The following is a 115,343-nucleotide window of genomic DNA, read 5'->3' as shown; positions in this document are numbered from 1 at the left end:
AGCTTCATAAAACGAAAACACAGAACTTCCCCCTGATGACCAAGGAGTCCTAACTGCTCTAGTTGTGCCAATATCATCTTTGTAATAAAAAAATCTGCATTTTCCCAAGCAATATAACTAGTATTCTGTCGTCCTCCTCTAGCAAGATAATCAGGCTTTCTAGCTGGTAAGTTAGGCTTTATTTCTAATTGCTTTGAACAACTGAAAAAGAAAAAAAGAAATAAAATAAAAAAAGATGTAAATTTAAATTTTCTCATCATTATAAAACTTTAGATAAAGTAGATGGTTAATTATGCTAATATAACGATACATATTATTCTGTCACAAAACAACAACTATTTTATTTAAATAAAATATAAAAAATCTATTTTACACTAATTAATAGCATTGTTTTTAATACCAAATACCATATTTATTAACTTTTATTAGTTATATATCAAACAAAACCTCTCCCATTCCATCCTTCTCATACGAAGCGATCGGATGATATTTTTCTTCAAAGTCTTTTTCTTTTGGATTCAGTTCTTTAGGTACCATACTACCTGCTTTGAAGAAATAGACTTTCGTAGTTCCGTATTTGGTATGCGGCATAAAATCGCCGTATTTTTTCATTTCTCCCCATAACGTATCTTCCACCGTTACGGCATAGATGCGGGTAATAGGTCCGGTATTGTTTTCATTTCGATACAGGGCTACTTCCTGAAAATTACCTTTTAAATCCTGAATACCGGGTTGAGAAGTGGCATTATAAACCATGTAGGCCATCAGTAAGAAGATAGCTCCTATGAATAGATATTTAATTTTCATTTTATTCGTTTTCGGTGGTCAGTTTTCCGTTAAGAATAGAGATCCTACGCATGCAGTAAGAGACGCGATGAATCGACGTCTCTACTTTTTTCTAACAACGAACAACCATCAACTAAGCTAAGCTTTCGGTTCTACCATCACTACTTCCTCCTTTTCTACAATGACCTGACCTTCCTGTAAATCGCGGGTTTTGCGGACGAATTTTTTCGGGGTAACAATAACTGGACACAAACTGTCATTGCGACGTTTGGAATAATAAGCCGCTAGCTGAGCCGCTCGTTCAATGACTGGATTTGGGAATCGTTTACCGGCCTGATGGCGAATAATAACGTGCGAACCCGTGACATCGCGGGCGTGCAGCCAGAGGTCTTCTTTACGGGTATATCGCTGCGTGAGCAGGTCATTGTTTTTGGCATTCTTTCCCACAAAAATTTCGAAACCCTGATACTCGTAGCGTTTGAACAAGGTAGCCGCCGAAACATCGGGCTTCTCCATCTTGTCCAGCCCACTGGTTTTTAGGTATTTTCGCAGCTCCTTTAACGTTTCCAGCGACTCTACTTTTTCGATTTGGGCATCGTATTCAGCCATTTCGCCTTCCCGAACTTCCAATGCTTCCATCAGATGTTCTATCTCAATTTTCTCGTTTTTAGCCTTTCGGTAATACGACTCGGCATTTTTCTGAGGCGTCAAATCGGGCTTTAAACGAATCGTGACGGGCTGATCGCGGTAGAAATCATGTAACTCAATACTTTCGGATCGTTCGGGAATCTGGTGCAGATTTGCCATCAGAATATGTCCGATTTCCTCGTGCTTGATGGCTTTTTCCATCTCGTCGAGTTTCTCATAGACCGAATCAATGTACAACTGGGTTTTCTGCTTACGTTTTTGCAGTAATCGAACAATCTGTCCCTTCTCCCGGTCAAAAACATTGATTCTCGAATAAGCATAATAGAAGCCATTGGCTGCCTCAATCGGATCGGTAAAGGTCTTTTCAGCCTCGTCGGGAATGAGCGTCAACACGGGCTGGTATTCCACCGTCTTGATGTAATACTGCGGATTTTCCAGGTAGGCCCTTACCTGCTCTACCAAGGCCCATTTTTCGTCAATGGGTAACGAACGGTACTGATGCCGATCCAGCCAGGACATTACATCTTTACCAAACGTTGGGAATAACTTCCGCCAGTCGCCATTAGCCCGATCAAAGGCTTCCCGACTCTGGTCTAAAGGTCGGTCCAGCGTCTGGATATTCAGGTTTTCGTCGGAAACGAGTTTATTATGAAAGAGATCAACGACCTGCGTACCCTGAATTAATACCAGGTTGGAACGGTTGCCAAAGAGCTTAAAAACCAAATGGTAATCATCTGCAAATTCAATTGAAAAGGCCCGTTCGTTGAGAAACTGACGAACGCCAAGCACTTGCTTATCCAGTAATTCCGAGAAAAGATCAACCGTATTTCGGCCTGCTCTTCTGAAATCATCGGGGAAGCTTAGAGCTACGAAATCAGGTCGAATGGTAGCTCGGATGTAAAAATCACGCTTTTTTCGCCACTGCTTTTCCTCAGGACAAAACCCGATGACTAGCTCGTCTTTTTCCTGCGAAAAACACTCCGCCAAAACCAGGCCTTTCAACTGATTTTCCAGTTCGCTGGACAGTTGGCGAAGGAAGTAATAATTGCTTTGCATGATACAAAAGTACAAACGGCTCGTCCGTATACCGGAAAGGTTTTGGAAAGCTTTGCCAAATGTCTTTTTTTGTAGGTATGCTACACGTCAAAAATTACCGAAAAGCGTATCACGGTCGCATCATTCTGGAAGTTCCCGAACTGCAACTTCAACCCGGCATTCACTGGATTCGGGGTGTGAACGGAGCCGGGAAGAGTACTTTTTTTCGGTCGGTAGCAGGCATGTTGCCTTTCGAGGGTGAAATCTGGCTAAATGATACCTGGGAAGTAAAGCGTGATCCCGTTGCGTTTCGATTACGGGTGAATTACGCCGAAGCCGAGCCGCTCTACCCGGAATATTTATCTGCTTTTGATCTGATTTCTTTTGTCGCCAAAGCCAAGAAAGCTCCGGCAGGACAAGTGGACGCGTTAGTAGAAACGCTGGAAATAGCTTCGTTCTGGAAACAGCCCGTTGGGACTTATTCTTCGGGAATGCTCAAAAAAACGTCTTTAATTTTGGGTTTTCTGGGCAATCCAACGCTCATTATGCTTGACGAACCTCTCATTACGATTGATGATCGGGCGGTGGCCAATGTATGTCAGCTCATTGACCAATATCACCAGAATGGGGTTCAGTTTCTACTTTCCTCCCATCAGGATTTCAGGTTAACCGACCTAAAAATGGACTCTTCTTACATCATCCGTAACCAAACGCTGGAGGAAATTCACCTCAGCTAAAGCCTCGCCTATTCCTTGAAAACGGTCCTCTATCGAACGCTGGTAACGGAGTTTTACCGTCAAAATACGGGTTTCTTTCTGGTTATTGTAATGCTAGGCTTCGGCATTATTCGCTCGGATGATCACGTCGCGGTGTTTCAGTATGCCATGACTTCGCCTTCTATTTTACTTTATTACTTTGCCGTTTGGACGCTATATGCCGTTAAAATAATTGGGTTTGTCCGGCAACAGTTTCGTCATCCAGCCTATCGATTTCTGCATTATTTTCGATTAATTTCCACCCCTCAGCGGGTGATTAGCTGGTTAACCATTACCATCAGCTTATTACTACCCATTCTGGCGTATGCTTTCTGGATGAGTTTGTATGCCATTCAAAATCAGCAGTGGATGGCTATTATCACCCTTATTCTCTTTTTTGCTGCCATCAGCCTACTTGCGTTACTAATCTTCGAACGAACTCTTCGGCAAAGTGATACGGAAGCAAAGGTTCGAACTTTTGCCCAGAACTGGCCGCTGCCCTATCCGCTGTTTTTCATTCAGTTTTTATTACGGAAACATGCTATCTTGGTACTGGTCACTAAATTCTTCTCGGGGGCCCTGCTCCTAGGCGTCTGCCTGCTTTACCCTACGGATGATTACGATGAACGGTTACTGGCCATTGGCTTACTACTGGGCAGCCTGATTCACCTCGGACTCACCACCGAACATTATACGTTCGAGCACGAGTATTTGCTCTTCGTCCGAAATTTACCTTTATCCTTTGGGAAGCGTTTTACGGCTCATGCCCTGCAAATGCTGTTGATTTTCATCCCGGAAATCATACTCCTGTTTCGCTACTTACCCGACACGGTCTCTTTTCTTTTTGTGGGGAAAGCCTTCGTGTTTATCAGTGGTATTCAAATAGCGGCTTTGCATCGGGTGTATCAGCATGACAAAAGTCTGGAAAAACTAAGTGCATATGGTTTGTGGGGCTTTATCGTCGGTTTACTGCTTATTATGTTTCATGTAGATCTAACCATTTTAGGTGGCTTCCTCTGGGGCTATGCGGCGTGGATTAATGCGTATAAGTATTATCAATCGGAATTTCAGTTTGATTAGATGTTGAGAAGTGAGCTTATTCTATTTTTCGGATTTGCAATTCAGAACAGCTGCTAGCCGCATTTCTGTAGAGACAGTTAGTGTTACTTTAGGGATTATAAATCCGAAAGAGCGTAGTCTAATGGTAGAAACGCGACTTTATCACGTCTGGTTTTCCCTGCCGTGGCTGGTGTCTCACCAGTCATTTGTACGCAAACCGTGTTTGGTGAGACACCAAACATGGCGTAGGAAGGAATACAGAGGTGACCCAAAACCGCCTCTTACCCAGACGCGATGAAGTCGCGTCTCTACCTGAAATGATCCACCGTGGTTGGTGTCCTCACCAACCTCTATGCTTTTAGTAAGGGCTGGTGAAGACACCAGTCAGGGTGGCAGAAATGTCCAGACTGGTTACCCCGGATTATCATCCGGGGCTATTCATATTACCCCCCCCCGGGGTTATGGTTCCCTTTTCAAACCTCTTCCCTACCTTTATGGGTTTTCTCTTTTCAAACTGAAAACTGAAAACTGAAAACTGAAAACTGAAAACTGAAAACTGAAAACTGAAAACTGAAAACTGAAAACTGAAAACTGAAAACCCTCCCAATGAAACACCTTTTCTTTCTTCTCATGATCAGTTCTTCCATTCTTCAGGCCCAAACCCGCTTTCGCGAGGATACTGGACTCCCCATTGGAATTTTAAAAACGGGTGCAACCAATGCCATTACGGATGTCGCCGGGTTAAAAGTTGGACACGTCACCTTAAGCCAGGGGACGGATGTTCGTACGGGAGTGACGGCCATTGTTCCGACGGAAGGTAACCTGTTTCAACAGAAAATTCCGGCGGCTGTTTTTGTGGCCAATGGTTTCGGAAAAATGGCGGGGATCAGTCAGGTAAATGAGTTAGGAAATCTGGAAACACCCGTCGTATTAACGAATACACTTTCCGTCGCAGCAGGCATGCAGGGGATTATCAATTACACGTTAGCCCAACCGGGTAATGAGAAAGTTCGCTCGGTTAATGCCGTGGTAGGCGAAACCAATGATAGCTACCTCAATGATATTACGGGCTTTCACGTTAAACCCGAACACGTGCTGGAAGCCATTCAAAAGGCAAAAACGGGGTCAGTTGCTCAAGGAAACGTAGGAGCCGGCACGGGTACCATCTGTTTTGGATGGAAAGGGGGTATCGGTACGAGCTCCCGCGTGATTCCTAAAAAATCGGGTGGTTATACCGTAGGTGTGCTGGTGCAAACCAATTTTGGCGGTGTGCTGGAAATCAAAGGCAAACCCATTGGAAAAGCTTTAGGTAAATACTTTCTGAGCGATCAGCTAAACGACCCCGCCGATGGTTCCTGCATGATTATTGTAGCCACGGATGCTCCCCTTACCCATCGAAATCTGGAGCGACTAGCTAAACGGGCCTGGTCGGCGTTGGCAAAAGTAGGCGGTATTGCGAGTAATGGTTCAGGAGAATACGTGCTGGCTTTTTCTACGAATGAAAAGGTTCGTATTCCACACGAAACCAAAGGAATTACCCAAACCCTCGAAGAAGTAAATAATGACTCTATGTCGGCTCTTTTTTTAGCTTCGATTGAAGCAACGGAAGAAGCCATTCTAAACTCGCTCTGGGCAGCCCGAACGACCCAAGGGAAGAATGGGACCATTGAAGAGTTACCTAGGGAGAAGGTAAAGACTTTACTGAAATAAAGTAACCACTGCTAGCTTTTCGCTGGCAGCCTGAGTTATTCAAGCTGCCAGCAGAAAAGCCAGCAACGATTATAACTTATTCAAAAAGTTACTCTTAATCGTATCCACCACTTCGCTGACATCGCCGCGAAGCGTATCTTTCATCATGTACATCCCGAAGCCCCAGGCTTGTTCGAAGGTAACTTTAGGCGGCATGGAAAGCTCCGTTGGATTCACTACGACGTCCAGTAATACCGGACCAGAATGCCGGAACGTTTCCTCAATCGCTTCGGGTAAATCATCTGGACTTTCGACGCGAATGCCCCGAATGCCCATCGCTTCAGCCATACGAGCGAAATTGGGATTTTTCATATCCGTCCCGAAGGGTGGCAATCCGGCTACTTTCATTTCCATAGCTACAAACCCCAGGGAGTAGTTATTAAAAATTACCAGCTTAACGGGAAGGTTGTATTGAAAGATCGTCAGCAAATCGCCCATTAACATCGCAAAACCACCATCACCAGAAAGAGAAATTACCTGCCGATTCGGGAAGGCCAGTTGTGCCCCAATCGCCTGTGGCATCGCACTAGCCATAGAGCCGTGCGTAAACGAACCTAATAATCGACGCTGGGCCGTCATTTTCAGGTAACGGGCCGCCCAGACGGTGGGTGTTCCCACATCAGCCGTGAAAATAGCGTCCTTACTTGCCTTCTCGCTGAGAGCTGCCATCAGGTATTCCGGGTGAATTACTCCGTCGTTTTCGGTTCCCCGGGCGTGCGAATCAAATTCTTCCCGGTTCTTTTTATAATCTTCTAAAGCCCGATCCAGGTGTTTACGATTCGTTTTCTCGATCAATAAAGGTAATAAAGCCTGAATGGTCGGAGCGACACTTCCAACTACTCCCAAGGTAAGGTTGGAGCGACGCCCCAAATGCTCAGGACGCGTATCAACCTGAATCAGTTTGGCCTTATCCGGGTACCAGTCTTTGTAAGGGAAGTCCGTACCCAGCATGAGTAATACTTCGCCATTAGCCACGGCTCTTGCTCCAGAACGGAACCCAATCAAACCCGTTAAACCGACTTCGTAAGGATTATCATATTCCAGGTATTCCTTCCCTCGCAACGCATAGACTAAGGGAGCTTTTATCTGCTCACATAACTGCAACACCTCGGCATGAGCACCCGCACAGCCGCTTCCCCCCAAAATAGTAACAGTTTCAGCCTCGTTGATAAGCTGAGCCATTTGCTGTAACTCCTGATCCGAAGGCCGGATGAGGGGCTGGGGAAGAAAGATCTGATGTTCAAGATGGGATTCTTCTACTTTCTCCGAGGATACATCCCCGGAAAGGGTAATAACAGCTACTCCCTGTTTACCAATGGCATTTTGCATGGCAATCTGCAAAACACGGGGCATTTGCTTGGCTGAAAAGATAGTTTCACAGTAATGACTGCACTGCTGAAAAAGATACTCAGGCTTCGTTTCCTGAAAATAACCCGTTCCAATTTCCATACTTGGAATTTGGGCCGCAATGGCTAGCACCGGAGCCATGCTTCGGTGGCAGTCGTATAAACCATTGATAAGGTGAAGATTACCGGGGCCACAACTTCCGGCACAAACCGCCAACTGACCCGTGGCCTGAGCTTCGGCTCCGGCAGCGAATGCAGCCGCTTCTTCGTGCCGGTAATGAATCCATTCAATTTTCCCCGAACGACGGATTTCATCTACTAATCCATTGAGAGAATCTCCCACGATTCCGTGAATGCGTTTAACTCCGGCATTCACCAGCATTTCGACCATCACAGCCGCTATAGACTTTGCCATATTTCATGATAGGTTTTGCACAAAACTTCAAAGTCACAAAAGCCTTGCCAGCTAAGCTACCTAGCCGGGTTTTAATCAAATTATAATCCGTTGTTTCGTCTTTCGTATAAAATAAGAAAAGAGGTCCCTCCTTACGGAAAGACCTCTTTTCTTATCACCCTATTCCTAATTAAAATGAATAATTAAGCGTCAGCATGAATCGCCGACCATTGCCACGGGTGTAGTTTTCATTACTTCCAAAGAACTGAGCGATATAGGTATAGTAGCTCTTGTTAAGTAGGTTTTCAATCCCCAGGCTCAGTCGCACGGGCTCACTCACTTTATATCCTACATTTAAATTCCAGAGGTTATACGATCGTACCCGTCCTTCGTAAATGGCATAGGTACCGTTGGTCCGGGGCGTAAACCGATCTCTGTCTCCTAATCGCCACCAGTTCAAATCAATACTTACATTTTTAATACCGGAATAGCGGGCATACAGAGTGGTTTTATCGGGAGAAATTCGGCTGGCATTTAAATAGGTATCATAGCGTCCATCCGAATTTTTATCCACTTTTCCTTCCGTAATAGCATAGTTCCCGCCCACGGAAAATGCTCGAACCGGAGTCCAGTCAAGCTGAACTTCATACCCCCAGACGCGTTCAGGAGCACGCTCAGTTGTATACACTCCTTCCCCGAGGTCAACAAAATTAGCTCCCAGTTTAGACGTACTGATGTAACCCGCCGCCGACAGGGAAAGTGTTCCGACTTGGCTACTGAATCCAACTTCATAATTATTCACAATAATGGGCTGGGTTTGTAGCTTCTCGATGGTATTTTCCTGAGCCGACCGTAGAATCCGTCCCAGATCGTAAATGGAAAAAGCCTGCGAATAACTCACGAAAGGATTAAACCATTTGTTTTGCGAATACCGTAATCCGGCGTTGAATACCAGGGCCTCATAGCAAGATTACCGCCTTTTACAAAAATACTTCCCTGCCCATTAGGACCCGTTGCCAGGGTATTGTAATCGGCTATTTTAATGTTGATGTTTTCTGCCCGAACCCCTGCTTTCAGCGTCAGCCCTTCCACCAAAAGAGCACTTAGCTGAGCGTAGGGGGCCAGGTTTCGCATGTTAATGTTAGGAACCCAGGTACGCCCGTCCACCAGAGACTGAGAAGTCTGGTCATTGAGTAAATCAAAACCATACGTAAGGTCACCACGAATACGACTGGCAAGGACGAAGGGACTATTCAGGTTGATCCGAAGACCTTTCTTAACGGAGGGAATCTGAGACTGGCCAGAACCGTAGAACGAAGCCGAATTTGAGTAAATCGTCAGGAAATCCTGGTAATATAAACTGGCATTGATATTAGTACCCCCAATGATGTTTCGTCCGATGTATTGAAGATTTGCATTATGGTTATGCCGGGTTCCTTCGTCCACTCCCACGCGTTTGCCAATGACCCCAATGGCAGGACTTACCCCATACTTACCGGCCTTGAGAACGTAATTGGAATGTTGATTGGAACCGTAAAAATTATACATTCCTTCAATCCGGTGCTTGCTGGAAATATCGTAACCTATTTTAACAAAGGCATTATAGATTCGTGTCTCGCCCAGGCCATATTCAGGGGAGATCACTTGTCCCTGTGCATCCCGAAAGACACCCGTCTTTTCGTGCATGCCACTAACGACATAATCCACCTTTCCATTACGACCAAAAAATTGTTGTGAAAAACGGTAACCGAACGTACTGTCCCCTCGTGTATTACCCGTCATGGCCAGTTGCGTATTACCCCCCGAGTGATTGCCCGGACGAACTTTCTTGGTGATGTAGTTAATCAGTCCCCCGTCGGCCCCGTTTCCGTAGATAGAGGTTGCTCCTTTGATTACCTCAATGCGTTCGATAACCGAAGGGTCAATGCTGCGGATGTCACGGCCACCCGCCCGCAGTGGAGTTGACTGCGGGATTCCATCAATGAGTACCAGCACGTTACGTCCTCGCAAAGTTTGTCCGCTATTACCCGTCTGGTTAGTAGAAGGAGCGAGACCGGGCACGGTGTTCGATAGAATATTAGCTACGTTGGGGCTAATTCCTGCTTGGGTTTCCAGCTCTTTTCCGGTAATAACGCTAACCGAAGAAGGGGTTTCTGCCAGCGTTTCTACCCGCCGACCCGCCGATACGATTACTTCTGAGAGCTGCTTGTCAATTTCCGTAGTTTGCAGGGTAACTTCATTTTTTTCGCCTGCCACCAGTACAATGGACTGACGTATGGTTTCGTAACCTACGCCACTAGCAATGATTGTATACGAACCCGCAGGGGCTTTCAGGGAAAATTTCCCGGATTCATCCGCCGTAGCAATCATTCGAATGCGGCCTTCCTGCTCCAGAGAAATGTTGATGAAGGCAGCCAGTCCTTTTGCTGTTTTAACCGTGCCCTGTAAAGTAGCTCGATCGGATTGAGCCCAAGCGGTGGTAAAGAAGAAGAAGGATAAAAGTAAGAGATAGGGAAGTTTTGAAATGGGGTACATAACTAAGGAGTTCATTTTACGGCCCCAAATCTATTTGTATTTAGACTTATTTCAAATAATAATCTTTGATGGAGTTTCTAATTCTTAAAAAATGGTTTTCTTCCATGTCTGAAAGAATAGGGTTATTAGGTATGGGGAGGGCTTTCTTGCCAGCCTTCATCTGTCAGAGCTATACTCCCTTTTCTAATACCTTATCAGCCAAAAGGGAAGCCCCATTACTCCCATAAAGATGTTTGCTTAATGGCCCCTTCCAGTCTCAGTAACCGATTTTTACGGTCCAATCCGCCCGCAAAACCCACTAACTTACCTGAAGACCCGACCACCCGGTGGCAGGGAGCAATGATGGAAATGGGATTACGGTTCGCAGCTCCACCTACTGCCCGTACCGACTGCGGGTTGTTTAACTGCTGGGCAATCTCTCCGTATGTACGCGTTACTCCGTAAGGAATAGTCAGTAAAGCCTGCCAGACCTGTTTTTGAAAATCCGTTCCGATAAAATCGAGCGTTAACTCGAAACGCTTCCGTTTCCCGGTAAAATATTCATTCAACTGACGTTCCGTTTCCAGTAAAACTGGATGTTGCTCATCCCGAGTCCCTAACTCCACGGCAATTCGGTCAGGATTATCATTTTCCCACAGGATCGCCGCTAGCCCTTTTTCCGTAGCAATCAGGGTTAAAGCTCCTACGGGTGAGGTTATTACTTTATGATGATTGAGCATGGCTGCTATGCATTTGAGGAACGGTAGCCGGCTAGCTGGTCCAGTATATACGCTTTTACCCCCTCGTAATCTGAAGCTTCGAACCATTGAAAATCGCCCTGATGGCGAAACCAGGTTAGTTGCCGTTTGGCGTAGCGGCGACTATTCTGCTGAATTTTTTCGACCATTTTGCCAGAATCGTACGTGCCATCGAAGTATTCAAAAACTTCCTGGTAACCTACGGTTTTCAGAGCATAATGCTCCCGATAATCTGTTACTGATTTTACTTCATTGATTAACCCAGCCTCCATCATCAGGTTGACCCGTCGGTTAATCCGGTCATATAATACTTCCCGGTCGCGGGTCAGGCAGATTTTTATTACCTCAAAAGGTCGTTTCGCTTTTTGCCCCGTTCGGAAGCTCGAATAAGGCTTACCTGTACTCAGGCACACTTCCAATGCCCGCACAATCCGCTGGGTGTTATTGCGATCTACGTATTCAAAATAAGCTGGATCGAGCCGACGTAATTCTTCCACCAGCGGCGTAATTCCTTGCTCTGCAAATCGTTGCATCAATTCCTCACGAACGCTCAAATCTACCTCGGGCATTTCGTCCAGTCCATCGGTAATGGTTTTCAGAAATAAGCCGGAACCACCCGTCAGAATAACGACGTCTTTTCTTGAGAAAATAGCCTCGAGCGTTTGCAGGCATTCCCGTTCAAAATCGCCAACACTGAAGTAATCCTGTATGGAATGTGAATCAATGAAATGATGCCGGATTCCCTGCATTTCTTCCGCCGTGGGCTTAGCCGTTCCGATGCTTAATTCTTTGTAAAACTGCCGCGAATCCGCCGACACAATTTCGGTATTTAACTCCTGAGCCAGCTTTACACAAAGCTCCGTTTTACCCACTGCCGTAGGCCCGGCAATCACGATTACTACTTTCATTGATCAATCTTCCTTACTTTTTTACCTGGTGTTTCCAACGCCATAAGGCCCGACTAGCCGTGGAGCGATACGGTCGCCAGGACTCAGCAATTTCAATCATTCGTTTGCGAAGATTCCGATCTTTCTCCAAACCATACGCCAGCATCATGGCCTGCTGAACGCCCAGATCATCAACGGGAAAAACATCGGGGCGTTGCAGGGTAAAGATTAGAATCATCTCCACCGTCCAGCGACCTACACCTTTAATCTGACTTAGGTAATCGACGATGGCGTCATCATCCATCTCGTCCCAGTTTTTTGTTTCCAGATTTTCAGCTAACCAGAACTCGGCGACGTTTTGCATGTATTGAGCTTTACCCCGGGATAACCCCACGTCCCGTAATTCTTCAGTTTCCAAAGCCAGTAACTGCCTGGGATGTGGATATTCTCCGGGAAATAATTTAAGAAAACGATTAAAAATCACGACGGCTACCTGCGTGGAAAGCTGCTGAGAAACAATCGAGTTCAACAGGTCGTAATATACATCTCCCGAACTTTGCGGTTCGGATAAAGAAACGGAGGCGATAATGTTAGCCATTTTCGCTTCACTATGGGCCAGATGGATTAGTGCCTCCCGCATCGGTTTAGTTTTCAGTTTTGCGATTCCGCTGCCAGCCTTTCGTTGGCAGCAACCACTTTCTTATCTCCCTACCTATTACTCCCCCGGGTTAATACCCGGGGCTATTCATATTCAACCCCGCTGGGGTTACGAGCTCTACATTAAAAGCTCTTTTAGATTTACAATTCCGCTGCCAGCGTGGCCCGGCCAGCCTTTTCACTGGCAGCAAGCACTCTCTCCTCTTCCTACCTATGCTGCCAGGGTCCCCGGGTTGACACCCGGGGCTATTCGGATTGAACCCCGCTGGGGTTATAAGCTCTGCATCAAAAGCTCTTTTGATGTGTCATTACACACCGCTAAACTAGTGATCACCCGTTCACCACCTTATTTTTCCCCAGTATAGTTTCCAGCAATAAACCCATGGCTACTACAGCCACGCAGCCGATTACATTGAGCCAGAGGAAAGCCGTTAAGTTTAATAACCAGCAAACCACTACCCCGATCTCTGCCATAACTGCCGCCCAGAAAGTTGCTTTGGCTCCAATCTGTTTAAAATAAAAAGCAACCACAAAAACCCCTAAAACGGTTCCGTAAAATAAGGAACCCAAAATGTTAACGGCCTCTAGTAAACTTCCTACCCGACTGGCGTACATGGCTACTGCAATGCTTAATACTCCCCACACAGCCGTACTAATTTTAGAGACCTTTACATAATGAGATTCCGAAGCCTGCGTTACCCACATGCGTCGGTAGATGTCCACTACAAAACTGGAAGTCAGCGAGTTAATCGCCGAGGCGATGGAGCCCATGGAAGCAATAAAGATGATAGCGATCAATAAACCGACTACCCCCTTAGGTAAGTATTTTACGACAAAAGTCAGGAAGATGTAATTGGTGTCGTTGGCGTCGCCACCCTTTTCTCGGACGAGTTTCTGCGTTTTCTCGCGTAGTTCGGTGCTTTGCTTGGTTAAGTTCAGTACCTGCTTTTGAAGCAGATTTACCTGAGCTGCATCCTTTTTCTCAAGAGCTTGTTGTAACTGCGTGACGGCCTGTTTTTTCTCCGTAAAAATCTGCGTATTTTTTTTCTGCAAAACCTGATAATCAACCGTATTTTCGATCTTACTCAATGCCGTTTCATTAAATACCAAAGGAGCTTGATGAAACTGGTAGAAGACAAAAACGAGTGCTCCGACCAACAAGATCAAAAACTGCATGGGAATCTTGATAATCCCATTCATTAATAAACCTAACCGACTTTGGCTAATGGTTTCGCCCCCCAGATAACGTCCCACCTGCGACTGATCCGTACCGAAATAACTTAATTGCAGGAAAAAACCACCGATTACACCCGACCAGACATTGTAGCGATCATTCAGGTCAAATTCCCAGTTGATGGTCTGGAGTTTATTCATCTTTCCGGCCACTTCCAGCGTATCCACAAAACCCATATTTTCGGGTAGTAACCGTACGACCAGACAGCCCGCCAGAAACATGCCGCCCAATACGATGAACATCTGCTGCACGTGCGTATAACTCACCGCCTGACTTCCACCTACTACGGTGTAAATCAATAAAATACCGCCCATCGCTATATTCGTCCAGACGATATCCCAACCGAAAATGGTCGAAAGAATAATACTGGGAGCATAGATACTGATGCCCGTTGAAAGCCAGCGTGGCACCAAAAAGAGAATTGCCGTTAGGGTTCGGGTACGAAGGTCAAAACGGGTTTCCAGGTATTCGTAAGCCGTATAGACATTGAGGCGGTGAAAGATGGGAATGAAGGTAATAGAAATGACCACCATCGCCAATGGCAACCCAAAGTAAAACTGCACAAACCGCATCCCGTCGGTATAGGCCTGCCCCGGTCCCGAAAGAAAGGTAACCGCGGAGGCCTGCGTAGCCATAACGCTCAGGCACACCTGCCACCAGGGTAACGTATGACCACCCGTCAGGTAGGATTCGAGGTTCTGTTCCCGCCGACTGCGATAAATTCCGTAACCCACAATAAAGGTTAACGTAACGGCCAGAACGATCCAGTCGAGTAAAGACATTCCAGAGTATTTAAATTTTAGGGTTAAAAAGTGTGGACGAAAGAATAGTCGGTACTTACGAAAAGGCTTCCGTAAACCACCAGAACAGCATAATCATCAAAATTAGATTGGCAATCACCAACCCATACAACTGTCGCCAGGAGCGGACAAAGGGGGGTAAGCCTTCCTTTTCTTCTTCCATTATTGTTTCGCTATGCAATCTTCTACGCAAACTGCCCATTTTCGATCAGTTGAGCAAGTAATAGTTCATTTCTCCATCGAAAAACGTCTAAACCTATTCAATCGTGACAGGGATATCCCTATTCTGTGCATTTTTTGCAAAGACCTAGAGGCTTTTTAAGATGATGTTTTGAGTAAAACAGGGAGCCATAAGTATGTTTTTCCTTCATTCAAGACCCGTTCTACGCCGTGGTTGGTGTCTCACCAAACACTATTTGCGTATAAATGGCTGGTGAGACACTAGCCATGGCGGGAGGACTAATTACAAAAGCCGCCTTTTACCCAGACGCTATAAAGTCGCATCTCTACCCCAAAAACGTTTTTATCCTATTTTGGATTTGGATTGCAAATCAGGCGTGACCGAAACCTACTATTTAGGTTTTCCCACCTTGTTCGATAATACCCTGGAAGATGAAGAACGTTAGTCTGCATTTGTAACGCTTAGCGTCGCGGACGAATAGTGAGGGACTTCAGACCTATCATCCAGAACAAAGAAGCTTATATGCCTTTCTAGCTAACCTTCAATCATGCAATGGTTACTCTAATCCTCAGCTCAGGCTCTTCCCCTTAATTTATAAAATTATTTATTAATAACCAAATAAGCAATATTACTTAAAAATGTCATAACATTATAGCGATTCACGAATACCCAAATTTTAAACATTATGAACCTTTTATTTTTACGTTTATGGATGCTGTGTTTATGCATTCTTCCTGGTGCATTATTTGCTCAACAAATTCGCGGCAGAGTACTGGATTCTAAAGGAAATGCCATTGTTGGAGCAACTGTTCAGATTAATTCAACCAACAACGGAGCGAATGCGTCGGGTACTGGAGAGTATCTGTTGAAAGTACAGCCCGGTTCTTATCAGATAACTGCTCGGGCCGTAGGTTATGAGAGTCTGGTTAAAACCGCCGAGGTGAAGGGAAATCAAACGCTTGAGCTGGATTTTGTCCTCAACGAATCTTCCGTTAGCCTGAATGATATTGTAGTGCTGGGTTCCCGCTCTTCGCAGGCCCGTACCAGCACCGATACACCCGTTCCGGTGGACGTCATTGGAGCCAAGGAAATGAAGCTGGTGGCTCAGACCGATCTTACGCAGATCATGAACTACGTAGCTCCGTCGTTTAGCTCCAACCGTCAGACCGTTTCGGATGGTACCGATCACATTGATCCCGCTTCGCTACGGGGTCTTGGGCCAGATCAGGTATTAGTACTCGTGAATGGAAAACGTCGCCACACCACTGCTCTGGTCAATATCAATGGAACCTTTGGTCGTGGAACTGTAGGAACGGATTTAAATGCCATTCCAGTATCGGCCATTGAGCGAATTGAAGTATTACGCGATGGAGCTGCAGCCCAATACGGTTCTGACGCCATTGCCGGCGTTATTAACCTGGTTTTGAAAAAAGAAACGCCCTGGAATGCCAATCTCATGTACGGTCAAAGTCTGACGAATACCTTAGGCAAGAGTTATTCAGACGGAAAAACGGTACAGTTCGATCTTTCGAAAGGCTTTAATCTGAATAACAAAGGCTTCGTAAACATCGCCGCTCAGTATCAGGATCGGGGAGCTACCAATCGCGGTGGACTCGATACCCGACCCTTATTATACTCTTCGGTATGGCCTTCTTCGGCGACTACGGTAGAAGCTCGTCAAACTCTGAAAGCAGCCGACGATGCCAAGGCTCAGGCCGCCGGACTGGATCGCAATAACATGCGGGTGGGTAATGCTGCCGTGAAAAATTTTGGCGTAATGGCTAATGCTGAGTATAAACTCGGAACTAACGTTACGCTTTACGGTCAGGCGGGTTACACTAATAAAGAAGGAAATGCCGCTGGTTTTTATCGCCTGCCTTCTCAATCTACTCAAATTGACCTGTCAATTTATCCGAACGGTTTCCTGCCGCAGATTAATACTTCTGTACATGACCTCTCAGGCGGACTTGGCCTGAAAGGAATGTTGGGAAAATGGAACTGGGATTTAAGTAATACCTACGGAGAAAACAGCATCAAATTTAATATCTCCAATACGCTGAATGCTTCGCTTCCAGTCGGCACCAGCCCTACTGAGTTTTACGCGGGTAAACTGAAATATGGCCAGAATGTAGTGAACCTGGACGTTAGCAGACGGCATGAATTCTCAGGGGTATTTTCAGCTCTGAACACGGCTTTTGGCACGGAGTTCCGCACCAGCCGGTATGAAATTGGAGCAGGTGAAGAAAAATCCTGGTCCTTTGGTATTCCTTCCGAGAATATTCCTGGCCGAATGATTGGCTCCTCTTCTACCGCCGCGGGTGCTCAGGTATTTCCCGGTTATAAACCCGCTAATGCCCTGGTAAAAACCCGAACTAACGTTGGTATTTACGCTGATTTTGAGGGCGAGTTCAAAGAGCGTTTATTACTGGGAGCGGCCTTACGTTATGAAAACTACTCGGACTTTGGTAGCAACCTTTCTTACAAAGCCACGGGTCGTCTGAATCTGTTCCAGGGGCTGGCTTTACGGGGGGCCGTATCCACGGGGTTCCGGGCTCCTTCGTTGCACCAGATTTATTTTAATAACGAATCCACCCAGTTTGTAAACAGCGTAGCCCGGCAGGTATTGACAGTCAATAACGAAAGTCCCGTGGTAAGTCAGTTTGGCGTAGGTAGACTCAAACCTGAAATCTCCCAAAACTACAGCCTGGGTTTAACGGGTAAATTTGGTAGCTTCAGCATGACCATTGATGCCTACCAGATTAACATCAAAGACCGGATCGTTTTCTCCAGCCAGTTTGCCCGTGAGTCGGGTACTACTGGAACGGTTAATACGATTCTGAATACGGTTGACCCGAATCAAACCATCAACTCTGTTCAGTTTTTCACGAATGCCATTGATACCCGCACGAAGGGTCTGGACATTGTGCTGAGTGATCGTATCAAAGTCGGTGCGAATACATTGAACCTAACTGTTTCAGGAAACTTCAACGAAACCAAAGTAACCCGCATTCAGGGTTCTTCGGTGATTGAAGCCGATCCTTCTCTGAAAACCCGTTTATTCAGCCGCGAAGAGCAGTCCCGCTTTGAGTCTTCGGTACCCAAAAGCAAGATCAATCTGAGTGCTAACTATCAGGTAAAAGCCTGGAATTTCTTTTTGCGGACGGTACGCTTCGGTGAGGTAACGTATCGAAGTGCTACCATTCCTGGTACGACTGTAGCAGGCGTTCCCTACCCCGCTGACAATGACCAGACTTTCTCGCCCAAATGGGTAACGGATGTAACGGCCAGTTATGCTTTCAACAAGCACGTAACCCTGACATTGGGAGCAAACAATCTGTTCGATGTGTATCCCGATAAGGCGTACATCAATGCTCGTAACAACCAGTTCAATTACGCCACAGACGCAACTCAAAGTTATACGACGGCACTGGATAATACCTCTAACGGTCGATTCCTCTACAGCCGGGCCGTGTCGCAGTTTGGTTTCAATGGCCGCTTTGTCTTTGCTAAAGTGGGGGTAACGTTCTAAGAACCGTCCCTTAGTAATCTATTCCGTCAGATAACGCCAGCTTAATTAAACAAAAACCGGAGCGTAAGTGTAAAACTTATGCTCCGGTTTTTATTTAATTCCTGCTCTGGGAATACTAAATATCCAGCGGTAATGATATGGTGGGTGGCGTTTTGGTATCCCCGGCAACCCCTCTCAGGATAATGGTATAAAAACGTCCGGCATAAGGTTGAATCCGATCTGCGGAGGCCGATGTTAAGGTAACTGAGCCATTTTTAGCCGTAATGGTCTGAGCTGCCGAATTGAACGCGACGGGATCAATGGCAATGAAGTTAGTAATGCTTTTATAGGCAGATACCGTGGTAATCACCTTGCCATTGATTGCCACTTCATAGCCCCCAGCAGGACTGTTCACTACCAAATTAGCAACTCGCACGTATGCTTTTCCAGCATCAGCCACGGTTCGGTTATCTTCCACACTAATTACTTCGTAGGCCGAGGCATTTCCAGCGGCAAAGACGGAGTAATACTTCCCATCTTCCAGCGTTAGGTTAGCTCCCCATAAAGCCGCTTCCTCAGCCGTTGTCATTTTCGCCGCATTGATTTTCAACGTGGCCGTTCCAGGTTCTACCGCTGCATAATTCCGAACCGGAAACGCAGAAAAATAGGTAACCGCCGCAGGTAGCGGATCGGGCGTGGTGGGCACGGTGTTTACTCCTGAAAAAGCCTTGTTATTAAGGTACAGAGCCAGTCCAGGAGCATCGGGGGCGGCGTGATAAAACCTCAGCCGGGCTCCGGTAGCGGGCTTTAGGCTTGCCAGAGGATCGCTTTCGTTACCACAGGCCACGACGGCAGCAGCCAGTAGTACAGTGATGAATGATTTGACTATTGATTTCATTGAATAGCTGTTCAGATGCCTGCCCAGGATTTTATGAAGAAAACCCTGAGCATTCGGCATGGTTAAGGATTAACAAACCAGGTTTCGTACGTATGGTAGTCCAGGTTATTCCCGCCGTATTTGTCCAGGGAAGCTCGGTTCCATACATATTCGGAGTTATACCGGGGACGAACCCGATAGGCCAGTTTTCCATTGTTGTCGGGGAACAGACGCTCAGGTGCAGGAGGGGTAAATCCGGGATATACCTCTGAACTGTACTTGTACCGACGCATATCAACCCAGGTTTCGATTACCCCGTGTCCGTATAAAGCCAGGTATTTCTGCATCATGATGTCACTTAACTTCAAACTCGCCGCCGCTTTCGGCACGGCATTGCTGGCCAGATAGGTCTCCCGGTTGGCAGCCGTTACGCCCGCAAAATCCATGGCTGCCGCTACTCCTTTTTTATAGGCATCATAGGCAACCGACTTGTCTCCTTTCTTAAAGGCAGCCTCTGCTTTCATGAACTGCACTTCACTGTAAGTCATCAAAGGGAACCCGGCCAGATCCGTGAAAATATACTTGCCGGGGGTACTGCTGGTAACCTGATTAGACACCACTCCCCATAAAGTCGGAATGCGGGCCTCATTGCCATTGATATTATTAGGATCGCCATAAGTTACCGTCACCCCCCGGTATTTTCCATCGGGCGAAGGAGAAGCCAGAATGTTTAGGCGAGGATCAGCCGCTCCAAGTAAGCTACCATCCAGCATTTTAATCAACCAGTCGGTCTGGCGGTAACTACCGAAGTTACTCCGGGTAGGCCCCATAAAACTCAGCGTTGCCGTATTACCCGCCGCATAAGGAACAACGAAGTTATCAGCATTGGAGGCCAGCGATTTATCACAGTACTCAATGACCTTATCGGCATTAAAGGTGCTCTTATTACTTTGGTGGAGCATGTTACGGGCCAGAACAGCATAGGTAAATTTAACCCACTTGCTTTTGTCACCCTTATAGGCCTGATCGGCTCCGTTCCGATTTAATACGGCAGCTCCCTGCACACCATCCGTGCGATTGAACGTCTCCAGAGCTTCGTTAGCCAGCTTGGCTACGTATTCGTAGACTTCCGGCTGCGTGTCGTAATCAAAGACGTAACGATTAGGTTCGAAAGCCTGCTTCAGAACGATTTCTCCGTGATAGTCCGTTGTGGTTTGCCAGCTCCAGGCAAACAGAGCTTTCGCCGCTCCCACAAATTCCCATTGCTGATTGGCCGTCGCCTGATTAATCAGTAAGTTGACGTTAGGACCCAGGTTCCAATAATTTACCCGCCAGATTAACCCAGCGTTGTCGGAACCCGCCTGGTAACCGTGACGATCCCAGGTATCGTTGGCCGCAGCATCGCCCCAGCTTTGAATGTATTTTCCGATGAACCGGCAATCGAACTGTTCCCCCAGCACCGTTTGCTGAATCATAGGAGGCAGCAGGGCACTGGGATCCGCTACCTGAGGGTTAGCGGGATCGACGTTAATGTCAAGGTATTTATTACAGTTGCTTAAGCCCATGCTTAAAGCAAGCAGTACGAGTGTTGATTTCAGTTTTCGCATAACGTAATAATGCTTGTCAGGTTTCGAAACTAGAAGCCCAGTGAAACGCCAAAGGATAATCCACGGGGCATGGAGATGGTACCGAAGTCAAAACCGCCGGCTCCTACCCCACCCGAAGCAGCCGAAGCTCCGTTCACATTAGGATCGGCTCCGGTATAGTTGGTCAGCAGAAACAGGTCCGTTCCGTTCACAAAGACACTGGCCGAACGAACCAGTTTGCTGCGAGTCAGCCACCCGGAAGGCACCTGATAACGAAGCGTGACATCTCTTAACCGAACCCAGTTAATATCTTTCTCCACAAATTCTGACTCAGGAATGGAAGAGAAGTAATCGGCAGAACGTGCTACCGGGTTGATCTGAATCGTATTTACCGTTGGGTTCTCCGAATCTTCCTTTCCATCACGCAGTACGCCTTTAAACACCACTGGATTTTCGCGATTCAGCGTTTTCAGGCTCAAACCATTTCTCCACAAGTACATTTCGGTACCGTTAAATACGTCTCCACCTTTCCGAATGTCCAATAAGAAAGAAAGCGTCAGGTTTTTGTACGTAAATGAGTTCAGGAAACCCAGCGTAAAGTCAGGGTTCCGATCCCCAATGGGCAGGAAGTTGGCATTCGTCAGCGGTAATCCAGTGGCTGGGTTAATCAGGACTTCCCCCTTGTTATTACGCTGATAGGAATACCCACCAATAGCCGTTGCTGAGCCCATACCCCGTTGGTAATAGTTCCAGTTTAAGCCCCGATACGCCGCCACTGATGAAGGAAAGAACGTCTCCAGATTATTGACAAATGCACTGGCCCGGGCATTTCCATAAGGCCAGGCGTCGGAGTTATAATACTCCGGTACATCGGCAGGCAGACTGGATACACTTGTATTGAGTCTGGTAAAGTTTAACGTCACGTTCCAACGGAAATCCTGGTTCTTGATGGGTGTTCCATTGAGCTGTATTTCTACCCCACGGTTTTTGAAGGTACCGCCATTAATCAATCCGAAAATAAACCCAGTCCCGTAACTCAGTCGTTGGTGAACAATCTGCTGGGAAAGTGTTTTTTCGTAATAAGCTACGTCAATTCCCAACCGATCATTAAAGAACTTCAGTTCTGTACCCAACTCGAAGCTTTTTCCTCTTTCTGCTTTCAGGTTAGGGTTACCGCCGTAAAAGTCATAGCCGAAACCTCCACCATTGGTGGTTTGAAGCACGAGTTTAGGTAATACGTAATACGGCGGTGGGGGTTACCCGTTTGCCCGTAGGCTAACCGCACTTTACCCGCATTAAGAATACCCGTGTTCCCCTTCAAACCCGGCATATCTGTGAATACGTAGGACAAGCTAGCCGAGGGATAAAAGAAGCTGCGATTCGAAACAGGTAACGTAGAAGCCCAGTCATTCCGGCCCGTCAGCGTCAGGTATAACCACTCGTCATAATTCATGGTTAAGCTGGCAAAGGCACTTACCGTCCGCTGTTGTAATCGCCGGAATTTGTTACGCTGCGTCGTTGGGTCCGTGTTGTTGACAGAATTAAATTCTGGAAGGTATAACTTCTGTCCATACGTCACACTCGTGCTGTAATCCCGGTCATCAATGGCCGTTCCCAGAATCAGGTTGGTACCCAGTCGACCTACTTTCTTTTGAATCGTCGCCAGAAAGTTTCCGTTTAACAGTCGGCTGGTTTCTACCAGATCTTCGATGGAACCCTGCGAAGCATATCCCCCCGGCGTACCCGCTCCATTACCTGACTGCCAGGATTCGGGATGCAGGAAAAGGTTACTACGAGTGGTATAAATATCGCCCCCTACACGGCCCGTAAGCGATAACCAATCCGTAGCCTTATAATCCGCTTGCAGGTTAATCCGACTCTGATTCGTTAAATCCTGAAAGTTATTCTTGTTAACTGTGAAGTAAGGATTGTCCGCTTCGCCCAGGTTAATCGCTCCCAGAATGGTCCGGCGAGAACCGTCGGAATTCAGATACACGCTGGCATCGTCATTCGTCGGCCAAGTGAGCAATCCAATCACGAAACCACTGTTGTTGCGTAAAGCTTTTTTCGTGTTAACATTAATGTAGGTAAACGACGGCTGTATGCTCAGTTTGGGCGTTAACTGAATGCGGGAAGCCAGCTTGATGTTGAAGTTTTTCATCCCCGTGTTAGGAACTACTCCATCACTACCAATGAATTGACTCGACAGGTTATAAGTAGCCGTCTCCGAACCACCCGAGATGGAAACATTATGCGTTTGGGTCAGCCCCGTCTGGAAGAAATTACGGGCGTTGTCAAAAAACGTAGTTCCCTCAGCATACTTAGGTCCAAAGTAGGATACGGCGTTAGGATCAGAAAAGCCCTGCGTTCCGCGACCATATACTTTCTGCACCTCGGGAAAGCGATTCACATTCAGAAAGCGGAAATTATTGCTATAGCTTACCTGTCCACGGCCTTTCACCCCTCTCTTAGTCGTAATCACGATGGCTCCCGCCGCCGCATCGATACCGTACAGAGCCGCCGCCTCGGGACCTTTGAGTACCGTAATCGACTCAATATCATTAAAGTTAATATTAGCCGCCTTGTTCATGTAATCCACATCACGGTTCGCCCGGTCTGAATACAGCACCCCTCCTGACGTAGTCCGGTTGTCAATGGGTAGACCATCGACCACGAATAAGGGCTGGTTGTTGCCGCCAATCGAAGTAGCCCCGCGAAGCTGAATACTCGTGGAAGAACCCGGCATTCCCGAAGTAGTCGTCACATTCAAACCCGCCACCCGGCCCTGCAAAGAAACCAGGTAGTTGTCCCGTTGGGCATTTACGAGTTCGGTTCCTTTAATTTCCCCGATGGAATAACCCAGAGCCCGCTTTTCCTGCTTAATCCCCAAAGCCGTCACCACGACCTCGTTCAATTGGGCATCCGTACTGGTCATGATTACGTCCAGCGTGGTCTGATTGGAAAGCGTGATTTCCTGCGTTTTCATACCTACCATCGTGAAAACGAGCGTTTGGCCCTGGCTTGCCGTGATGCGATACACCCCATCGGCATTTCCCGAAACGCCTTTGGTGGTGCCTTTCACCTGCACAGAAACGCCGGGCAAAGGCGAACCTGATTCATCACTTACTCTTCCACTTACGGTGCGATCCTGAGCCCAGGCCATTGGGCCTGCCCCCAGAACGCTCACCAGCAAGAGTAACCGAAAAGTCTGTAGAAGTGTGTGTAGCATAAAGAAGCTGTTGATTGAGATAATAAAGGGAGACAAGAAGTGCGTTTTTATGCACGAAAATAAATCAAACTTAATAAAAACATATAAAACTGCATTTTACTGCAAAAAAGAAAATAATCGACCCATATGGATCATTCGACCATACATAATTAGCTAAATATCAAATAAACAGCAATAATGTTTATAAATATATTTATTGCACTTCACTTTATTTAGTGTTATATTTAATAGGAGTTACTCTCTATTTTTTAGTTTTTACGACAAATAACCGCACAAAACAGCATTAGCACGTTTTCAATCAATAGCACCATGTCCTCTATTACTAATGCTATGCTGAAAGCAGAAAGACATTCGTTTATTCTGCACCAGCTTAATATTTATAACCGGATTTTATCTTCTGATTTAAGTCAGAAGCTCAACGTATCGGAAGACACCATCCGCCGGGATTTGAACGAACTCGCCGACAGTGGGCAGCTTATTAAAGTTCACGGGGGAGCTCTCTCCCGCTCGTACGGACACATCGCCACCCGAAGCGAGGTATATGCCACCAATCAGAAAGACATTATTGCTCAGAAAACCCTAAGCCTGATCCGGGAAGGTATGTTTCTGCTGCTGGGAGGAGGTACTACCGTGCGGTCTCTGGTTCGGATGATTCCGTCGCATCTACGCCTGACGATTTTTACCATCAGCCCCGTGATAGCTCTGGAATTGATTGAAAACCCTAACCTTGAGGTATACCTGCTGGGGGGACGAGTGACCGCCGAGAATCAGATTTGCTCGGGCGGGGAAGTCATTCACCGCCTGAGTGAAATTCGGGTAGATTTATTGATTCTGGGGACTACTGGCATTGATGCCGTTCAGGGCCTCACGGAAAGTGACATGGAAGTAGTGCAGGTGAAAAAAGCCATGATGAAATCGGCAGATCAGGTTGCTATTCTTACCATTTCTGAAAAACTGGGAACCTCTCACCGGATGAAGCTCTGTGATCTTGGTTCCATCCAGACGCTCATTACCGAACTTGAGCCTCAGGACGCCTCACTACAGATGTACGCAAAAGCGGGCCTGACCTTACTTTAAGGGAGGACTTGCGTTTAGTTCTTTACGCTACCAGCTAATTCTCTAATTTTGCGGTTATGGTAAAAATTGCTCCGATCACCGAAAGTCTGCCTGCTTTTCTGGCCGCTCATTCTTTTTCTCAGATAGCCGTTGTAGTAGATGAACACACAAAGGCTCATTGTTATCCGCTGATTCAGTCGCTGCTTCCGGCTCATACACTCATCGAGATTACATCCGGTGAGAGCGAGAAAACGCTTGACTCGGCCAGTCTGATCTGGGAAAAATTAACCGAAGCTGCTTTTGATCGTCATGGGTTGGTCATTAATCTGGGCGGTGGGGTAATCGGTGATATGGGTGGTTTTTGTGCCGCAACTTACAAACGTGGGCTTTATTTCATTCAAATTCCTACTACGCTTCTTTCGCAGGTGGATGCCAGCGTAGGCGGCAAACTTGGTATTGATTTTCACGGCCTAAAGAATCACATCGGCGTTTTCCGGGTACCCGACGCCGTTTTAATCGACGCGGTTTTTCTGAAAACCCTGCCCTGGCGTGAGCTTCGCTCAGGTTACGCCGAAGTGATTAAACATTGCCTGATTGCCGACGCCAGTAAGTGGGAAGAGATTCGACAGAAAAACTGGCAAGAACAGGACTGGACGGATTTGATTACGCATTCCGTAGCCATTAAAGAGAACGTTACCACGCAGGATCCTACCGAAAAAGGGCTTCGGAAAATCCTGAACTTCGGTCATACGCTCGGCCATGCCATCGAAACGTACTTTCTGGACGATTCCGATCAACGTCTGCTCCACGGCGAAGCATTGCAGTCGGAATGATCACGGAAGCTTACCTGAGTTATCAACGCGGCTGGTTGACAACGGAGGCATTTGAGACCATCACGCATTACCTGCTCGCCACGTACGGAAAAGCAGTAATCCCAGCCGACACCTACGACTCCATTATCGAACTGACGGCTCAGGACAAGAAAAACCGGGGTAAGGAAATTCGGTTTTCACTCCTGAAAGGCCTGGGTACCTGCGTCTTTGATATCCCCGTTTCGAGTGAAGAAATGCAACAGGCTCTGGCATTTTACACCAGCATTTCCTAATACAATCATCTATACGAGCCTTGGATCAAGGCTCGTATTTTGGCTCTCGCTCCATGAATGTTATCTCTTTCCTTCAACAAACGATCAACCTTGGCCCGGAAATAGAAGCCGATCTGACCCACATCATTGTGCGGGAACAGTTTCCTAAAAACCATATTTTGATCCGGCCCGGCCAATATTACCGCCGCTTGATGTTCGTAGAAGAAGGCCTCATTCGGGAGCATTACCTGAGTATGGCCGGAAAGGATACCACCTACCGTTTTCATACCGAAGGCAGTTTTGTTACTGCTGACGAAAGTTTCACCGATAACCAGCCGAGTCAATATACATTCGAGACGCTCGAAGATTCCGTGATCTGTTCGATTTCACATGCTGATTTCGAAAACATTCTTCGGCAGCACCCGGAGTTGGAGCAGTTACATATTCTGGTAATGCATCAACTCATTCGGGAAATGAAGGAGCGAATTACAGCTTTGCAATTTCAGACCGCTACCGAACGCTACGAATCACTCCTTAAAAGTCAACCTTCCATTTTTCAGCGAGTTAGCCTGGGACATATTGCTTCTTTTCTGGGGATTTCTCAGGAGACACTAAGCCGTATTCGGAGTAAGCGTTAGGTATCTCCAGCTTTCTCAAAGTTGCTTTTCTACTAACCCGCGAATGGGGATCTATTATTCGCTGCCAGTTTTTTCCGCTGGCAGCATTTCTATACTCCACCCTTTCCTAAAACCTTCCGGAGGGTTGATGCCAGCAGAAAAGCGGGTATCAGCATGTATTTTGACTTTTTCGAATTTCCCTCCCGTGGCTGGTGTCCTCACCAGCCATTAATAAGCCCAGGGGTTGGTGAGAACACCAACCACGGCGGAAGGCATCAGTATATATTTCCCTCCCGTGGCTGGTGTCTTCACCAGCCATTAATAAGCCCAGGGGTTGGTGAGGACACCAACCACGGCGGAAATACCTCTCTCCCCTGGCTGGTGTCCTCACCAGCCATTAATAAACCTAGGGGTTGGTGAGAATACCAACTAAGGCGGAGTGTCCTCACCAATCAGGGCGGATGATTCACCACGCTAAAGAACGGACTAGTTTTAAAACCGCCTCTTACCCAGACGCGATCAATCGCGTCTCTACAAAATAATTATCTTCCAGTGAAAAGCTGGTATCTCTAACTTCCCAAAAATTGCTTTTTGACTTTTGTCAAAGACTCTGGCCTTAACTTTTAGGACCTTTGCCTCACCAATCCAGAGTAAAAGCCATGAATAAGTTATCTCAATTAATGAATACGTCTGATCAACCGAAGCCTTCGCTGGTATTTATTACCGGCGAAGCTTCAATCGATCAGGCCATTGAGCGGATCATTCCTTTGATTAAACAAGGATATATCATCCGCGTATTTTACTTATCCAGTGATCTTTCTTCCCATTTTTCTAACCCAACATTAAAGGATTTAGAAAAAGACTTTATTACGCAGTTAAAAACCTATTACATTTCTATTGACTCCAGCCTTTACGACCCGGTGGTTGCCTTAGAAATGATTGAATCCTTTCTGAATAATTACGATAAAGAGCAACTATATTTCTTTTTATCCGATCAGGAAGAATGGAGTGATTGTATTCATCAACAATTGATTTTTTTAGGAGTAACTACCCGTCAAATTAACCTTCTGGAAATTGCCAGTTAATCAAATTATGAAAACGAAATATTATCCTGCCCTGCTCATGGGATTGGTATTAGCGAGTTGCCAGTCCAAGCCGTCCACCGAAAACGTGGTTACTACCGAATCTGCCGTACCCGTTATTACACAGGCAGCCTCCCTTTCTTCCAGCGAAAGCCAGCTATCGATCAGTGGTAATGTAGAAGGAAACCGAACCGTGAAACTTGGCTTTCTTGTGGCGGGGAAAGTCAATTACATCGCGGCGGCGGAAGGCCAAATGGTGTCTGCCGGAAAGGTATTAGCCAGCCTTGACCCCACAAGCTATAAGCTTGGCGTTGATGCGGCTAATGCCAGCGTCAGCCAGACTCAGGATGAATATAATCGACTCAAGCTCATGCATGATCGCAATAGTTTGAGCGATGCCGATTTCTCTAAAATCAGCAATGGCCTCAAGCAGGCGGAAGCTCAGGCGGGCTTACAAAAAAAGAATTTGTCTGATACAAAACTATACACTCCCTTCTCCGGCGTATTACTGAAAAAGAACACCGAAATCGGTGAAATTGTCGGATCAGGAATGCCCCTGTTTATCGTTTCGGATATTCAGAAAGTAAAGGTAAACGCGGCCGTTCCGGAATCTGAACTTCGGAATGTAAAAATCGGGCAGAAAGCTCAGGTTTATATTTCTGCTTTGGATAGTACATTCACCGGAAAAGTCATTGAAGTAGGTTCGGCGGCAGATGCTACCACGCGATCTTTTTCGGCTAAAATTGAGGTTAGTAATCCGAAGTTATTAATTCGTCCGGGAATGATTGCTGAGATAAAATTACCTTCCGCTAAAAAGTCGGAATTTCTAAGCTTACCTACTGAAGCCGTACTTCGGGATACTGATAATTCCTCGTACATCTACGTAGCCGATCCGCAGAAAAAACAAGCATTTAAACGTCGGGTTTCCATCGGTCGTTTACAGGATTCAACGATTGAGATTACCTCTGGTTTACAAAAAGGTGAACTGGTTATTACGGGCGGCCAGCAGAAATCCATGATGGTTCATCCGTAAGTTTTACGAATCCTTAATCTTAGGGTGTATAATCACAATCGTTGTTTTGTTTCATCTTCTTAAAAGACCGATTTAATACGATTGATCTGATCTTTTCAATCGGTCTCCTATAGTCATGAATTTTGTTAAATCATCGCTAAAATATTCGCAGGTCACCCTGACGGTGCTACTGATGGTCTTTGCCGTCGGCGTGCATTCCCTCCTGACCATGCCCCGGCGGGAAGACCCTAAAATTACCATTCGTACGGGTCTGGTGCTGGCCTATTATCCCGGAGCTAACTCAGCTCAGGTGGAAGATCAGGTCACTAAAAAACTAGAACAGTATCTTTTTCAATTTGAGGAAGTTAAAAAGTCAAAAACCTTTTCCACGACCCGTGACGGAGCCGTTGTCATTAACGTCGAACTGGAAGATAAGGTCAAAGACCCCGATATTTTCTGGAGTAAACTTCGCCACGAGTTACTGATTGCCAAAAGTCTATCCCTACCCGAAGGTGTACGCGGCCCGATTGTTAACTCTGATTTTGGAGATACAGAAGCCTTGGTCATTGGAATTGAATCGGATAAAGCTTCTTACAATGAACTGAAAAGCTACACGCAAAAAGTGGAAGATCAGATCCGAACGCTTCCAGCCGTTTCTAAAATTAAACGCATTGGCGAGCAGAAAGAGCAGATTCTCATCACCAGTAATTCGGAAAAACTGGCTCAATACGGCATTCCCTTTACGCAGGTCATGAACGTTCTGAAATCACAGAATGCCATTGGCCCTACGGGTAATGTAAAAACAGGCACCGCCGAAGTACCCCTTTACGCCAACGGTATTTATAATACGGAAAGTCAGATTGCCAGCCAGATCATCGGTACCTCCAAAACGGGTGAAGTGATTCGTCTGGGTGACGTCGCGACCATTACCCGCCAATATCAGGACCCCACCAGCACCACGACCGTGAATGGCCATAAAGCCCTGATGCTGGCCGTTGAAATGCACGAGGGAAATAACATTGTGAAGTTCGGCGATGAAGTGCAAGCTCAGTTGGAAGCCGTCCAGAAGTTATTACCATCCGAAGTAAAAATCACGACTATCGTTAACCAGCCGCATCTGGTCGATGAAAACGTGGGACACTTCATTCGGGAGTTTTTCCTGGCGATTGTTTCCGTCGTAATTGTGGTGATTTTGCTGTTACCCTTCCGCATTGCCACGGTGGCCGCCATGGCCATCCCCATGACGGTAGCCGTCACGTTTGCCTTATTACATGCCTTCGGAATCGAACTACATCAGGTATCACTGGCGGCTTTGATTGTGGTATTAGGAATGGTGGTGGATGATGCCATTGTTATTGCGGACAACTACGTAGAACTGCTAGACGAAGGCGTAGATCGCTGGACGGCAGCCTGGCGAAGTGCGAGTGATCTGGTCATCCCCGTATTGGCGGCCACAATTACCATTATTGCGTCCTTTATGCCCATGGTTATTCTGTCGGGTTCGGTGGGTGAATTCATTTTTGCTCTGCCCATTACCGTAGCTATTGCCCTGGCGGCCTCGTTTATTGTCGCCATGATTTTAACACCGCTGTTGTGTTATACCTTCATTAAAAAAGGCTTGCACGATCCTTCGGAGGCGAATAAGAAAAAACGTACTTCCTTACTCGACCGGATGCAAAATGGTTATAATCAGGCGATCGACTGGTGCATGCGTCACTCGGGTATTACCATTGTGGGAAGTTTGGTAACGGTTGCTCTGGCGGGGCTATTATTCACGCAGATTCGTCAGAAATTCTTCCCCGCTGCTGAACGTAACCAGTTTGTAGTAGAACTCTGGATGCCCACGGGAACCCAATTGGATAAGACCAAATCGGCGATTGAGAAGATTGAAAGTGTAATCAAAAAAGAGGATCGGGTGACGAGTTACGCGACCTTTACGGGCACGAGTGCTCCCCGGTTTTACTATAACTTCTCACCCGAGGTTCCTGTTACCAACTACGCTCAGATTCTGATTAATACCAAGGATATCCCAACCACGCAAAGTCTGGCAGCGGATCTTTCCAAACAGGTAGACGCTCTGGTTCCTGAAGGCCGCCCTCAGGTAAAACTCATGCAGCAGGGAACGGTTACGAAAGCTCCCATCGAGGTTCGGATTGTAGGCGATGATCTAAATACGCTGAAATCCATCGGTTTGCAGGTAGATAGTATCATTCGCAGCACGCCCGGCAGTGCCATGATTCGCACCGATTTCATGGAGGATTATTACGGCGTAAACATTAACCTGAAAGGCGAAGCCAGCCGACTCGGATTTACGACATCCAGTATTGCTCAAACGGTTTACGCGGGCTTTAACGGAGCTCCGGTAACGACGATGTACGAGGGAAATACCCCCGTTGATTTAGTAGTTCGGCTGGATGAAGCCAATCGTCGCAACTTCGATGATTTACAGAATACGTATCTGCCCTCGCCGGTAACGGGAGCCAGCGTTCCACTGCGTCAGATTGCAGACTTACAACCCGCCTGGCAAACGGGCCGCATCATGCACCGCAATGGGGTTCGAACACTAACGGTTCAGAGTGAAACGGCGAATAACCTTTTGCCTTCGGAGCTGCTGAAATCCGTTCGTCCGAAAATTGATAACCTGAAGTTACCCGCCGGGTATCGCATCGAGTACGGCGGTGAATTTGAAGGCCAGAAAGAAACCTTTAGTCAGATGGTGGTAGTCATGGCCATTAGTATTGTGCTGATTTTTCTGATTCTGCTATTCCAATTCCGCAATATCAAGGAAGCTCTGCTGGTGATGTTAACTATTCCGCTGAGTCTGTTCGGAGCGGTTCTGGGTCTATTCCTCACGCACAATAACTTCGGTTTTACGGCTTTCGTTGGGCTCATTAGCCTTTCGGGAATTGTGGTTCGGAACGCGATTATCCTCGTCGATCATACCAACGAATTACTCAAGCACGGCATGGACATTCCTACCGCCGCCGCCGAATCCGGGAAACGACGGTTACGCCCCATTTTCCTGACGGCAATGGCCGCAGCCATTGGGGTATTGCCCATGATTCTTTCGGGGTCACCGATGTGGAGTCCACTAGCCAGTGTGATTGCCGTGGGGGTAGTCTGGTCCATGATTATGGCCTTATTAACCGTGCCCGTTCTCTACGTCAAGATGATTAAACCGAAGGATAAAAAGTACATTCTAGAAGGAAATCACGCCTAATATTTCAACCCAACAGCCTGCCGAAGCAAAAAGGCATTCGGCAGGTTTTTCAAAGAAAACAAGACCTGAACGTCATGAAAAAGGTTCTTTTTTATAGTCTTCTGCTGATGAGTAGTTTTTACGCTCAGGCTCAGGAGGCCCTTACCCTGGATCAGGCCAAACGGATGGCCCTGCAAAGCAACCGTCTGGTAGGCATTCAAAGAGAGAAAGTTAAAGAAAACGAGTTAAAAGTGCTGGAAGCCAAAACCAAGAACAAACCCATGTTTCTGGCTTCGGGGACTTACCTTTTCAACGGAATCAAAAAAGACCTGGAACTTCCGATGGGAGCCTTCGGGCAGGTGGGCGGCACGTATCTTCCCCAGCAGAATATTCCGCTGTTCAAAGGCAAACATAACCTCTTACTGGGATCGGTAGCGGCCTATCAGCCCATTAGCCAATTGGGCAAAATCAAAGTAGGCGTTAAAGCCGCCGAAGCCGATGTCCGCATCGCAGAAACGCAGGTAAGCAAGGCCGAGCTGGAAGTATTACAAGGGGTTGAAAAGCTCTATTACGGAATGCTTATTGCCCAGAAACAACTCGACGAAGCCAACGCGAATGTGCAGTTAACGCAGGCTAAGTTATACGATGTTGAAAGTGCGTTACTGGCGGGCAAAACGGATGAAGTCTACAAGGTAGGTTTGCAGGCCGAGTTAGCGAACCAGCAACAAAAAGTCGTGCAGATTATGAACCAGATGGAAGATTACGCAGCCGATTTAAGAAATGTACTGGGTGTGCAGGACACCACCTCCTTTAAGCTGGCGGATGTACACGTGGAACCTGTTTCCATCCAAACGCTCGAAGCGTATCAGCAGGAAGCGAAAAATGCCAACCCGGACGTAAAACTGGCGAATCAGACGATTGAGAAAGTGAACTATGGGCTGGAAGCCGCCAAGAAGGATAAGTTACCCAACATTGGCGTAGTAGGCGGATATACGTATCAGAATGTGGTTTCTGATTTACCCAATAATAATTACTTTCTGGGCCTGAACCTCAGTTGGGATATTTATGATTTTGGCAAACGCAAATCGCAGGAGAATCAGCGACTTTCTCAGAAAAAACAGGCCGAAGAATACCTGGCGTATACACAAGAGGATGTAGCCGCAAAAATTGGTAAAGCGTATCGGAAAATCACGCAATCGCAGCGGTTAATCACAGTAGCCAATCAAGCGGTTACGTTACGCCGGGAAGAAGTACGGATGAAAACAAACGCCCGGGAGGCGGGATTAAAACTGGAGAAAGATTTACTGGAATCAAAAGTAAATCTGGCGAAAGCAGAACAGGATTTATACTCGGCTCAACTGGCGTATCGACTGGCCGTTGCAGAAATTAATACATTAACCGGAACGCGGTAACCTTCGCAGAAGAATACTTTATTAGCAAAAACGGCAGCAAAAAAGTTGTCGTTTTTTTATTGCCTAACAACAAGCAACGATGACCTAACAACGCTATTTCAAGGCATAAGCCTGAGCCGGATTTCCTTTTTCCAGCTTAATTCGTACGCCATCGATTTCGGAAGGAATTCGTTTTTCCCATTCCGCACCGAAACTTCTGACTCGGATGAGAATGTATTCTTTTTCGTTCTCCCGCCGAATCGAAACCCCCAGAAACTCCTGTTTGTCACAGAGTTGCCGGGAAAGTTCTTTTTTTATTTCACCTACCGTACTCATTTTCATAGCATTATCCGAATGTAACGTTCAAAGCTTTCAGGACTTGGGCAATCGGATTGGCGAAAGTCAGATTCCCGTCTCCGGCGAATAACAAACCAACCACTAATCCCGTTCCAGCCTGTAAAATAAGTGAACCGGAATCGCCTGGTTGTGAGAACGAACTACCGTTTTCACTTTCAATCTCCAGTTGGTCAATGAAATAAGCCTGTTTGTGCCCGAAACTTACGGGTAAATCCGTGGTTAACGAAACAATTTTTCCTTTCGTAAAACCCGTTGTTCGACCGTATTTCACGACTTCCATCCCATACGTAGGGACGGTAATGCCCGTAATGGCAGGCAAAGCCGGATTCGATGGAGGAAAGGTAGTGGAAATCAATGAATTATCCAAAGGTTCTGCCAAAGCTGCGTCTACTTCATTAGACCCCGAAAAGTCAATAGGTACAAATCGGGCCAGTTTAGCTACCTGATCTTTCGCTGTCCCGCCATCCCGACTGCCGGGTTGCCAGATTGCATCTCCCGGCGTGGCTTCATTTCCATTGGCAAAGACGTGGTTATTACTCAGCCAGAACGGTTTGCCTTCGTCATAAACCACCCCTCCCAGCGTACCCGCCGAAACCTGATTGTGGCCGATAGAAATACCGTAAGGCAAAGGCCGCTGACGGGTTTGAATAGGGCCGTTTAAAGCCCTGATGCGGTCAGTAGCTACGAGTCGCAAATCAGTCTCTTCTACCTCTAGCACCTGCATGAGAGCTTTTACTTCTTCTGCGGATAAAGGCTTTTGTAACAGAATCCGCATGTGGTAATCATCCAGTCCGTCCCGCCCAATACCGATCCCTGCAATGGCCGGTGGTTGCATCAGGTTATGACTCGTTTCTAAAACGGACTCCAGCCCAAAAGCTCTGATAATTTTATGTTGAGAGGCCAGTAATTGACCCGATAAAAGATTTTTCGCTTCAACTGCTTTCTGATAATCCATTACTCTGGGTTGAAATGGTTTGAGGTACTTACTTAATGGTTTGAGGAAGTTTGAGTAATGCGTTTGATAGAAAAGTTCGAGAGTTTGATTAAAGGTTTGACGTTTGATTGGACTTTGCTTGGCAAACGTTATCAAACTACATCAAACATAGTCTAATCAAACTCAGGTAAATGAAGCCCGGCTGCTTAATTTATCCGCTCGGATTAATTGCCCATCCGACTGAAACAGCATATAATTCAATTCCACCGAGGCATGATATTCAATCTCTGCATTCCACCAGAGTCGCTTGGTAATCTGATACGCTCCCTTCGAACTCACCTGCAAACGAAGGTGATAAGCCGAATGGTTCATTAGTAACTGGGACAACTGTTCCAGCGGTTGGATCATAAAGGCGTTTTCCCTGGTTCCCTCCTGCTTCAGTTGAACATGAGTGGTCTGGATTACCGTCAAAGCGGCCTGCAAGTCGTTCCATTCTTGGATAAGTTGTTGCAGGCGAAACTTTTTTTCATCCGTATCAGCCAGGTGTGCAGACGTTCCAGCAACCCCGGCACAGCCTCCGCTGCTTCTGCCGCCAATTGAAGCGATTGAGCTAACGAATGCCACTGTTCTACAAAAGGTGAAGTCACTCCGGTTTTATAGACGGGATATAACTTCGGATAATAAATTTCCAGCTTTAATCCGGCCCTTAAGGCTTCTTTTTGCAGTAATGCCACCGCGTCCTCTTCCGTTAGTAAGGAAGACTGACTGCGAATGTCTACCTCCTTTTTAAACAACTGCACCAGATCGGCGGCCGATTTGACAATTCCGCTGGCCAGAGCGGGTACAGCAATCAACCCAATTCCTACGTTTTGCGACTCAGCTAAGGGTTGGTTTTCCAGCCAGGCATTCGCCCGTCGGATGATTTGTTGGGTACGCTGAAAAACTTGTTCAGATGCTTTATGAAGTGATTGGATCTGATCCAGCAACAGGCGATAGTGATGAACAGCCCAGGCATCCTGCTCCTGATAAATAATGAGCTGTGACGACTGAAGATTTACCTGATCGCCGAGCCATTGCTGAATCAGGCTTCGCAGTTGCTGATTAACGGAATCCAGTATTTGCGGGAAAACGACCCCTTCACCGACGGTCAAGCCCCCACTAGGAAGGGTAACGGGCGTTGCCGGAGTTTCCGTCAGGCTAGTGAGGGATTTCAGTTTACCCACTTGAGCAGCTACTGTTTCTTCCAGTGCCAAGTCTCGCCGGGCCTGCCGAATGGCTCGTTCGCCTTCGGCCATTTGCTTTTCCGCTTCAATCTGTTCGGCTTTTGCTTTGGCTAAAGCGGCCTCCTTCTGAGCTTGCTTTAAAGGATCATCTCCGGCCTGTTCTGGATATGCCATGTACTACTAGAGGTTAAGGTTCGGTTGTTTTCCGGCTGTGTTTCCAAATTAGAACAAACCGCTGGCTCAATCAAACGATCCTCGCGTTTTATTCGGTCGAGCGACTAAAATCTACGGATAATAGCGGAGCTCAGACCTCCACTTCCTTCATTTTTCACAAAAGATTAACCTTCGGGTAACATTCATTTTTCTTCTTTTTTCTTGACTCAACCAAGAAATTATTGACTATTGAGAAGATTCAAAGGTCCATTTACCTTTCATCCCGATTAATCATCCGTTCATCCTCGATTTAGATAAAAAAGCCTTTTGCTTGCAACGCTGGCCGTTTCCATCGCATCATTGGTACGTAATTCAAACGAAAAGTAAGGCTTGAGTTAGTAAACGAATACTACCATTCATCACACTAGATAGCCACACATACTACTTTGTATTACATAGTACCTTTCAGTCCATTATCTTTGAATCATCAATCAGGGCAAAACACCCGAAATTGATAAAGCCATGAAATTCTAAAAACATAACACGAACCTTTTTGTCAAACCAGTATCAATCTATAAAAGCCATGAAAACTTCAATCAAATCCATCTTCGCTGCTGCTCTTGTTGCTCTTTCTTTCGTTAGCGTAAACGCTGCTTCTCTGGAAGATCCTAAAGAAACCGCTAAAGCCTCTTACGCCGTTAATGTCTTCAAAGGCAAAGAAGGTAAAGTGAACTTCCTGTTGGAAAAAGTTCAAGGTAAAAAACTGAATGTAACGCTCCGCAACGGTAAAGGTGAAATTCTCTTTAATGAAAATATTACGAAGAATGCAAAAGGTTACGCCCGTCGTTTTGACGTAGCCAGCCTGGCCGATGGGACTTACTCCATTGAAGTATCTGACGGAGAAACAAAACTGAAAAAAGACTTCGTCATCAGCACGGATCAACCTTCTCGTACGATTGCAGTAAACTAATTTTTTATGAACGAGTAAAACGTGGTAGGTATGCAGCTGTTCTCTCATGATAGTCCTGGGCCGTAAGGTCTGGGACTATTTTTTTGCTAGCATTGCCCGGGTTATCAACCGAGGATATCCGAATGTCACGCCCCAGTAACTACCACTTACGTATTATTGATTTTCGTTCGTCCGCGTTTTCTAATCTACACTCCCTGTCATTCAAAACGAAGCAAAGGATCTTCTCTCGTTCTCAGAAAAATTATCTTAAAAGAAACATAACCTCTCACCCGTAAGGTCTCTCACTTCGTTCGAGATGACCGACAGGGGTATACTGGTTCGGATTTATTCCGCTCTTTCGGATTTGCAATCCGAAAGCAAATCTGTCAGGGATTTATTATCCCGCAGTAACGTTAATCCCTTCATTACCTTAACCAGAACCGATCAATCGCGTCTCTGCAGTGGAGTTTGTCCGTGGCTTCAAAAGAAAACCATCTCCAAATAATCTTTTGTAAAAAGCAAAAACTGAAAATGGTAATACCGTAAACTATTCACCCGATCGGTTACCTTTGTAGCCCCGAAGCAATAAAACGAATCATGACTACAGCAACGGATCGATTAATTACGAAGTCCTCAGTTCCGACCGAAGCTCTCCGTGACCTTGCCACCCAACTCGAAGGCGAATTCTACTACGACGAAACCATGCGTACGCTTTACGCTACTGATGCTTCAGCGTACCGGGAATTTCCAACGGCGGTGGCCCTTCCTAAAACGCAGGAAGATCTAAAAATCCTTATCGCTTTTGCCCGTCAGCATCGCACTTCGCTCATTCCCCGTACCGCCGGAACCTCACTGGCGGGTCAGGTAGTTGGAGCAGGTATCGTGGTAGACGTTTCCAAATATTTTACTAAAATCCTGGAAATAAATCCACAGGAAGGTTGGGTGCGGGTGCAACCCGGCGTCGTTCGCGATGAACTGAACCTTTTTCTGAAACCCTACGGATTTTTATTCGGCCCCGAAACCTCTACGGCCAACCGGGCCATGATTGGAGGAATGGTAGGGAATAACTCCTGCGGTTCTAACTCCGTGGTTTACGGTTCCACGCGGGAGCACGTGATGGAAGTTAAAGCCCTTCTGGCCGACGGCTCGGAAGCTACCTTTGGTTCCCAGGCTTCTCAAAGTCCGTTCATTCAGTCTTTATTGAAGAAAAGTAATGCGGTTGAAGGCCTTTCCAATTCTCTGGAAGCGAACATTTACCGTCAGACTTTCGATATTCTTTCGAATCCAGATAATCAGCAGGAAATTCGGAAGAACTTTCCTAAACCCAGCATCGAACGCCGGAATACGGGTTATGCCCTGGATATGCTCCTGAATTGTGAGCCTTTCACGCCCGGCGGCATGGATTTCAACTTCTGTCAACTGATTGCAGGTTCGGAAGGAACGCTCTGTTTTCTAACGGAAATCAAACTGCATATTAACCCGCTACCTCCCAAAGAAGCCGGACTGGTTTGTGTGCACTTTCATTCGGTGGATGAAGCTCTGCGGGCGAACATCATCGCCATGCAGTACAATCCTTCGGCGAGTGAGCTGATTGATCACTACATTCTGGAGTGTACCAAGGAAAACATCGAACAGAGTAAAAACCGTTTCTTCGTACAGGGTGATCCGGGAGCAATTCTGGTCGTTGAATTCCGTCGGGAAACGCAGGAAGAAGTACTGGAAGTAGCCGCCCGAATGGAAGCGGAAATGAAGGCGGCCCATCTGGGTTACCACTTCCCTATCCTTTTTGGTGCGGATACCGGTAAAATCTGGACTTTGCGTAAAGCTGGATTAGGCTTGTTATCCAACCTGCCCGGCGACGAAAAAGCCGTAGCCGTGATTGAAGATACCACGGTGGATATTCATGATCTACCCGATTTTATTCGGGATTTCAATGAAATTCTGGCTCAGAATAACATGAGTGCCGTACACTATGCTCACGCAGGTTCGGGTGAGATTCACTTACGGCCCATCATTAACCTCAAAACGAAAGAGGGAAATCAGCAATTCCGCTTAATTGCCGAAGAGATTGCCCGGCTGGTAAAGAAATACGACGGTTCGCTTTCGGGTGAACACGGCGACGGTCGTCTGCGGGGCGAGTTTATTTCCTGGATGGTGGGTGATAAGAATTACGCTTTAATGAAAGAGGTAAAGCGTATGTGGGATCCAGAGAACATTTTCAATCCCGGCAAGGTCGTGGATACGCCTCCCATGGATACCTTCCTGCGGTACGAACCTGGTCAGGAAACACCGGAGTTCAAAACCTTTTTCCGGTATCAGAATCAGAATGTTTTGCAACATGCTGAGCAATGCAACGGCTCGGGTGATTGTCGCAAGACCGAGCTAAGCGGAGGTACCATGTGCCCTAGTTTCATGGCAACGCGAAACGAAAAGGAAACCACGCGGGCACGGGCCAATATTCTCCGGGAATTTCTGACCAACTCTACGCAAACCAATCGCTTCGCCCATGAGGAAATCAAGGAAGTACTGGATTTGTGTCTGCTTTGTAAAGGTTGCAAGGCTGAATGTCCTTCCAATGTGGACATGGCTAAGCTTAAAATGGAATTTCTGCAACATTACTATGAGGAGAAAGGTATTCCGCTGCGTTCCCGACTGGTAGCAAACTTTACCTCCCTTAATAAGCTGGCAAGTTTGGCTCCCTGGGCCTACAACGGCATTTTTGATACCCCTGCTCTTAGACGCATCGCTAACCGGATGGTAGGCTTCCATCCCGACCGGACGATGCCATTACTGGCCAAACAGACCTTTACCAACTGGTGGAACAAAGAAGGGAAATCGAAAAACTCGCAGGGCCGGAGCTTCTACTTGTTCGCGGACGAATTCACTAATTATAATGACGTTGAAGTAGGTAAGAAAGTCGTACAACTCTTTGAACGACTGGGTTATAACGTGATGCTTCCCGGCGAAAATATGCAATCGGGACGGCCTCAGTTATCGAAAGGATTACTGAAAATGGCCAAGGAAGTAGCCAACCGCAACGTTCGACTGCTTCGCACGCTTATTACCCAGGAAACGCCACTGGTGGGTGTTGAACCTTCTGCGATTCTTACCTTCCGGGATGAATATCCTGATCTGGTAAACGACGATCTGGTAAACGATGCCAAAGCCATTGCTTCTCACGTGTACACCTTTGAAGAGTTTCTGGCTCAGGAGCTGGACGCGAAACGCATCAAAGCCGACCAGTTCACAACCGAAAAACGACTCATTAAACTGCATGGGCACTGCCAGCAGAAAGCGATGAGTTCGCTCGTGCCGAGTAAGAAAATCCTGTCCTTACCGGCCAACTATGAAGTACAATTGATTCCTTCGGGTTGCTGTGGCATGGCAGGTAGTTTCGGTTACGAAGCCGAGCATTTTGACGTTTCGATGAAAATTGGCGAGCTGGTTTTATTTCCAACGATTCGAAAACAGCCCGAAGAAGTAATCATCGCCGCAGCCGGTACCAGTTGCCGCCACCAAATCCACGACGGAACGGGCCGCAAAGCCCTGCACCCAGCGGAAATTTTGTGGAATGCACTGAAAAAATAAAGTAATAAAGGCGGCTCTGAGAGCCGCCTTTATTGTTTGGAATTCCTATACCCAGATGGCTTTCGGATTGTAATTCAGAAAGAGCGATAAAAATTACCTCAGATCGCTTTCAATTTTATTGATCACCTCTTTGTTCGATTGGTCAAAATCAAACTCTTTCACAAATGCACACCTTTTCAAGCACTTTGATGGAAGCGGTATTTTCTACTCTAGCTCTTCCAATAATCGTTTTTAGTTTTAAAGTATTAAACCCATAGTGAATACAGGCCTTTGCACTTTCAGTAGCATATCCCTTATTCCAGTGCTCTTCAAAAAACCTGAAACCAATATTCGTTTCTCCTAAACTTCTATCATACTTAAGTCCCCACCAGCCTAGAAATGCATGGGTTGATTTGTGAATCACCGTCCATCTTCCAAAACCATTTATTTCATAGTTCTTGTAGTGTTCAAGAAATTCCTGAGCTTCCTCTATACTCGTGAATGCTGAATTTCCTGTATATTTTATGACGTTGGGGTTAAGGTTTCATCGATAAAAATTTACGGCATCGCTTGCATCCCATTCCCTCATTAGTAACCTATTGGTTTCTAAAATTATTTTCATGCTACATAAAATTGCCTAAGCTTTTACTATCAAGATAGTATCCTCCGCAGTCGCTCGGCTCTGCCGAGTGACCACCTAGTTGTAGGCCTCTGGCCGTCTTTCGCGAATAAATATAGGTGACCAAGTACTTACTTGTCCCAAAGGTCTTTTAATACCACCCGGCCAGAGACCTATAGCTATTTCGTTACTCGGCAAAGCCGATCAACTACAAGTAGATGTGTTTTTCTGTAATGTAGAGACGCGACTTCATCGCGTCTACTCGGGGAATAAAGATCCATTTCAATCGTAACAAAAGCAGCCTCTACCCAGACGCGATGAAGTCGCGTCTCTACCTAATCTATAGTTACTCAGCTCTGCCGAGTGTAAATACGAAGGTCTTGGATGCGAATGCATAGGGAGGATTTTACTAAAAATGTCAGAATTTAATATGCAAAAACCTTTCCCTCTAAATGACCAATTCGCATTACCCCATTCACAAAATAAGCTTAGCCTTTTGAACTAAAAACCATCAAATTTTGATATATATGTATATACATATATTTTAATCATGACCTTACGATCCATCCATAAAATCATTCATCCTCAGCCTCGACCCATGGGTCCGCTGACGATGCATCAGCCACTTCCAGCCGCGGGACTTGATCAGATCGATCCTTTTCTGTTATTGCACCACCACGGTCCGCAGGTATTTCCGGCTCATAACAATGGACTTCCTTTTTCGCCTCACCCTCACCGGGGTTTTGAAACGGTTACTTTCATTTACGAAGGCGATGTACAACACCGGGATAGCAGCGGCTTTGCCAGCACGATAAAAAAAGGGGGCGTTCAATGGATGACAACGGGAAGCGGACTGGTTCACGCCGAAGAATCCTCAGAGGAATTTCTCGAATCGGGTGGCCCTGTTGAGTTAATCCAGCTTTGGACGAATTTGCCCGCTCGTTATAAAATGGTGAAACCAAACTACACGGGTTTACAGGAAAAGGACATTCCCTTAGCCTCTGTTGATAAAGGCTCAGTAGCCGTTATTTCTGGAGAATGGAATGGCATAAAAGGCCCCATTCAACCGCTCATTGACCTTTCCCTTGCGAATGTAAGTCTGCAAACGGGTGGTTCTTTTACCCGAACTATTCCCGCCCAACAGAACATTTTGTTTTACCTACTCAATGGTTCAATCATCGTGAATGGACGGGAAGTCAATAACCGTTCTTTAGTACAATTCGCTAACGATGGTGATGAAATTACGGTGGAAGCCACCAGCGATTCCCGCATTCTGATTGGTTCTGCAGAGCCTTTAAACGAACCTGTTGTAGCACACGGGCCTTTTGTGATGAACACCTACGAAGAAATTCAACAGGCCATTAAGGATTATCAGTTGGGCAAAATGGGGGTTTTGTAATGAGGAGTTAACCATCTTTTGCTTTATTTCGCTTACTATTCAATAAAATAAAACGGTCCTGAAACTAAGTTTTCAGGACCGTTTTTCTATACCGATGTACATGACAACCCTCAACTAACTTTATACGCCTGTCTACCCAGCAATACCCATTTCCCTTTTTCCTTTATCCAGGTCAGTAATACCCCAATTTTCACCTGGCCTGCCTGACCTTTGTTGGCCGTTTCGCCAGTAAGAATATGCCTTACCAAGGCCGTATTACCCACAATCGTGATGGTTTGATCAGTCAGGGTAATGGACTTGAAAACAGAATTTCCATTCGTCAAATTATCAACAAACGCCGCCTTATCTTCCACGATACCGCTGGAATGTCCATAATTCAATTGGTCGTTGGTGATGGCGTTTAGTGCACGTTTATCCCCTTTGATCATCGCCGCTTTGAGTTGTTCTACGGCTTCGGCTACTGCTGTCTCGTCTTTCGACTGAGCCTGACTCGCAAAAGCGATCAGTACCAGACTCAGGTATAACACAATCGTTTTCTTCATCACAAAAGATATTTTATTTGTCGAGGTATGTTTAAACAAGGACGGTAATAAACGCCCGCTCCCCTTGTTTTCCTAGATCAGTCTCGTGCCGTTAGGAACTATACGTTCAGGTTGGGAAAGTACAATATTCCCCTGCTCATCCGCAAAACCGGTTACGAGCACTTCAGAGAAAAAGTTAGCAATCTGCCGAGGCGGGAAATTTGTCACCGCGATTACCTGTTTACCTACCAATTCTTCTTTCGTATACAGAGCTGTAATTTGAGCTGAAGAACGCTTCTCGCCAATTTCCGGGCCAAAATCAATGAGTAACTGGTAGGCAGGTTTGCGGGCTTTGGGAAAGTCTTCTACTTGAATTATAGTGCCCACTCTGATTTCCACGGCCTCAAATTCATTCCAGGTAATCATGGTGTAAAGAGATTAAGTAATGTTATAAAACGGGCTTGCGAAGAAAGCTACGTTTTTGCTATTCAACATAAAAAAAGGCTTTCCCTAGCGGAAAGGCCTCTTGTAGGAAATTAATGAATCCTCTAAAAATAAAGTCTCCGATCCGAGAAACCCGAATCGGAGAGCGGCGTCTATCCAACCCACGTTATACCCGATCTGCAGACGCAGCGAGATCGAGTGAGATTATTATGAATGCCCTGAGGGCGATCAATTCGAATTAATACCTAAATGAATAGTACAATTTGATTTCCTAATATCCTCCATCCTAGGCGATGGTGTATTCCGGTCTCAAGCTGTGTCATTTGTTCTGCAACATTACAAGTTTTTTCTCAATTTGCTACGCTTGTATCCTATTTTTTTTTGTAAAAATGTAAAATAACTGACCATGGAATAGTAGACAAAAGTACTTACCGAAAAAGTAGTGATTCATTTCAAAACCAAATGGTTCGACTCAAAACTAACAAAACTCAATAGATAATCTATGTAAAAACATACTTTAACGGAAAAATTATAAAACCCATGAATTAGATGATTGACAATTAAAACCCATTTTATACCGCCGTTTTAGCCTAATCCATATTTCTTTGCTGACGACTAGTATGTTCAAGCCCCCGGCTACTGTAATTTTGCAGCATGCTTATTCTTTCACTAGACACGTCAACGCAGGTTTGTTCGGTTGCTCTTCACCAGAACCGTGAATTACTAGGATGCTATGAACTCCTTACGGAAAAGACGCATTCGTCCATGCTCACGACCCTGCTGGACCATATCGTAACACAAGCCGGCTTTTCACTGGCTGATCTAGACGCCATCGCCGTAGCCAAAGGACCAGGCTCCTACACAGGGTTACGTATTGGCGTGTCCACGGCCAAAGGGTTATGCTTCGCTCTCGACAAACCGCTTATTGCCATTGATACCCTTCAAGCCATGGCAGCTCAGTTACGCGATTTTTATCCGGAATCGCACGTATTATGCCCCATGATTGATGCTCGTCGCATGGAAGTATATTGTGCCCATTATCAGTCCGTCAGTCTGGAATGTCTACGAGAAACAGCCGCTGAAATTATCGACGAACGTAGTTTCGAGGAACTTTTAAAGGAGCGACCCGTTGTATTCTTTGGAGATGGAGCCGCCAAGTGCAAACCGGCGTTAGCCCAACAGGCCCATGCGTTATTTCCATCTCAATTGATTTATCCTTCGGCTAAAACAGTCGGATACCTGGCAACGGATGCATTTCAGCGTCAGCAATTTGAGGACCTGATTACGTTTGAGCCTTATTATTTAAAAGAATTTATGGGTACCAAGCCCAAACCAAAATTATAATCATTCCAAGGTCAGATGGAAACGCCGGAAATCATTAATCGGGTAGCTAATTCGGGCATCAAGAGCCTGGATCTGGAAGAATATTACCATCAGGGAGAGCGGATTATCTACGATCTGAAGGATAACCTTTTTATGGAAGCCATTCTTCGCGAAAAGGATTTCCGCGAATTTCTGAAAAACCATGACTGGAGTCAGTACGCTGATAAAAACGTAGCTATTATCTGCTCGGCAGATGCGATTGTTCCCACCTGGGCCTATATGTTGCTGGCCGTGCATTTAGAGCCTTACGCTCATCAATTTGTTTTCGGGGATTTACAGGCTCTGGAAGACCGACTTTTTCAGGATGCCCTATCTCAAATTAATCCACAAGACTACGAAGGAGCTCGTGTGGTAGTGAAAGGTTGCAGTACCTATCCCGTCCCGATTTCAGCTTACGTGGAAATTACCCGCAAACTTCGCCCCGTGGTTCAAACGCTCATGTTTGGTGAACCCTGTAGTACAGTTCCACTCTATAAGAAAGCTAAAAAGTAAAAAGCGGACTGGCGAAATGGACAAGCTCCAGAAGTGAGACACTACTTGGGAGCACTCCATTCGCAGTCCGCTTTTGTTACTAGTCCCTTCATCCAAACTGGTCAGAAAATTCCTCTACCCGCATTCCTAATAGCTAGGAATCAGTTGAATCTGACGTTTTCGTGCCGATCTATATCTATATATTGGTTCGTACTTGGTTCTTTTCAATATTTTTGTGGAAAGTTTTACTGCATGAATGCTCCATTAGCTAACGACATTTTCCGTCAGAGTATAAATGATTACCATCGCACGGACCACGTTGATACTCCTTTAAATAACCCCTACGATTCAGGCACGATTGAGTCCTACCTCTATCATAAAAACTGGATCGACACCGTTCAGTGGCATCTGGAAGATTTGATTCGTGATCCTCATATCAATCCCGCTGAACTAGTGGGTATTAAACGCCGTATTGACGCCTCGAATCAGGATCGGACGGATATGGTGGAAAAAATGGATGACTGGTTTATGGCTTTTTTCGGAGCAATTGCCCGGAAACCAAACGCTCGCCTGAATTCTGAAACGCCCGCCTGGTTACTGGATCGGATGTCCATTCTTCAGCTTAAGATTTACCACTTCCGCGAACAGGCCGAACGCTCGGATGCGTCGGAAGAACATATTGCAAAGGCAAAACAGAAGCTTCAGCTTTTACTTGAACAGGAACAGGATTTAGCAAGCTGTTTCGATGAGCTTTTGGAAGATATTCGGGAAGGCAATCGGTATATGAAGGTTTATCGTCAGATGAAAATGTATAATGATCCGGCTCTGAACCCGGTGCTATACCAGCAGAAATAATTTCACAACGAGTTAATCTATCAAAGCCGAAGTCCTGCGTACCTACTCAGGGTGATGGCTAGCGAATGAAACAATTAATCATTTTTCGGTTCTCGGCAATGGGCGATGTGGCCCTGTTAACTCCGGTTGTACAGGCCATTGCCCGGCAATACCCCGATCGGCAATTAACCGTAGTAACCCGTCCCAAACTGGCGGCTTTCTTTGAAGGAATGACTGGTGTGAAGGTGTTTCCAGCCGATTTACAGGGCCGTCATAAAGGCATTAAGGGCCTGTATCAGCTTTACCGCGATTTGAAAAAAGGGGGTGAGATTGAATACGTAATTGATACGCACCAGAACCTGCGAACGTCCATCCTCAAATCATTTTTTGCTCTTTCAGGCGTTCGTTTTACCACTATCGACAAAGGCCGATCCGATAAAAAAGCCCTGACTCGCCCTGAAAATAAGGTATTGAAGCCCTTACCTCACAGCATTGAAAGGTATTTGCAAACCTTTGAGAAAGCAGGCTATAAAGCTCAGATAGCCGCACCGCCCTATTTTTCATTAACGGCTCAAGGTGAATTAGAATGGTTTTTGCAGGACCAGGCTATTCCGGCAAAATCTACTGATATGCAATGGATTGGCCTAGCTCCTTTTGCTCAGCATAAACAAAAAATGTGGCCTTTTGACCGCATGCAGAAAGTGCTTGAGCTCATTACCCAGCAACAGAACGTTCGCATTTTTCTGTTCGGCGGTGGTGAGGTGGAAATCGCTCAGTTAAGGACCCTGGAGCAAGCGTTTCCACAGGCAAAGGTGGTAGCGGGTAAGTTGTCCTTTCAGGGGGAATTAACGCTTATCCATCAACTTGATTTAATGATTTGCATGGATTCCAGCAACATGCACCTGGCTACGCTGAACGGTGTTCCCGTGGTTTCTATTTGGGGGGCCACGCATCCTTTTGCGGGTTTCGGTCCCTGGATGCAATCAGAAGAAAACATGGTACAGGTACCTACGGAAGAGCTCAGTTGCCGCCCCTGTTCCGTTTTTGGCAATAAACCCTGTGCTCGAGGGGATTTGGCCTGTCTGGACTGGATTACCCCAGAAACCGTAGCCAACCGAGCCTTAGCATTACTACAACATTAATACCACAAAAAGCCTCCTGCAAAGAATACAGGAGGCTTTTTCTTAGGTAAGGTTCACTCAAGACCCTCAACCCCAAAACTCTATACGCATAAAGTTTATTTAACTGGCAGTTACCTGTAAGATCACTTCTACATTGTTACGGGTGGCATTTGAGTAAGGACAAACCTGATGAGCTTTCTCCACCAATGCTTCCGCCGTAGCCTGATCTACTCCCGGAATAGTTACATCCAGCGTCACCGCCAGACCAAATCCTCCCGCATCGTTTTTACCGATACTCACTTCGGCCGTAACGGTGGTTGTGCCTGTTTTTACTTTTCCAGTGCGAATAATCAGATTTAATGCACTATCAAAACACGCAGCGTAACCCGCTGCAAATAATTGTTCAGGGTTAGAGTAAGCTCCACCGGAACCTCCCATTTCTTTAGGAACGCGAACTTCCAGATCCAGCACTCCATCACTTGATTTAACCTGACCGTTGCGGCCGCCCGTGGCCGTAGCCTGAGCTGTATACAATTTTTCCATGGCGTTTGTTTTCTATTAAATGGGATTCGAATGATTGGTTAATAAGGCCTGAAGCTGATTACGTAATTGTACCGCCTGCTCAATTTCCATATTCATGCAACTGATTAACTGGTTAGGAATATCAGATGCTTTGTTTTTTAATTGCTTGCCAGCCTCCGTCAGGGTTATGTTCACGACCCGTTCATCGGCTTTATCCCGCGTCCGCAGCACCAGTTCTTTCTCCTGCATGCGTTTAAGTAGAGGGGTCAGTGTTCCGCTGTCCAGCCAAAGCTTTTCACCTAATTCTTTAACGGTAGCGGACTCTTTCTCCCATAAGACCAGCAAAACCAGGTATTGGGGATACGTCAGCGACAATTCTTCCAACATGGGACGATACACCGACGTAATGAGCCGGGAAGCCGCGTAAATCGGAAAGCAAAGCTGATTATCTAATTTCAGGTGTTCCATAATGATTAAGTGGTTCAAATATATTGTACACAATTTAATTTTAAACAATTTATTTATAATTATTTTATTCTAATGACCTAAATCACTAACATTCAGATTATTGTATTCATAAAAAAAGAGCCTCGGGGCGAGGCTCTTTTAGGATATTCATTTAATTTATTCTTTACCAGTCTTTTCTGCTTTGGGTTTTTCCTCTTTGGGACGCACCGTTGGATACTTAATTCCTAACTGCTCCAGATACGATTTATACTTGCTTGGATCGTAGTAATACTTCTTCATTTTTTCGCGATACTCCGCCATGATTTCCGTGTTTAGGTGGACGGCAGGCTTATCTGTCTCCCGAACCAGCGGCTCGTATTTCATATCTTTGGTTTGCACGTTGGTATAATAATCCCAGGATTTTTTAATCAAATCAGGGTTAACCAGTAAATCCAGAATGGTCATGGCTTCTACCTTCGCTCCCGCCGTAACGCCTTTATGAGCAATTGGGGTAGCCATCGAAATGGCATTTGCCCAGTGGTGACCGGGTAAGCCCGGAATGTTGGAAGGGTAACGCAGCACAATCGTCGGCATAGACCAGGCAATGTCGGCAATATCATCCGAGCCGCCGCCCAGAGATACGGCGGGAGGCTCAATTGTGCTATCAATTTTTGTCGCTAGACCATTTTTTTCCGGTGACATTAACTCCTCCTGAAGAGCTTTCGCCAACGTCTGGTCTTCCGTCGACCAGGTAGGTAACCCTACCCGCTTGATGTTTTGGAAGGTTACTTCCGCCATAGGCTTGTTGAAGTGCCCCGGCCAGGCCGAACCCAGAATTTCATAAGTGTATTTAGTATCGGTCATGATGGAAGCCCCTTCGGCCATTTTCACGCCGTAGTCAAACAGTTGCTTGATTTTATCATAACTCCGTTCGCGGAAGTAATACCAGACCGAAGCTTTGGACGGAACCACGTTAGGCTGATCGCCACCGTCTACAATGACGTAATGTGAGCGTTGAGTGGGTAATAAGTGTTCACGTTTGAAGTTCCAGCCGATGTTCATCAACTCTACGGCATCCAGAGCACTGCGACCCCGCCAGGGAGCACCAGCGGCGTGGGCGGCGGCTCCTTCAAAATTAAACTTCACCGAGACTAATCCGTTATTACCTACGTCACCATACGTTACGCCCAGGTTATTACCGACGTGCGTGAAAATACAGGCATCTACATCTTTGAAATAGCCGTCTCGGATGTAATATGCTTTTGTTCCTACCTGCTCTTCTGCAACGCCCGGCCAGAGCATCAAGGTGCCTGAAATTTTCTCCCTTTCCATGATTTTCTTCAGGGCCAGAACGGCGGTAATGTTCAAGGGATTACCCGAGTTATGCCCTTCTCCATGGCCAGGAGCACCTTCGATGATGGGGTCGTGATACGCTACACCGGGTTTTTGCGAAGCTTTGGGAATACAGTCAATATCGGAGCCTACCGCGATTTTAGGTTTGCCCGTTCCCCAGGTGGCCGTCCAGGCCGTGGGAATGCCTCCGATGCCTCTTTGGATGGTAAACCCGTTTTTTTCTAAAATCCCGGTCAGGTATTTAGAGGTTTCGTGTTCCTGAAAACCCAATTCCCCGAAACTGAAAACCATGTCATTCATTTCGGCGGAAAAGTCTTTCATCTTGTCGATTTCCACTAACAATTCCTGCTTTAGCGATTCCAGTTTTTTAGCCGGAATCAGCAGATTTACCGAAGCCTCGGGAGCTTTCTTTTTGCTTTGAGCTTCCACTTTTCCCAGCCCTAAGCCCAACAGGGCCAATCCACAAAGTAGTGATCGTTTCATAGGTAGTTTGGTTAAGATGTGTTTATCGTTGTTGGTGGGTTGTTCCTAGTTGTTAGGTTTTACCCGAACTAGCGATTTTCAGTTATGGGTTGATGGGTATTAGTTTTCATCCACTGCTGGCTTTTGCTGGTAGCGAATGGTTCGTTCTCCGTAACTTATATGAATCACTATAACCATTGATAACTTTAATTCTTTTTCTCTAAAAGCACTAGGCTAGTGCTGCCAGCGAAAAAGCTGGCAGCGGCGGCTCAAATGGTGGTTTTATAGTTGTTGATTGTTTGTTTTTCTTTTTAGGTTTTTACCCTCTGCCAGCCTTAAGTTAGGCAAGTGGTTGACTGCCCGCAGAATGTTGGCCGGGCCATGTCGGCAGGGAGTCTTAGTTAGTAATAACAAACGGTTGATGAATTCATTATCAGTAACTTTCATACGACTAATAACCCATCCATCAACCATCATCACTGTTTTTAATACCAAGAACTAAAGTATTACCATTCACAGCTAAACTCGTCAAAGCTACCGATGGGTGCTCCGTCTGGTTCTTTAGAGGGAGGCGTAATAATGACCGTTTCGGGGCTCGCTTCGAATTGCTGAATTTGCGAAACGGCGAAAAGATACTGGGCTTTCTGGTTGACATCTTTAGCCAAAGTAGCTGATTTCTCGAGCCAATCTTTTAGATCTTTTAGTTTCAGTAAGGCTACTGCCCGCACTTGGCTAGCGGCATCTTTGTTAGCCGCCAACTGTAACAATCGATCCAGCACCGCCGCGTTTACTACGCGTTGTACCTCACCTGCATAGCCCTCCTGTACGGGAGCCTTCCAGGTTGTTCCTACTACTTTGTCTACCACTTCACTGAAATCGGGTAAGGATGAATCAATGGAATGGTTACCAATCAGTCGAGCGGCCCGTTCATGTTGTAATACCAAACGAAGGGTCATGTTAGCCGCGGCTTCGGCGGGAGCCAGCGGATCAAAAGTCAAGCCCGTACGATCTTTAAATACTTCGCGGAAATTTTCGTTAAATCCGTAAGGACGGGGCGGAATCAGCTTCACGATGTTGGCTGGTAGTACCAGTTCTTCGGGTTTTAGCGTCGCCATCAGGGCATCGAGAGCTTTGCGTTGCTCATCGCCTGAAACGTATTCCATGACTTTTTGCTTGTCGCCACGAACGGCATAGGTATAGAATACGCCGCCCACTACTTTACTGGCTGCTTCGATCTGATACCGGTGAAAAAGATAAATCGGCACGAGTGCTTCCTCCAGTGTCGCCATCGGAGCATTCATTGGAATTTTCTTTTCGCTGAAATTGGTCAGAGCAATCCGGCGAACCTGCATGACGCGGTTGAGTTCTTCCACTGAATTTTTACCATTATCCCACAAGTGTGTAATGGGATGAGCCGAACCTTCAGGACGTCCATCCTGATCGCTCAGAAATAAGAAACCTTTGGCGATATAATCGTCGATGATCTTCTTCAGACCCGCTTTTTCTTCTTCTTTCGTTTTAAACTCGCGGTAGGCGTAGTTGATGGCTACTTTATCCCAGCCACCAATTTCCTTGGTATAGGCATCGGCCAGACTTAATTTATTCTGACCCATGATGCGAACCAGCGGATGCGGGTAGTCCATTACCGACGCCCGGTCATTATGGTTAGAGGCATAGTTATGAGGTAGACCCAGCGTATGACCCGTTTCGTGGGCTCCCAACTGACGCAGACGAGCCAGTGCCATTTCTTCAGCTTCCTTACTGGGTTTATCCCCTTCGTACTCTCCTACTAAGCCGTTCGCAATCAGATAATCCTGACGAACGCGAAGCGAACCCAGCGTTACCTTTCCCTTAATAATCTCACCCGTGCGAGGATCAATCACACTTGCTCCGTATGACCAGCCCCGCGTTGAGCGATGAACCCATTGCACAAGGTTATAGCGAATATCCATCGGATCAGCCGAGTCGGGTAATACTTTTACCTGAAAGGCATTCTTGAAACCTGCGGCTTCGTAGGCCTGATTCCACCAGGCAATCCCGTCCATCAACGCCGAGCGAATGGGTTCGGGAGCACCAGGGTCCATGTAATAGACAATGGGCTTCACGGCTTCCGAGACGGCTGCGTTTGGATTTTTCTTCTGCAAGCGGTGACGACGAATGTATCGCTTCTCAATGGCTGTGCTGAAAGGCGACGAGTAGTCGAAGTAATCGATGGAGTTAATACCCGCCCGTGGGTCAAATTCACGAGGCTGATAACCGGGCTCGGGTAACTTGATGAAGGAATAATGTTCCCGAACGGTTACTGCATTTGGGGTAGGTACGACTTCCCGAAGGAAAGAACCTGCCTGCTCACCCGTTAGCGTGATGGTTACTTCTACTTCCGTATTTTCGGGAAAGTTTTTAGTATAAGGCAGATAAAAGGCACAACGCGTAGGATCGACCCGAAAAACACCCTGCTTGGTACGGGCAATGGCTGAAGCCGCCTCGTAACCATCCCGCAGAAAGAAGCTAGTGGCATCCACTAAAACGGATTTCCCTTCTTCAGCTGCCACGTCAAATCCCCACAGGGCTGACTGAGCAAAGGATTGCTCTACGGCTCTAACTTCCATTTTTTCACCAGAAGTGGCCCGATACCCGTAATTCTGCTCCAGCATTAATACCTTCGGTCCCGTCCGCTGAAACTTGATCACTTTGGCAGCACCCATTTTTCCACGGTCCAGTCCAATATCATTAGAACCTACTCCCGCCGGAAGTGTGGTATGGAAAAGCATTTCGGTATCCAGCTTATCAATTTCCAGATACATTTTGCCCTTTTTGGCGTCCCAGTACATATTGAGATAACCGGGCATTTTTTGCAGGCCATTGGTAACTCCCGAAAGACCCTGAGCAAAGGAAGGCAACGAACACGCCAGCGATGCGGCTAGTAATAGAACTCTACGCATAAGAAGTATTGGTGAGGAAATCAATGGGAAATGAACAGCATCACAACAAAATATCGCTATCTATAACTAATACAGAACAATATTAAGCTATTAATGCTTTTGACCATCAATTATACAAACAATGCTTAAAAGTAGGGTAGAATTATAGACCTAACCTAAAATTTACCCGTCCAGCCGGAAGATTGTATGTTTGTGAAGTTTTTATCACCGACCTGTAGATTCTGGTCTGAATCGCCTTTCATCTATGCATATTATTGAACTGGATCATGTCGCCTTATACGTCGCCGATACCGAAACGAGTATCGCCTTTTACCGGGATGTTTTAGAGCTGGAAGTATTACCCCGCCCCGCGTTTGATTTCCCGGGAGCTTGGTTTAGCCTCGGCGGTACTAAGCAGTTACATTTATTAGGAAACCGTACGGAGGTAGTTAATGGAGAAGTATTAGGCTCCCGCAAGAATCATTTCGCGGTGAAAATTGCGGATATGGATGAAACAGAGGCTTTCCTCAAAAGCAAAAATCTAACCTTCAAAGGCCCCAAAGCCCGTCCCGATGGCATTCGTCAAATCTTTCTGCAAGATCCAGATGGGTACTGGATTGAATTGAATGAATAGCTGGACTAGGTTTGAGTTTATTTAAAAGCTTGCGGGAGGGCTATCTACCAGAATAGTTTTGAAACCTTCCAACGTTTCTTTTCATCGGCGGGTCTTTTCCTTACAACAACAATTGAAGTACTTCTCAACGCGAGGAGTATTGACCATAAGTCAGCAAAAAAGCTCTGAGAATTCAGAGCTTTTTTCTTTAGTAACTTCCCAAAAATTTAAACCGAGGTACGCTGCCTAGGGCACGTTGCCTTTCGGGAAGATCTATTTCTATCTTATTTCTAAATTATCCATTAAATCAAGCCTGCTTTTGCTTCCCGCAGGTATAACTGAATGGTGTTTTCCAAACCGTAATACAAAGCATCACAAATCAGGGCGTGGCCGATGGATACTTCCAGTAATCCTGGAATGTTCTGCTGGAAATAGCGAAGGTTATCCAGACTCAAATCATGCCCAGCATTAATACCCAAACCCAATTCATTGGCCCGTTCAGCCGCCTTAATGAATGGCGTTAATGCTAATGACTGATCGAGTGAATATTGATGAGCATAGGGCTCCGTGTATAATTCAATGCGATCTGCTCCAACGGCGGCGGCTCCCTCTACCATTGCGACGTCGGCGTCCACAAAAATGGAGGTACGAATGCCCGCTTCTTTAAAGGTCTTAACCAAATCCGTCAGTAACGCTTTATTCGCCAGGGTATCCCAACCCGCATTAGAAGTAACGGCTCCGAGCACGTCGGGCACCATCGTTACCTGAGCCGGTTTTACCTGAAGAACCAGATCAACAAATTTCTGCTCCGTGGGATTTCCTTCGATGTTAAACTCCGTTGTTAATACTTTGCTCAAATCCAGTACGTCCTGATACCGAATATGACGTTCGTCGGGACGCGGGTGAACGGTGATTCCTTCGGCTCCAAATCGTTCGCAATCGAGGGCCACTTTAATAACATCCGGATTATTACCTCCGCGGGAATTCCGCAGCGTAGCCACTTTATTAATATTTACCGAAAGACGAGTAGGCATAAATCGTATGATATGCAGGGGTGCTAGCACAGGAAAGCCCCTTCTGCGGTTGAGATTTTGTAACTTTGCAAGGTAGAGAACTCTTCTTTAGCAAGAACAGTTCTAAATAACGCATCAAATATTGCGGGAAATCTTTTTAAATCTTTATAGATCAATCCTGAATTTTAGGTTATGTCTTTAAAATCAACCATCGAAGCTGAGATTAAATCAGCGATGCTCGCGAAAAATCAGTCACGCTTACTGGCATTGCGGGCTATTAAATCAGCCATTTTATTAGAAGAAACGTCTGGAACTGCTCACGAACTAACTTCCGATCAGGAAATGAAAATCCTGATGAAAGCCGTGAAGCAACGTAAGGATTCGGCGGAAATGTACGTCGGAAACGGTCGTCAGGAGTTAGCCGATAAAGAATTTGCGGAAGTGGCCGTAATTGAAGAGTTTTTACCAAAAATGCTAACTGAGGACGAACTCAAAGCTCGTTTGCAGGAAATCATTGCCCACGTAGGTGCCAGCGGCCCCAGCGATCTAGGTAAAGTTATGGGCGTAGCCACGAAAGAGCTGGCCGGAAAAGCCGAAGGGAAAGCCATCTCAGCAGCAGTGAAGCAATTATTACAGTAGTTGGAGGAGGTTTTGGTTTGGGGCAGGTTTGAACCGTTGTTTGATAAGGTTTAAAGCCGTTAAACGTTACTATCTCACCAGCCGTTCTCTCGAATGAAGCAAGAAAACGGTGATGCGGAAGTTTCACTCTGGATAGCCGTGACAGTAGATTATAATCCATAAGCGACGGTATCTCGGCTGGGTAGAGGCGGCTTTGGTTACTCCCGCCTTGGCTGGTGTCTTCACCAGCCCTTACTGCTAAGAATAGGGTTTGGTGAGGAAACCAACCAGGGCGGATGTTACCATTTAAATGATTTTCATTTCCCGGCCAGACGCGATGACGTCGCGTCTTTACATAAAAATTAATCCAGATGGCTAGTTGCCTGCGGTTCTTTACGTTACAAATGCGGACCCATAATGACGGTAATGACTTGGCGAATTATAGTTCAAACCTCATCATATAACCATAAATCAAACCTGCTCAAACCCAAAATCAAACTATTTTCAAACCCTACCCATACCTAAATGAATTTCAATTTTCTTGACCTGTTGTTGCTAATACCTCTGGCCTACGGAGCGTATACGGGATTTCGGCGGGGCGTATTGGTCGAGATTATTGCAGTTATTGCTTTTGTCGTATCCATTATCCTTGGATTCAAGCTATTAAATGAAGCCATTGCTTTTGTAGCTCCGTATGTGGGCGAAACCATTGGTCGAAAGTTTCTGCCTTACCTGGGCTTTTCCAGTATTTTTGTGCTGGTCATTTTCACCATCAATCGTTTCGGATGGCTACTTCGGCGAAGTATGCGTTATACCATTTTTGGTAGCTTCGATAGTATGGCCGGAGCCGTTGTGGGCTTGTTTACGTATGCTTTCGGTATCAGCATTTTTTTATGGTTACTGAATGCTCTGAATGTAGGTTACCCTAATCGCGAACAGATGAAGGGAAGTTACGTTTACCCCATTATCCGTCCTTTTGCTCCAAAAGTTATGGACAAGGTGTCGGATGCCATTCCCAAAAGTGACCGATTGATTGAAAAAGTTGATCAGTTACGGAAAGATTAAGTATAGAATTGGAACCCAATGAGTTAGATTGCAGTTGGGCAAAGAATTAGGATTTCGAGCAATGGAAAACACAGTCATACAAAAACAGGATATTCGGAAAATCTCAGCGGAAGGGCTGAAGACCTTTTTGGTCGAGCACGGAGAACAGGGTTTCCGGGCCAAACAGATTTTAGAGTGGTTATGGAAGAAGTCGGCCCGCAGCTTTGATGAGATGACGAATCTGTCCAAAAAGACACGGGAAGTCCTTGCCGAGCATTTCGAAATTCGACCGATTCATGTTTCTAAGCAACAGATTTCGAGTGATAAGACCATCAAATCCGCTTTTCAGCTTTTTGATGGGAAATTGATCGAGGGCGTATTAATTCCCGCCGATGATCGGATGACGGCCTGCGTTTCGAGTCAGGTGGGTTGTTCTTTAACCTGTAAATTCTGTGCAACGGGTTACATGGATCGGGAACGGAACCTCGACCCTGCTGAGATTTATGATCAGGTGGTGGCCATTAAAAACCAGGCAGAAGAGAATTACAACCAACCCCTGACCAACATCGTGTACATGGGTATGGGCGAGCCTTTGCTGAATTACGCCAACGTTCTTAAATCCGTCGAGCACATTACTTCTCCCGAAGGGCTGAATATGTCGCCCAAGCGTATTACGGTGAGTACTGCTGGCATTGCTAAGATGATTCAGAAACTTGGTGACGATGGGGTAAAATTCAATCTGGCTCTTTCGCTGCACGCAGCTAATGACAGCAAACGGAATCAGATTATGCCGATTAACGAGAGTAATACGCTAGTAGCTTTGAAAGATGCTCTGAAGTATTTTTATAACAAAACGGGTAATAAAATTACGCTGGAGTACATCCTGTTTTACAACTTCAACGACTCGCTTGAGGATGCCAAGGAGCTTTGGAACTTTGCCAAGCACATTCCCAACGCTCACATCAACATCATTGAGTATAACCCCATTGAAAACGCTCAGTATAAAAACACGGATCCGCAAACGCTATCCAAGTTTGCCCGTTTCATTGAGCAGAAAAATATCCCGATTACCGTTCGTCGCAGTCGCGGAAAAGACATTGACGCCGCTTGCGGCCAGTTGGCTACCAAGACGGCTCCTGCTACGGTTTCAGCCTAAGTTTTTGCCTTCGTGAAACTATTTTTACGTAGAGCCGAACAAAATGCTTAAAACTTAGTTGGAATATATTTTTTGGTTCTTCCAATAAAAATTCGGTATTTCCGGCACCAATCCGAAGGATAGCTGGATAATTCGCCTGATCTTTGCTCTAACGATTGGTCAAAAGCAAGTTCACCAATCGTTAGAGCTTTTTTCTTAGCAGAGGGTAAGCCTGTCCATTCAGATACTCTTAACAATTCCTTAACATTAGGCTTAATCCCTTTGCGTAGCTTCGCGTCAAAATAGCCCCCTTAACTCCTTATGTTTGGCTTAGAGACTGGAATTTTCTTTCTTCTGTGTATCTGCCTCTTTTGTGCGTGTGCCTTCGAATTCGTGAATGGATTTCACGATACGGCCAACGCGGTAGCTACTGTTATTTACACAAACTCCCTGAAACCTAACGTGGCCGTTATGTGGTCAGGTTTCTGCAACTTCCTTGGTGTATTTTTCGGAGGCATCAGCGTCGCAATGGGTATTGTCAATCTCCTTCCCGTTGAACTGCTAATCGACCAAAATGTCTATCATGCCGTGGCGATGGTACTATCACTACTGATTAGTGCCATCATCTGGAACCTCGGCACCTGGTATTTTGGTCTTCCTTCGTCGTCCTCACACACGCTGATTGGCTCCATCCTCGGCGTAGGTCTGGCTTATTCTTTATTACCCGAAAACGTATCAGGCGTTAGTTCCGTTAACTGGGACAAAGCAAAAGAAACGGGTTTTGCCCTTCTGCTTTCTCCACTGGTGGGTTTTAGCTTGGTTATCATTCTGATGTTTATCCTGAAAAGAACCATCAAGAATGACATCATTTTCAAGGAACCTAAGAAAAACCAGTCGCCTCCGGGCTGGATTCGCGGTATTCTGGTAGCGACCTGTACGGGCGTAAGTTTCTTCCACGGCTCGAACGATGGACAGAAAGGCGTGGGTCTGATCATGTTGATTCTGATCGGTATTACTCCTGCTTACTTTGCACTGGATGCCAATAAGGATACGTCCCACATGCAGACGAATCTGGTAAAGATTCAGCAATTGGTTAATCACATTGAAGAACCTCGTCTGGCTGCTGTAGATCAGGAACGTCTGAAGGTAGTGAAAGCCAGTATTTCTGACCTTGACAGTGTACTGAGAGTTTCCAATGGAAAGATTCCTCCTCAGTTACGTTTAGAATCTCGCAAAGATATTCTTCTGATTGCCAGAGATTTATCTAAAATTCAAAAAGACGGAGCATTAACGCTCAACCGTGACGAAGTATCTACGCTGGATTCTTCACTGAAAGGCTTAAAATCTTACACGGAATATGCTCCGACCTGGGTTATCCTGATGGTTTCCCTCTCTTTAGGTTTAGGTACGATGGTAGGTTGGAAACGTATTGTCGTAACCGTAGGTGAAAAAATTGGAAAGCAACACCTGACGTATGCTCAGGGAGCCAGTGCCGAGTTAGTAGCCGCCGGGACCATCGGTCTTTCCTCTGGATTAGGTTTACCCGTATCGACCACACACGTACTTTCTTCAGGTATTGCCGGAAGTATGGTGGCCAATAAAGGGATTAAGAACCTTCAGGCCAGCACCATTCGTAACATCGTTTTAGCTTGGGTATTAACCTTACCCGTTTCGATGATTCTGGCAGGAACGCTGTTCATCCTATTCCGCACGATTTTATAGTTGTTGGTTGTTAGTAAAATAGTTAAGGGTGGTTCGTTTCGGAAAACTGAAACGAATCACCCTTAACTATTTTTAATTAGTTTTCAAACAACTAACAACCCATAACTATCAACTATTCTACACGGCGAGTTCCTGAAGAGCCAGCCAGCTCATCAAGCCTGCTCCGATTTCCAGCGAATGTTCATCTACATCGAACGTAGGCGTATGCACTCCTGATACGATGCCACGCTCTTCGTTACGCGTACCCAGACGATAGAAACAGGAATCGGTTACCTGGGAATAAAAAGCAAAGTCTTCGCCTGCCATCCAGATGTCCAGATCGACGATGTTTTCTTCGCCCATGTATTCGCTGGCCTCCGCCCGCAAACGGCGGGTCAATTCGGGATGATTTTCCAGATAAGGATACCCCCGAACGATTCGCACTTCGCATTCCGCCCCCATGCTTTCGCAGAGGCCTTCGGCTAACTTCTGAATTCGACGCAAGCCTTCTTCCCGCCAGATCTCATTCATGCAACGGAATGTGCCATCGATCTTGACTTCGTTAGGAATAACGTTTGTGGCACCGTTCGCAATGACCCGGCCAAAGGATAACACCGAAGGTGAATTCTGGGGACGATTCCGGGAAACGATCTGCTGCAAAGCGACTATCAGATGCGAAGCTACCAGCACGGGGTCCACGCCCAATTCGGGAGCGGCTCCGTGCCCACCTTTTCCTTTAACCGTCAGGTAAATCTCATCCGTTGAAGCCATGTACATGCCTTCCCGAAAACCGATTTTACCCACAGGAATTTGCGGAGCAACGTGCTGCCCAATCATTCCCTGAGGAGTAGGATTTTCCAGCACGCCTTCCCGAATCATCATCGAAGCTCCACCGGGAGCCAGCTCTTCACCGGGTTGAAAAACCAGCTTAACCGTTCCTTCAAACTCGTCTTTCAGCTCGGTCAGAATACGGGCTACCCCCAGCAACGAAGCCGTATGTACGTCATGACCGCAGGCGTGCATCACGCCGGGATTAGTGCTTTTATACGACACATCATTGGCTTCCAGAATGGGCAGAGCATCCATATCCGCCCGTAGAGCTACTACTTTTTTGGATGGGTTTTTACCTTCCAGCAAAGCCACCAGACCAGTATTCGCCATGGCCTGCGGAGCCAAGCCCAGGGTTTGTAACTGTTCGGCTACAAACTTCTGGGTTTCGTATTCCTGAAAAGACAATTCTGGATTTGTGTGCAAATGCCGACGATTAGCTACAAATTCAGCAGCGTATTTTCCGGCTAATTGTTTTATTTTCTCTTTCATTCCTGCATCAAAAGTTGTTGCACTTCTTCTTTCAGAAGTGGTAAATCATTTTGCAAAACCCACGTAATATCATCGAGCGTTATACGTCCATCATCCGTTTCAATGCCCCTGGCTACTTCCACCACGCGTTGATTCATGCGTAAGAAAGAGCTATTCATTCGATTTAATTCAGAAACTACCGCTCCTATAATTTTCAATTCTTCCCCTACAGCCTGAACCAGGAGTGTATTATCTTCCATTTCTGTGAAACTGAAAGTTGTCCCTAATACGGCCTCAATTTCATGGATAGCTAACTGAACTTCCGTCAGAAGCTTTTTCTCATAGTCATTCATCATTCGCACTGATAGCAGGATTCTTCTGCTTTAGACGGTCAACACGGTTTTTACTAGATCAGGTTTAACATGAACTTCCGTCCGCTCCAGAGCGACAGGTGAGTTTTGACTTGATACAACTGATTTAATTCCACAAAAATAGAATGAATACCTGCGATACACGTTTTATAAAATAATTTAATACGCCTTCCAACCCTTTTTCAACTCTTCGTGTCCTGTTTTCGGAGGAACAAGACATGGCTTAACCTTTACAAATGATTTTTGATGAACAAGAACTGGTAACTGGCTGCCGCCGAAAGGATCGCGTCTCGCAGCGTCGTTTATACGACGCGTTCGCTGGACGGATGTTGGTGGTATGCCTACGGTACGTCAAAAGTCGGGATGAAGCCGAGGACGTATTGCAGGAATCGTTTATTAAAATATTCGAAAAGATAGACAGTTTCCGGTTTGAGTCTCCCTTAGCAGCCTGGATTAAACGCATTGTCGTTAATACCGCTCTGAATTATTTAAGGGATAATCGCCGCTATCATTTTGCCGAAGAACTGGAACACGTGCAAGAGGAAGTGGCCACCACCATGACCGATGACCTGCAATGGAAAGACCTTTTATTACTAGTACAAGAGTTACCGCCGGGCTGCCGAACAGTCTTCAACCTTTATGCCATTGAAGGGTATCAACACCAGGAAATCGCCACTTTACTGGATATTTCAGAAGGTACCTCAAAATCACAATACAGCAGAGCTAAAACTCTGATGCAAAAGATGTTACTAAACCACCGCATCGCTGAAAACAGACATTAACATGAATTTTTCCTGGACATGAGCCAGCAAGAACCTAACGATTTTGAAGAACGCTGGCGTAAGGCGTTCGAAGAAGCTTCCGAATCTCCTTCGGACGAGCTTTGGGATCGCCTTGAGCAGAAACTTCCGCCCGAGCAACCCATGGGCCTGCCCTTATTCTGGATAGGCACGGTGCTTCTTTTCTTAGTAGGCAGTTTGGGCTGGTGGTATTTTTCCCAGTCCAATAACACTCCTATGACCAAAAATCGCCCGGTACTGGCTCAGTCTGCCCACGGAAAAGTAACTAGTGAATCTCCGAAGGTCCCTGCTCGGGCAACTACGGAACCAGCTACCCGTATGCATTCTTCTTCCGCTACATTGAAAGTAGAGGAGCCTTTCCTATCTTCTGGATCAGAGTCTAAAAAGGCGGGATGGGCAGGTAATGAAAACCAGACTGACCAGCGAGTTACCCGTAAGAAAACCAATTTAGTAATCCCTAATTCAACCCAACAGCGGTCGGAAAAGGCGATAATTCGTCCCTATTCTCAACCTTCAACCGTACCCACTTTTTCTATCCAACCTACTGCCTCAACTACCCCTGCTAAATCGCAACCTTTAACACTTCAGAAACAGGAAACGATTACTTTACAGGATGCTCAAGGTAAGTCCTGGACTTTATATACGGTTGGCAGGAAGTTAACCTCACCAGCCCTAGCGACGGCTCCTGCCCTTCTCGTAAAGCCCAAGTCAAACTTACCACTATCGAAGCACTGGATTGCTTTCCATGCTTCCTGGGCTAATTTCGACCCCGCCGTTTCTACTAGTGGTCAGTATACGTCTGCCTTTTATTCCTATGCTCCTGCCTATAGTGGACTATCCCTGGCAACAGCTCAACCTCAAACGAATACGTATCGTAACAGCTCGCATATTTCATATTTGCTTGAGCTTACGGGAGGGACCCGCCTTTCCCGGCACTGGTACCTGGAAACCGGTGCTCAATACCTGAAAGGCCATTCCATTATGAATAACAATATTATTTTGACTGGTAGCAATTACCGGAATACGTTATATAACCAGTTACTATCAACCCAGAAGAACTCTCGAACCAACCAATTGAATTTTCCGTCTCCCAGCAATCCAACAAACGACCTCAATTCAGTATCCGTTGGTGGTACCAATCAATTCCGGTATTCGTTTGATTTCCTGTCTGTTCCGGTGAGTATTGGTTACAATTTCCGCCCAGAAAAGCGTCTGAATTACTTTGCTACGGCGGGATTAACGCTGGATTTCTTCCTGAAGAACGTCCTGGTTGATAATAGCTATGAAGATATTCCGCCGGCTGAATATGGGCCGAAAGATGGGGTTTATCGCAACATCAATACGAGTACGCAGGCCGCCATCGGAGCCAACTACCGGATTTTCAAGAAAACTTCGCTTAACCTGAAAGCTTTCGCCCGGAAAAGTCTGATGGGCGGGATTAGAGAGGGCGATTACATGCAAATCCGGCCCATGACGGTAGGCGTTGGACTCGGGATCAGAAGAGACTTATAAGCTTGATTACCAATATACCTTCAACCCTTCAGAAATATATTTCTTCATATCCTCATCCTGGCTGATGAGGATATGATTATTAGAAAGACATTGCCAAACCAGCATCCGATCGAAAGGATCTTTGTGATGCGTGGCGGTGAGTAAATGGTAGGTGGAAGCTTCCTCGGCGGAAAGCTCTACGATGTCAAACCGCATTTCCCGGCAAGCTTGATGAAAGTCCTGCGGCACGAGGGTTTCCAGCTCCAGCTTTCCCAGAGCGTATTTGATGGAAATTTCCCAGAAAGAAATAGCACTCACACCAACCGAACTCAACGGGTCTTCCAGAACGGTTCTGACTTTTCTGGATAACTTTTCAGGCTCGGTTAAAGCCCAGATGAGTGCGTGTGTATCCAACAGGTAACTAATCATCCCAACAATTCCTCGTCCGACATTTGGTAAGCATCCTTGAAAACCACTTTTCCCTTTCCCTGAAGAATACCCAGCGTACGAGGTTTCAGATCTTCTTTTCGGGGCACCAGAAAAGCTTTAATCTCCCGTTTTTTTCCGAAAGTAATAGCGATTCGTTCGCCTGCTTCTACTTCCTTTAATACTTCCGAAAAATGGGCTTTTACTTCACCAACAGTCATCGTTTTCATACCTTCCAGTTGAGTATATAAACAAAGATACATTTTCGAGACAAGTTGTCAAGAAAATGTATCCATAAAAATACTACTCATCATCAGTACCTTAGTCATCAAAATCCGCTGATCGGCTTAACTCTTCCCAGGCTTTGATGTGTTTCAGTTCGGTTTCGAGCTTTTGGGTATAGCGATCAACAGCCCAGTTGCCCAGTAGTAATCGCAGCGGAGGCTCATCTCTTTCAACCAGACCAATCAAAATTTCGGCGGCCTTTACGGGATCTCCTAGCTGATTCCCATTCGTTTTATCAAAGTAATTACGAATTTTCCCCGCCGTTTCTGCGTACGCTGGAATCGGGTCAGCCAGTTTGATGGATGAGCCGGCGAATTCCGTACGGAAAGGGCCGGGTTCCACGATGGTTACCTTGATACCGAAAGGTCTTACCTCTTGTTGTAAAGCTTCAAACATGCCTTCCAGAGCAAATTTAGAGCCATTGTAATAGGCAAAGCCAGGGGTTGAAACTAAGCCTGCAATGGACGAAAGTACCTGAATATAACCACTTTTCTGCTCACGCATCAGGGGCAGGATGGCCTTTGTTACTTGAATGGTTCCGAACACGTTTGTCTCAAACTGAGCCCGAATTTGCTCGTCGCTAGCTTCTTCCAGTCCTCCTCCCAAGCCGTACCCGGCATTGTTGATCAGCACATCAATCCGCTCAAAACGGCTGATGGCTTCCTTCACTGCGGAGTCCACGGCAGATTGATCCGTAATATCCAGGGAAAGTTTAAGTAACTGCTTTTCAGAATCCAGATCCTGAAGACTATCCAGATTGCGGGCGGTGGCTACCACCTGCTCGCCTTTCTTGAGTAATTGTCGGGCCAGTTCTTTTCCGAAACCGGAAGAACAACCCGTAATAAACCAAACCATCGTTTCAGAAGATTAGCGTTTGAGATTACCTGCATTACGGTTGTAGCCGCAGCCTACAAGTACCTGCTCAAACTAAGTCAAAATAGCTTTTAGGGCTGGCTCTAATTCCGGGTATTCATACTGAAAATCCGTCTCCAGCCGGATGCGTTGATTCAAAATATAATTCCCACCTAAAACGGCAATCGACATTTCCCCAAATAAGGCCTTTAATACCCAGGCCGGTACATTCGGAGCCCAGTAAGGTTTATGTAAAACAGCCGCCGTTTTTTTCACCAACTCTGCATTCGTTACCGGATTGGGAGCAACGGCATTATAAGCCCCCGTCCACGAAGCATTTTCCAGGGCTTCGATGTACATCCGGCAAAGATCATCGGTATGAATCCAACTGATGAACTGCTCACCACTACCGAGCGGTGAACCGATGTTCAATCGTACCGGAATCAGAAAGCTTTTCAAGGCTCCGCCTTTGGTATCCAGCACAATGCCCGTGCGTAGTTTTACGGTACGAATGCCCAGAGCCTGTATTTGGTCAGCCGCCGCTTCCCATTTGATTACTACATCAGCAAGAAAATCAACGCCGGGGGTGTATTGCTCCGAAATCCGTTCCGCTCCGGTGTCTGCTCCGTAGTAACTAATGCCCGAAGCCGAGACAAACGATTCAAAGCGATGTCCTGAATCTTTTAATTTTCGGGTAATAAGCTCCATAGTCTGCACCCGGCTGTCAATGATCTCCCGTTTGCGTTCTTCCGTCCAGCGACCTTCAGCAATGCCCGCTCCGGCCAGATGAATCAGGTACTGGCTATCGAGCAAAGCCTGCTCGTCCAGCATATTCTTACGCACATCCCAGCGGTATTGCCTGACTTTGGGATCAATCTTTGCTTCGCTCTTGCTGCCACGCGTCAGGTAAGCGACGCTATACCCGCGTTCGAAAAGCAATTGCGTTAGTCGGGTTCCGATTAATCCTGTTCCACCCGTTAGTAATACCTGTTTCATCGTAGATAGAAGGAGCGTTAGTTAATTCATGGATGGAAGTAAAACTAAGGAATTGAAAAAGAATACCGTCTTTTGCTAAAATTTCTTCTCAGATCATGATTCGCTTTCTTTTTCTGACCTGTATACTACTGACGGGTCACCCTGATTTCCAGCCTATCTGCCGTAAAAAAAACGAGCCGCTTCAACAGTACTTTAAGTGGGAAAAGAATAAAAAGCTCATCATGGCTCACCGAACGACCCCGGTTTCAGGGTATTCGGAGAATACGCTGGCGGCTCTGCAACACGCCTATCAACTATCGCCGTGTGCTACCCAGGAAATTGATGTACGCATGAGTAAAGACAGCGTGCTTATGCTTCTGCACGATGCTTCCCTGGAGCGAACTACGACGGGAAAAGGAAATCTGAATGAGTTCACGTATCAGGAATTACGAAAACTGGAATTGAAAGACGAACGCGGTCGGGTATTAAAAGGCCAGCGAATTCCTAAGCTGGACGAATTACTGACTTTCGCTAAGCATAAAATAGTTCTTTTTCTGGACATGAAACCCGGCACGGATCCGAAACGATTGATGCAGACGCTGGTCAAACACCGGATGGTTACCGATGTCGTTGTTATTTGTTATAACGTGGCCGAAGCTCAGAAGCTTCATCGGCAATACCCCTCCTTAATGATTGCTCTGGGTTTCAATGATGCAAAAGCGATTGATGCCATCACTACATCCGGCATTCCTTACGAAAACCTTGTGGCCTTAACTCCTTCGCAAGTTCAGCCAGCAGCCTTTTATGACCGCATTCACCAAATGGGAATCATGACTTCCTGGGGAGCTAATAATACCGTGGATCACCTGCCTTTTGCTGAAGCAAAAGCTCAGTATCAGGACGCTCTTCTTACCGGAGCCGACATTATCTGCACGGATAGTCTTCAACGGGTACAGTCGCTTTTTGTCACTAATCCACAATCAACTTCGAGGAAAAACTAGTATTGACCGGAAGGTTTATCCCAATGGTTTCCAATACACTGGCTTCGATGATTTGGCACATCGCGTTGAGGGGCAAGTCATTGGGTTCGGTGCCGAAGGGTTCTTCGATTTCGCTGCCGATGGCATCCACCGCGATGAAGGTATAACCGATAAAAACCACAATAACGGGCGTCATCCAGCCCAGCGAATCAACCAGGCCAAAGGGTAATAATAAGCCATAGATGTAAACCGTACGGTGCAGTAATACATTATACGTATAAGGGATGGGTGTGTTGACGAGACGTTCGCAGCCCGTTACAATGGCCGAAAGCTGATTAAGCGTATGGTCAATGGTGGTCAGGGTAATTGAATCCAGCTTTCCGGCTAGCCGTTGTTCTTGAAGCCAGAAGCCCATTTCCCGTAATAGAAAAATAGGTTTGAAGCGAGCCTGCATCACCTGCGTTACTAAAGATTCGGGTAAGTTCCGCTCCAAATCAGGTCGTGGGTCTGTGGACCGTAACTGGTGTTTCAGGGCATAGACAAACGCAATTTGCAAGTGAATAAAAGCTGAAAGTTCGGTGGACTGCATAGGTAACCCCGTCAGCGTGGTCACCTGCCGGGCCAGCGAGCGATTCTCCCGCACTAAGGCCCCCCAGAGTTTTCTACCCTCCCAGAAACGGTCGTAACTGGCACTATTTCTAAAACCGAGGAAGATAGCAACCGCCACGCCAATCAAAGAAAAAGGAGTTGGGTTGAGGGCGATCTTATAGTCAAAAATTTCTCCCCGCAAGTATACAATGACGCAGCAGAAAAGAAAGAGACCGATCAGCCTGGGATAGATTTTTTCAATAATAGAACCTTTCCAGACAAACAATAATCGAAACCAACTGTATTTAGGAGGTACAACCATGGCAGAGGCAGAATTTGTCCCCGCAAAGTAACTGGGCTTGTTTTATCTTGAATAATGTTTTTTCAAATAGCAGGCAAAGGATGTAGCATTACCTGGAAATTGGACCTTCCCGGTTGCTTTGCTTGCGAGGATAACGACAGGTAGGATTGGTAGGAACGAGAGGGAATGTTGCAGCAAAGGTCTCCTTCAACGGTTCTTTCGAACGAACTCACGGTCTTCCTATTTTACTTTTAACTATCATTATTGGACAGTCGCTACTAGTTTTACCATTATTTTTTGCCGGATGGGCTATGCCTAGTTCATCCGTTTATGCTAAACCTATGAAATCCTTACTCATTGCCTCGTTACTGACGCTTTCAGTAACTGCTTTTGCTCAGCAGCAAGCCGTTCTTCCGGGCGATCATGCCGATCCTTCCGTTACAAAAATTGGAGATACCTACTGGGCTTCGGCTACTTCTTCTAACTGGGCTCCAGAATTTCCGCTGTTAAAATCCAAAGACTTAATTCACTGGCAAACGGTAGGTTATATTTTCAACAAGCTTCCCGACTGGGCGGATTATTACTTCTGGGCACCCGAAATCTCCTATGAAAAAGGTAAAGTGTATGCCTATTATACCGCTCACAAAAAAGGTGGAAACTTGTGCGTAGGTGTAGCCAGTGCTGATAAGCCCGAAGGTCCCTGGAAGGATCACGGGCCGTTGGTATGCCAGTCAGATGGCTCTATTGACGCCTTTCCGATGCGGGATGAAAACGGTAAACTACATCTGATCTGGAAGGAAGACGGCAACAGTATTCGTCAGCCAACACCCATCTGGATTCAGGAAATGAACGAAGAGCGGACGGCTCTGCTAGGCGAGAAAAAGGAATTATTCCGCAACGATCAACCCTGGGAATCCAACCTGGTGGAAGGCGTATCGATGATGCGGCACGGTGGATATATCTATGCTTTTTACGCGGCAGCAGGCTGTTGCGGAGAAGGTTGCACTTACGTTTCGGGCGTGGCCCGGGCCAAAAATCTATTAGGCCCCTGGGAGAAGTTTTCGGGAAACCCTATTCTGATTTCGGATGAAAACTGGAAATGTCCCGGTCATGGTACACCCATTGTAAAAGACGGAAAGTATTACTTCCTCTACCATGCCTACAGCACGAAAAGTACTGCTTATTCAGGTCGTCAGGGAGTCTTGCGGGAATTCGAATTTACACCTGATGGCTGGGTAGCATTCAAAACTCCCCTTGCCACGCCCAATCAGGTACCTACATTGGTGAAAGATGATTTTTCCAGCTTTTCCAATCAATGGAACTGGTCAGTCTTTCATCGCCCCGAGTATCAGGTCAAGGCAGGAAAACTTCAATTAAAAGCTATTCCTGAACAAGCTGGCGTTTACCTGGCCCGTAAAACGTACACGGGCAACTATACCGCTCAGGTACAGGTGGAAGTTCCCGCAAAAGAGGGGTTAAGTAGTGGTTTGAGTTTAATCGGAGATGATGAGAATGTGGTGGGGATTTCTGTTCGAAAAGGTGAAATGCTCGTTTGGAAACGTGAAAAAGGAAAAGATAAAGTCCTCCAAACGCTTCCGATAACGAGTGCTAAAACGGTAGTCTTGCAAGCTGAGGTAAAGAATAGCAAAGACATTACCTTCAAATACCTCATCAACGAAAAAAACACCCAGGTATTCGATTCCGTCGATGGAGCGTTTTTGCCGCCCTGGGACCGGGCCGTTCGGGTTGGGGTAATTGCCAAGGGTGAAGGAACGGCTGTATTTGATAATTTTCAGTTGAAGACGGTGAAGGAATAGATTTGGGGTGGGACGTGCTTCTCTTTGAGCCCGCAGACCAACTGCGAACGTGGATTGTATGGAAAGATGAAACCCTGGAAATCGTTTGTATTTCAGCGGGACAAAAGATTAAAGATTACCCTACTACTTAACATTACTAAAGGGCACTCTCTCCTACTGGAATTTGCGAATAAGGTACATTGCCTGCCTTAAGGATTTTAATGGGGAGTTGGATTTTTAGGTTAAATTTAAAAGGGAGAGGCCCGCCGTTTGGCGGGCCTCTCCCTTTTAATCCTTCTTTTAGTTTAAATACCTATATATAGGTATTTAAACTAAAAGTTTTTTTGTTTCAATTTACAGTTAAAATTTCTTTGATACATTCTATAAAATTCCTTAAATTAATATTTAATATATTTAAACAATTGGCGAATTATGAAAGAATTCGATTTAGAGATTCGAGTAATTACATTTGGATCTATACTTACAACTAAAATTTTTCTAGAAGATTCTACAAATGAATCAAATAGAGTTTTAGACTGGGATATCCATCAGGATGGTTATCGTTTTAAAAAACTAGAAAAATACCAAATAAAAGATTCTAATTTGGATATTTTTGTAGCATGCCAAGGAATTGAAGGAGGCTATGTTTCCTGTGAAGTAATAATAAATGGAAAAAAAATGGAAAAAAAAATTAAAGCTAAACCTACAGATAAAATATATGCTCATGAGTATTACACTATCAATACTTAATGCCTACTATGAAAAAACTAATATATTTGATTACTAGCATTTTTCTATATCACTTATCATACTCACAAATATTAATAGATGATAAGTCTGGAGATGTAATTGGAAATAATATTCCTCAAATAGGCGGGGGTAAAAATATTTCCCTTATCCGTTTAAACACGGGTAGTCAATCAATCGGATTCTCACACTTTCTTTCGTCAAGTATGGTAGATGCAAGTAATTACTCAGTGAATGAGTTTTCTTTGAAAACTAGGCCAACTGATGGACTTGGCCCATTAATAAATAATGGACAATTTGCTCCCGGCATAAAACTTGGTTATACATATACAAAGGTTAATTTATTTTCTGATACTGGTCCAGGAGGTTACATAGATTGGGGAGGTGTTTCCATTAATTATGATATAGATAAATACACATTAATAAAAAAAGATACAACTTATTTCAATCAACTATATAATAAAAATTTCAATGGTTTAGGTCTTTATGCATATTATAGTGGACTGATTAAGAGTAAATGGATTGTATATGGTCGAATTGGTTATACCCATCAGAATAATTTGGATGAGTTGAGTAGTGTTGAGGCCAAGGAAATTATCTTTACATCAACAGATCCTATTTCTGGTCAACAAAGAGAAGTCGTAAAATCTAAGATAGGTAAGTTAGGGCTATACGAAGAATTTGACGGATTCCCAATAATTTTATCTATTACACGGACTACAAAAAGTGATGACCCGAAATCTCCTGACTTTAAAGAATCATTAGCCGCAGCTAGACTTCGTATTGGATTTACTGCGTATTTGAAGAACGTAATGTCCAATCGACTACCAAACACAACTATAGGTGTCATTTTGTTTCTTGCAAAACAAGATAAAATGGGGGTTAGAATACCAATTTTGGGCTTATCAATTCAAGCCAAAGATCCCTTTGATGTCTTAAATAAGGGAAATAGTTTTCAAAATCGACTTGGAATTGGTTTCACTAGTGTATTTAGTCTATAAATATAATTTTTTAAACATGATCATTAATAATCTGAGGTATCGTCTTGTGAACTTACTATTCTGCAAGAATTCTTCTATTGTCTCGAGTGATATTCTGCGAGTTTAAAACCAGAACAGCCTTTTTATAATATTTACTATTTAATAAGACATTTACTCATTAATCAATCACATAGACCATGAATGAAAAAATAACTTTACTAATAATTATAATATGGTTACTTCCAATTAAATCAACTTCTCAGACATTTTCAGGATTAACCAATATCAATTCATTTGGTGATTTAAATGAAAAAAGGACAAAACTTAATATATTAATACCCGATATAGAATCTAGATTAACAAAACTAAAATATAGTGAAATTGATACTTTACACGTTTCATGGCAAATAAGTTCGGAAGAAAATGAAATAAAAAATATTGAACAAAATATTAAAAAAATCAATTACGGAGACACCACTTCTGTATCTTTTTTAAAAAGGGATCTTTTAATTCATCTAAACAAAAAAAATACTTAGAATACCAATTAAAAAAGGCCAATGAGAACGAAATTTTAATAAAAAATTTAACAAGAGCTCTTGACAGTACTAGCTTTATTAAGACTCAAGTTGAATATGAAATAAATCAATTAATGATACCTAAGCTATCCCAGCAAAACTTCATGTTTTGGTCGAGCTTAGCTTTTGTTTTGTTAATGTGTATTTTACTTTATACTTTTTTTAGAGTTGTGAGTAATGACGAGAGTGTAAGAAAGATAATTTTTGGATCAGATTCAGGAATTCAATTCGTTACATTATTTAGTATTATTATTGCAATTATTCTATTTGGATTAAGTGGAGTTTTGGAGGGAAAAGAGTTATCTGCACTTTTAGGGTCTATTGCCGGATATATATTAGGAAAGGTAAAGTTTACAAGTAATAATTCTTCGAGTTCGAACAATCAATCAAATTTATAAACCCCGACTGTTTCAAGCAGCGTCTTTTAGACTAATATTTGGAACAGTCGGGGTTGTTAATTTCATCATTAATAATTTTATTATACTTCAGTTATAGGCTGGACGTTTTCAAATCCCAGTACGGAAGTAAGCCATGAATATTGGACAAAACTATATGGAAGATGCAGACATCAAGAAACTAAAAAAGGTTTTAAATTATAAAGGGCGACAAGACTTGGCTGACTTGCTGAGGCATTCTGTATCATATTTAGATGAATCTAACACCTTTGGAAGTAGATGGTATTCAAGGCTAAGCACTTTTCACATCAAATCACATCCGACTGTTCAAGAAAAATTAGACCAACTTTCAAAGAAGGACAAAGAGGAAATTTTTCAAGCTCTACTTTTGGTCTTTCCTTTGCGTGATAATGAACCAGAAATAATTGAAATAATCTACTATCCAGACTTTGATATTGACATTTCTGAACTTGTTGAAACAAAAGAACTTAATAGAATTTCGTTTGAATATATTCACGAACAAGTAAGAAAGTGCGATTCAAAAATAGCAGAAAAAGACTTTGATGGAGCTATTACTAATGCAAGAACTTTGATTGAATCCATTTGTTTATTCATCTTGGAATCCAAGACAAAACATAAACATGACTATGATGGAAATCTTATAAAATTATATAAGTCTGTTGCAGTACTTTTAAAAATGTCCCCAGGTGATTACGAAGATGATAACCTAAAACAAATCCTATCGGGAGTTTTCAGTATCATAAATGGAGTTTCAGGGCTAAGAAATACTTTTAGCGACTCACACGGATCTGCACCTTCCAAGACAATCTACAGGGTTGACGAAAGGCACGCAATTTTGACTGTTAATCTTGCAAAGACAATAAGCGAATATTTATTTTTGAGTTATGAAAAATCTAAATAGAGATAGATAAATATTGCCTAATATCGCTACTGTTTTAAATGACTCTGTGCTGGCCTAACACTCAGAAAAGCTTTCTGTTACACACTAGTATGTTTACGAAACACTTACCCTCCTACGTTTGTAACGCGGATGTCTGAGAAAGGCATCTCCAACGTCTATGGAACCAAACACCCAATCCACAACCAAGTCCTATTACCACGGTACCAAAGCCGATCTGAAAACCGGAGACTTAATTCAACCGGGTTTTCACTCTAACTACGGAAAGAGAAACAAAGCCAAGTTCATCTATTTAACCGCTACGCTGGATGCCGCCATCTGGGGAGCCGAACTGGCTGCTGGCGACGGACGTGAGCGAATATACATCGTTGAACCCACCGGCCCCATCGAAGACGACCCCAACTTAACTGATAAGAAATTTCCAGGAAACCCTACCCAATCGTACCGCTCGCAACATGCCTTTCGGGTGGTGGGTGAAATAACTGCCTGGCAAAGCCACTCTCCCGAACAACTTCAGACCATGAAGGATCATTTGGAACGGCTGAAGCAACTTGGTATTGAGGCAATCGAAGATTAAACCCTTTCGATAAATAGCTATTCTTTATCTTATTAAATTTCAATAATAAATAAGTATGTTTATATGACCACTTATTAGCATACGTACTTAGTGAAAGAAGAAGCTACATTTGACGCCATCGTTATTGGCTCTGGTATCAGCGGTGGCTGGGCAGCCAAGGAACTGTGTGACAAAGGATTAAAAACGCTGGTCCTGGAACGGGGTCGTTCCGTGGAACATCTCAAAGATTACCCAACGGCTCATTTGCATCCCTGGCAGATTCCGCATCGGGGTCGGATGAGTAAGGCCTTTCTTGAAGAAAATCCGCTCATTAGTAAAGCCGCCGGATTTGGTTCGGATAATGCTCATTTCTTCATCCGCGATCAGGATCATCCCTATATTCAGGAAAAGCCTTTTGACTGGATTCGCGGGTATCAGGTTGGTGGAAAATCCCTGACCTGGGGAAGAGCCTGTCAACGCTGGAGTGATTTTGAATTTACTGCTCCCCAACGTTTTGGCTACGGTATTGACTGGCCCATTCGGTACAGCGATATAGCTCCCTGGTACACGCATGTCGAAAATTTTATTGGCGTTTGCGGTAATGCCGATGGTATCGAAGCCATGCCTGATGGTGAGTTTTTGCCGCCTTTTCAGCTGAATTGCGTAGAAGCCGCTCTTCAGCAATCCATCAAAAAAATTATCCTAATCGGCATCTGGTGCAGGCCCGCTGGGCTCACCTGACCAAGCCTAAAGAAATTCATCGGCAACAGGGACGGGGGCAATGTCAGGCCCGTAACCTGTGCATGCGGGGGTGTCCTTTCGGTGGCTATTTCAGCTCGGTATCCTCTACCCTGCCCTGGGCCCAGAAAACGGGAAAACTTACCATTCGTCCGCATTCGGTAGTGCATTCGATTCTTTACAATTCCCAAACCCAAAAAGCTTCGGGCGTACGGATAATTGATGCCGAAACCCGGCAGACCATTGATTTTTCAGCCCGGATTATTTTTGTGAATGCTTCGGCGTTGAACAGTAATCTCATTCTGCTAAACTCCCGCTCTTCCCGCTTTCCCAGTGGCCTGGGTAATGACTCCGGCTTGTTAGGCAAATACGTTGCTTTTCATAACTACCGGGCTAGTCTACACGCAGAAATGCCAGGTTTCACGGATCGGTATTACTTTGGCCGAAATCCTACCGATGCCATTATTGCTAATTACCGAAATCTGCACACGCAGGATACTGATTACCTGGGTGGTTTCACCACCTTTCTGGGAGCGTACCGAAGTAAAGGAAAATTGGAAGCCCAAAGTTCTGGTTTTGGGGCGGAATTCAAGCGGGCCATGACCGAGCCCGGCCCCTGGCAGATTTACATGTACATGCAGGGTGAAACCATTCCGAAAGCCAGCAATCACGTACGGCTGAGTTCGGATCAGACGGATCCCTGGGGGATTCCACGGCTCATTACCTCGGTAGGTTATGACGAAAACGATGAGAAAATGACGCAGGATTTTCTGCGGGAAAGCGAGGCCATGCTGGAAAAAGCGGGTTGCACGAACATCGAAACCTATGATAACAAGCAGGCTCCCGGACTGGATATTCACGAAATGGGTGGGGTACGAATGGGCCGCGACCCGAAAACGTCGGTACTGAATGCTCATAACCAGATGCACACGGTGCCCAACGTATTCGTAACCGACGGAGCCTGCATGACCAGCACGGGAAACCAAAGTCCTTCGCTATTATACATGGCCCTAACGGCCCGAGCCGTTCACCATGCCGCTCAAGAATTAAAGGCTGGACATTTGTAGGGATGCGGTATTACCATTCATCCATTAGTATCAGCGTTGGAAGAATGGTTACTTGGATGCATTCATGTGGTTACCTAATATTGCCTAACGACATGGACATCTACCATTCCACATCTGCAATTCTAACCTATGGAGGAAATTAAGCCTTACACTACCTTTGAAGAAGCCCTCCGTGATCTGGATAATGGCGGTCGCTTTTATAACCTGTTTACCCAAGCTGCGGACGATATCATTACTCAGGCCGAATTGTCTAAAGTATCTGGTATGTTTTTCGCCAAACAGCAAATGATTTTATTTCTGGAAATGGCTCTTTCCAAACTTGATGAGACGGAAAAAGCCGAAGTTTTGTCGAAGTTGGACGAATCGCTCCAGAGTTGTTATCAGCAATACAAACCCCAACGTCTGGCCTCTTTAAGAACGGATGAAAAAGGTAAACTTACGTCCAGTACGATCATTACCGGCATTCCCAAACTACAGGAATCAAAATCCTATTTAAATGGCTTTATTATGATTCCCGTTGGAAAGTCGTTCACCATAGTACCCATTATGGATCTATACCAGGTGTACGAAATTGCCGAAGAAGGTTCTTCCTATCAGGTTATTATGGCTAATAGTAAAAGTAAAACCAAATTGACGTTACCCGAAACCTCCCTAACGGTGGGTGGTGTCTGGAAAAAATTCACTTCTTCGTACGGTGAAAACAAACCCATAACCCAGGAACTTTCCCCGAGCATACCTCAGTCTTACGACTACATTACTAGCGTTTTTGAAAAGCTGGAGTCAGATCAGAAAACGACAAATTATTTGGAGATTAATTACTTCATAAGATCATGATCTATTTTACTATCTAAGATTTTACGATTAAAAGTATTGCTTCCCCTATCATCCAAACGAATGAGTAATAACGCTGTTGACCTCCGCCATTTTCAAAGCTTTTTGAGAAAAACAAGCACGGTTCTTGTTCTCACCCTATTAACCCTGATGGCATCTGCACAAAACAAAATGCGTCCGCTTGAACAGCTTATCAATGAAACTGACTCAGGATGGCCCCTCGTGCGGGAGTGGATCAGTAAGGCCAAAAACAAAGTACAAGTTCTCCCCTGTAATACAAACCGAGCAAAAGACGCTTTGTATAAAACACAAGTAACTACGCGTTCTCCAATGGGAGCGATTGTTTATGCCACAGGTGGGTTACTCATTGATCATGGGTGGATACGTGTTCTAGGGTCTGGCTGCTCTAAACTTAATCGTTCCCTTCCTGACTGGAACAAGGGAAAATCATTCAAGGAATTTGGCCAACGGCCTGGGGTTCTCCTGATAGCTGATGATGTTGTAGGAGGTTTTTTCGCGGTAAATGGAGGGGCTTTGGGAAGTGATGCTGGTAAAGTTTATTATTTATCCCCTGATCAGCTGGAATGGGAGCCCCTGGACCTCACCTATACCGATTTCTTGCATTTTTGCTTTAACGGCGACTTGGCTACGTTTTATAAAAACCTTCGCTGGAAAAACTGGAAGAGTGACGTGGAGAAACTGAACGGCGATACAGTTTTTAACTTTTATCCTTATTTATGGACAAAAGAGGGCCAGAATATTAACAAAGTGTCAAGAAAGGCTGTACCTATTCAAGAACAATATCTTCTGAATTTAAATCTTATAAAGCAGCTTCTCGAAAAAAAGAATGGCTCATAGTCTCAGAAGTAACTCCCCTGTTCGTCCGCGACTATTTCGCGGACGACTTCATTTTAACCTTTTCAGCAAGCTTCCCTAGCAGCTCGCAAAAAATATTAGAGTTTCTGGGGATTGAGTAATTGAGGCAACCAGACTCGAAATCTCGAACGTGCATCATTAGTATTTCCTGCCGACGCATAATCACACAAAATAACCGATACGGGGTTTCCCGGCCCTTCTTTGTATGATTCTGGCATAAACGATCCCTGAAACTGCATCCAGATTCCATCCGTGTTTTCCTTTACCAGATCGAGTTTCAGCGTACCTGTTTTGTCCATCATAGGGCTCAGTGTAGCATCAATCACTGGACCTGGTAAGCGGGCATCCCGTGCCAGCAGAATCGGGCCTCTTACAATTGCCACCTGTTGCGGTTCAATCCCCATCTGAATTACTTTTCCCTGAAGGTACAGATTCAGCGTGATCTCGTCTCCTGATTTCCAGGATTGTTTCAGGCGTTTGTATGTCCCTTTCTTACCCGAAACTTCCTGAGATTTTACCAACAATTGATACGAATCCGCCCATTCGGGGATCCGTACATCAACGGCAAAATCTTCTGCTTGGGGGATTTCTATTTTCCAATGGATGTCTCCAGAAACGGGATAACGAGTCTGGCATTTCACCGTGACAACCTGACCTTTCGGACTTTTGAAGGTATAACTTCCGGGTACGAAAAAATTCAACTGTACGCCCTGCTGGCTTTGCATAACTACCGTGGAAGGTAACGTAAAAAGTCCACGAGGACCACTGGCCACGCAGCAGTTTAGTCCCATACCACATTGCTCGGAACCTTCCAGTCGTTGGCCCATGAGCGGCGTATACTTGGCCCAGTCAGAGCCGTCAGGTTTCATCGATCCCAGCAATGCGTTGTAATACGTCTGTTCAATGGCATCAGCGTATTTGGCTTCCCCTGTCAACCTTAGCAATTGTTGGTTCAGCTTAATCCAGGTGGCCGTAACGCAGGTTTCCTGATAATGGTGAATGGCCATCGTCTGGTACTTTTTCCCGCCAAACCAGCACTCTACCGCAGACCCCGAACCTGCCAGGTTAATTTCCGTATCATGGATATTCTGCCAAGTTTTTTCGACCGCTTCACGATACGAGGCTTTGCCCGTGACCCGGTACAGCTCCAACAGGCCTTCGTAACAGGACATCATTTCGTATGCTTTCTGACCCTGCTCCCAACCAAACCAATTTTGTGGTTTCGGAAAACGCTCAGATACGGGAACGCCCGCCCTGGCGATCAACTGTGGACCATCCGCCGACTCCCATTGGCGAACAATCTCTTCCGCAAACTGTAAGTATTTGGGTTCTTTGGTACGCGTATAAAGTAGCGTGATGGGCTCCAGTACGGAAGACGTGGCCATGCCCCGGTGATTCCCTTTTCGTACCAATAGAACGTTCTTCTCTTTTAATTGCTGAATCAGGTGGTCAGCCAACCGACGGGCAGCCGTCAGGCTTTTGGCATCCTGAGTAAGATCATAATACGCCAGCAAACCCAGCATACAATATTTTCTTCCCCAGATATCCCATTGCTCCAGTTGACTGGCCTCGCTGTAGTTTCCAATGTATCCGTCCGGGGTTTGCGTAGCGATAAGTCCCTGAACTGCTTTATCAAGTTTAGCTTTCAAGGTGGGCTCCGGTTTGTACCGATAAGCTAGTACGGCTGACGTAAACCATTTACCCCAGAATTCACTCTGCCAGCAGCGGGTCTCGGTTCGGTCACGAAACGGGGATACGAGACGATCTACGTCTTGTGCCAGGATACGGTTCTGATACGAAGCATCCAGTTTTTCACCTATATATCCGGTAATTTTTTCCGTATAAATCGGTGTTAACTCGTCCGGTACAGAAGATTGGGCTGTTGCCGGTAACCAACCCAGGCATCCAATGAGCAGTGATGCCTGTCGAATGAGGCGAAGCATAGGATGATCTTTTCGTTTAGAGGATACTTATTCTCTGATAAGCATAATCTAAAATACAAAAAATCTAATGAGGTGTCCTATAAAAATGTTAAATGCGTAGCGGCGTATGAGGGAAAGGCACGGAAGAAAACCCAATTAAAAACTATCAGCTATGGGTGTATTGGATGGGTCCACCCTACAACGTGAAGTCTTTTAGCAATGCTCAAGATAAGCGGAAAGAAGAGTCGCATAAACCTCAACAAAAAGACCCATCCGCATAAAGCCGATGGGTCTTTCCCTAATCAGAAAACCTTACTAAGATCCTTAGAAAGAAAGCTGATGAGCCGCAGAGGAACTCGTCGTCATTTTCTGAACAGGTGGGGCAAATTGGGTTAACTTGATTCCCTTCACTGCCGTTTTGTATTCTTCGATTGTAGGAGTTCTACCCAGAATGGCAGAAAGAACCACCACCGGCGTAGAGGCCAGTAAAGACTCTCCTTTCTTACGATCTGAATCTTTTACCACACGTCCCTGGAACAAACGAGTAGATGTAGCCATTACGGTATCGCCCTTCTCTGCTTTTTCCTGGTTACCCATACACAGGTTACAACCGGGACGCTCCAGATAAAGGATGTTTTCGTATTCGGTGCGAGCCGTTACTTTCGGAGCCGCATCATCGAATTCGAAACCGGAATACTTTTGCAGTACATCCCAATCACCTTCCTCTTTCAATTCAGCGATGATGTTATAGGTCGGAGCCGCCACTACTAACGGAGCCTGGAATTCTACTTTCCCGTAGTGCTCTTCCAGGTTTTTGAGCATTTTGGCAACGATTTTGATGTCTCCTTTGTGTACCATGCAAGAGCCCACAAAACCCAGGTCTACGTGCTTTTCACCTTCATAATAGGTCAGGTCACGAATGGTATCGTGCGTATATCGCTTCGAGGCATCCACGTTATTTACGTCAGGATCGGCAATCATAGGCTCATCAATGATGTCCAGATCCACTACGAATTCTGCGTAATACTTCGCATTATCATCAGGAGTCAAAGGAGGCTTCTCACCTGATTTAATTTCGTTAATTCGCTTATCAGCTTTATCGATCAGTCCTTGCAGTACCTGCTTCTCATTATCCATGCCCTTTTCGATCATGATTCGGATGCGATCTTTCGCGATCTCTAATGATTCGATGAGCGTTTCAGGCTGAGAAATACAGATCGAAGCTTTGGCTTTCATCTCTGCCGTCCAGTCGGTGAAAGTAAAGGCCTGATCTGAAAGTAAGGTACCGATGTGTACTTCAATTACCCGGCCCTGGAATACGTTTTCACCATTGAATTCCTTCAGCATCTGTAACTGGGTAGCGTGCACGACATCCCGGAAATCCAGGTGATCCTGCATTTTACCCTTGAACGTTACCTTAACCGATTCAGGAATAGGCATGGAAGCTTCACCCGTAGCCAGTGCCAGAGCCACCGTACCCGAGTCAGCACCGAAGGCCACACCTTTTGACATCCGGGTATGGGAGTCTCCCCCGATAATGATCGCCCAGTCGTCAACCGTAATATCATTCAAAACCTTATGAATTACGTCGGTCATGGAATGATAAACTCCTTTGGGGTCACGGGCCGTGATGAGACCGAAGTCATTCATAAACTTCATCAGTCGGGGAATGTTCTGCTGAGATTTGCTATCCCAAACCGATGCCGTGTGGCAACCCGATTGATAACCAGCGTCTACGATGGGAGAAATCACCGTGGCAGCCATAGACTCCAGCTCCTGAGCCGTCATTAATCCCGTCGTATCCTGCGAGCCTACGATGTTTACCTTCGCCCGAACGTAAGAACCGGCGTGTAAGGTAGCACCAGAGGTTCCCACCGCATTGCGATTGAAGATTTTTTCTACCGCCGTCAAACCTTGCCCTTCAATGGAGATTTCTTTCGAAGGAGCGAACACGGTTGGAGCCGTAATACCCAGGGTCTTTGCCGCAAACGTCTGTAATTTTTTACCGAATTCGATGGAGTAAGAACCACCGGCTTTCATGAACTCGATTTTCTGAGGTGTGAAGGCTGAACTCACATCCATTACCTCCTGGCCATCTTTGTAAAGCTTCTTGGTCTTGGTATTCACCGTAAGCACCGTTCCGGTATCCACCGAATACGTTTGCTTTAACACGGGCTGACCATCCGCATCGACGATAAGCTTACCGTTTTCATCGAACTGCTTCACCCAGTTTTTAAGATCCAGGCCAATACCACCCGTTACGCCAACCGTAGTCAGGAAGATCGGAGAAATGCCGTTGGTTCCGGCTACTACTGGAGCAATGTTCACGAAAGGCACATAAGGACTAGCCTGCTTACCAATCCAGAGAGCCACGTTATTTACACCCGACATCCGCGAAGAACCTACGCCCATGGTGCCTTTTTCAGCCACCAGCATAACCGTCTTATCAGGGTGCTGAGCTTTGAGTTCCTTCAGTGCGGCTTGTTGTGCTTTGTTGTGCTCAAACATACACTGGCCGTGCAGTTCACGGTCTGAACGTGAGTGAGCATCACTGCCGGGAGAAAGTAAATCCGTAGAAATATCACCAATACCGGCAATGAAAGTTACCAGGGTAATCTCTTCGGGGATATCAGGTAACTTGGTATAGAAATCTGCTCGAGCGTAACTCTCAAGAATATCTTTAGCAATTTCGCTGCCGTTTTTGTAAGCCTGCTCTAAACGGTCGGTATCTGCGTCGTAGAGGAATACCTGCGTTTTTAAAACCTCAGCTGCCTGTGTGGCAATGGCAAGATCATCGCCTAAGGCTAAATCCAGTAATACCTCAATGGAAGGACCGCCCTTCATGTGGGACAACTGCTCAAAAGCAAAAGCGGGGGTAATTTCTTTTACTTCCGACTCACCCAGAATAATCTCCTTCAGGAACTTTGCCTTTACACGAGCTGCACTGGTAGTGCCGGGTAATACATTATAAATAAAGAATTGAAGTGACTCATCCCGATGCTCGTGGCCAGCGTGTTTGATCTGTTCAATGACCTCGTACATCAACTCAGCTCCATCAATCGGCAAGGGATGAAGCCCCTGGGCTTCTCTATCTATAATCTGCTTTTGATACTCGTCATATTTGCTCATAATTAACCTATTAGTTCAAGAAGATTAGATAAATCATCGAAAACTACAAATCTACTAAAAAAGTAGTAAATAGCCTTTCTATGCGTTGTTTTTCGCAGGACGGAGGGCCCCTGTAGAGGATGGCTAAAGTAAGTATTTTCCGAAGACGGCAAGGTCATTCCAACGTATCAAGCTGGAAAGGCATCTCAGACCAATCGTTACTTGGATAGATCTGGACGAAGTAATAGGCAGAACTCTAATTTTAGATAATGTCATAAGGAAGGATGAACACCCCGCTGGCTTCCTTCTATCCGTATGAAAATAATAGTAGGAAGAAGACCATCATAACATTGTTACGGAAGAAGTGGAGTCAACGTATAATCATACTCGTTCACAGCTACTGTATCTTAGGAGAGAGATGATTTCAATGTTGCGATGTGTGGTTTGGGCAACGGCGTTTACACAACTTATATCAGCTATGCTAGTGAAGATTCTATTGGCAGGCTTGTAAGTGATTTGGGGCTTTTAGAATGAGAACCGTAAAGTCCAAATTTATAAGATTCAACAACCTAAGCTTGCATATAGACCTTGCGGATGGGATTCATTATAGGGCAAAATATTTATCCATTCCTATTACCTAATTCTTTTCAACTTCTTCACAGATAGCCTTCAAATTATAAATGAAGGAATATTGATAAATCACCTTCCGTACTGATAAGATACGAACATCCGTACATCGCTCTGCTTGGCTATAGAAGCCTGCTTGATCCCGATTGAACAATCAATTCCAGGGTGATGAAACGGCCTTATCAAGCCTTGTTCAAAAATTTAATTCTAACTCGTCTTTATCTTTCTCTTAGGTAGGTTAAAAATCCAGCTTAAAAATATGCTCATGTCATATTACTAAAAATAAAATAATAGAGAACCCTATACCGAGAGACGCAGGTAGTAGCTGAACTACTTCAGGAAGTTAATTTTTTGATGATTACCTGAAAATCAATCATGTCAGGAATTAAACAGAATAGCCGAGGCCTACGAGTTTTGAGGACTTCAAAACCAGAATTAGACTTATAAAATTACCATATGAATAGATTACAACCCTTTATTGACTAGATATTCATCTATCCTCTTCCTATCAAGCTTATAGATTTACGCCCTGTACAACTCAACGTCTGATGTCCGCCTTTCTAGATTTATTTACTAAAACCTTTTCTTTTTATGAAGAAAAATTTACGACTTCTTTTGGCCGTAATCGCCTTGCCTTTTTTGGCAGAAGACTACGCTATGGCTCAATTGCCTGGTGGTGTGCCAATCGCCGCCTGGTGGCGGGCAGACGCTCCTAATCTTTATTCCAATGCCGGAACCACTCCAGTAACTTCCGGTGAAGGGGTCTATCAATGGAACGACTACAAGGGACTGGGTTACAACCTCGTCCAAACTAATGCAGGGTACCGTCCCATCTATTCTAATACGACTACCCTGGCCAACTTCAATCCTACGGTTACCTTTGCCAATAAATACATGGACTACGAGCCAGGAGCTGGTGTCAACATCATTGATCGCGTTAATGGGACGCTTTATGCCGCAGGATACACCAACACCTTGAATGGTAATGGCTTCTTTGGCTTTGATGTTTCGAATAATTACCCCGGCTTGCACTTTTACAATGACGCAGGTAATTACAAGTTACTCTTCTTCACGGGTGGTCCAGGCTATCAGGGGTTAAGTAGTAACGTACAAAAACCAACTTCTTTCTTCACGGCGGGGGCTTCCTGGCAAAATGGTGCGGGAAGCAATGCATCGTATGCAGGAGCTACCGTATCGCTCAACGGTACCAGAATTTCTTACTCAGGCAGTCAGATCAACAACGCTAGTCAGGATGTCAATGCTCGTGACGTTCGGATCGGATATGATAGTGATTACGGACCCCTCAATGGGCAGCTCAATGAAATGATGATTTTTGAAAACGTGCTTAGCACCGAAGAGATGGATCGGGTTGAAACCTATCTGGCCATTAAATACGGTACCACCTACGCAGCCGGAATCAGAGATTATAAAAACTCATCTGGTGGCGTAGTGTGGACTAGTGCTAACCACTCGGGTAATCGTTCTAACATTGCTGGAATTGCTCTGGATATGAATGGAGCTCTTGATCAGAAACAATCCTGGAGCACTAACGCTGGTAAACAGATTTTAATTGGAACTACCGGGTTAAACAATACCAATGCGGCCAACACCTCTTCGCTTTCCAACGGTCAGTACTTGATCTGGGGTGATAACGGATTGGCCAAATCGCCATCCGTTGCCTTAGCAGGCGTATCAGGGGTCAACTATCGGTTTGCCTCCATCTGGAAAGTTCAGAATACGGGTAGTGTAGGTACAGTACGGGTTGCCTGGCCGTCATCAGGACTGACCAACCTTTCCTTGATTCAGAGTCCCGATTCGACCTTTGATTCAAACGACACCCCCATTTCTATGGCTTCTAACACTCAGGTCATTAATGGGGTCACCTACAACTACGCTGACGTAACCTTCACCGATGGACAATATTTTACATTGGCTGCATCGTTACAGGGCCCTGGTGGAGTGGTTGCTAACCTGATGATGTGGCACAAAGCCAACGATGGCACCAGTACCCCCGGTACTAAAAGTGTATGGAAAGACGTATCAGGAAACGGACGCGATGTTACCCAGACCAATAATGCGGCCTATCAACCTAATCTGGTTACGAAAGCAAGTTATGCAGGGGACAGTAAGAATTACTTCTTTAACTTTAACCCCTTCTATTATTTTGACGGTACCAACGACTTTTTCTACCGTCTGAATGATGACTATTTCCCCACCAACACCAGTGCCGGTTCTACCTATGGTGTGATGTTCAACTCCGCAGCAGGTGGTTGGCGTACCCCCTACGGCTGGGGTGATGATGACCCGAACCTTGTCCGTGGCGATAATTTATATTACGTTACAAGGGATAATGGAACGGTCCTTACTCAAGACCTTTCCCTGACCACAACTCCTGTACACTTTGCAGGCATGTCGTGGAGAGGAGGCGGCAAGAATGGCATTTACCTGAACACCAATGGCCGAGTGGACAGTACGGGTGTCTATAACATTGGACAATTAAATAACGACCGCAACTTTGCCATTGGTTCGGAAGGATTTTCCCTTACCTCAGCTGGATATGAATTGTTCCAGGGAGGAATTTCGGAAGTGTTTGCCTACAGCAGCGACCATCAAAACTCTACGGGCGACGAAAAACAGCGGATCAACTCGTACCTGGCCCTCAAGTACGGCATTACCTTGAGAAAAGATTTTGATACTACAGCCGCTAACTATTTAAGCAGTTCATCTGCGGTAGTTTGGAATGCCACAACAAATGCAAAGTATAGTAAAAACATTGCTGGGATCGCTAATGACGTGAATTCGGCACTGAATCAGCGGCAGTCCATCAGTGTCAATAATGGGCAACAAATACTGATTGGAACCATCGGGTTGGATAGTACGAATGCGGCCAACACCTCTTCGCTCTCTAACGGTCAGTTTTTGATCTGGGGCGATAATGGATTAGCTAAAACTCCGGCTAACTATAAGGACAGTTTGGGACATGGTGTGAACGCGTTATTTAATGCGGTCTGGAAAGTACAAAATACAAAGAATGTAGATACGGTACGGGTAGCTTGGCCGGCAGGACTGACCAATCTTTCGTTAGTGCAAAGTACGGATACGACTTTTGAAGCAACCGACCGCTTTACTCCTATGGTACCCAACACCCAAACGATCAATGGTGTTACCTATAACTATGCTAAAGCCGTTCTGAAAAATGGTGAGTACTTTACATTGGCAGCCTTAGTACAGGGTGGTCTGCCCGTGAGTCTGGTTTCCTTCGAAGCCAAGGTACTGCCTCAGGAACACGTGCAAGTGACCTGGAAAACCAACCGGGAAGTAAACAATGCAGGATACATCATTGAACGTAGTAAGGATCTTCAGACGTTTGAAACCGTGGCACAGGTCAGGGATGTGGCTTCCGCCTCTAACTCGATCCATACCTATCAGATCGTCGATGAAAAACCCTTCCGTGGTACGAGCTATTACCGACTCAAGCAGATCGACCTGAATGGCAATACCACCGCCTTCCGTCCGGCAAGCGTTCTGGTAGGAAAAGACGGTTATACCGTTTATCCTAACCCCGTTGGTTCATCAGCTATTCACGTGCAGGTTGATGATCCACAGACCGCTCGGGTTACGCTTCGCACCCTAACAGGTACGTCCATCTCAGTAGATCGCCAAGCAAAAGGACAGGACGAGTTAATTCTCTCCACTACGGGTAAACTCACCCCCGGTGTTTACCTGCTCTCGGTCGAAGAACGGGCTACTACCCGCACCTATAAAGTAGTCGTAAACTAGACCCTTTCCAATAGAAGACGATTGTTATATGTAGGCAGAGGCAAGTTGCTGCTTACATATGAAAGTAAAAGGGTACTGAATCAATTGTAAATGATTCAGTACCCTTTTCTCATTCAGTACTTCCAAACGTAAATTGCGTAGTAATAATCATGGAGCAAAGGATTTCAGAGGGAATCAGCCCAAGTTACCTCATGAATACTTTTAGGGACCTTAGCGATGATAGGAGTAAAGATATTATAGACACTCCTACGAAAACAGGGCTTGTCTAACGGTTGAGACCAAGTATTGGGCATCAGGGAGTTACTTTGAGGAAAATACTAGAAGAAGGCTACACTTCCTACTTATGCGAATATCAGTGACATGTTTCGCTCAAATATGCTTTTAGAACTTCGACTAACGGAGAAATCTTGTAATGAACGCACCAGCAACAAAAGCAACTTGGAAAAATTTTCCTATGGATCATCCCAAACGAATTGACATACACTTGCTGTTTACAGACAGGCAATTCTCTATGTTAGTAGCAGGACTTATTCCTCAACAAATGGAAGACAAATGGTTCATTTATTACGAAAATGAATGGCTTTATTTTCATCGTTCCTGGACAGGTCATGGCATTTATAAAGCAAAAATCAATAAAGTAACTGACGGTTACTGCATAAAAGAGTTTTGGGCGGAAAGAAACCCGAAAAAATATAAAAATCAGGATGATACTACTGACCTTGAAACGTTTTCATTTTTAATTGCAAGAGGGATTTTAGGGATTAATGTTCGTAACATTTATCCAGGAAGAAATACAAAGTCAGAAACTGATGCTCTAATAGACTGGAGAACCTTTGGAAATATGCTTTTCACAAATCAAGGTGTTGATTATTTTTATGAAATAACATCTGCTCTTTTCGGTGTTGCTACTGGCGATGCTTTGGGTGTTCCTGTAGAGTTCAACAATAGGGAATCCATTAGTAAAAATCCCGTAACGGATATGATTGGTTATGGAACGTATAATTTGCCAGCAGGAACCTGGTCAGATGACAGTTCGCTCACTTTTTGCCTTACCGAAGCATTAACCCAAGACTTTGACTTACATGTAATCGGGCAAAATTTTGTGAAATGGTATCAGGAAAATTACTGGACACCGCACGGAAACGTTTTTGATATTGGCATGGCCACACAACAGGCTATTTCACGACTTGCCCAAGGTGAAGAATCAGAATTAGCTGGCGGCTTTGAGGAAAGTGACAACGGAAATGGTTCGCTTATGCGAATTTTACCCTTGCTTTTCTATTTGCTTGACAAACCAATCAAAGAACGCTACGCCATTACCAAACAAGTTTCGTCGCTTACTCATGGGCATATCCGTTCTGTAATTGCTTGCTTCTATTATCTTGAATTTGCAAAGCAAATTTTGGAAGGTAAAGACAAATTTGAAGTTTACAGAAACCTGCAAATAGAAATCCCAAACTACTTAACCAGTATAGCCATTAATCCGAAAGAGATTGCGTTGTTTGACAGGCTACTAAAAGGAAATATTGATAAAATTGACGAAGAAAAAATTTTAAGTGATGGTTATGTTTTGCATACACTTGAAGCAAGTATCTGGTGTGTACTAACCACTAATAGCTACGAAGAAGCCGTTTTACGAGCGGTAAATCTAGGGGAAGATACAGATACCACTGGTGCAGTAACAGGAGGACTAGCAGGTCTTCTATACGGATTTAATAAAATTCCCTTACATTGGCTTCGACAACTAGCAAGATATGACGACATTGAAAACCTGGCGAAGCGATTTAACAACAAAATTACCAGCCGCTAATACGGTAACGGTATCCACCATTCTCCCATGAACATGTTGGGCAATGGCGTCGGAGACACCCATTAGTTGTCATTGCATATTTATCCCCAAATTTACCTTTTAAAGAATATGATAACTGGAGTGCCCCCCAGAAGTTAGACACTTACTGGGGTATTTTTATCGCAAAGGGAAGAGGAACAACTACTGTATGGTTTCACTATGAGTAATTATCAATCTCCATTACTAAGTGGCTTATCGACATCTATTGTTAGAAATGCCTTATCAAAACTCAATAATAATTGAAGTGTAAGGGTATTCTTCCTATTTACGTCACAAACGAATATCTATAAAATCTATATTATAAACGCGGACGAACAGGGAAATTTAAACTATAAACTTAAAGTAGCATATCCGCCAACTCCACCACAACTTTTCATTCATTTAGGTTAAAGATTCTTCAATAAATTGATCTGGGCTTTTCGCTCTTTTATTACCTCTTCCCTATCGTCGGGAAACATTTTGTTAATCAGTGTAACCGCAAAATCAGTGGCCCATAAGCCATGATATTTTGTATGTGGGCTTGCAGCTATTTGTGCCATAGTCCTTAAAAACTTCACCTTAACCAAGTCTTTTTCAAGTTTAGCAATTCTGCTAATCTCAAGACTCAAATTCCTTGCTTCGTGATAATTGGTCTTTCCATCCAGCCACCTTTGCATGGCTTCGAATGCTTCCTTTATTTCACGACAAGGCTCAAAACCCGTTAGATCTATCAGATGTTGCCCGAATATCAAACAGAACTGCACCATCTCCCGGTGGCTTTTAGTATCGTACAGAACTATAAATTCCTGCTTCAACTCAGGGATATCCTCTATCTTCCCGACTAATCGCTGGTATTCGTAAATATTCATGAGCTTTTTATGTTTATGCAGCCCTCACTCGACTCTATCAAACGGGCGGTACAATTGTGCTTCTCAAAACTCGTATAAAAACTTCTGTATTGACCCAAAGTCCGCCTATAGACACTTATACGAGACTTTTTATCAATTATTCGCTTCGCCATTTTAGGTGACATTCCGCTAAACACCAATAACGGCGAGAATGTGAAAAGTATTTGAATTGTTGATGGAATGTGCATAGGCAGAAACAGCTCTTTGCCTTTTGCTATAATCATAAAACCAGTCCTTCAGTCAAAAGCCTACATTACAGGGACGTAACTCTGTAAAATCCGCTTCTAAATAAGTGGAGGGTACTGAATCAATCACATAAGTCATGATTGATTCAGCACCCTCCACTTGTTAAATACTTCCTAATACTCAGCTTAAGCCTAGAAAGAATACCGGGCTCCTAACTGCATTTGCCAGCGAGATCCGAGAGGATCAATCGAATAGGGCGTGGTAGGACGGCTCCAGGTAAAGGTCGGGTCGCCCGTAGTGGGGTTAGTAGCCCGAGCTAGACCGATAGAAGCAGTTGAGTTAAAGGTATTGGGTGAGAAGTAATAATACCCTAGCTTTTTATCTACCAGATTCAGGAAGTTCAGGATGTCATAGGTAAGCTGAAGAGAATGGCCATTTTTCATGGTAATCTCGTGCAGAAAACGTAAGTCCATCGTATTGTTCCAGGGGGTACGTCCACCGTTACGCTCCGTAAAGGTTCCCATGCGGGTTTTCAGGTAGTTATCACTCTGCACAAAGGCCATGAAATCCTGTGCCTGTGTTCCCGTTGGCAATAACTTCTGAGCTTCCGTCAGATCTTTTGGAATATAGGCTAACCCGTTCGCTTGTCCAGAACCATTAATCGTTGAGTTAACATACCCCCAGGAATACGCAGAACCTGACTGGAAAGAAGCGAACAGAGAAACCGTTGTGGCGTTGGTATTGCTCCACTTCTGGCGGTAATTAACGCTGGCTACGATGCGGTGACGAATGTCAAAGTTTGAGTAAGCCAGAGATGGATTGTTCGGTGAGAGCGACTGGTTCAACTGCCAGTTAGACTCCATAGAGTTCCGAATACCGTTGGTAAGATCAAATGCCTTACCATAAGTATAAGCAGCCGAGAAGCCTAAACCTGCCGAGTAGTTTTTCTGAATCTGGGCAGTTAAGCTATACCGACGTCCCTGATTCGTATTAGAGAGCATGTAAGCATTCGCGAAATTATCATTAATCCGCTGAGCACCCGCCGCTCCGGTTGACGATACGTAAATAGGCTGCTGATGCTGCGTGTCATAACTGTAGTAACGAACGACATCTTTGGTATTCACCTGTTGGAATTTCAGGTCATGGATGACTTTCGTATACAATCCTTCCAGCGTGATCTTATAACCGTTGATTACATAGTCTACGGCTAAGTTACTCCGAAACATCTGAGGCATCTTGAAGTTATTGTCAATCAAGTCAACCTGAGTCCGGCGAGTACCTCCGTTGTTATTGTTAATAGCCAAGGCTCCACCGGGTACCAGCGGATCTCCTACGAGTTTCGTGGAGGCGGTAGCGTTGTTGTTAAAATCATAAGCACCGTAACCTACCCCGTTGTTATAAAACGCATAACCAAGCCAGGCAAAAGGAATACGACCCGTAAACAGACCCGCTCCACCCCGAATAACAAGACTCTTATCTCCTTTTGCATCGATATTGAAGCCCAAACGAGGCGATACCTGTACATTGTTCAGATACTTATTCGTGATCTGATTCAAAGGAGTGTACGTATAGGTTGTACCGTAATTAGGATCTCCGGTAGAAGCCGTTACCTGAGGACTCAACGCGGGTTTGGTAGGTAATCCCGTATAATCGAAACGAATGCCGGGAGAAAGTTTAATACGATCCGTAAGCTGAATATCGTCCTGAGCATATAAACTCAGCAGATTAACATTGAAATGAGCGTAGGGATTGTTAAATTGATTGTCGAGGCTGTTGCTGGCATCAGCAAACGGATACGAACCCCGCACCCGGTTGGGAAGTTTATTCATAAAATCATCCACGGACCGATAGGAAATCCGACCATTAGGAGCATTCACGAATCCATAATCAATTGTATAAAATTCGTTGTGCGTACCTACCGTGAAGGTATGGTTACCTTTATAGAACGTGAAGTTATCCGTTAACTCAAACGTTTTCTGACGCAGGTTGAATACAGAAGCTTCCCGGTCGTTACCCAGGAAGATCGTACCGCCATTGTAAGCAATCTCTACCTGTGGGAATGTACGAATATTCGAAAGGGTCGTACGGTAATCGTGTACAGTAGAATATCCTGCAATTAAGCTATTGGAAGCACGTCCAAATTGCGTTTTCAACTCTGCAACCGTACTGGTCTGGTTGTTATTCTGACGGAAATCAATGCTACCGAAACGGAAGTTTGCGGCATCCCGCTCGAGGTTGGTTGCTTCCGAGAATACCGTGTTATTACGCAAGCTTAACTGATTACGAGCATTGATATTCCAGTCCAGACGATTGAAGAATTTCGTACTTTTTGAATAGATGGAATAATTACCGTACGAACCAGCCTCAAACCCGTAATTAGTTTTCACGAAATCTGAAATCTGTTGAGCTACTGCCGCATCTTTAATCAGGGAAGAAGTCGAACCTGCCTGGAACTGTACGGGATCCTGACGGTTGGTGATTTCTTCATTAGTAAAGAAAAACAGCTTGTTCTTGATGAGAGGTAAGCCTACTCTAAAACCCGTTTGATATTCGTGAAAAGTGCTGGGTAACTTTTCTTTTGCGTTGGCGGCTCCATTCCAGGCTCCCGTCAGCGTCGCATTGCGACCAAAACCATAGACAGAACCCGAAACCTTATTTGTACCACTCCGCGTAACGGCGTTTACCGATCCTCCCAGGAAGTTACCCAGCCGTACGTCGAACGGAGCAACGGCTACCTGAATATCCTGAATGGCATCCAGACTAACGGGGTTGGTACGCGTACTTGAACCGGGCTGCCCTGACGTTCCGGTTGATCCACCCAGCGAGGGGCTAAAACCAATAGCATCGTTATTAATCGCTCCGTCAATCGTTACGTTGTTGTACCGGAAGTTGGTACCCGCAAAGGAGTTCTGATTGTTTACCTGAGGCGTTAATCGCGTCATGTCCGTGAGGCTACGGGAGATCGTAGGCATTCGGCGAATCGTTTCACTACCCACGTTTAATCCGGCTCCGTTGCGTTCTCCTCCTTTTTCGCCTTTTACAACCAGCTCACCTAAGGTTTGGGTTGAGTTCTGCAAGGTGACGTTGATGGTAGTCGTTTCCCCTAATTGAAGGGTAACTCCGGGGATCGTATTTGTTTGAAAACCAATGGAGGAAAATGTAATTTCATAGGGGCCACCGACACTCATGTTATTGATTCGGTAACGGCCCTCCGTATCAGTAATGGCCGCATAACGGGTACCCGTGGGGGTAAAAACGGCCTGAACTGTAACCCCTACCAGCGTCTCTTTTTTGTCATCTATGACACGTCCACTCAAGCCGCTGGTGGTTACCTGAGCCCACGCCTGACTACTGATCAGTAAAGTAAATAGTAGAATAACCCTATAGAGTTTCATAAATTAGTTGGGATCCTTAAGTTTTAAGATGCCCCGCAATTTATGTCTGGTATGTTTCCTGAATATTAACAACTTCCCTCTAGAGATTATAATGAGATTAAAAGATACGACTAACGCCCACCCACCTGTTTTTTACCTAATAATTTCATTTATTTATCTCATTTATAAGTAGTTGATAGTTTTTCGTTGTTAGTTAATAGACTGGCATTTAGTACTTCTACGCCGACCTATCTATTATTAAATCATTACAAGAACTTATCACCACTTGACCGTAGGTTTCTACTGTATGATTTTCGTAAAATCCATTTATGATTATTCAAAACCCGTTTAAACCAGCAACGAGTTAATCGATAAAGAGACCTAGCTCCTTCATCCATTAACTCGTTGCTGGCTTAAATTTAGTAAAACCTATTTAGTTGGGCTGGAAGTATTCGATACGCCTTCACTAGTCATCATTACTCGTTTGATGGTTCCGTTTTTATTATAGTCCAATTTGTCAATACATATCGAGCGGCTATAGCTATTACCATCGGTTTGAATACCTCCGTTATGATAAATGAAGTACCACTGCCCTTTGTGCTGGACAATCGCCTGATGATTGGTATTACTGTTTCCGGCAATCTCATTTAAAATACCTTTGTATTCGTAAGGTCCTTCAATGGAATTAGCCACTGCATACGCAATTTTTTCCGGGAAGCCTGTCGCATAACTCAGGTAATATTTGCCTTTGTGGGCATGAATCCAGGGAGCTTCCGTAAAATCGAAACCAGGGAACTGAACCCGTTTGATTTCCCCCTCTATTTCGATCATGTTCTTTTTTAATTTGGCATAATAACATTCAAGGTTGCCCCAGAAAAGCCAGGCCTGATCGTTAGCATCGATATATACCGTAGGGTCAATACAGGCCCAGGAGTGGGAAGAGGCAAAACAATCCTTATTAGTAAGCAGAGGTTTTCCCAACGCATCTCTGTAAGGTCCTTCCGGTCGATCCGCTACTGCAACTCCAATACCTGACCAGTTTGTGCTGATGTACCAGTAATATTTCCCGTTTCTTTCCATGACCTGACCCGCGTACGCATCTCCACTCTTCGCCCAGGGGAAGTCCGTTATTTTTAAGGGCACGGGATACTGGGTCCACGTTTTTAAATCCGTGGTTGAATACACCAGCCAGTCTTTCATTTTATATCCACTTTGCCCACCAGCGAAATCATGACCCGCGAACAACCACAGCGTATCTCCTTTCACCAGTGCCGCCGGATCAGCCGTGTACGCATGCGTAATGATGGGATTTCCTTTCGAAGTAAATGAATAGCGATCAGAAGCCTCGACGGGTTGTAACAAGTCATTAGGAACGCCCCCCCATTTCGCCTGTAAACGGCGGGCTTCTTCTCGGGTAATGCCGATGACACTGCCATGCCGGGGATTAAAGTTTTTGGTGAAAGACTCGGGTTTTTCCGTAAAATGATACAGATCGGTGCTCCGCTGAAACTCATACCGCAGGTTCGTGTATAGATCATACATCAAAATATACTCGTCCGAGTCGTTGAGTTTGAAGACACTGGAGCCCTCTACTACAATATGTTTATCCGAATAAGCATCCAGATACTTGAAATCCTCTACCCAGGGGCCGCTCAGCGACTTCGAAGTGGCCTGTTGAATGCCATTTTTGATTTCTTTGCCACTCTCATCTTTTGTATTCCCTTTAAAGAACAGATGGTACGTGCCGTCTTTATAAACAATATCGCCATCAATGGCTCCGTACTTTGCCCGGAACATCAGCTTGGGTTCAGCCTCAAAACCGGTAAAGTCCTGATTGGCGTAGGCGGAATAAAAATCAAGCTTCGAATCGTCTTTGAAACGTACCGTGAAGTAGATCAGATACTTTTTGGCCTGGGGATCATAGATGGTCTGCGGAGCCCATACCCATTGTACATTCCCAAACGTCTGCGGGTAGGTTTTGGCCAGGTCGATACTCCGGTGGGTCCAATCCACTAGATTAGTGGAACGCAGCAGAACAATACCCGGATTACTCCCCCAACCATTTTTACCTACGAACATATCGGTTGCCGTCAGATAAAAGGTATTTCCATCCTGCCCGCGTAACAAATGTGGGTCCCGAATTCCACCCGTTTGCGAGATGTCACTGGAGGCAAGAATAGGCTGATTGTTATTTAAAGCAGACCAATGGATGGCATCCTTACTTACACCCAGACGTAACTGCTCTTGCTTGAGCGGGTCTCCTGAACCCTCGAAGTAAGCAAATAGATACCCTTCGAAGGGCGGTGAAGCCTGCTTGGTCTGGGTAAAAGCGGTTACACTGCCCAGCAGGACAAAGATCACAGCTAGTACTTGGTTACGTAAAATCATTTTAAAAGGCTAAATATGAGACGAAAGAAAATAGGTTTATCAGGGTTTCTGTTCAGGCAAAAAGGTACGTCTTCCTGCAAGGTTAGCCTGTCCAAGAAGTTGTCCTCATTGATCTGAGGTATAGAGTTCGGAAATCATTTTTGCTGGGACTTTGGGACGGTGATGATAGGTAGTGGTGGATTTATGACGGATCTGTATTCCTGAAGAATCTTCTACTAATATGTTGAAATGAGCAGTTTATACTCATTCGGGAGCTATCAATCGTAAGAATTTTGCTGTCGTTATGGGTGTTTAAGCAAAGCGACACCAATAACTTAATTTCAGTTTTCAACTCAATAACACAAGTAACCCGAAAACCATGTTGTTGGCGATGCTCCATTAACTTCCAATAACGGCGAAGTGTATTAACGATGTCCACAAACAAAAAGCCCCACTAGCCAAGGACCAGTGGGGCTTCCCCTTATACTAAAATACAAAACCTTAATTCAACCGAAAACTATTCTTCCCAACCAACTGCTCCAATCCTTTAATCAGATCATTTGAGACGTTGATTTTATTGAAACGACTTTGCAGCGTTACCTCTACTGGACTTTCCGAGTCTTTGAGTTTCACGAATAAGTTACAGGTGCCCGGATTTTGCTTGAATAACTCGCTCAGACTTGCCACCAGTTCCCCGCTAACTTCCTGCAAATTAATCTCCAGACTCAACTGCTTACACATCTTCTCTCGTACTTCGGGTAACAGCTGAATCTGCGTAGCCTTGAACTCGTACTGCCCCTGGTTCCGCCAGCTCGGTTGCAGTTTTCCCCGAATGTACAGAAACCGATCCTGTGATACATACTGACCCATTTTTACGTAATCGTCGCCAAACAGGGCCAGTTCCATGCTTCCGGCATAATCTTCAATCGTAAACAAACAGAAGGGATTGCCATTTTTGGCGTATCGCTCCTGGTACTTGGTCACGATTCCGGCAATGCGGACATCGCGGTTGTACCAGTTCTTTTCTTCTTCTGAATCACGGAAACGGTCCAGTGTAATATCGCAGAAATTATCCAGCTCAATACGGAAATCATCCAGCGGGTGACCGGAAATGTATACGCCAATCACATCCCGTTCTTGATTGAGTTCGATCATTCGGGCCCAGGGCTCCGCTGAAGGGATGCGAGGAGCCATCATGTTGCTCCGCCACCCCCACTCATCGCTCCGAAAAGCGACACCTGAGCAGCGGCTTTTTCTTCGTGGTGCTTGTTGGCATACCGAATCAGCGTTTCGATGAACGTACCCGTTCCCGTATCGGCGAAGAATGCCGCCCGGTTGATGCCAAAGCTGTCGAAGGCTCCGGCATAGGCCAGTGATTCCAACGTCTTCTTGTTCACCGTACGCAGGTTGATCCGCGTGACGAAGTCAAAAATATCCTGGTAAGGACCATTCGCGTTTCGTTCCTGAATGATGCTATCCACGGCCGCATCGCCCGTACCTTTAATGCCACCCAGACCAAAACGAATCTGCTTTTTCTTATTGACGTTGAACTCCTTGATGGATTCGTTCACGTCGGGACCTAATACGTCGAGACCCATCCGGCGGGTTTCCTCCATGAAGAGCGTAATCTTCTTGATGTCGCCCAGCTCGTTGGTTAAGTTGGCCGCCATGTACTCCTCCGGATAGTGGGCCTTCAGGTACGCCGTCTGGTAGGCCACGAATGCATAACAGGTCGAGTGCGACTTGTTGAAGGCGTACTGAGCAAACGCTTCCCAGTCGGTCCAGACCTTTTCAAGTTTCTTGGCATCCAGCCCTTTGGCGACGGCTCCTTCCATGAATTTGCCCTTCATCTTGTCCAGCGTGGCCCGGTCTTTCTTACCCATGGCCTTCCGCAGTACGTCGCGTCACCTTTGGAGAAGCCCGCCAGTTTCTGAGACAGCAACATCACCTGCTCTTGATACACCGTGATCCCGTAGGTATCAGCCAGGTACTCTTCCATTTCGGGAAGGTCATACACGACGGGTTTCCGTCCGTGTTTCCGATCAATAAATTCAGGAATGTACTGAATCGGACCGGGCCGGTACAGGGCGTTCATCGCAATAAGGTCCTCAAACCGCGTGGGTTTTAGTTCCTTCATGTACTTCTGCATTCCCGGACTTTCGTATTGGAAAATCGCGTAGGTTTCACCGCGTTGGAAAAGCTCGTAAGTCTTCGCATCATCGAGCGGCAAACTATCCAAATCAATCTCTCGATTGTGATTTTGCTTAATCAGAGCCAGAGCGTTTTTCAGGATCGTCAACGTGGATAATCCTAAAAAGTCCATCTTGATTACCCCCGCATCCTCGATTACCTTTCCTTCAAACTGCGTAATAAACCAGTCCGAATCTTTTGAGGTACACACCGGAATAATATCCGTTAAGTCTTTGGGAGCGATGATAATACCCGCTGCGTGGATACCCGTACCGCGTACGGAGCCTTCCAGCTTCAGGGCTTCGGTCAGTACCTTACCCGCTACGGTATTGGATTTCATCGTATCCCGCAACTTCTGGATATTCTGAATTTCCTCGCCTCCCCAGCCTTCTTTATCCTTCACGCCGCCCGGCCCATCAATGGGAGCCAGCAGGACGCGTTGCAGGTTCAGATCCAGGGGTTTTTCCGGAATCAACTTCGTGAGTAAGTTGGTTTCATCCAAAGGTAAATCCAGTACCCGGCCCACGTCTTTGATGGCCGATTTGGCTTTCATCCCCGTGTAGCTCACAATCTGGGCTACCTGATTTCGACCGTATTTATCGACTACGTAGTCAATGACTTTCTGGCGACCCGCATCGTCAAAGTCCGTATCAATATCGGGCATAGATTTCCGGTCAGGATTCAGGAACCGCTCGAACAGCAGATTGTACTTAATCGGATCGATGTTCGTAATCCCGATGCAGTACGCCACCGCCGAACCCGCCGCCGAACCCCGACCCGGCCCCACGAATACGCCGATGTCACGACCCGCCTTGATAAAGTCCATCACGATGAGGAAGTATCCAGCGAAACCCATCGTTTTGATGGTATGTAGCTCAAAGTTGAGGCGTTCCTCGGCTTCGGGCGAAATAGTTTCGTAGCGTTGACGTGCTCCTTCAAACGTCAGGTGACGCAGGTATTCCCACTGGTTCAGGGTATCATCAGCGTGTACCTTGAATTCGTCAGGAATGGGGAAATTGGGCAGAAGAATGTCTTTCTTCAGTTTCGGTTCAAAACACTTATCGACAATTTCCTGTGTATTGTCTAGGCCTTCGGGAATGTGGCCCCAGACGTTCAGCATTTCCGCTTTCGTCTTGAAATAAAACTGATCGTTGTAAAAGGCAAACCGCGACCCCCGGGGCATGGCCTCATCATCCGAGAAATCCTTAGCCGAGGGCGTACTCTGCTTTTCGCCGGTGTTGACGCACAGCAAAATATCGTGAGCGTTGGCATCCTGCTGGTCTACGTAGTGACTATCGTTAGAGACGATAATCTTCACATTATGCTTACGAGCAAACTTGAGCAATACTTCATTGACCCGCTTTTGATCGGGAATTTCGTGATCCTGTAGCTCGACGTAAAAGTCTTCACCGAAGATATTCAGCCACCACAAAAATTCCTTTTCACCTTCCTCTTCCCCTTTCCGTAGAATGGTTTTGGGCACGCTGGCTCCAATACAGCAGGTCGTGGCAATGAGGCCTTCGTGGTATTGTTCAATCAGGGTTTTATCAATGCGGGGGTACTTCCCGTACATCCCTTCAATGAAACCCAGCGAACAGAGTTTGACCAGATTTCGATAGCCAATTTCATTTTTGGCCAGCATTAACTGGTGATACCGAACGTCTTTCTTCTCCTTCGTAAATTTCTTCTCGTGACGATCCTGTACCACGTAAAACTCACAGCCTACGATGGGTTTTACCCCATGCTTCCCGGCTTCGGCCACGAATTTGAACACGCCGAACATGTTACCGTGATCGGTAATGGCAACTGCCGAATGTCCATCAGCCTTGGCTTTCTTGAACATGCCACCAATATCGGCGGCACCGTCGAGCAGTGAAAATTTGGTATGGCAGTGAAGATGGGAAAAATGCATAATGACTGGGCTCTAATCGTAATTCAAACTTGAAGATACCATTAAAAACGTGGGGGTACAAGTTAGGTTCCGGAAACAGGCGTTTTTCCTCAACACTATCAAAAGGCTGCTTGCGAGACTAATTTCATTTCAACACTTTACCCTCACTGCTATCTTTCAGGGGAGACTTAAGTTGCCCACAGGCAGTCATTATTCGTGCATACCGCTGGCTCGTATTCAACAAGCTAACTCACTGTATCTCTTTCACAATCAGGTTATCACCTACTAATGACTTTCCATACAGGAGTCCATTCCTACCGAAAAACTGAATTTCCTGCCTGATTAACTTATTCTTAACAAGTCGTTTGGAATTTTTCTATATTTTTAACCTATGATTATTCCCACCAGGAAAAGGTTGTTCTCTGGCCTTGTGGGTGGTCTTTAAGTTTGGAGTCGTTATGTTTTCACTTCTAATCAAAAATCATTTGACAATTTGAAAGTATTGCCTATCACTTTAAAGAACTTAAACAAAATAAACTTTTGAGCATAGATACTTATCTAAACTAAATCGATTTAGCTAACTTAACGGTCCTATTCGCTATCTTCTCTTGAGCATACTTAAGAAAAGGTAAAAACTTGATAATTAACGTCAATAACTGGCTAATTCCGTTACCTATCTTCCTGTTAATCCATTGATTTTAAATAATTTACTAAGCTTCCTACGTAATTTATCCCTGTACCCAACCACAACTCACGCACTACGCATCAGTAGCCCCATTTCTTTAGCCCTTGATATGAAAAAAATCTACTTTTTACTGCTCGTTCTTTCACTAGGCTGGACGACAAAATCCTTTTCCCAACAGTTTGGCAATGAATGGATTAATTACCAGCAAACGTATTTTAAAATTCCCGTCACTCAGAAAGGGATTTACCGGCTTACTTACACTGAATTGCAAAATGCTGGTTTTGATTTAAAAGCAAACCCTCAACAAATTCAGCTTTTTAGAAGAGGGGTTGAGCAGGCCATCACCGTAGTAGGAGAAGGAGATGGTACATTTGATACAGGTGATTACGTTGAATTCTTCGGGGTTGGTAACGATGGTTCCCGTGACGCGGAACTGTATGTACCTAAGGAATCCCACCACAACCCTTATGTGAGTTTGTTTACGGAAAACTCTTATTACTTCCTGACACTGACGGTCAATGGACAGAAGGGAAAGCGGATGAGTACTCCGACACCTCCCAGTAAAGGTACCCTGGCAGCAGAGCCTTATCACTGGGCGGAAAATGTCTCTCTCTTCACCTCTCATTATGACGTCGGGCCAGCCTATTCCAGTGCGTACACGCAGATGAATTTCGAACGGGGCATGACTTTAGCCAGCTACGGAGTCGGAAAAGGGTATATGGATTCCCCTATCAGTAATAATAACCGGAAAGCGTATAATCTACCTTTAGAGAATCCATACCAAGCCGAGGCAAATACGGTAAAACCTCGTCTGAGCATTTCGTTATTTACCGCCAACATTGGTAATCACGAGATTGAGGTTAGCATCCGCCCTTCCTCATCTGCCGCAGAAAATACCATCCTGACCTTTCCAACGACGACCGATTACCAAATCCTAAAAAATAGTGCTGAATTTGACTGGAGTTTTTTAACTAACTCGAGTTCACAGGCTGTTGTCTATTCAAAAGTTGGTTCTGCCAGTGTCATTTATTTTAAGTTTACCTATCCTCAACTTCTGAATTTATCCGGGGTTACTCAAGGAAAGGCAATCAATACCCGTACAAACGCCAGTGGTACGTCCCTTCTCCAATTCAGTAACGCCAACACCAATGATCAACTCTATGACGTTACCGATTTAAACAATATTCAGCGAATTCAATCTTCTTTCACTTCGAACACGTTAGAAGCCGTAGTAAGCAACACCCAGCAAGCTCGCAATTTTTGGGTCAATCGATCATCAGGCTCGGTCTCTAAAATTGAGAAGATCAATTTCATGCCTATTGATCCTTCGCAGGTTAATTACCTGATTGTAACGAATAAAGTGCTCCGCCAGGCTGCTGGTGGATCTTCGGATATCGTACAAGCCTATGCCGACTACCGGGCTTCCGTAGCAGGCGGAGGTTATAAGCCTCTGGTGGTAGATATGGACCTACTGTCGAATCAATTTAACTATGGAGAACGTAGTGGTTTGTCCATTCGAAATTTCGCGGGGTACATGCTAAAAAACGGTTCTCCAAAGCACCTGTTTCTGATTGGTCGAGGGATTTTTCCGCAGTACTTCCGTTTCGGCTTGGATGAGCAAGGGATGGCAGACAATAGTTTAGTACCAACAGGGGGATGGCCGGGTTCCGACTGGCTATTAGTCAATGGTTTAAATGGCGAACCCGCCAACGTACCCGCTATTGCTGTAGGCCGATTAAATGTTACGAAGCCTGATGAAATTGCCTCTTATTTAAGTAAAATCAAAGAGTACGAACTTAGTAAGAATCAACCCTGGAGAAAGAAGTTTTTATACCTGAGTGGTGGACATACGGATTACGAAAGAAGCAGTTTTACGGGATATGCCACCGATTTTAAGAATATTGTTGAAAATGCTCCTCTACAGGGAACAGGTAAAATCATCTCAAAAACGACTAATCAAAACGTTGAAACGATCGACGTATCGCCAGATGTAAACGATGGTACCAGTATGATTACCTTTTTTGGCCACGCTTCTACGAACTACACCGATATTAATATTGGGCTAGCTTCCCAAAGCTCTTATACCAATAAAGGGAAGTACCCCATCATATTTGTTAATGGGTGTGAGGCAGGAAATATCTTTTACTACAACGCCCCGGAAACTGTAGGTAGCAATTGGGTAAACACGCCTGATCGAGGAGCCATCGTCCATCTAGCTTCTTCGTTTTTGGGCTGGCCTTTCTATCTGAAAGATTACTCTAATACTCTTTTCACAAAACTTACTGACTCGGAAGGATTAGACAAAACCTTTGGAACAAATCTGGTAAGAGCAATAAAAGCGTTCGTAACCGCAAGACCTAACGATGCCATGACAGTAGGTCATGCCCAGGAATTTGTCCTTCAGGGCGACCCGGCTATTGTAGCCTACTCCACTAGCAGTTCCCTGCCCGTTAGTCTGATTTACTTCAAAGGCCAGGTAGAATCCAGTGCTGGTAAAAAACTTACCGATATGGAGGCTCATGCTATTCCTGAAAACATAGGAGTACTCACCTGGGAAGTAGCACAGGAGAAAAATATTTTGGGCTATACCGTTGAAAAAAGCCTAGATGGCAAAAACTGGGCAAGCATTGGATTTGCTGCTTCTAAAAACGTTCCTTCGGGTATTTACACCTTCTATGATACTAAACTTCAAGTAGGTACGGCTTACTATCGTCTAAAAATCAATGAAGCTTCAGAACCAGATCATTACAGTAGAATCATTGCACTAAGCCTGGCTCCAACCTACGGTTTAGTAGCCTACCCGAACCCTGCTAGTACGGATATTACCATCAGCGTAAAAGAAAACATCGATACTAAAGCCCATTCTATACAAGCCGTATTGCTCCACATTACCGGGCAGACCGTATGGAAAGGGGAAATTCGCAACGGCAAAGCCCTTATCCCTGTGCAGGGACTAACCAGGGGTGTCTATACGTTACAAGTGAACGATGGCGTCAGTGTCCAACAGCAAAAGATTTTGGTTACTCCGTAAGAGGTACCTATACTAAGATTACGTTAATACTACCTGACGTACAGTTCAGAACACATGTCTTGGACTGTACGTCTTTTTATTTCACTACTCGTATACAAATGCATACGGTTACACTACCTAAGGACTAATTTTTACGCCTCTACCAATAAAAGAGAGAGGCCTGAACCAGACCTCTCTCTTTGGCTAACTTACTTCAGCGTCTCTTCTAACCACTGATAGAACTCCCGCTGCCAAACAATGGCATTTTGGGGACTCAGTACCCAATGGTTTTCGTCGGGTAAGTATAACAGCTTACTTTTGATGCCACGTAACTGAGCTGCCTGAAAAGCCTGCAAACCCTGCTCGATGGGAACCCGGTAATCTTTTCCACCCTGAATAATGAAAATGGGTGTATCCCACTTATCTACAAAGTTGCTGGGCGACTGGCTAAACGAACGTTGAGCTACTGCGTTTTTCTTATCCCAGTACGGACCACCTTTTTCCCAGTTTTCAAAGAATAATTCATCGGTGGTACCGTACATGCTGCGAAAATCATAGATGCCATCATGAGCAATGAACGACTTGAATCGCTTGTTGTGCATACCCGCCAGAGCAAAGGCCGAATACCCACCAAAACTCGCTCCAACGCAGGCACGACGATTTTTATCCACAAAGGATTCTTTCGAAACTTCATCGATGGCACTCAAATAATCCTTGAGCACCTGACCGCCCCAGTCTTTACTTACCTGCTCATTCCATTGTGTACCGTGACCGGGCATGCCGCGACGATTAGGGGCCACAATTACGTAACCCTGCGAGGCCATTAGCTGAAAATTCCAACGGAAAGAATACGATTGCGTCAGCGGTGACTGTGGTCCGCCCTGACAGTACAACAACGTAGGGTATTGTTTAGATGGGTCAAACTGAGGGGGATATATCACCCATACCAACATTTTCTTTTTATCCGTTGTCGTAATCCAGCGGCGTTCGGTTTTGCAGGTTTCCAGTGATGACATAGCCGCATCGTTTACATGCGTCAGCGTTTGGATGGTTCCCTTCGTTAGATCAATGGAAACTAACTCCGCTGGATGGTTCATATCCGTTCTACTGGCAATGAGTTGATTTCCAACCTGACCAACGATCCCACTTATGTCAAAATCTCCTTTGGTTACCTGAGTAATCAAAGGGTTCATTTTGGTAAGTCCGGGATAGGTCACCTTGAAAATCTGAAGCGTGCCATCTATGGGAGCCCAGAAAAACAGAGCCGTTCCGTCTTCACTCCACTTGAAACCTTCCACATGAATATCGTCCCGCTGAGCGGTAAGGTTGATTGTAGAAACGCCATTAGATACGACAATATCCTGTTTATCAGCTTCGTACCCATCACGTTTCATTTGCAGCCAGGCAAGCTGTCCTTTATTGTTGTACTCAGGACTTACATCATAGCCCTTATTTTCGGGCGTCAGATTTCTCGTCGTTCCGGTGGTCAGATCGTACTCGTATAAATCGGTATTCGTACTTACGGCATAATCCGTTCCAAATTTCTTTTTTGTTACGTAGACCACTCGCTTGCCGTCAGGATTCCAGATGAAATCCTCATCACCACCGAAAGGTTTTTGCGGACAATCATGGGGTTCACCGGGCATAATATCTTTGGCTTCGCCAGCTTTCCCATTTACTAAAGGAGCCACAAAAATGTGATCAAAAGAGCCATCCTCCCAGGTATCCCAGTGGCGATAATTTAAAGACGTAAAGACGTAAGCGTCTGATTTGGGTAAGTCCTTATACTTGTCGGAACCCTTAATGTCAAGCACTTTTACTTCTTTGGTACTCAAAATATGCTTACCATCTGGAGAAATTTTAGGGTTAGCCAACAGGCCTTCCGTCGTAGAAATTTCCTGAGCTTCCCCGCCTGAAAGAGCTACTTTATAGAGTTTTCGGCTACTCTTATTAGTCTCCAGTTGAGGTGTACTCACCGCATACACCACAAACTTTTTGTCTTTCGAAATACCTAAGCCCGTCACCCGACCCATTTTCCAGAGTAACTCAGGAGTCAGCCGATTTTGTGCCTGCGTTGCCAGTGACACCAGAAGCATGCCACCCAATAGCCAACGATTTTTCATACGCTTATCAAAAAATTGAGTTAAAAACTTGCAGCAAAGGTAAGCTCCCCCGTGGTTAATCCGGCTTTCTCAGTGGCAGTCTTGCCCTCAACAATTCTTCTCCATTCATAATTTTTTTGAGATTTTTTAAAATATTTTTAATAACTATTAAAACGAAATAAAATTTTGGCTAACCCATCGCGAGGCTTACTCCTATACATATAGTTCAAAATATTATAGATATATTTATATATAAAATCCTTTTTTATTTGGTTCTCTTCGCTGAGATTTTCCTCAAAAACACCGTCTCAATTCTACTCGTACGTCTCTAAAATTTGACAATACGTAGAATAATTTATAATAATTGCAGACAAATTACCGCCGCGAGCAATATATCCTCAGTTATTAATCTATTACTCTCTCTATGAAAAAACGACTACTTTTTATGTGTACGATCCTATTCTGGATGGTACAAATGGTTCATGCTCAAGATCGTCGGATAAGCGGCAAAGTCAGTGCCATCGACGGACAATCGGTGCCGGGGGTAAGCGTACAGCTTAAAGGCACAACGCGAGGGGCAAATACCGACAATAATGGAAATTTTACCATTGCCGTGAATAGTAACTCCGACGTGCTGGTGTTTACTGCAGTCGGATACCGATCTCAGGAAATCATCGTCGGCAATCAGACCATCATTAATGCAACGCTGGTGGAAGAAAGCCGTGCTCTCGATGAAGTTGTCGTAACGGGTTATGGCTCCCAACGGAAAAAGGACATTACTGGAGCCGTAACGGTTGTGAAAGGTGCGGACCTGACCGCTTTACCAACCGCTAACTTAACCCAGGCTTTGCAGGGTCGGGCCGCTGGGGTAACCGTCGGTACGGATAACTCGCCCGGTGGTGGAACGATGGTTCGTATACGTGGATTTGGTACGATCAATAATAACTCTCCCCTTTACATTGTCGATGGCGTTCCAACGCAGGGTACGCTCAATAACATTAACCCAAATGATATTGAAAGTCTTCAGGTTCTGAAAGATGCTTCGGCGGCTTCTATCTACGGAGCCCGGGCCGCAAACGGGGTAGTAATCATCACCACTAAAAAGGGAAACCCGGAGAGCCCAAGCTTACCTTTGATACCTACGTGGGCATTCACGTCCGGGTAAATTCCTGAACCTGCTGAATTCTCAGGAGCTGGGTCAGCAAATCTGGGCTTCGGCTAAAAATGTGGGGGTTACGCCTAGCCACGGCCAGTATGGTAGCGGAGCCAACCCTGTAATTCCAGATTACATCTACCCTTCAGGGGCCTTTGAAGGCGATCCTCGCGTGGCCCAGGATGGGAATGGCAACTACATTTATTATACCCACGATTTACGAGACCCTGAATTGGGTAAAACCAAATTCATGATTACAAAAGCCAGCAAAAATGGTACGGACTGGCAACGGGAAATCTTCAATCCTGCCCTGATCCAGAACTACCAGTTAGGAGCCAGTGGTGGTACGGATAAGGGTGCTTACGCGATTTCTTTCAATTATTTCAATCAGAAAGGAATCATGAAATACACTAATTACAAACGCTATTCAATGCGGGCGAACACCGAATTCAAGCTCAAAAATCGGATTCGGGTGGGTGAAAACCTGACGGTTTCGTACGATGAACGCGTGGGTATCACTAATAACGATGAATCGAACCCCATTGCTTTCGCCGTTCGGATGAATCCGTTGATTCCGGTTTATGACGTAGCCGGAAACTTCGCCGGGGCTAAAGGTGCGAACTTAGGTAATGCCCGTAACCCAGTAGCAGAACTGTACCGGAATAAAGACAACGTAACCAAAGGCGTTCACTTGTTTGGTAATGCGTTTGCGGATATTGATCTTTTGAAAGGATTAACGTTCCGTACCAGTCTGGGGATTGAATACAACCTCTATAACTTCGCTCCCTTTACCCCACTCGATCCCGAGTCTCCCGAAGCTCGTAACACGAATAACCTTCGCGTAGAAAACCGTTACGATAACTCCTGGACCTGGTATAACACCCTGACTTATAACAAAACTTTTGGCGATCACAGCATTAACGTACTGGCGGGTACCGAAGCCATTGCTACGTATGATTACATTTTTGATGCCACCCGTAGTAACTACGCTTTCGAAGATCCTGATTATCTGTACCTGAATGCAGGTAGCCCGCTGGGTCTGCAAAACAGTGGTCGTGGAGCCAACCGATCTCGGCTATTTTCTTTATTTGGTAAAGTGAACTACTCCTATAAAGATATTTTCCTGGCCGATTTTACCCTGCGTCGTGATGGTTCTTCCCGCTTCAGTGCTGCAAACCGTTATGCCGTATTCCCCGCCGCCAGCGTTGGTTTACGTTTGTCCGAGCTGGCTGCATTAAAAGAGGTAGGCTCCTGTCGGATTTAAAACTTCGGGTGGGTTGGGGAAGCACGGGTAACCAGAACATTCCCAACATTTACAACGCCTATACCCTGTATGAATCACGACCTGTTGAAAACCACTATGACATCAACGGAGCCAAAACTTCCATCGTTCCTGGTTTTGACCTAGTTCAATTCGGTAATGACCGGGGTAAATGGGAAACCACCACTTCGACTAACGTAGGTTTCGATGCCAGTTTATTTAACAATAAGTTACAGTTCGTTTTTGACTGGTACATTAAGAAAACCAAGGATATGCTGAGCCAGATCGACGTACCTTACACCTTAGGTCAGGCTACGATTCCTTACACCAACATTGGTGATATGCAGAATAAGGGCGTTGACCTTTCGCTTAACTACATGGGCCGGGCTCTGGATGGTAAAGTACGTTTCACGGTTGGTGCAAACTTCTCAACCTATCGAAACAAAGTACTGAAAATTAACGATGACCCTTCGTCAATCAAGTTTGGTTTCAGTACGCGTCTGCCCGCGATGAGTGCCACGAAGGTAGGCGAGCCGATCTCTTCCTTCTATGGCTACGTAATCGATGGCATTTTCCAAACCGACGAACAGGCTAAGAATGCCCCTCCAGCTTTCGGAACCTATAACCGGGCCGGTTCATTCATCTTCCGGGATGTGAATGGAGATGGTGTGATTACTTCTGCTGACCGTACCTTCATTGGTAACCCCCACCCTGACTTTACGTATGGTCTTAACGTTAGCGTTGGTTACAAAAACTTTGATCTGACCTTATTTGGACAGGGCGTACAGGGTAATGACCTCTTTAACTACATGCGTTACTGGACTGATTTCAACACTTTCCAGGGTAACCGTAGCAAACGAATGCTGTATGATTCATGGGTTCCTGGTAAAACGGACGCGTTACTTCCCCAACTGCGTTCTACCGATGCTACCAGTGCTCAGGTATCTACTTACTTCGTAGAAAAAGGCTCTTATTTCCGCCTGAAAAACATTCAACTGTCGTACACCATTCCTTCGGTTCTTCAGAAAAATCTGGGTTTAGGTACGTCACAGATTTATGTTCAGGGACAAAACCTGTTCACAATTACCAAATACACCGGACTTGATCCTGAAGTAAACTTGCGTCGTTCAGGGGAAAATGGGCAGGATACCCACTTGGGTGTGGATGAGGGAGCATACCCCGTATCTCGTAACCTGATTGTGGGTTTACGCCTGAGTTTCTAATTCTCAATTATTGGATTAAAGTAAAACGAATTCTACTTAGACATTCCTATGAAAAAAAATATAATCGCGGTTTCTCTGGTAATGGCGGGACTTCTTTCCTCCTGCGGGGATTCCTTCCTTGATGTGAAACCTCAGGGGGTAGCATTGGTGACGCAATTGAATAACAAAAGTGGAGTGAATGCCAGCTTAATTGGAGCCTATTCTTTACTGGACGGAATTGGTTCAGGAGGTACCAACTGGCACGGAGCGGTTTCGAACTGGGTATACGGTGGCGTTGCTTCCGATGACTGCTACAAAGGTTCAGATGCCAGCGATCAGCCCGAAATCACCGGGATCGAACGCTATGAAGTGCAGCCCGCTTTCGTGCATATGCGGGGGAAGTGGCGAGTGGTTTACGATGGCGTTTCCCGTTGCAATGAAGTTATTCAATTGGTAGCCAAAACGACCGACATGACTGACGCTGAGAAAACCCAGGTAATCGCCGAAGCCCGTTTCCTGAGAGGCCATTACCATTTCGAAGCCAAGAAAATGTGGAATATGGTGCCTTACATTGATGAAAAAATCTACAATCCATCAGATCCTACCTCAGTGAAGGTGCCTAATGATAAAAACATCTGGTCTAACATTGAAGATGACTTCAAGTATGCGATGGATAACCTACCTGAGACGCAATCGCAAAAGGGAAGATGTACCAAATATGCAGCAATGGCTTACCTGGCGAAAGCTTATCTTTTCGAAGGAAAGTATTCTACGGCCAAGCCCCTGCTGGAAAGCATCGTGGCCAGTGGTAAGTATCGCCTGGTGGATTACCATGATAACTACAAAGCAGCAACGAATAACAATGCAGAATCTATTTTTGAAGTACAGTTCTCAGTGAATGATGGTACCAACGGTAATAATGGTAATGCAGGAGATGAGTTAAACTGGCCCTATTTTTCGGGGGCTCCCGGCGGGGGTTGCTGCGGTTTTTACTTGCCTTCATTGAACCTGGTGAATGCATTTAAAACGGATGGAAACGGATTACCCATGCTGGATACTTTCAATGATACCGATTTAAAAAGCGATCAGGGTTTAAAGATTACGGATTCTTTCACGCCAGATACGGCTCCGCTTGATCCACGACTGGATTGGACCGTAGGTCGCCGGGGCATTCCATTCCTGGACTGGGGTCCTATGCCGGGTGTTACCTGGATTCGTGATCAGACTTATTCAGGACCTTATACGGGTAAAAAATGGATGTATTATAAAGCCGAAGAAGGAACCAATACTCACTCTACTAACAAACGCCGGGTTGCCAACAATTACCGCATGATCAAGTATTCACACGTGTTACTCTGGCTGGCTGAATGTGAAGTAGAAGCGGGTAACCTGACGAAAGCTCAGGATTACGTGAACCAGATTCGGAAGAGAGCGAAAAACAGTACTTACGTAACGACCTCCGATGGGAAACCAGCCGCCAATTATGTGGTGAATGAATATCCTAGCGGTTCATCTGCCTTTGCCAATCAGACTGCGGCTCGTAAAGCCGTTCGTTTCGAACAGCGTCTGGAATTTGCAATGGAAGGCCACCGATTTTTTGATCTGGTTCGCTGGGGTATTGCCGATCAAACGTTGAATACCTATCTGCAAGCAGAAAGTAAAAAACGGACCTATCTCAATGGGGCCAGTTTTACAAAAGGAAAACATGAGTATTTCCCCCTTCCGGTTGATGAAATCAATAACAGCTATGTAAATGGTGCCCCGACTCTAAAACAGAATCCGGGATATTAATTAATCAACCCTTACCGAAGCGAGCCCCGTTCAGATCTGGACGGGGTTTCTTTTTATAGTTCATTCCGCTTTTTCTGAGTATCTTGAATACTTTAGCGTATTCATTTAGCACTGGATTTATGAGCGTCTCGATTAAAGAAATAGCCCGTCGGTTAAAAATTTCTCCTTCTACTGTATCGAGAGCTTTGCAGAACCACCCCCGCATTGGCTTACGTACGAGGGAGCGGGTGCAGGAATTAGCTCAGGAACTTAATTATATTCCCAGCACGACCGCACGAAACCTGCGAAGTGGGAAAACCTTTATGCTGGGCGTAGTAGTACCCGAAATTCAGGAAAATTTCTTCTCTAAAGTTATTAACGGTATTGAAGAGTTAGCTTTCCAGAAAGGATATACCGTTGCTCTTTATCAGTCACACGATCAATACGAACGCGAAAAGCAGGTGCTGGAAGTATTATCCCATCAGCTAGTAGACGGTATCATTTTATCCGTTGCGAAGGAAAGCCGACAATTTGATCACGTTCAGAAATTAATTAATCACCACATTCCGCTGGTTCTTTTCGACCGTATTCCACCTTCCATTACTACCCATCAGGTTAGTTGTGACATGGAAGCCGGAGCTTACGAAGCTACTTCCTTTTTAATCAAAAAAGGCTTCAGGCGAATCGCCTTACTCAACGGTCCTTCGGCACTGGTGGCTAGTCAGGAACGGTACCAGGGTTACCTCCGGGCGTTACAGGAGGCAGACATCCCTTTGCAGCAAAACTTTATTCAATCCACCAATTTAAGCTCGGAAGAAACCCGTCAACAAATGCAGGCCTTACTGGAGTTGCCCAATCGACCTGACTCTGTTTTAACCTTCAATGATTATGTGGCTCTGGATGCGATGGGTGTTTGTCGTAGTAAAGGGTTACAGCTTAATAAGGATATTTCCTTTGTTAGCTTTGCTAACCTTCCCATGAATGCTTACCTTGAACACCCTCCATTAGCATCTCTGGAGCAACACCCCTATCAGATGGGGTTCCAGGCCACGCAAATTTTGCTGGATGCCATCTCCGGTACAAAAACCGAATTTGAAAAGGTTGTTCTTCAGCCGGATCTTATTACGCTTTCCTAATCCATTCTTTTTTTATATCTGTTGAAAATTTGTGCATTCGTTTGTTCAGTTCTGTGCAAACGAATGTGCAATTCAATAGGCCTGAAATTACCCGTTTCAGGCAAGGCTTCACTGATAATTGTTCTGTTTTCTAGCGTATTTTAGTCCAGAGTTTCTCTTGAACCATCACTTATGTCTAACACTCTAACCGTTTCTGCCCCGGGCCGAATTTGTCTCTTTGGCGAACACCAGGATTACCTGGGTTTGCCCGTCATTGCAGCGGCTATATCCCTGCGACTACGAATCACGGGTACGCCACGGGAGGATCGAAAAATTCATATTGATTTACCCGATATTGATCAGAACGAATCGTTCTACCTTCAACCAGAAATTCCTTACGAAAATGAAAGGGATTATTACAAAAGTGTCCTGAATGCCTGGCATCGAAAGGGTGCCTCCCTGAAGAGCGGCTTTGACCTAAGTTTGACGAGCTCGATTCCTATTAATGCCGGAACATCCAGTTCGTCGGCCCTGGTCGTTGCCTGGTCTTATTTTCTTGCTCAGTTCGCCCCTCAGGGAACACCCCTACTGGATTTAGCGGATTTAGCGTATAAAGCGGAAGTCGAAGAATTTGGAGAACCCGGTGGTCGGATGGATCAAACTTCTATCACGTTTGGAAATGTCATTTATCTGGAATCGCAGCCAGCTCCGTACGTCGAAACGCTTCCCCCCATTTCAGGAACATTCGTCTTGGGTGACTCCCAACAAGCCAAAGACACGCTTGGTGTTCTCAAGCACGTCAAGTATGGAATGCTGGATGCTATCAAAAAGATCAAAGCTTCCGATCCATCTTTCTCTCTACATACCTATTCAGCAGCACAGGCTGAGCAGTATAAATCATTGCTTACTTCGGATGAATACACTCTTTTAAAAGGCAACCTTTCAGACCGCGACATTTTACGGGAAGCGAAACGTCTGCTCCAATCTTCCGACCCGGATCCGGTAACATTCGGAGAACTTTTAAATGCCCATCAATTCAATCTGCGGGAAGCGAAACGCATTTCTACGCCCAAAATCAATCGCATGATTGATTATGCATTGGAAGCTGGAGCCCTGGGAGCTAAAATCAATGGCTCGGGCGGCGGTGGATGCATGTTTGCCTACGCTCCCGAAAAGCCTGAAGTGGTAGCCGAAGCCATCGAAAGGGCAGGGGGAAAAAGCTACATCATAACGATTGACGAAGGCGTTCGCCTGGAAAATAACTAGTTCAACTGATTTACTTCTTACGTAAACCAATGAATAAACGATTACTAATTCTTGCAGGAGGCATGTCGTCCCGCATGAAAAAAGCCGCCGAGAATATCCAATTGGATCAGCAACTCATTCAGCAGGCTGATACTTTAACGAAAGGTATGATTCAGGTTGGTTCGGCGGGTCAATCACTTATTGATTATCAACTAAAAAATGCTCAGGATGCCGGTTTTAATGAAGTGCTTTTACTACTTCATCCCGAAGATGCACTGACGCAAGAGTATTACGAGTCGGCAGCTACCCAACAAAAATATGCAGGGTTATCTTTTCGCTACGCCCGCCAGTTCATTCCCGCAGATCGCCAAAAGCCAGCCGGAACAGCCGATGCCGTATTACAAGCTTTGCAACAAACGCCAGACTGGCAAATCGGACGGCTGGTCATCTGTAACAGCGATAACCTGTATTCCATAGAGGCATTAAACGTATTATGGAACAGTGAAAAGCCGAATGCATTGATCAGCTACGATCGAGAAGCTTTACGCTTTGCACCGGAAAGAATCCAGGCTTTCGCGGTCATCCGAAATGATGAAGAAGGGAACTTAATTGATATTCATGAAAAACCCAGTAAGGAAGAAATTGATAGTATTCTTGAAAAAACTGGGCGGGTAGGTGTAAGTATGAATCTCTTTGTAGTGGAAGCCGAAAAAATTCTTCCCTGCCTGGAAACCACTCCTTACCATGCAACGCGTAATGAGAAAGAGTTACCCACGGCAATTAATAAGTTGGCTACGATAGAAAAAGTGGCCGTGTTCCCTCTATCCGAAAACGTTCCTGACCTTACCAATAAACAGGATATTCTGACGGTTCAGAATTATCTCAAGGCTCATTATTCATCACTTAACTAACCTCCATCGTATGGAAAACCGTAGAACCTTTATTAAAAACATATCATTGACAGCCGCAGGCATGGCTCTATCTCCAGCTATTCTCAAAGGAGCGGTAAATGATCAGAAAGTACGTTTAGGATTTATTGGTGTTGGTTTAAGAGGAAGGGAACACGTTAAGAATGCCATTCTTTTCCCACAGGTTGAAATCAATGCCATTTGTGACATTGACCCTGCTACGATTGAAATAACCCAGAAAATGCTGCGAAATGCGGGACGAAAAGAAGCAGTAGTGTATGGCAAAAATGACCATGACTTTGAAAACATGGTCAAGCGGGATGATCTGGATGGAATTATTATTGCTACTCCATGGGAATGGCACGTACCCATGGCGGTATCAGTGATGAAAGGTGGTAAATATGCAGGAGTAGAAGTTTCGGCTACCGTTACCCTTCAGGAATCCTGGGATCTGGTCAACACCTTCGAGAAGACGGGTTCACACTGCATGATTCTTGAAAACGTTTGTTACCGAAGAGATGTGATGGCAGCTTTGAACATGGTCAGACAAGGCTTGTTTGGAGAATTAACTCATTTGGAATGCGGCTACGAGCACGATTTAAGAGAAGTAAAATTTAATGATGGGAAAAAAGCGTATGGAGGAGGTGTTGAATTCGGGGCGAAAGGATTTTCAGAGGCAAAATGGAGAACCCAGCATTCTATTGATCGCAATGGAGACATTTATCCTACCCATGGATTGGGGCCGGTTGCTCAAATGATCAATATTAATACTGGTAACCAATTTCAGTATTTAGTATCCATGGCAACCAAACCACTAGGACTTCATAAATACATAGTAGACAATGGCGGAGAAAACCATCCAAACGCGAAAGTGAAATTCAAGTTAGGAGATCAGGTACAAACCATGATTAAGTGTGTCAATGGAGAAACTATCTTAGTTACCCATGATACGAATAGCCCCAGACCCTACTCATTAGGATTCAAAGTTCAGGGTACGAATGGTTTATGGATGGACGAAGGAGATCAGATTTATATTGAGAAGAAAAGTCCTAAACCCCACCAATGGGAAAAAGATACGGACTATATGAAACAATATGATCACCCCTTATGGAAGAAACTGGAAAGCAATGCTCAGGGAGCTGGACACGGAGGCATGGACTATTTTGTAATCAGAGAATTCATCACTTCCATTCAGGAAAAACGCAGCCCAGCCATAGATGTATACGATGCGGCAGCTTGGTCAGCTATCAGTCCTCTATCTGAAGAGTCCATAAAAAAAGGCTCTGCCCCCATTCAAATTCCAGATTTCACCCGAGGGAAATGGAAAAATCGAAAATCTACATTCGGTATAGAAGCTTAATAACAAAAGGCCTGCAAAAAATGCAGGCCTTTTGTTTGAATCAAGTATTTCTAAAGCCTATTGGTAATAAGACTGGTATTTCGCAAGCAGTAAGTATGGGCATTACGCTGCAGTGAACAGTTATAGGATAGAAGAATCTAGTCTAGGAGTAAAAGTAAAAACGACTCCTGCATCCCGGCAGGAGTCGTTAGAATATAAGGGGGAGGCGATTACCTACTTTCCCGGGGGTAAACCCAGTATCATCGGCGGAGCGGG

At 45.4% G+C, this 115,343-nt stretch carries 86 protein-coding genes and 2 pseudogenes (1 of these 88 running past the window's edge); 47 read left to right on the top strand and 41 right to left on the bottom strand.

Features of this window, described 5'->3' with window-relative positions:
• From BWI96_RS17275 to BWI96_RS17260, 3 genes are all read right to left on the bottom strand, one after another.
• Positions 1-108, bottom strand: the 5' portion of a protein-coding gene (locus tag BWI96_RS17275) for a hypothetical protein (protein WP_157830413.1). 1,350 nt of this gene lie to the left of the window's left edge; only the first 108 of its 1,458 coding nucleotides appear in the window; its start codon is at positions 106-108; the stop codon falls past the left edge of the window.
• 321 nt (positions 109-429) lie between these two features.
• Positions 430-807: a hypothetical protein gene (locus tag BWI96_RS17265; protein ID WP_106637782.1), complete on the bottom strand. Its 378-nt coding sequence runs from the start codon at positions 805-807 to the stop codon at positions 430-432.
• A 117-nt stretch (positions 808-924) separates the two neighbouring features.
• Positions 925-2,490: an NFACT RNA binding domain-containing protein gene (locus BWI96_RS17260; protein ID WP_106637781.1), complete on the bottom strand. Its 1,566-nt coding sequence runs from the start codon at positions 2,488-2,490 to the stop codon at positions 925-927.
• A gap of 59 nt (positions 2,491-2,549) precedes the next feature.
• Between BWI96_RS17260 and BWI96_RS17255 the strand changes: the two genes are divergently transcribed.
• The 3 genes from BWI96_RS17255 to BWI96_RS17240 all read left to right on the top strand — a co-directional run bounded on the left by BWI96_RS17255 (position 2,550) and on the right by BWI96_RS17240 (position 5,993).
• Positions 2,550-3,206, top strand: coding sequence for an ATP-binding cassette domain-containing protein (locus BWI96_RS17255; RefSeq protein ID WP_232793785.1), 657 nt, complete (start codon positions 2,550-2,552; stop codon positions 3,204-3,206).
• Between the two features lie 15 nt (positions 3,207-3,221).
• Complete coding sequence (locus tag BWI96_RS17250) at positions 3,222-4,304, top strand: hypothetical protein (protein ID WP_106637780.1); 1,083 nt, start codon at positions 3,222-3,224, stop codon at positions 4,302-4,304.
• Positions 4,305-4,889: 585 nt separating this feature from the next.
• Positions 4,890-5,993, top strand: a complete 1,104-nt coding sequence (locus BWI96_RS17240) for a P1 family peptidase (protein WP_106637778.1) — start codon at positions 4,890-4,892, stop codon at positions 5,991-5,993.
• 69 nt (positions 5,994-6,062) lie between these two features.
• Here BWI96_RS17240 and poxB read toward each other — a convergent pair whose 3' ends face one another.
• From poxB to BWI96_RS22980, 8 genes are all read right to left on the bottom strand, one after another.
• Positions 6,063-7,793 (bottom strand): ubiquinone-dependent pyruvate dehydrogenase, encoded by a 1,731-nt coding sequence (gene poxB / locus BWI96_RS17235; protein WP_106637777.1) that lies wholly within the window; start codon positions 7,791-7,793, stop codon positions 6,063-6,065.
• Between the two features lie 169 nt (positions 7,794-7,962).
• Positions 7,963-8,673: a TonB-dependent receptor domain-containing protein gene (locus tag BWI96_RS21980; RefSeq protein ID WP_232793784.1), complete on the bottom strand. Its 711-nt coding sequence runs from the start codon at positions 8,671-8,673 to the stop codon at positions 7,963-7,965.
• A complete protein-coding gene (locus tag BWI96_RS17230; RefSeq protein ID WP_198555286.1) occupies positions 8,670-10,307 on the bottom strand; it encodes a TonB-dependent receptor plug domain-containing protein in 1,638 nt (545 codons plus the stop codon). Before BWI96_RS17230 ends, BWI96_RS21980 begins: the two co-directional genes overlap by 4 nt.
• A 215-nt stretch (positions 10,308-10,522) precedes the next feature.
• Entirely contained in the window at positions 10,523-11,026 is a 504-nt protein-coding gene (locus BWI96_RS17225) for a methylated-DNA--[protein]-cysteine S-methyltransferase (protein ID WP_106637776.1), read from the bottom strand.
• 5 nt (positions 11,027-11,031) lie between these two features.
• Entirely contained in the window at positions 11,032-11,952 is a 921-nt protein-coding gene (gene miaA, locus BWI96_RS17220) for a tRNA (adenosine(37)-N6)-dimethylallyltransferase MiaA (protein WP_106637775.1), read from the bottom strand.
• A gap of 13 nt (positions 11,953-11,965) precedes the next feature.
• Positions 11,966-12,571, bottom strand: coding sequence for a DNA-3-methyladenine glycosylase (locus BWI96_RS17215; protein WP_106637774.1), 606 nt, complete (start codon positions 12,569-12,571; stop codon positions 11,966-11,968).
• 347 nt (positions 12,572-12,918) lie between these two features.
• On the bottom strand, positions 12,919-14,604 hold the full coding sequence (locus tag BWI96_RS17210) for a sodium:solute symporter (RefSeq protein WP_106637773.1): 1,686 nt from the start codon (positions 14,602-14,604) through the stop codon (positions 12,919-12,921).
• 55 nt (positions 14,605-14,659) lie between these two features.
• Entirely contained in the window at positions 14,660-14,785 is a 126-nt protein-coding gene (locus BWI96_RS22980) for a hypothetical protein (protein ID WP_255400706.1), read from the bottom strand.
• Between the two features lie 703 nt (positions 14,786-15,488).
• Between BWI96_RS22980 and BWI96_RS17205 the strand changes: the two genes are divergently transcribed.
• Complete coding sequence (locus tag BWI96_RS17205) at positions 15,489-18,332, top strand: TonB-dependent receptor (protein ID WP_106637772.1); 2,844 nt, start codon at positions 15,489-15,491, stop codon at positions 18,330-18,332.
• A 115-nt stretch (positions 18,333-18,447) separates the two neighbouring features.
• Here BWI96_RS17205 and BWI96_RS17200 read toward each other — a convergent pair whose 3' ends face one another.
• From BWI96_RS17200 to BWI96_RS17190, 4 genes are all read right to left on the bottom strand, one after another.
• Entirely contained in the window at positions 18,448-19,209 is a 762-nt protein-coding gene (locus BWI96_RS17200; protein ID WP_157830412.1) for a DUF4397 domain-containing protein, read from the bottom strand.
• Between the two features lie 62 nt (positions 19,210-19,271).
• Entirely contained in the window at positions 19,272-20,795 is a 1,524-nt protein-coding gene (locus tag BWI96_RS17195) for a SusD/RagB family nutrient-binding outer membrane lipoprotein (RefSeq protein ID WP_106637770.1), read from the bottom strand.
• Between the two features lie 29 nt (positions 20,796-20,824).
• Positions 20,825-21,997, bottom strand: a complete 1,173-nt coding sequence (locus BWI96_RS22580) for a TonB-dependent receptor domain-containing protein (RefSeq protein WP_232793783.1) — start codon at positions 21,995-21,997, stop codon at positions 20,825-20,827.
• Positions 21,934-24,003, bottom strand: coding sequence for a SusC/RagA family TonB-linked outer membrane protein (locus BWI96_RS17190; RefSeq protein WP_232793782.1), 2,070 nt, complete (start codon positions 24,001-24,003; stop codon positions 21,934-21,936). Before BWI96_RS17190 ends, BWI96_RS22580 begins: the two co-directional genes overlap by 64 nt.
• Before the next feature lie 309 nt (positions 24,004-24,312).
• Here BWI96_RS17190 and BWI96_RS17185 point away from each other — a divergent pair, with 309 nt between their 5' ends.
• The 8 genes from BWI96_RS17185 (at position 24,313) to BWI96_RS17155 (ending at position 33,465) form a co-directional block, all read left to right on the top strand.
• Positions 24,313-25,080 (top strand): DeoR/GlpR family DNA-binding transcription regulator, encoded by a 768-nt coding sequence (locus BWI96_RS17185; RefSeq protein ID WP_232793781.1) that lies wholly within the window; start codon positions 24,313-24,315, stop codon positions 25,078-25,080.
• Between the two features lie 56 nt (positions 25,081-25,136).
• A complete protein-coding gene (locus BWI96_RS17180) occupies positions 25,137-25,892 on the top strand; it encodes a 3-dehydroquinate synthase family protein (RefSeq protein WP_369804205.1) in 756 nt (251 codons plus the stop codon).
• Positions 25,889-26,164 (top strand): hypothetical protein, encoded by a 276-nt coding sequence (locus BWI96_RS23430; protein WP_369804204.1) that lies wholly within the window; start codon positions 25,889-25,891, stop codon positions 26,162-26,164. Before BWI96_RS17180 ends, BWI96_RS23430 begins: the two co-directional genes overlap by 4 nt.
• Positions 26,165-26,217: 53 nt before the next feature.
• Entirely contained in the window at positions 26,218-26,781 is a 564-nt protein-coding gene (locus tag BWI96_RS17175) for a Crp/Fnr family transcriptional regulator (RefSeq protein WP_106637768.1), read from the top strand.
• 638 nt (positions 26,782-27,419) lie between these two features.
• Entirely contained in the window at positions 27,420-27,845 is a 426-nt protein-coding gene (locus tag BWI96_RS17170; protein WP_106637767.1) for a hypothetical protein, read from the top strand.
• 7 nt (positions 27,846-27,852) lie between these two features.
• Entirely contained in the window at positions 27,853-28,875 is a 1,023-nt protein-coding gene (locus BWI96_RS17165; protein WP_106637766.1) for an efflux RND transporter periplasmic adaptor subunit, read from the top strand.
• A 115-nt stretch (positions 28,876-28,990) separates the two neighbouring features.
• Positions 28,991-32,074, top strand: a complete 3,084-nt coding sequence (locus tag BWI96_RS17160) for an efflux RND transporter permease subunit (RefSeq protein WP_106637765.1) — start codon at positions 28,991-28,993, stop codon at positions 32,072-32,074.
• Between the two features lie 74 nt (positions 32,075-32,148).
• The gene (locus BWI96_RS17155; protein ID WP_106637764.1) at positions 32,149-33,465 is read left to right on the top strand and encodes a TolC family protein; all 1,317 of its coding nucleotides are present in this window, start codon (positions 32,149-32,151) and stop codon (positions 33,463-33,465) included.
• A 93-nt stretch (positions 33,466-33,558) separates the two neighbouring features.
• Here BWI96_RS17155 and BWI96_RS17150 read toward each other — a convergent pair whose 3' ends face one another.
• From BWI96_RS17150 to BWI96_RS17135, 4 genes are all read right to left on the bottom strand, one after another.
• Positions 33,559-33,786, bottom strand: coding sequence for a hypothetical protein (locus tag BWI96_RS17150; RefSeq protein ID WP_106637763.1), 228 nt, complete (start codon positions 33,784-33,786; stop codon positions 33,559-33,561).
• A 4-nt stretch (positions 33,787-33,790) separates the two neighbouring features.
• Positions 33,791-34,756, bottom strand: a complete 966-nt coding sequence (locus BWI96_RS17145) for a hypothetical protein (protein ID WP_106637762.1) — start codon at positions 34,754-34,756, stop codon at positions 33,791-33,793.
• Between the two features lie 162 nt (positions 34,757-34,918).
• The gene (locus BWI96_RS17140) at positions 34,919-35,218 is read right to left on the bottom strand and encodes a hypothetical protein (protein WP_106637761.1); all 300 of its coding nucleotides are present in this window, start codon (positions 35,216-35,218) and stop codon (positions 34,919-34,921) included.
• Positions 35,203-36,132 (bottom strand): hypothetical protein, encoded by a 930-nt coding sequence (locus tag BWI96_RS17135; RefSeq protein WP_106637760.1) that lies wholly within the window; start codon positions 36,130-36,132, stop codon positions 35,203-35,205. The genes BWI96_RS17140 and BWI96_RS17135 overlap by 16 nt, the downstream gene beginning before the upstream one ends.
• 562 nt (positions 36,133-36,694) lie before the next feature.
• Here BWI96_RS17135 and BWI96_RS17130 point away from each other — a divergent pair.
• Together BWI96_RS17130 and BWI96_RS17125 are read left to right on the top strand one after the other, a co-directional pair.
• Positions 36,695-37,081 carry a hypothetical protein gene (locus BWI96_RS17130; RefSeq protein ID WP_106637759.1) on the top strand — a complete coding sequence of 129 codons (387 nt, stop codon included), beginning with the start codon at positions 36,695-36,697 and terminating at the stop codon, positions 37,079-37,081.
• 576 nt (positions 37,082-37,657) lie between these two features.
• The gene (locus BWI96_RS17125) at positions 37,658-40,648 is read left to right on the top strand and encodes an FAD-binding and (Fe-S)-binding domain-containing protein (RefSeq protein WP_106637758.1); all 2,991 of its coding nucleotides are present in this window, start codon (positions 37,658-37,660) and stop codon (positions 40,646-40,648) included.
• A gap of 148 nt (positions 40,649-40,796) precedes the next feature.
• Here the strand turns inward: BWI96_RS17125 and BWI96_RS23425 are convergent, their stop codons facing one another.
• Positions 40,797-41,153 carry a GNAT family N-acetyltransferase gene (locus tag BWI96_RS23425; protein ID WP_198555288.1) on the bottom strand — a complete coding sequence of 119 codons (357 nt, stop codon included), beginning with the start codon at positions 41,151-41,153 and terminating at the stop codon, positions 40,797-40,799.
• Positions 41,154-41,796: 643 nt separating this feature from the next.
• Between BWI96_RS23425 and BWI96_RS17115 the strand changes: the two genes are divergently transcribed.
• On the top strand, positions 41,797-42,645 hold the full coding sequence (locus BWI96_RS17115; protein WP_198555284.1) for a pirin family protein: 849 nt from the start codon (positions 41,797-41,799) through the stop codon (positions 42,643-42,645).
• A gap of 110 nt (positions 42,646-42,755) precedes the next feature.
• On the opposite strand, the gene BWI96_RS17110 is transcribed toward BWI96_RS17115, so the two are convergent.
• Entirely contained in the window at positions 42,756-43,187 is a 432-nt protein-coding gene (locus tag BWI96_RS17110) for a nuclear transport factor 2 family protein (protein ID WP_106637756.1), read from the bottom strand.
• A gap of 72 nt (positions 43,188-43,259) precedes the next feature.
• On the bottom strand, positions 43,260-43,592 hold the full coding sequence (locus tag BWI96_RS17105) for a tRNA-binding protein (RefSeq protein WP_106637755.1): 333 nt from the start codon (positions 43,590-43,592) through the stop codon (positions 43,260-43,262).
• Positions 43,593-44,264: 672 nt separating this feature from the next.
• Here BWI96_RS17105 and tsaB point away from each other — a divergent pair.
• From tsaB to BWI96_RS17085, 4 genes are all read left to right on the top strand, one after another.
• Complete coding sequence (gene tsaB / locus BWI96_RS17100) at positions 44,265-44,954, top strand: tRNA (adenosine(37)-N6)-threonylcarbamoyltransferase complex dimerization subunit type 1 TsaB (RefSeq protein WP_106637754.1); 690 nt, start codon at positions 44,265-44,267, stop codon at positions 44,952-44,954.
• Between the two features lie 15 nt (positions 44,955-44,969).
• Entirely contained in the window at positions 44,970-45,485 is a 516-nt protein-coding gene (locus BWI96_RS17095) for a DUF2480 family protein (RefSeq protein WP_106637753.1), read from the top strand.
• A gap of 231 nt (positions 45,486-45,716) precedes the next feature.
• A complete protein-coding gene (locus BWI96_RS17090; protein ID WP_106637752.1) occupies positions 45,717-46,319 on the top strand; it encodes a DUF4254 domain-containing protein in 603 nt (200 codons plus the stop codon).
• Between the two features lie 65 nt (positions 46,320-46,384).
• Entirely contained in the window at positions 46,385-47,440 is a 1,056-nt protein-coding gene (locus BWI96_RS17085; RefSeq protein WP_106637751.1) for a glycosyltransferase family 9 protein, read from the top strand.
• A gap of 99 nt (positions 47,441-47,539) precedes the next feature.
• On the opposite strand, the gene BWI96_RS17080 is transcribed toward BWI96_RS17085, so the two are convergent.
• The 4 genes from BWI96_RS17080 to BWI96_RS17060 form a co-directional block, all read right to left on the bottom strand.
• Complete coding sequence (locus BWI96_RS17080; protein WP_106637750.1) at positions 47,540-47,962, bottom strand: organic hydroperoxide resistance protein; 423 nt, start codon at positions 47,960-47,962, stop codon at positions 47,540-47,542.
• 15 nt (positions 47,963-47,977) lie between these two features.
• On the bottom strand, positions 47,978-48,415 hold the full coding sequence (locus BWI96_RS17075; RefSeq protein WP_369804206.1) for a MarR family winged helix-turn-helix transcriptional regulator: 438 nt from the start codon (positions 48,413-48,415) through the stop codon (positions 47,978-47,980).
• 150 nt (positions 48,416-48,565) lie between these two features.
• Positions 48,566-50,224 carry an amidohydrolase gene (locus BWI96_RS17070; protein ID WP_106637748.1) on the bottom strand — a complete coding sequence of 553 codons (1,659 nt, stop codon included), beginning with the start codon at positions 50,222-50,224 and terminating at the stop codon, positions 48,566-48,568.
• Between the two features lie 485 nt (positions 50,225-50,709).
• Entirely contained in the window at positions 50,710-53,145 is a 2,436-nt protein-coding gene (locus tag BWI96_RS17060) for a zinc-dependent metalloprotease (RefSeq protein WP_106637746.1), read from the bottom strand.
• Positions 53,146-53,389: 244 nt separating this feature from the next.
• Here BWI96_RS17060 and BWI96_RS17055 point away from each other — a divergent pair, with 244 nt between their 5' ends.
• Positions 53,390-53,758 carry a VOC family protein gene (locus BWI96_RS17055; RefSeq protein ID WP_106637745.1) on the top strand — a complete coding sequence of 123 codons (369 nt, stop codon included), beginning with the start codon at positions 53,390-53,392 and terminating at the stop codon, positions 53,756-53,758.
• Between the two features lie 281 nt (positions 53,759-54,039).
• On the opposite strand, the gene BWI96_RS17050 is transcribed toward BWI96_RS17055, so the two are convergent.
• The gene (locus BWI96_RS17050) at positions 54,040-54,771 is read right to left on the bottom strand and encodes a pyridoxine 5'-phosphate synthase (protein WP_106637744.1); all 732 of its coding nucleotides are present in this window, start codon (positions 54,769-54,771) and stop codon (positions 54,040-54,042) included.
• 171 nt (positions 54,772-54,942) lie between these two features.
• Here BWI96_RS17050 and BWI96_RS17045 point away from each other — a divergent pair, with 171 nt between their 5' ends.
• The 4 genes from BWI96_RS17045 (at position 54,943) to BWI96_RS17030 (ending at position 59,269) form a co-directional block, all read left to right on the top strand.
• Entirely contained in the window at positions 54,943-55,389 is a 447-nt protein-coding gene (locus BWI96_RS17045) for a GatB/YqeY domain-containing protein (RefSeq protein ID WP_106637743.1), read from the top strand.
• A 504-nt stretch (positions 55,390-55,893) separates the two neighbouring features.
• Positions 55,894-56,433, top strand: a complete 540-nt coding sequence (locus BWI96_RS17040; protein ID WP_106637742.1) for a CvpA family protein — start codon at positions 55,894-55,896, stop codon at positions 56,431-56,433.
• Between the two features lie 61 nt (positions 56,434-56,494).
• Positions 56,495-57,568 carry a 23S rRNA (adenine(2503)-C(2))-methyltransferase RlmN gene (rlmN, locus tag BWI96_RS17035; RefSeq protein ID WP_106637790.1) on the top strand — a complete coding sequence of 358 codons (1,074 nt, stop codon included), beginning with the start codon at positions 56,495-56,497 and terminating at the stop codon, positions 57,566-57,568.
• Positions 57,569-57,868: 300 nt separating this feature from the next.
• Positions 57,869-59,269: an inorganic phosphate transporter gene (locus tag BWI96_RS17030; RefSeq protein WP_106637741.1), complete on the top strand. Its 1,401-nt coding sequence runs from the start codon at positions 57,869-57,871 to the stop codon at positions 59,267-59,269.
• A 117-nt stretch (positions 59,270-59,386) separates the two neighbouring features.
• On the opposite strand, the gene BWI96_RS17025 is transcribed toward BWI96_RS17030, so the two are convergent.
• Both BWI96_RS17025 and BWI96_RS17020 read right to left on the bottom strand, forming a co-directional pair.
• Positions 59,387-60,568, bottom strand: a complete 1,182-nt coding sequence (locus tag BWI96_RS17025; RefSeq protein WP_106637740.1) for a M20 family metallopeptidase — start codon at positions 60,566-60,568, stop codon at positions 59,387-59,389.
• The gene (locus BWI96_RS17020; RefSeq protein WP_106637739.1) at positions 60,565-60,903 is read right to left on the bottom strand and encodes a hypothetical protein; all 339 of its coding nucleotides are present in this window, start codon (positions 60,901-60,903) and stop codon (positions 60,565-60,567) included. Before BWI96_RS17020 ends, BWI96_RS17025 begins: the two co-directional genes overlap by 4 nt.
• Positions 60,904-61,154: 251 nt before the next feature.
• On the opposite strand from BWI96_RS17020, the gene BWI96_RS17015 reads away from it, so the two are divergent.
• Both BWI96_RS17015 and BWI96_RS17010 read left to right on the top strand, forming a co-directional pair.
• The gene (locus BWI96_RS17015; RefSeq protein ID WP_106637738.1) at positions 61,155-61,700 is read left to right on the top strand and encodes an RNA polymerase sigma factor; all 546 of its coding nucleotides are present in this window, start codon (positions 61,155-61,157) and stop codon (positions 61,698-61,700) included.
• An 18-nt stretch (positions 61,701-61,718) separates the two neighbouring features.
• The gene (locus BWI96_RS17010) at positions 61,719-63,230 is read left to right on the top strand and encodes an outer membrane beta-barrel protein (RefSeq protein ID WP_106637737.1); all 1,512 of its coding nucleotides are present in this window, start codon (positions 61,719-61,721) and stop codon (positions 63,228-63,230) included.
• A 6-nt stretch (positions 63,231-63,236) separates the two neighbouring features.
• On the opposite strand, the gene BWI96_RS17005 is transcribed toward BWI96_RS17010, so the two are convergent.
• From BWI96_RS17005 to BWI96_RS16990, 4 genes are all read right to left on the bottom strand, one after another.
• Entirely contained in the window at positions 63,237-63,623 is a 387-nt protein-coding gene (locus BWI96_RS17005) for a type II toxin-antitoxin system VapC family toxin (RefSeq protein WP_232793780.1), read from the bottom strand.
• 11 nt (positions 63,624-63,634) lie between these two features.
• Positions 63,635-63,898 (bottom strand): type II toxin-antitoxin system Phd/YefM family antitoxin, encoded by a 264-nt coding sequence (locus BWI96_RS17000; protein ID WP_232793779.1) that lies wholly within the window; start codon positions 63,896-63,898, stop codon positions 63,635-63,637.
• 58 nt (positions 63,899-63,956) lie between these two features.
• Positions 63,957-64,775: an oxidoreductase gene (locus BWI96_RS16995; protein WP_106637735.1), complete on the bottom strand. Its 819-nt coding sequence runs from the start codon at positions 64,773-64,775 to the stop codon at positions 63,957-63,959.
• 72 nt (positions 64,776-64,847) lie between these two features.
• Positions 64,848-65,768 (bottom strand): TIGR01777 family oxidoreductase, encoded by a 921-nt coding sequence (locus tag BWI96_RS16990; protein WP_106637734.1) that lies wholly within the window; start codon positions 65,766-65,768, stop codon positions 64,848-64,850.
• 95 nt (positions 65,769-65,863) lie between these two features.
• On the opposite strand from BWI96_RS16990, the gene BWI96_RS16985 reads away from it, so the two are divergent.
• Positions 65,864-66,748 (top strand): glycerophosphodiester phosphodiesterase family protein, encoded by an 885-nt coding sequence (locus BWI96_RS16985; protein ID WP_106637733.1) that lies wholly within the window; start codon positions 65,864-65,866, stop codon positions 66,746-66,748.
• On the opposite strand, the gene BWI96_RS16980 is transcribed toward BWI96_RS16985, so the two are convergent.
• Positions 66,717-67,637: a bestrophin family protein gene (locus tag BWI96_RS16980; RefSeq protein WP_106637732.1), complete on the bottom strand. Its 921-nt coding sequence runs from the start codon at positions 67,635-67,637 to the stop codon at positions 66,717-66,719. The genes BWI96_RS16985 and BWI96_RS16980 overlap by 32 nt on opposite strands.
• A 320-nt stretch (positions 67,638-67,957) precedes the next feature.
• Between BWI96_RS16980 and BWI96_RS16975 the strand changes: the two genes are divergently transcribed.
• The 9 genes and pseudogenes from BWI96_RS16975 to BWI96_RS16930 all read left to right on the top strand — a co-directional run bounded on the left by BWI96_RS16975 (position 67,958) and on the right by BWI96_RS16930 (position 77,078).
• Positions 67,958-69,433, top strand: coding sequence for a glycoside hydrolase family 43 protein (locus BWI96_RS16975; RefSeq protein ID WP_106637731.1), 1,476 nt, complete (start codon positions 67,958-67,960; stop codon positions 69,431-69,433).
• 411 nt (positions 69,434-69,844) lie between these two features.
• A complete protein-coding gene (locus BWI96_RS16970; RefSeq protein WP_106637730.1) occupies positions 69,845-70,162 on the top strand; it encodes a hypothetical protein in 318 nt (105 codons plus the stop codon).
• An 8-nt stretch (positions 70,163-70,170) separates the two neighbouring features.
• On the top strand, positions 70,171-71,160 hold the full coding sequence (locus tag BWI96_RS16965; RefSeq protein WP_157830411.1) for a hypothetical protein: 990 nt from the start codon (positions 70,171-70,173) through the stop codon (positions 71,158-71,160).
• A gap of 176 nt (positions 71,161-71,336) precedes the next feature.
• A complete protein-coding gene (locus BWI96_RS16960; RefSeq protein ID WP_106637728.1) occupies positions 71,337-71,675 on the top strand; it encodes a hypothetical protein in 339 nt (112 codons plus the stop codon).
• A gap of 570 nt (positions 71,676-72,245) precedes the next feature.
• Positions 72,246-73,031: an abortive infection family protein gene (locus tag BWI96_RS16950; protein WP_106637726.1), complete on the top strand. Its 786-nt coding sequence runs from the start codon at positions 72,246-72,248 to the stop codon at positions 73,029-73,031.
• 157 nt (positions 73,032-73,188) lie between these two features.
• A complete protein-coding gene (gene arr / locus BWI96_RS16945; RefSeq protein WP_106637725.1) occupies positions 73,189-73,605 on the top strand; it encodes an NAD(+)--rifampin ADP-ribosyltransferase in 417 nt (138 codons plus the stop codon).
• Positions 73,606-73,695: 90 nt separating this feature from the next.
• A pseudogene (locus BWI96_RS16940) lies at positions 73,696-75,389 on the top strand (GMC oxidoreductase).
• Between the two features lie 129 nt (positions 75,390-75,518).
• Positions 75,519-76,223, top strand: a complete 705-nt coding sequence (locus BWI96_RS21975) for a hypothetical protein (protein ID WP_198555282.1) — start codon at positions 75,519-75,521, stop codon at positions 76,221-76,223.
• A gap of 60 nt (positions 76,224-76,283) precedes the next feature.
• The gene (locus BWI96_RS16930) at positions 76,284-77,078 is read left to right on the top strand and encodes a DUF2625 domain-containing protein (protein WP_198555281.1); all 795 of its coding nucleotides are present in this window, start codon (positions 76,284-76,286) and stop codon (positions 77,076-77,078) included.
• A gap of 95 nt (positions 77,079-77,173) precedes the next feature.
• Here BWI96_RS16930 and BWI96_RS16925 read toward each other — a convergent pair whose 3' ends face one another.
• Together BWI96_RS16925 and BWI96_RS16920 are read right to left on the bottom strand one after the other, a co-directional pair.
• Positions 77,174-79,039 (bottom strand): glycoside hydrolase family 127 protein, encoded by a 1,866-nt coding sequence (locus BWI96_RS16925; protein WP_106637724.1) that lies wholly within the window; start codon positions 79,037-79,039, stop codon positions 77,174-77,176.
• Positions 79,040-79,342: 303 nt separating this feature from the next.
• Positions 79,343-82,147, bottom strand: a complete 2,805-nt coding sequence (locus BWI96_RS16920) for a bifunctional aconitate hydratase 2/2-methylisocitrate dehydratase (protein WP_106637723.1) — start codon at positions 82,145-82,147, stop codon at positions 79,343-79,345.
• Positions 82,148-83,344: 1,197 nt separating this feature from the next.
• Here BWI96_RS16920 and BWI96_RS16915 point away from each other — a divergent pair.
• Both BWI96_RS16915 and BWI96_RS16910 read left to right on the top strand, forming a co-directional pair.
• Positions 83,345-86,533 carry a T9SS type A sorting domain-containing protein gene (locus BWI96_RS16915; protein ID WP_106637722.1) on the top strand — a complete coding sequence of 1,063 codons (3,189 nt, stop codon included), beginning with the start codon at positions 83,345-83,347 and terminating at the stop codon, positions 86,531-86,533.
• A 412-nt stretch (positions 86,534-86,945) separates the two neighbouring features.
• Positions 86,946-88,343, top strand: a complete 1,398-nt coding sequence (locus BWI96_RS16910) for an ADP-ribosylglycohydrolase family protein (RefSeq protein ID WP_232793778.1) — start codon at positions 86,946-86,948, stop codon at positions 88,341-88,343.
• A gap of 425 nt (positions 88,344-88,768) precedes the next feature.
• On the opposite strand, the gene BWI96_RS16905 is transcribed toward BWI96_RS16910, so the two are convergent.
• From BWI96_RS16905 to dnaE, 4 genes and pseudogenes are all read right to left on the bottom strand, one after another.
• The gene (locus BWI96_RS16905) at positions 88,769-89,230 is read right to left on the bottom strand and encodes a putative immunity protein (RefSeq protein ID WP_106637721.1); all 462 of its coding nucleotides are present in this window, start codon (positions 89,228-89,230) and stop codon (positions 88,769-88,771) included.
• Between the two features lie 416 nt (positions 89,231-89,646).
• Positions 89,647-92,850: a TonB-dependent receptor gene (locus BWI96_RS16900; protein ID WP_106637720.1), complete on the bottom strand. Its 3,204-nt coding sequence runs from the start codon at positions 92,848-92,850 to the stop codon at positions 89,647-89,649.
• Positions 92,851-93,258: 408 nt separating this feature from the next.
• Positions 93,259-95,217 (bottom strand): family 43 glycosylhydrolase, encoded by a 1,959-nt coding sequence (locus tag BWI96_RS22575; RefSeq protein WP_106637719.1) that lies wholly within the window; start codon positions 95,215-95,217, stop codon positions 93,259-93,261.
• Positions 95,218-95,697: 480 nt separating this feature from the next.
• A pseudogene (dnaE, locus tag BWI96_RS16890) lies at positions 95,698-99,298 on the bottom strand (DNA polymerase III subunit alpha).
• A 773-nt stretch (positions 99,299-100,071) separates the two neighbouring features.
• Here dnaE and BWI96_RS16885 point away from each other — a divergent pair.
• Positions 100,072-102,993: a C25 family cysteine peptidase gene (locus BWI96_RS16885; protein WP_106637718.1), complete on the top strand. Its 2,922-nt coding sequence runs from the start codon at positions 100,072-100,074 to the stop codon at positions 102,991-102,993.
• A gap of 188 nt (positions 102,994-103,181) precedes the next feature.
• On the opposite strand, the gene BWI96_RS16880 is transcribed toward BWI96_RS16885, so the two are convergent.
• Positions 103,182-105,095, bottom strand: coding sequence for a S9 family peptidase (locus BWI96_RS16880; RefSeq protein ID WP_106637717.1), 1,914 nt, complete (start codon positions 105,093-105,095; stop codon positions 103,182-103,184).
• 424 nt (positions 105,096-105,519) lie between these two features.
• Here BWI96_RS16880 and BWI96_RS22570 point away from each other — a divergent pair, with 424 nt between their 5' ends.
• The 8 genes from BWI96_RS22570 to BWI96_RS16850 all read left to right on the top strand — a co-directional run bounded on the left by BWI96_RS22570 (position 105,520) and on the right by BWI96_RS16850 (position 115,088).
• Positions 105,520-106,239 carry a TonB-dependent receptor plug domain-containing protein gene (locus BWI96_RS22570; RefSeq protein WP_232793777.1) on the top strand — a complete coding sequence of 240 codons (720 nt, stop codon included), beginning with the start codon at positions 105,520-105,522 and terminating at the stop codon, positions 106,237-106,239.
• 61 nt (positions 106,240-106,300) lie between these two features.
• A complete protein-coding gene (locus BWI96_RS22565) occupies positions 106,301-107,491 on the top strand; it encodes a hypothetical protein (protein ID WP_232793776.1) in 1,191 nt (396 codons plus the stop codon).
• An 8-nt stretch (positions 107,492-107,499) separates the two neighbouring features.
• Positions 107,500-108,711: a TonB-dependent receptor domain-containing protein gene (locus BWI96_RS22560; protein ID WP_232793775.1), complete on the top strand. Its 1,212-nt coding sequence runs from the start codon at positions 107,500-107,502 to the stop codon at positions 108,709-108,711.
• Between the two features lie 48 nt (positions 108,712-108,759).
• On the top strand, positions 108,760-110,481 hold the full coding sequence (locus BWI96_RS16870) for a RagB/SusD family nutrient uptake outer membrane protein (RefSeq protein WP_106637716.1): 1,722 nt from the start codon (positions 108,760-108,762) through the stop codon (positions 110,479-110,481).
• Positions 110,482-110,600: 119 nt separating this feature from the next.
• On the top strand, positions 110,601-111,596 hold the full coding sequence (locus BWI96_RS16865) for a LacI family DNA-binding transcriptional regulator (protein WP_106637715.1): 996 nt from the start codon (positions 110,601-110,603) through the stop codon (positions 111,594-111,596).
• Between the two features lie 171 nt (positions 111,597-111,767).
• The gene (locus BWI96_RS16860; RefSeq protein WP_106637714.1) at positions 111,768-112,841 is read left to right on the top strand and encodes a mevalonate kinase; all 1,074 of its coding nucleotides are present in this window, start codon (positions 111,768-111,770) and stop codon (positions 112,839-112,841) included.
• A 29-nt stretch (positions 112,842-112,870) separates the two neighbouring features.
• Positions 112,871-113,731: a sugar phosphate nucleotidyltransferase gene (locus tag BWI96_RS16855; protein ID WP_106637713.1), complete on the top strand. Its 861-nt coding sequence runs from the start codon at positions 112,871-112,873 to the stop codon at positions 113,729-113,731.
• Between the two features lie 10 nt (positions 113,732-113,741).
• Positions 113,742-115,088 carry a Gfo/Idh/MocA family protein gene (locus BWI96_RS16850; protein ID WP_106637712.1) on the top strand — a complete coding sequence of 449 codons (1,347 nt, stop codon included), beginning with the start codon at positions 113,742-113,744 and terminating at the stop codon, positions 115,086-115,088.
• Positions 115,089-115,343: the final 255 nt, after the last annotated feature.

The organism is Siphonobacter sp. SORGH_AS_0500 (assembly GCF_002838835.1).
Classification (GTDB): domain Bacteria; phylum Bacteroidota; class Bacteroidia; order Cytophagales; family Spirosomataceae; genus Siphonobacter.
The sequence above is the reverse complement of the archived record's forward strand: the minus strand, read 5'-3'. Positions and strand labels throughout refer to the sequence as shown.

Bases quoted from the DNA above. Each gene is read 5' to 3' on its own strand.
- BWI96_RS17265 (WP_106637782.1), bottom strand. From the start codon at position 807: ATGAAAATTAAATATCTATTCATAGGAGCTATCTTCTTACTGATGGCC.
- BWI96_RS17260 (WP_106637781.1), bottom strand. From the start codon at position 2,490: ATGCAAAGCAATTATTACTTCCTTCGCCAACTGTCCAGCGAACTGGAA.
- BWI96_RS17255 (WP_232793785.1), top strand. From the start codon at position 2,550: ATGTCTTTTTTTGTAGGTATGCTACACGTCAAAAATTACCGAAAAGCG.
- BWI96_RS17240 (WP_106637778.1), top strand. From the start codon at position 4,890: ATGAAACACCTTTTCTTTCTTCTCATGATCAGTTCTTCCATTCTTCAG.
- poxB (WP_106637777.1), bottom strand. From the start codon at position 7,793: ATGGCAAAGTCTATAGCGGCTGTGATGGTCGAAATGCTGGTGAATGCC.
- BWI96_RS17230 (WP_198555286.1), bottom strand. From the start codon at position 10,307: ATGTACCCCATTTCAAAACTTCCCTATCTCTTACTTTTATCCTTCTTC.
- BWI96_RS17225 (WP_106637776.1), bottom strand. From the start codon at position 11,026: ATGCTCAATCATCATAAAGTAATAACCTCACCCGTAGGAGCTTTAACC.
- miaA (WP_106637775.1), bottom strand. From the start codon at position 11,952: ATGAAAGTAGTAATCGTGATTGCCGGGCCTACGGCAGTGGGTAAAACG.
- BWI96_RS17215 (WP_106637774.1), bottom strand. From the start codon at position 12,571: ATGCGGGAGGCACTAATCCATCTGGCCCATAGTGAAGCGAAAATGGCT.
- BWI96_RS17210 (WP_106637773.1), bottom strand. From the start codon at position 14,604: ATGTCTTTACTCGACTGGATCGTTCTGGCCGTTACGTTAACCTTTATT.
- BWI96_RS22980 (WP_255400706.1), bottom strand. From the start codon at position 14,785: ATGGAAGAAGAAAAGGAAGGCTTACCCCCCTTTGTCCGCTCCTGGCGA.
- BWI96_RS17205 (WP_106637772.1), top strand. From the start codon at position 15,489: ATGAACCTTTTATTTTTACGTTTATGGATGCTGTGTTTATGCATTCTT.
- BWI96_RS17200 (WP_157830412.1), bottom strand. From the start codon at position 19,209: ATGAAATCAATAGTCAAATCATTCATCACTGTACTACTGGCTGCTGCC.
- BWI96_RS17195 (WP_106637770.1), bottom strand. From the start codon at position 20,795: ATGCGAAAACTGAAATCAACACTCGTACTGCTTGCTTTAAGCATGGGC.
- BWI96_RS17190 (WP_232793782.1), bottom strand. From the start codon at position 24,003: ATGCTACACACACTTCTACAGACTTTTCGGTTACTCTTGCTGGTGAGC.
- BWI96_RS17185 (WP_232793781.1), top strand. From the start codon at position 24,313: ATGTCCTCTATTACTAATGCTATGCTGAAAGCAGAAAGACATTCGTTT.
- BWI96_RS17180 (WP_369804205.1), top strand. From the start codon at position 25,137: ATGGTAAAAATTGCTCCGATCACCGAAAGTCTGCCTGCTTTTCTGGCC.
- BWI96_RS23430 (WP_369804204.1), top strand. From the start codon at position 25,889: ATGATCACGGAAGCTTACCTGAGTTATCAACGCGGCTGGTTGACAACG.
- BWI96_RS17175 (WP_106637768.1), top strand. From the start codon at position 26,218: ATGAATGTTATCTCTTTCCTTCAACAAACGATCAACCTTGGCCCGGAA.
- BWI96_RS17170 (WP_106637767.1), top strand. From the start codon at position 27,420: ATGAATAAGTTATCTCAATTAATGAATACGTCTGATCAACCGAAGCCT.
- BWI96_RS17165 (WP_106637766.1), top strand. From the start codon at position 27,853: ATGAAAACGAAATATTATCCTGCCCTGCTCATGGGATTGGTATTAGCG.
- BWI96_RS17160 (WP_106637765.1), top strand. From the start codon at position 28,991: ATGAATTTTGTTAAATCATCGCTAAAATATTCGCAGGTCACCCTGACG.
- BWI96_RS17155 (WP_106637764.1), top strand. From the start codon at position 32,149: ATGAAAAAGGTTCTTTTTTATAGTCTTCTGCTGATGAGTAGTTTTTAC.
- BWI96_RS17150 (WP_106637763.1), bottom strand. From the start codon at position 33,786: ATGAAAATGAGTACGGTAGGTGAAATAAAAAAAGAACTTTCCCGGCAA.
- BWI96_RS17145 (WP_106637762.1), bottom strand. From the start codon at position 34,756: ATGGATTATCAGAAAGCAGTTGAAGCGAAAAATCTTTTATCGGGTCAA.
- BWI96_RS17135 (WP_106637760.1), bottom strand. From the start codon at position 36,132: ATGGCATATCCAGAACAGGCCGGAGATGATCCTTTAAAGCAAGCTCAG.
- BWI96_RS17130 (WP_106637759.1), top strand. From the start codon at position 36,695: ATGAAAACTTCAATCAAATCCATCTTCGCTGCTGCTCTTGTTGCTCTT.
- BWI96_RS17125 (WP_106637758.1), top strand. From the start codon at position 37,658: ATGACTACAGCAACGGATCGATTAATTACGAAGTCCTCAGTTCCGACC.
- BWI96_RS17115 (WP_198555284.1), top strand. From the start codon at position 41,797: ATGACCTTACGATCCATCCATAAAATCATTCATCCTCAGCCTCGACCC.
- BWI96_RS17110 (WP_106637756.1), bottom strand. From the start codon at position 43,187: ATGAAGAAAACGATTGTGTTATACCTGAGTCTGGTACTGATCGCTTTT.
- BWI96_RS17105 (WP_106637755.1), bottom strand. From the start codon at position 43,592: ATGATTACCTGGAATGAATTTGAGGCCGTGGAAATCAGAGTGGGCACT.
- tsaB (WP_106637754.1), top strand. From the start codon at position 44,265: ATGCTTATTCTTTCACTAGACACGTCAACGCAGGTTTGTTCGGTTGCT.
- BWI96_RS17095 (WP_106637753.1), top strand. From the start codon at position 44,970: ATGGAAACGCCGGAAATCATTAATCGGGTAGCTAATTCGGGCATCAAG.
- BWI96_RS17090 (WP_106637752.1), top strand. From the start codon at position 45,717: ATGAATGCTCCATTAGCTAACGACATTTTCCGTCAGAGTATAAATGAT.
- BWI96_RS17085 (WP_106637751.1), top strand. From the start codon at position 46,385: ATGAAACAATTAATCATTTTTCGGTTCTCGGCAATGGGCGATGTGGCC.
- BWI96_RS17080 (WP_106637750.1), bottom strand. From the start codon at position 47,962: ATGGAAAAATTGTATACAGCTCAGGCTACGGCCACGGGCGGCCGCAAC.
- BWI96_RS17070 (WP_106637748.1), bottom strand. From the start codon at position 50,224: ATGAAACGATCACTACTTTGTGGATTGGCCCTGTTGGGCTTAGGGCTG.
- BWI96_RS17060 (WP_106637746.1), bottom strand. From the start codon at position 53,145: ATGCGTAGAGTTCTATTACTAGCCGCATCGCTGGCGTGTTCGTTGCCT.
- BWI96_RS17055 (WP_106637745.1), top strand. From the start codon at position 53,390: ATGCATATTATTGAACTGGATCATGTCGCCTTATACGTCGCCGATACC.
- BWI96_RS17050 (WP_106637744.1), bottom strand. From the start codon at position 54,771: ATGCCTACTCGTCTTTCGGTAAATATTAATAAAGTGGCTACGCTGCGG.
- BWI96_RS17045 (WP_106637743.1), top strand. From the start codon at position 54,943: ATGTCTTTAAAATCAACCATCGAAGCTGAGATTAAATCAGCGATGCTC.
- BWI96_RS17040 (WP_106637742.1), top strand. From the start codon at position 55,894: ATGAATTTCAATTTTCTTGACCTGTTGTTGCTAATACCTCTGGCCTAC.
- rlmN (WP_106637790.1), top strand. From the start codon at position 56,495: ATGGAAAACACAGTCATACAAAAACAGGATATTCGGAAAATCTCAGCG.
- BWI96_RS17030 (WP_106637741.1), top strand. From the start codon at position 57,869: ATGTTTGGCTTAGAGACTGGAATTTTCTTTCTTCTGTGTATCTGCCTC.
- BWI96_RS17025 (WP_106637740.1), bottom strand. From the start codon at position 60,568: ATGAAAGAGAAAATAAAACAATTAGCCGGAAAATACGCTGCTGAATTT.
- BWI96_RS17020 (WP_106637739.1), bottom strand. From the start codon at position 60,903: ATGATGAATGACTATGAGAAAAAGCTTCTGACGGAAGTTCAGTTAGCT.
- BWI96_RS17015 (WP_106637738.1), top strand. From the start codon at position 61,155: ATGATTTTTGATGAACAAGAACTGGTAACTGGCTGCCGCCGAAAGGAT.
- BWI96_RS17010 (WP_106637737.1), top strand. From the start codon at position 61,719: ATGAGCCAGCAAGAACCTAACGATTTTGAAGAACGCTGGCGTAAGGCG.
- BWI96_RS17000 (WP_232793779.1), bottom strand. From the start codon at position 63,898: ATGTATCTTTGTTTATATACTCAACTGGAAGGTATGAAAACGATGACT.
- BWI96_RS16995 (WP_106637735.1), bottom strand. From the start codon at position 64,775: ATGGTTTGGTTTATTACGGGTTGTTCTTCCGGTTTCGGAAAAGAACTG.
- BWI96_RS16990 (WP_106637734.1), bottom strand. From the start codon at position 65,768: ATGAAACAGGTATTACTAACGGGTGGAACAGGATTAATCGGAACCCGA.
- BWI96_RS16985 (WP_106637733.1), top strand. From the start codon at position 65,864: ATGATTCGCTTTCTTTTTCTGACCTGTATACTACTGACGGGTCACCCT.
- BWI96_RS16980 (WP_106637732.1), bottom strand. From the start codon at position 67,637: ATGGTTGTACCTCCTAAATACAGTTGGTTTCGATTATTGTTTGTCTGG.
- BWI96_RS16975 (WP_106637731.1), top strand. From the start codon at position 67,958: ATGAAATCCTTACTCATTGCCTCGTTACTGACGCTTTCAGTAACTGCT.
- BWI96_RS16970 (WP_106637730.1), top strand. From the start codon at position 69,845: ATGAAAGAATTCGATTTAGAGATTCGAGTAATTACATTTGGATCTATA.
- BWI96_RS16965 (WP_157830411.1), top strand. From the start codon at position 70,171: ATGAAAAAACTAATATATTTGATTACTAGCATTTTTCTATATCACTTA.
- BWI96_RS16960 (WP_106637728.1), top strand. From the start codon at position 71,337: ATGAATGAAAAAATAACTTTACTAATAATTATAATATGGTTACTTCCA.
- BWI96_RS16950 (WP_106637726.1), top strand. From the start codon at position 72,246: ATGAATATTGGACAAAACTATATGGAAGATGCAGACATCAAGAAACTA.
- arr (WP_106637725.1), top strand. From the start codon at position 73,189: ATGGAACCAAACACCCAATCCACAACCAAGTCCTATTACCACGGTACC.
- BWI96_RS21975 (WP_198555282.1), top strand. From the start codon at position 75,519: ATGGAGGAAATTAAGCCTTACACTACCTTTGAAGAAGCCCTCCGTGAT.
- BWI96_RS16930 (WP_198555281.1), top strand. From the start codon at position 76,284: ATGAGTAATAACGCTGTTGACCTCCGCCATTTTCAAAGCTTTTTGAGA.
- BWI96_RS16925 (WP_106637724.1), bottom strand. From the start codon at position 79,039: ATGCTTCGCCTCATTCGACAGGCATCACTGCTCATTGGATGCCTGGGT.
- BWI96_RS16920 (WP_106637723.1), bottom strand. From the start codon at position 82,147: ATGAGCAAATATGACGAGTATCAAAAGCAGATTATAGATAGAGAAGCC.
- BWI96_RS16915 (WP_106637722.1), top strand. From the start codon at position 83,345: ATGAAGAAAAATTTACGACTTCTTTTGGCCGTAATCGCCTTGCCTTTT.
- BWI96_RS16910 (WP_232793778.1), top strand. From the start codon at position 86,946: ATGAACGCACCAGCAACAAAAGCAACTTGGAAAAATTTTCCTATGGAT.
- BWI96_RS16905 (WP_106637721.1), bottom strand. From the start codon at position 89,230: ATGAATATTTACGAATACCAGCGATTAGTCGGGAAGATAGAGGATATC.
- BWI96_RS16900 (WP_106637720.1), bottom strand. From the start codon at position 92,850: ATGAAACTCTATAGGGTTATTCTACTATTTACTTTACTGATCAGTAGT.
- BWI96_RS22575 (WP_106637719.1), bottom strand. From the start codon at position 95,217: ATGATTTTACGTAACCAAGTACTAGCTGTGATCTTTGTCCTGCTGGGC.
- BWI96_RS16885 (WP_106637718.1), top strand. From the start codon at position 100,072: ATGAAAAAAATCTACTTTTTACTGCTCGTTCTTTCACTAGGCTGGACG.
- BWI96_RS16880 (WP_106637717.1), bottom strand. From the start codon at position 105,095: ATGAAAAATCGTTGGCTATTGGGTGGCATGCTTCTGGTGTCACTGGCA.
- BWI96_RS22570 (WP_232793777.1), top strand. From the start codon at position 105,520: ATGTGTACGATCCTATTCTGGATGGTACAAATGGTTCATGCTCAAGAT.
- BWI96_RS16870 (WP_106637716.1), top strand. From the start codon at position 108,760: ATGAAAAAAAATATAATCGCGGTTTCTCTGGTAATGGCGGGACTTCTT.
- BWI96_RS16865 (WP_106637715.1), top strand. From the start codon at position 110,601: ATGAGCGTCTCGATTAAAGAAATAGCCCGTCGGTTAAAAATTTCTCCT.
- BWI96_RS16860 (WP_106637714.1), top strand. From the start codon at position 111,768: ATGTCTAACACTCTAACCGTTTCTGCCCCGGGCCGAATTTGTCTCTTT.
- BWI96_RS16855 (WP_106637713.1), top strand. From the start codon at position 112,871: ATGAATAAACGATTACTAATTCTTGCAGGAGGCATGTCGTCCCGCATG.
- BWI96_RS16850 (WP_106637712.1), top strand. From the start codon at position 113,742: ATGGAAAACCGTAGAACCTTTATTAAAAACATATCATTGACAGCCGCA.